General features: G+C 61.6%; 110 protein-coding genes, 3 tRNA genes, 1 pseudogene and 1 riboswitch (1 of these 115 only partly in view). Of the genes and pseudogenes, 56 read left to right on the top strand and 58 right to left on the bottom strand.

Annotation, left to right across the window (positions count from 1 at the left end; all coding sequences use genetic code 11):
* A protein-coding gene (locus NXC14_RS03135) for an FAD/NAD(P)-binding protein (RefSeq protein WP_085776923.1) crosses the window boundary here: on the bottom strand, positions 1 to 1,351 show its 5' portion. Its footprint begins 134 nt before the window's first position; the window shows 1,351 of its 1,485 coding nt (coding positions 1-1,351); its start codon is at positions 1,349 to 1,351; its stop codon lies beyond the left edge, outside the window.
* Between the two features lie 62 nt (positions 1,352 to 1,413).
* A complete protein-coding gene (locus tag NXC14_RS03130) occupies positions 1,414 to 1,842 on the bottom strand; it encodes an OsmC family protein (RefSeq protein WP_085776922.1) in 429 nt (142 codons plus the stop codon).
* A 143-nt stretch (positions 1,843 to 1,985) separates the two neighbouring features.
* On the opposite strand from NXC14_RS03130, the gene NXC14_RS03125 reads away from it, so the two are divergent.
* The 4 genes from NXC14_RS03125 (at position 1,986) to ligD (ending at position 5,931) form a co-directional block, all read left to right on the top strand.
* Positions 1,986 to 2,252 (top strand): hypothetical protein, encoded by a 267-nt coding sequence (locus NXC14_RS03125; RefSeq protein ID WP_085776921.1) that lies wholly within the window; start codon positions 1,986 to 1,988, stop codon positions 2,250 to 2,252.
* 66 nt (positions 2,253 to 2,318) lie between these two features.
* Positions 2,319 to 2,549 (top strand): DUF2188 domain-containing protein, encoded by a 231-nt coding sequence (locus NXC14_RS03120; RefSeq protein WP_077992584.1) that lies wholly within the window; start codon positions 2,319 to 2,321, stop codon positions 2,547 to 2,549.
* An 18-nt stretch (positions 2,550 to 2,567) separates the two neighbouring features.
* Positions 2,568 to 3,419 carry a Ku protein gene (locus tag NXC14_RS03115; protein ID WP_085776920.1) on the top strand — a complete coding sequence of 284 codons (852 nt, stop codon included), beginning with the start codon at positions 2,568 to 2,570 and terminating at the stop codon, positions 3,417 to 3,419.
* A 1-nt stretch (position 3,420) separates the two neighbouring features.
* Positions 3,421 to 5,931: a DNA ligase D gene (gene ligD / locus NXC14_RS03110; RefSeq protein ID WP_085776919.1), complete on the top strand. Its 2,511-nt coding sequence runs from the start codon at positions 3,421 to 3,423 to the stop codon at positions 5,929 to 5,931.
* Between the two features lie 17 nt (positions 5,932 to 5,948).
* Here ligD and NXC14_RS03105 read toward each other — a convergent pair whose 3' ends face one another.
* From NXC14_RS03105 to NXC14_RS03085, 5 genes are all read right to left on the bottom strand, one after another.
* Positions 5,949 to 6,752, bottom strand: coding sequence for a Ku protein (locus tag NXC14_RS03105; RefSeq protein WP_085776918.1), 804 nt, complete (start codon positions 6,750 to 6,752; stop codon positions 5,949 to 5,951).
* Positions 6,753 to 6,827: 75 nt separating this feature from the next.
* Positions 6,828 to 7,973, bottom strand: a complete 1,146-nt coding sequence (locus NXC14_RS03100) for a right-handed parallel beta-helix repeat-containing protein (RefSeq protein ID WP_085776917.1) — start codon at positions 7,971 to 7,973, stop codon at positions 6,828 to 6,830.
* Positions 7,974 to 8,197: 224 nt separating this feature from the next.
* The gene (locus tag NXC14_RS03095; protein ID WP_085776916.1) at positions 8,198 to 9,220 is read right to left on the bottom strand and encodes an ABC transporter permease; all 1,023 of its coding nucleotides are present in this window, start codon (positions 9,218 to 9,220) and stop codon (positions 8,198 to 8,200) included.
* Complete coding sequence (locus NXC14_RS03090; protein ID WP_085779960.1) at positions 9,204 to 10,739, bottom strand: sugar ABC transporter ATP-binding protein; 1,536 nt, start codon at positions 10,737 to 10,739, stop codon at positions 9,204 to 9,206. Before NXC14_RS03090 ends, NXC14_RS03095 begins: the two co-directional genes overlap by 17 nt.
* A 154-nt stretch (positions 10,740 to 10,893) precedes the next feature.
* Positions 10,894 to 11,880 (bottom strand): sugar ABC transporter substrate-binding protein, encoded by a 987-nt coding sequence (locus tag NXC14_RS03085; RefSeq protein ID WP_085776915.1) that lies wholly within the window; start codon positions 11,878 to 11,880, stop codon positions 10,894 to 10,896.
* A gap of 323 nt (positions 11,881 to 12,203) precedes the next feature.
* On the opposite strand from NXC14_RS03085, the gene NXC14_RS03080 reads away from it, so the two are divergent.
* The 9 genes from NXC14_RS03080 (at position 12,204) to NXC14_RS03040 (ending at position 21,523) form a co-directional block, all read left to right on the top strand.
* On the top strand, positions 12,204 to 13,211 hold the full coding sequence (locus NXC14_RS03080) for a LacI family DNA-binding transcriptional regulator (protein ID WP_085776914.1): 1,008 nt from the start codon (positions 12,204 to 12,206) through the stop codon (positions 13,209 to 13,211).
* A 198-nt stretch (positions 13,212 to 13,409) separates the two neighbouring features.
* Positions 13,410 to 14,141: a FadR/GntR family transcriptional regulator gene (locus NXC14_RS03075; protein WP_085776913.1), complete on the top strand. Its 732-nt coding sequence runs from the start codon at positions 13,410 to 13,412 to the stop codon at positions 14,139 to 14,141.
* Positions 14,138 to 15,724: an ABC transporter substrate-binding protein gene (locus NXC14_RS03070; protein ID WP_085776912.1), complete on the top strand. Its 1,587-nt coding sequence runs from the start codon at positions 14,138 to 14,140 to the stop codon at positions 15,722 to 15,724. The genes NXC14_RS03075 and NXC14_RS03070 overlap by 4 nt, the downstream gene beginning before the upstream one ends.
* A gap of 96 nt (positions 15,725 to 15,820) precedes the next feature.
* Positions 15,821 to 16,780: an ABC transporter permease gene (locus NXC14_RS03065; protein WP_085776911.1), complete on the top strand. Its 960-nt coding sequence runs from the start codon at positions 15,821 to 15,823 to the stop codon at positions 16,778 to 16,780.
* Between the two features lie 3 nt (positions 16,781 to 16,783).
* Entirely contained in the window at positions 16,784 to 17,659 is an 876-nt protein-coding gene (locus NXC14_RS03060; RefSeq protein WP_085776910.1) for an ABC transporter permease, read from the top strand.
* Positions 17,660 to 17,678: 19 nt separating this feature from the next.
* Positions 17,679 to 18,596: a dihydrodipicolinate synthase family protein gene (locus tag NXC14_RS03055; RefSeq protein ID WP_085776909.1), complete on the top strand. Its 918-nt coding sequence runs from the start codon at positions 17,679 to 17,681 to the stop codon at positions 18,594 to 18,596.
* An 8-nt stretch (positions 18,597 to 18,604) separates the two neighbouring features.
* Positions 18,605 to 19,624, top strand: coding sequence for an ABC transporter ATP-binding protein (locus NXC14_RS03050; protein WP_085779959.1), 1,020 nt, complete (start codon positions 18,605 to 18,607; stop codon positions 19,622 to 19,624).
* Entirely contained in the window at positions 19,621 to 20,574 is a 954-nt protein-coding gene (locus NXC14_RS03045; protein WP_085776908.1) for an oligopeptide/dipeptide ABC transporter ATP-binding protein, read from the top strand. Before NXC14_RS03050 ends, NXC14_RS03045 begins: the two co-directional genes overlap by 4 nt.
* 10 nt (positions 20,575 to 20,584) lie before the next feature.
* Positions 20,585 to 21,523 (top strand): dihydrodipicolinate synthase family protein, encoded by a 939-nt coding sequence (locus NXC14_RS03040; protein ID WP_085776907.1) that lies wholly within the window; start codon positions 20,585 to 20,587, stop codon positions 21,521 to 21,523.
* Between the two features lie 40 nt (positions 21,524 to 21,563).
* Here NXC14_RS03040 and NXC14_RS03035 read toward each other — a convergent pair.
* Positions 21,564 to 21,954: pseudogene (locus NXC14_RS03035) on the bottom strand (RidA family protein).
* 131 nt (positions 21,955 to 22,085) lie between these two features.
* Between NXC14_RS03035 and NXC14_RS03030 the strand changes: the two are divergent.
* A complete protein-coding gene (locus NXC14_RS03030) occupies positions 22,086 to 22,679 on the top strand; it encodes a TetR/AcrR family transcriptional regulator (RefSeq protein WP_085776906.1) in 594 nt (197 codons plus the stop codon).
* Between the two features lie 159 nt (positions 22,680 to 22,838).
* Here NXC14_RS03030 and NXC14_RS33255 read toward each other — a convergent pair whose 3' ends face one another.
* The 3 genes from NXC14_RS33255 to NXC14_RS03010 all read right to left on the bottom strand — a co-directional run bounded on the left by NXC14_RS33255 (position 22,839) and on the right by NXC14_RS03010 (position 25,598).
* A complete protein-coding gene (locus NXC14_RS33255) occupies positions 22,839 to 23,066 on the bottom strand; it encodes a hypothetical protein (RefSeq protein WP_085776905.1) in 228 nt (75 codons plus the stop codon).
* 558 nt (positions 23,067 to 23,624) lie between these two features.
* On the bottom strand, positions 23,625 to 23,999 hold the full coding sequence (locus NXC14_RS03015; protein ID WP_085776903.1) for a hypothetical protein: 375 nt from the start codon (positions 23,997 to 23,999) through the stop codon (positions 23,625 to 23,627).
* 144 nt (positions 24,000 to 24,143) lie between these two features.
* Entirely contained in the window at positions 24,144 to 25,598 is a 1,455-nt protein-coding gene (locus tag NXC14_RS03010) for a S41 family peptidase (protein WP_198175492.1), read from the bottom strand.
* Between the two features lie 680 nt (positions 25,599 to 26,278).
* Between NXC14_RS03010 and NXC14_RS03005 the strand changes: the two genes are divergently transcribed.
* Together NXC14_RS03005 and NXC14_RS03000 are read left to right on the top strand one after the other, a co-directional pair.
* On the top strand, positions 26,279 to 27,304 hold the full coding sequence (locus tag NXC14_RS03005) for an efflux RND transporter periplasmic adaptor subunit (RefSeq protein WP_085776901.1): 1,026 nt from the start codon (positions 26,279 to 26,281) through the stop codon (positions 27,302 to 27,304).
* Positions 27,301 to 30,432, top strand: coding sequence for an efflux RND transporter permease subunit (locus NXC14_RS03000; RefSeq protein ID WP_085776900.1), 3,132 nt, complete (start codon positions 27,301 to 27,303; stop codon positions 30,430 to 30,432). The genes NXC14_RS03005 and NXC14_RS03000 overlap by 4 nt, the downstream gene beginning before the upstream one ends.
* A 204-nt stretch (positions 30,433 to 30,636) precedes the next feature.
* Here the strand turns inward: NXC14_RS03000 and NXC14_RS02990 are convergent, their stop codons facing one another.
* The 4 genes from NXC14_RS02990 to NXC14_RS02975 form a co-directional block, all read right to left on the bottom strand.
* Positions 30,637 to 31,518 (bottom strand): DUF3313 domain-containing protein, encoded by an 882-nt coding sequence (locus NXC14_RS02990; protein WP_085776898.1) that lies wholly within the window; start codon positions 31,516 to 31,518, stop codon positions 30,637 to 30,639.
* A 39-nt stretch (positions 31,519 to 31,557) separates the two neighbouring features.
* Entirely contained in the window at positions 31,558 to 32,727 is a 1,170-nt protein-coding gene (locus NXC14_RS02985; RefSeq protein ID WP_245362122.1) for a patatin-like phospholipase family protein, read from the bottom strand.
* Positions 32,728 to 33,102: 375 nt separating this feature from the next.
* The gene (locus tag NXC14_RS02980; protein WP_085779957.1) at positions 33,103 to 33,849 is read right to left on the bottom strand and encodes a response regulator; all 747 of its coding nucleotides are present in this window, start codon (positions 33,847 to 33,849) and stop codon (positions 33,103 to 33,105) included.
* A 208-nt stretch (positions 33,850 to 34,057) separates the two neighbouring features.
* On the bottom strand, positions 34,058 to 34,891 hold the full coding sequence (locus NXC14_RS02975) for a MipA/OmpV family protein (protein ID WP_245362121.1): 834 nt from the start codon (positions 34,889 to 34,891) through the stop codon (positions 34,058 to 34,060).
* A gap of 477 nt (positions 34,892 to 35,368) precedes the next feature.
* Here NXC14_RS02975 and NXC14_RS02965 point away from each other — a divergent pair, with 477 nt between their 5' ends.
* From NXC14_RS02965 to NXC14_RS02955, 3 genes are all read left to right on the top strand, one after another.
* Positions 35,369 to 37,081, top strand: coding sequence for an ATP-binding protein (locus NXC14_RS02965; RefSeq protein WP_157131366.1), 1,713 nt, complete (start codon positions 35,369 to 35,371; stop codon positions 37,079 to 37,081).
* A gap of 137 nt (positions 37,082 to 37,218) precedes the next feature.
* Positions 37,219 to 38,475 (top strand): arsenic transporter, encoded by a 1,257-nt coding sequence (locus NXC14_RS02960; protein WP_085776895.1) that lies wholly within the window; start codon positions 37,219 to 37,221, stop codon positions 38,473 to 38,475.
* Between the two features lie 165 nt (positions 38,476 to 38,640).
* Positions 38,641 to 38,961, top strand: a complete 321-nt coding sequence (locus NXC14_RS02955) for an ATPase inhibitor subunit zeta (protein WP_176536333.1) — start codon at positions 38,641 to 38,643, stop codon at positions 38,959 to 38,961.
* Positions 38,962 to 39,100: 139 nt separating this feature from the next.
* Here the strand turns inward: NXC14_RS02955 and NXC14_RS02950 are convergent, their stop codons facing one another.
* The 6 genes from NXC14_RS02950 to NXC14_RS02925 all read right to left on the bottom strand — a co-directional run bounded on the left by NXC14_RS02950 (position 39,101) and on the right by NXC14_RS02925 (position 43,688).
* Positions 39,101 to 39,598: a DoxX family protein gene (locus NXC14_RS02950; protein WP_085776893.1), complete on the bottom strand. Its 498-nt coding sequence runs from the start codon at positions 39,596 to 39,598 to the stop codon at positions 39,101 to 39,103.
* Positions 39,595 to 40,371 (bottom strand): DNA-binding domain-containing protein, encoded by a 777-nt coding sequence (locus tag NXC14_RS02945; RefSeq protein ID WP_085776892.1) that lies wholly within the window; start codon positions 40,369 to 40,371, stop codon positions 39,595 to 39,597. The genes NXC14_RS02950 and NXC14_RS02945 overlap by 4 nt, the downstream gene beginning before the upstream one ends.
* 2 nt (positions 40,372 to 40,373) lie before the next feature.
* Entirely contained in the window at positions 40,374 to 41,261 is an 888-nt protein-coding gene (locus NXC14_RS02940; RefSeq protein WP_085776891.1) for a DUF692 domain-containing protein, read from the bottom strand.
* 61 nt (positions 41,262 to 41,322) lie between these two features.
* Complete coding sequence (locus NXC14_RS02935; protein WP_085776890.1) at positions 41,323 to 41,610, bottom strand: DUF2282 domain-containing protein; 288 nt, start codon at positions 41,608 to 41,610, stop codon at positions 41,323 to 41,325.
* A 243-nt stretch (positions 41,611 to 41,853) separates the two neighbouring features.
* Positions 41,854 to 43,206 (bottom strand): GAF domain-containing protein, encoded by a 1,353-nt coding sequence (locus NXC14_RS02930; protein WP_085776889.1) that lies wholly within the window; start codon positions 43,204 to 43,206, stop codon positions 41,854 to 41,856.
* Positions 43,203 to 43,688 (bottom strand): pyridoxamine 5'-phosphate oxidase family protein, encoded by a 486-nt coding sequence (locus NXC14_RS02925; RefSeq protein ID WP_245362120.1) that lies wholly within the window; start codon positions 43,686 to 43,688, stop codon positions 43,203 to 43,205. Before NXC14_RS02925 ends, NXC14_RS02930 begins: the two co-directional genes overlap by 4 nt.
* A 284-nt stretch (positions 43,689 to 43,972) precedes the next feature.
* On the opposite strand from NXC14_RS02925, the gene NXC14_RS02920 reads away from it, so the two are divergent.
* The 10 genes from NXC14_RS02920 to NXC14_RS02880 all read left to right on the top strand — a co-directional run bounded on the left by NXC14_RS02920 (position 43,973) and on the right by NXC14_RS02880 (position 51,911).
* The gene (locus NXC14_RS02920) at positions 43,973 to 44,434 is read left to right on the top strand and encodes a cupin domain-containing protein (protein ID WP_085776887.1); all 462 of its coding nucleotides are present in this window, start codon (positions 43,973 to 43,975) and stop codon (positions 44,432 to 44,434) included.
* A gap of 57 nt (positions 44,435 to 44,491) precedes the next feature.
* Positions 44,492 to 45,337: an arylamine N-acetyltransferase gene (locus tag NXC14_RS02915; protein WP_085776886.1), complete on the top strand. Its 846-nt coding sequence runs from the start codon at positions 44,492 to 44,494 to the stop codon at positions 45,335 to 45,337.
* Positions 45,338 to 45,375: 38 nt separating this feature from the next.
* Positions 45,376 to 45,996 carry a YceI family protein gene (locus NXC14_RS02910; protein ID WP_085776885.1) on the top strand — a complete coding sequence of 207 codons (621 nt, stop codon included), beginning with the start codon at positions 45,376 to 45,378 and terminating at the stop codon, positions 45,994 to 45,996.
* A gap of 187 nt (positions 45,997 to 46,183) precedes the next feature.
* Complete coding sequence (gene nhaA, locus NXC14_RS02905; RefSeq protein WP_085776884.1) at positions 46,184 to 47,365, top strand: Na+/H+ antiporter NhaA; 1,182 nt, start codon at positions 46,184 to 46,186, stop codon at positions 47,363 to 47,365.
* Between the two features lie 287 nt (positions 47,366 to 47,652).
* The gene (locus NXC14_RS02900; protein ID WP_085776883.1) at positions 47,653 to 48,474 is read left to right on the top strand and encodes a hypothetical protein; all 822 of its coding nucleotides are present in this window, start codon (positions 47,653 to 47,655) and stop codon (positions 48,472 to 48,474) included.
* Positions 48,475 to 48,814: 340 nt separating this feature from the next.
* The gene (locus NXC14_RS02895) at positions 48,815 to 49,348 is read left to right on the top strand and encodes a hypothetical protein (RefSeq protein WP_085776882.1); all 534 of its coding nucleotides are present in this window, start codon (positions 48,815 to 48,817) and stop codon (positions 49,346 to 49,348) included.
* 113 nt (positions 49,349 to 49,461) lie between these two features.
* Entirely contained in the window at positions 49,462 to 50,145 is a 684-nt protein-coding gene (locus NXC14_RS02890) for an isoprenylcysteine carboxylmethyltransferase family protein (protein WP_198175491.1), read from the top strand.
* A gap of 58 nt (positions 50,146 to 50,203) precedes the next feature.
* Positions 50,204 to 51,208 carry an acyltransferase gene (locus NXC14_RS02885; RefSeq protein ID WP_085776881.1) on the top strand — a complete coding sequence of 335 codons (1,005 nt, stop codon included), beginning with the start codon at positions 50,204 to 50,206 and terminating at the stop codon, positions 51,206 to 51,208.
* A 5-nt stretch (positions 51,209 to 51,213) separates the two neighbouring features.
* The gene (locus NXC14_RS32270; RefSeq protein ID WP_157131365.1) at positions 51,214 to 51,366 is read left to right on the top strand and encodes a hypothetical protein; all 153 of its coding nucleotides are present in this window, start codon (positions 51,214 to 51,216) and stop codon (positions 51,364 to 51,366) included.
* A complete protein-coding gene (locus NXC14_RS02880) occupies positions 51,363 to 51,911 on the top strand; it encodes a DUF1643 domain-containing protein (protein WP_085776880.1) in 549 nt (182 codons plus the stop codon). The genes NXC14_RS32270 and NXC14_RS02880 overlap by 4 nt, the downstream gene beginning before the upstream one ends.
* A gap of 121 nt (positions 51,912 to 52,032) precedes the next feature.
* On the opposite strand, the gene NXC14_RS02875 is transcribed toward NXC14_RS02880, so the two are convergent.
* The 11 genes from NXC14_RS02875 to NXC14_RS02825 all read right to left on the bottom strand — a co-directional run bounded on the left by NXC14_RS02875 (position 52,033) and on the right by NXC14_RS02825 (position 58,441).
* Complete coding sequence (locus tag NXC14_RS02875) at positions 52,033 to 52,296, bottom strand: hypothetical protein (protein WP_157131364.1); 264 nt, start codon at positions 52,294 to 52,296, stop codon at positions 52,033 to 52,035.
* Between the two features lie 60 nt (positions 52,297 to 52,356).
* Positions 52,357 to 52,432: transfer RNA gene (locus NXC14_RS02870), tRNA-Phe, on the bottom strand.
* A gap of 179 nt (positions 52,433 to 52,611) precedes the next feature.
* Positions 52,612 to 52,824: a DNA gyrase inhibitor YacG gene (gene yacG, locus NXC14_RS02865; RefSeq protein ID WP_085776878.1), complete on the bottom strand. Its 213-nt coding sequence runs from the start codon at positions 52,822 to 52,824 to the stop codon at positions 52,612 to 52,614.
* A 132-nt stretch (positions 52,825 to 52,956) separates the two neighbouring features.
* Entirely contained in the window at positions 52,957 to 53,577 is a 621-nt protein-coding gene (locus NXC14_RS02860) for a Maf-like protein (protein WP_085776877.1), read from the bottom strand.
* Between the two features lie 36 nt (positions 53,578 to 53,613).
* Positions 53,614 to 53,832: a translation initiation factor IF-1 gene (infA, locus tag NXC14_RS02855; RefSeq protein WP_003545338.1), complete on the bottom strand. Its 219-nt coding sequence runs from the start codon at positions 53,830 to 53,832 to the stop codon at positions 53,614 to 53,616.
* 123 nt (positions 53,833 to 53,955) lie between these two features.
* Complete coding sequence (locus NXC14_RS02850; protein WP_097600272.1) at positions 53,956 to 54,441, bottom strand: low molecular weight phosphatase family protein; 486 nt, start codon at positions 54,439 to 54,441, stop codon at positions 53,956 to 53,958.
* Positions 54,438 to 54,911, bottom strand: coding sequence for a UPF0262 family protein (locus tag NXC14_RS02845; RefSeq protein ID WP_085776876.1), 474 nt, complete (start codon positions 54,909 to 54,911; stop codon positions 54,438 to 54,440). The genes NXC14_RS02850 and NXC14_RS02845 overlap by 4 nt, the downstream gene beginning before the upstream one ends.
* An 8-nt stretch (positions 54,912 to 54,919) precedes the next feature.
* Positions 54,920 to 56,215, bottom strand: a complete 1,296-nt coding sequence (hisD, locus tag NXC14_RS02840) for a histidinol dehydrogenase (protein WP_085776875.1) — start codon at positions 56,213 to 56,215, stop codon at positions 54,920 to 54,922.
* A 57-nt stretch (positions 56,216 to 56,272) separates the two neighbouring features.
* The gene (locus tag NXC14_RS02835) at positions 56,273 to 56,704 is read right to left on the bottom strand and encodes a DUF2948 family protein (RefSeq protein WP_085776874.1); all 432 of its coding nucleotides are present in this window, start codon (positions 56,702 to 56,704) and stop codon (positions 56,273 to 56,275) included.
* 157 nt (positions 56,705 to 56,861) lie between these two features.
* Positions 56,862 to 58,154 carry a UDP-N-acetylglucosamine 1-carboxyvinyltransferase gene (gene murA, locus NXC14_RS02830; protein ID WP_085776873.1) on the bottom strand — a complete coding sequence of 431 codons (1,293 nt, stop codon included), beginning with the start codon at positions 58,152 to 58,154 and terminating at the stop codon, positions 56,862 to 56,864.
* Positions 58,155 to 58,246: 92 nt separating this feature from the next.
* Positions 58,247 to 58,441, bottom strand: coding sequence for a hypothetical protein (locus NXC14_RS02825; protein WP_085776872.1), 195 nt, complete (start codon positions 58,439 to 58,441; stop codon positions 58,247 to 58,249).
* A gap of 155 nt (positions 58,442 to 58,596) precedes the next feature.
* On the opposite strand from NXC14_RS02825, the gene NXC14_RS02820 reads away from it, so the two are divergent.
* The 3 genes from NXC14_RS02820 (at position 58,597) to NXC14_RS02810 (ending at position 59,825) form a co-directional block, all read left to right on the top strand.
* Positions 58,597 to 58,671: transfer RNA gene (locus NXC14_RS02820), tRNA-Thr, on the top strand.
* Between the two features lie 343 nt (positions 58,672 to 59,014).
* Positions 59,015 to 59,317, top strand: coding sequence for a hypothetical protein (locus NXC14_RS33930; RefSeq protein WP_183702565.1), 303 nt, complete (start codon positions 59,015 to 59,017; stop codon positions 59,315 to 59,317).
* Positions 59,318 to 59,582: 265 nt separating this feature from the next.
* Complete coding sequence (locus tag NXC14_RS02810; RefSeq protein WP_085776871.1) at positions 59,583 to 59,825, top strand: DUF982 domain-containing protein; 243 nt, start codon at positions 59,583 to 59,585, stop codon at positions 59,823 to 59,825.
* A gap of 223 nt (positions 59,826 to 60,048) precedes the next feature.
* On the opposite strand, the gene NXC14_RS02805 is transcribed toward NXC14_RS02810, so the two are convergent.
* Positions 60,049 to 60,312: a hypothetical protein gene (locus NXC14_RS02805; protein WP_085776870.1), complete on the bottom strand. Its 264-nt coding sequence runs from the start codon at positions 60,310 to 60,312 to the stop codon at positions 60,049 to 60,051.
* A gap of 152 nt (positions 60,313 to 60,464) precedes the next feature.
* Between NXC14_RS02805 and NXC14_RS02800 the strand changes: the two genes are divergently transcribed.
* Together NXC14_RS02800 and NXC14_RS02795 are read left to right on the top strand one after the other, a co-directional pair.
* Complete coding sequence (locus NXC14_RS02800) at positions 60,465 to 60,731, top strand: hypothetical protein (RefSeq protein ID WP_085779953.1); 267 nt, start codon at positions 60,465 to 60,467, stop codon at positions 60,729 to 60,731.
* Between the two features lie 96 nt (positions 60,732 to 60,827).
* Positions 60,828 to 62,888: an ATP-dependent helicase gene (locus NXC14_RS02795; RefSeq protein WP_085776869.1), complete on the top strand. Its 2,061-nt coding sequence runs from the start codon at positions 60,828 to 60,830 to the stop codon at positions 62,886 to 62,888.
* A 47-nt stretch (positions 62,889 to 62,935) separates the two neighbouring features.
* Here the strand turns inward: NXC14_RS02795 and NXC14_RS02790 are convergent, their stop codons facing one another.
* The 5 genes from NXC14_RS02790 to mscL form a co-directional block, all read right to left on the bottom strand.
* Entirely contained in the window at positions 62,936 to 63,874 is a 939-nt protein-coding gene (locus NXC14_RS02790; RefSeq protein WP_085776868.1) for an MBL fold metallo-hydrolase, read from the bottom strand.
* A 240-nt stretch (positions 63,875 to 64,114) separates the two neighbouring features.
* Positions 64,115 to 65,167 (bottom strand): enoyl-CoA hydratase/isomerase family protein, encoded by a 1,053-nt coding sequence (locus NXC14_RS02785; RefSeq protein WP_085776867.1) that lies wholly within the window; start codon positions 65,165 to 65,167, stop codon positions 64,115 to 64,117.
* Between the two features lie 145 nt (positions 65,168 to 65,312).
* Positions 65,313 to 66,347 carry a UDP-glucose 4-epimerase GalE gene (gene galE, locus NXC14_RS02780; protein ID WP_085776866.1) on the bottom strand — a complete coding sequence of 345 codons (1,035 nt, stop codon included), beginning with the start codon at positions 66,345 to 66,347 and terminating at the stop codon, positions 65,313 to 65,315.
* Positions 66,348 to 66,549: 202 nt separating this feature from the next.
* Positions 66,550 to 67,716 carry a pyridoxal phosphate-dependent aminotransferase gene (locus NXC14_RS02775; protein WP_085776865.1) on the bottom strand — a complete coding sequence of 389 codons (1,167 nt, stop codon included), beginning with the start codon at positions 67,714 to 67,716 and terminating at the stop codon, positions 66,550 to 66,552.
* 120 nt (positions 67,717 to 67,836) lie between these two features.
* Entirely contained in the window at positions 67,837 to 68,274 is a 438-nt protein-coding gene (gene mscL, locus NXC14_RS02770) for a large conductance mechanosensitive channel protein MscL (RefSeq protein WP_011423936.1), read from the bottom strand.
* 221 nt (positions 68,275 to 68,495) lie between these two features.
* Here mscL and NXC14_RS02765 point away from each other — a divergent pair, with 221 nt between their 5' ends.
* Positions 68,496 to 71,999, top strand: a complete 3,504-nt coding sequence (locus tag NXC14_RS02765; protein ID WP_085776864.1) for a PAS domain-containing hybrid sensor histidine kinase/response regulator — start codon at positions 68,496 to 68,498, stop codon at positions 71,997 to 71,999.
* Positions 72,000 to 72,008: 9 nt separating this feature from the next.
* Here the strand turns inward: NXC14_RS02765 and NXC14_RS02760 are convergent, their stop codons facing one another.
* Positions 72,009 to 72,566, bottom strand: a complete 558-nt coding sequence (locus NXC14_RS02760; RefSeq protein WP_085776863.1) for a TetR/AcrR family transcriptional regulator — start codon at positions 72,564 to 72,566, stop codon at positions 72,009 to 72,011.
* Positions 72,567 to 72,702: 136 nt separating this feature from the next.
* On the opposite strand from NXC14_RS02760, the gene NXC14_RS02755 reads away from it, so the two are divergent.
* Positions 72,703 to 73,905 (top strand): MFS transporter, encoded by a 1,203-nt coding sequence (locus tag NXC14_RS02755; RefSeq protein WP_085776862.1) that lies wholly within the window; start codon positions 72,703 to 72,705, stop codon positions 73,903 to 73,905.
* A gap of 15 nt (positions 73,906 to 73,920) precedes the next feature.
* On the opposite strand, the gene NXC14_RS02750 is transcribed toward NXC14_RS02755, so the two are convergent.
* Together NXC14_RS02750 and NXC14_RS02745 are read right to left on the bottom strand one after the other, a co-directional pair.
* Positions 73,921 to 74,364: a nuclear transport factor 2 family protein gene (locus NXC14_RS02750; RefSeq protein WP_085776861.1), complete on the bottom strand. Its 444-nt coding sequence runs from the start codon at positions 74,362 to 74,364 to the stop codon at positions 73,921 to 73,923.
* Positions 74,365 to 74,482: 118 nt separating this feature from the next.
* The gene (locus tag NXC14_RS02745) at positions 74,483 to 74,887 is read right to left on the bottom strand and encodes a GFA family protein (RefSeq protein WP_085776860.1); all 405 of its coding nucleotides are present in this window, start codon (positions 74,885 to 74,887) and stop codon (positions 74,483 to 74,485) included.
* A 115-nt stretch (positions 74,888 to 75,002) separates the two neighbouring features.
* On the opposite strand from NXC14_RS02745, the gene NXC14_RS02740 reads away from it, so the two are divergent.
* Positions 75,003 to 75,446: a MarR family transcriptional regulator gene (locus tag NXC14_RS02740; RefSeq protein WP_085776859.1), complete on the top strand. Its 444-nt coding sequence runs from the start codon at positions 75,003 to 75,005 to the stop codon at positions 75,444 to 75,446.
* A 142-nt stretch (positions 75,447 to 75,588) separates the two neighbouring features.
* On the opposite strand, the gene NXC14_RS02735 is transcribed toward NXC14_RS02740, so the two are convergent.
* From NXC14_RS02735 to NXC14_RS02720, 4 genes are all read right to left on the bottom strand, one after another.
* Entirely contained in the window at positions 75,589 to 75,798 is a 210-nt protein-coding gene (locus tag NXC14_RS02735) for a cold-shock protein (protein WP_011423929.1), read from the bottom strand.
* A gap of 299 nt (positions 75,799 to 76,097) precedes the next feature.
* The gene (locus NXC14_RS02730; protein WP_085776858.1) at positions 76,098 to 78,314 is read right to left on the bottom strand and encodes an FAD-dependent oxidoreductase; all 2,217 of its coding nucleotides are present in this window, start codon (positions 78,312 to 78,314) and stop codon (positions 76,098 to 76,100) included.
* 68 nt (positions 78,315 to 78,382) lie between these two features.
* Positions 78,383 to 79,591, bottom strand: coding sequence for an acetyl-CoA C-acetyltransferase (locus NXC14_RS02725; protein ID WP_085776857.1), 1,209 nt, complete (start codon positions 79,589 to 79,591; stop codon positions 78,383 to 78,385).
* Positions 79,592 to 79,765: 174 nt separating this feature from the next.
* Positions 79,766 to 81,562, bottom strand: coding sequence for an acyl-CoA dehydrogenase C-terminal domain-containing protein (locus NXC14_RS02720; protein WP_085776856.1), 1,797 nt, complete (start codon positions 81,560 to 81,562; stop codon positions 79,766 to 79,768).
* Positions 81,563 to 81,807: 245 nt separating this feature from the next.
* Here NXC14_RS02720 and NXC14_RS02710 point away from each other — a divergent pair, with 245 nt between their 5' ends.
* From NXC14_RS02710 to NXC14_RS02695, 4 genes are all read left to right on the top strand, one after another.
* Positions 81,808 to 82,491: a DNA-3-methyladenine glycosylase I gene (locus NXC14_RS02710; protein WP_085776854.1), complete on the top strand. Its 684-nt coding sequence runs from the start codon at positions 81,808 to 81,810 to the stop codon at positions 82,489 to 82,491.
* Between the two features lie 338 nt (positions 82,492 to 82,829).
* Positions 82,830 to 86,597 carry a peptidoglycan-binding protein gene (locus NXC14_RS02705; RefSeq protein WP_085776853.1) on the top strand — a complete coding sequence of 1,256 codons (3,768 nt, stop codon included), beginning with the start codon at positions 82,830 to 82,832 and terminating at the stop codon, positions 86,595 to 86,597.
* Between the two features lie 407 nt (positions 86,598 to 87,004).
* Positions 87,005 to 87,928 carry a sulfite exporter TauE/SafE family protein gene (locus NXC14_RS02700; RefSeq protein WP_085776852.1) on the top strand — a complete coding sequence of 308 codons (924 nt, stop codon included), beginning with the start codon at positions 87,005 to 87,007 and terminating at the stop codon, positions 87,926 to 87,928.
* The gene (locus NXC14_RS02695) at positions 87,928 to 88,728 is read left to right on the top strand and encodes a TIGR02186 family protein (protein ID WP_085776851.1); all 801 of its coding nucleotides are present in this window, start codon (positions 87,928 to 87,930) and stop codon (positions 88,726 to 88,728) included. The genes NXC14_RS02700 and NXC14_RS02695 overlap by 1 nt, the downstream gene beginning before the upstream one ends.
* A gap of 30 nt (positions 88,729 to 88,758) precedes the next feature.
* Here NXC14_RS02695 and NXC14_RS02690 read toward each other — a convergent pair whose 3' ends face one another.
* Together NXC14_RS02690 and NXC14_RS02685 are read right to left on the bottom strand one after the other, a co-directional pair.
* A complete protein-coding gene (locus NXC14_RS02690; protein WP_085776850.1) occupies positions 88,759 to 89,046 on the bottom strand; it encodes a YciI family protein in 288 nt (95 codons plus the stop codon).
* 12 nt (positions 89,047 to 89,058) lie between these two features.
* Entirely contained in the window at positions 89,059 to 89,667 is a 609-nt protein-coding gene (locus NXC14_RS02685) for a TetR family transcriptional regulator (RefSeq protein WP_085776849.1), read from the bottom strand.
* 202 nt (positions 89,668 to 89,869) lie between these two features.
* On the opposite strand from NXC14_RS02685, the gene NXC14_RS02680 reads away from it, so the two are divergent.
* A complete protein-coding gene (locus NXC14_RS02680; protein ID WP_085776848.1) occupies positions 89,870 to 90,427 on the top strand; it encodes a dihydrofolate reductase family protein in 558 nt (185 codons plus the stop codon).
* A 172-nt stretch (positions 90,428 to 90,599) separates the two neighbouring features.
* Positions 90,600 to 91,181: a transglycosylase SLT domain-containing protein gene (locus NXC14_RS02675; protein ID WP_085776847.1), complete on the top strand. Its 582-nt coding sequence runs from the start codon at positions 90,600 to 90,602 to the stop codon at positions 91,179 to 91,181.
* A gap of 51 nt (positions 91,182 to 91,232) precedes the next feature.
* Here NXC14_RS02675 and pdeM read toward each other — a convergent pair whose 3' ends face one another.
* Both pdeM and NXC14_RS02665 read right to left on the bottom strand, forming a co-directional pair.
* A complete protein-coding gene (pdeM, locus tag NXC14_RS02670) occupies positions 91,233 to 91,958 on the bottom strand; it encodes a ligase-associated DNA damage response endonuclease PdeM (RefSeq protein WP_085776846.1) in 726 nt (241 codons plus the stop codon).
* A 26-nt stretch (positions 91,959 to 91,984) separates the two neighbouring features.
* Positions 91,985 to 94,495: a ligase-associated DNA damage response DEXH box helicase gene (locus tag NXC14_RS02665; RefSeq protein WP_085779952.1), complete on the bottom strand. Its 2,511-nt coding sequence runs from the start codon at positions 94,493 to 94,495 to the stop codon at positions 91,985 to 91,987.
* 97 nt (positions 94,496 to 94,592) lie between these two features.
* Here NXC14_RS02665 and NXC14_RS02660 point away from each other — a divergent pair, with 97 nt between their 5' ends.
* Both NXC14_RS02660 and NXC14_RS02655 read left to right on the top strand, forming a co-directional pair.
* A complete protein-coding gene (locus tag NXC14_RS02660) occupies positions 94,593 to 95,093 on the top strand; it encodes an Rrf2 family transcriptional regulator (RefSeq protein ID WP_085779951.1) in 501 nt (166 codons plus the stop codon).
* A gap of 21 nt (positions 95,094 to 95,114) precedes the next feature.
* A complete protein-coding gene (locus NXC14_RS02655; protein ID WP_085776845.1) occupies positions 95,115 to 95,576 on the top strand; it encodes a carboxymuconolactone decarboxylase family protein in 462 nt (153 codons plus the stop codon).
* Positions 95,577 to 95,627: 51 nt separating this feature from the next.
* Here NXC14_RS02655 and NXC14_RS32265 read toward each other — a convergent pair whose 3' ends face one another.
* The 3 genes from NXC14_RS32265 to NXC14_RS02645 form a co-directional block, all read right to left on the bottom strand.
* Entirely contained in the window at positions 95,628 to 95,795 is a 168-nt protein-coding gene (locus tag NXC14_RS32265) for a hypothetical protein (RefSeq protein WP_157131363.1), read from the bottom strand.
* Between the two features lie 304 nt (positions 95,796 to 96,099).
* The gene (locus NXC14_RS02650; protein WP_085776844.1) at positions 96,100 to 96,735 is read right to left on the bottom strand and encodes a YitT family protein; all 636 of its coding nucleotides are present in this window, start codon (positions 96,733 to 96,735) and stop codon (positions 96,100 to 96,102) included.
* A 211-nt stretch (positions 96,736 to 96,946) separates the two neighbouring features.
* Entirely contained in the window at positions 96,947 to 97,879 is a 933-nt protein-coding gene (locus tag NXC14_RS02645; RefSeq protein ID WP_085776843.1) for a methyltransferase domain-containing protein, read from the bottom strand.
* Between the two features lie 142 nt (positions 97,880 to 98,021).
* Here NXC14_RS02645 and NXC14_RS02640 point away from each other — a divergent pair, with 142 nt between their 5' ends.
* From NXC14_RS02640 to NXC14_RS02630, 3 genes are read left to right on the top strand one after another with little or no spacing between them, the layout of a single operon-like run.
* Positions 98,022 to 98,288 (top strand): DUF6460 domain-containing protein, encoded by a 267-nt coding sequence (locus tag NXC14_RS02640; RefSeq protein ID WP_085779950.1) that lies wholly within the window; start codon positions 98,022 to 98,024, stop codon positions 98,286 to 98,288.
* 1 nt (position 98,289) lies between these two features.
* A complete protein-coding gene (locus NXC14_RS02635) occupies positions 98,290 to 98,808 on the top strand; it encodes a CAP domain-containing protein (RefSeq protein WP_085776842.1) in 519 nt (172 codons plus the stop codon).
* An 8-nt stretch (positions 98,809 to 98,816) separates the two neighbouring features.
* Entirely contained in the window at positions 98,817 to 100,163 is a 1,347-nt protein-coding gene (locus tag NXC14_RS02630) for an MATE family efflux transporter (protein WP_085776841.1), read from the top strand.
* On the opposite strand, the gene NXC14_RS02625 is transcribed toward NXC14_RS02630, so the two are convergent.
* Both NXC14_RS02625 and NXC14_RS02620 read right to left on the bottom strand, forming a co-directional pair.
* Positions 100,139 to 101,227, bottom strand: a complete 1,089-nt coding sequence (locus tag NXC14_RS02625; RefSeq protein WP_085776840.1) for a quinone-dependent dihydroorotate dehydrogenase — start codon at positions 101,225 to 101,227, stop codon at positions 100,139 to 100,141. The two genes, NXC14_RS02630 and NXC14_RS02625, sit on opposite strands and share 25 nt — an antisense overlap.
* On the bottom strand, positions 101,224 to 101,577 hold the full coding sequence (locus NXC14_RS02620) for a DUF952 domain-containing protein (RefSeq protein WP_085779949.1): 354 nt from the start codon (positions 101,575 to 101,577) through the stop codon (positions 101,224 to 101,226). The genes NXC14_RS02625 and NXC14_RS02620 overlap by 4 nt, the downstream gene beginning before the upstream one ends.
* 119 nt (positions 101,578 to 101,696) lie before the next feature.
* Between NXC14_RS02620 and NXC14_RS02615 the strand changes: the two genes are divergently transcribed.
* The 5 genes from NXC14_RS02615 to NXC14_RS02595 all read left to right on the top strand — a co-directional run bounded on the left by NXC14_RS02615 (position 101,697) and on the right by NXC14_RS02595 (position 104,957).
* On the top strand, positions 101,697 to 102,095 hold the full coding sequence (locus tag NXC14_RS02615; RefSeq protein ID WP_085776839.1) for a hypothetical protein: 399 nt from the start codon (positions 101,697 to 101,699) through the stop codon (positions 102,093 to 102,095).
* Between the two features lie 89 nt (positions 102,096 to 102,184).
* Positions 102,185 to 102,832: a response regulator transcription factor gene (locus tag NXC14_RS02610; RefSeq protein ID WP_085776838.1), complete on the top strand. Its 648-nt coding sequence runs from the start codon at positions 102,185 to 102,187 to the stop codon at positions 102,830 to 102,832.
* 228 nt (positions 102,833 to 103,060) lie between these two features.
* Entirely contained in the window at positions 103,061 to 103,732 is a 672-nt protein-coding gene (locus tag NXC14_RS02605) for a helix-turn-helix transcriptional regulator (protein ID WP_085776837.1), read from the top strand.
* A gap of 11 nt (positions 103,733 to 103,743) precedes the next feature.
* Positions 103,744 to 104,457, top strand: a complete 714-nt coding sequence (locus tag NXC14_RS02600) for a thermonuclease family protein (RefSeq protein ID WP_085776836.1) — start codon at positions 103,744 to 103,746, stop codon at positions 104,455 to 104,457.
* A gap of 86 nt (positions 104,458 to 104,543) precedes the next feature.
* Positions 104,544 to 104,957 carry a tellurite resistance TerB family protein gene (locus NXC14_RS02595; RefSeq protein ID WP_011423905.1) on the top strand — a complete coding sequence of 138 codons (414 nt, stop codon included), beginning with the start codon at positions 104,544 to 104,546 and terminating at the stop codon, positions 104,955 to 104,957.
* 10 nt (positions 104,958 to 104,967) lie between these two features.
* Here the strand turns inward: NXC14_RS02595 and NXC14_RS02590 are convergent, their stop codons facing one another.
* The gene (locus NXC14_RS02590; protein ID WP_085776835.1) at positions 104,968 to 105,843 is read right to left on the bottom strand and encodes a transporter substrate-binding domain-containing protein; all 876 of its coding nucleotides are present in this window, start codon (positions 105,841 to 105,843) and stop codon (positions 104,968 to 104,970) included.
* 417 nt (positions 105,844 to 106,260) lie between these two features.
* Between NXC14_RS02590 and NXC14_RS02585 the strand changes: the two genes are divergently transcribed.
* The gene (locus NXC14_RS02585) at positions 106,261 to 108,276 is read left to right on the top strand and encodes a methyl-accepting chemotaxis protein (protein ID WP_085776834.1); all 2,016 of its coding nucleotides are present in this window, start codon (positions 106,261 to 106,263) and stop codon (positions 108,274 to 108,276) included.
* A gap of 250 nt (positions 108,277 to 108,526) precedes the next feature.
* On the opposite strand, the gene NXC14_RS02580 is transcribed toward NXC14_RS02585, so the two are convergent.
* Positions 108,527 to 108,907: a VOC family protein gene (locus NXC14_RS02580; RefSeq protein WP_085779948.1), complete on the bottom strand. Its 381-nt coding sequence runs from the start codon at positions 108,905 to 108,907 to the stop codon at positions 108,527 to 108,529.
* Between the two features lie 354 nt (positions 108,908 to 109,261).
* Here NXC14_RS02580 and NXC14_RS02575 point away from each other — a divergent pair, with 354 nt between their 5' ends.
* The gene (locus NXC14_RS02575) at positions 109,262 to 109,540 is read left to right on the top strand and encodes a hypothetical protein (protein ID WP_085779947.1); all 279 of its coding nucleotides are present in this window, start codon (positions 109,262 to 109,264) and stop codon (positions 109,538 to 109,540) included.
* Between the two features lie 23 nt (positions 109,541 to 109,563).
* Here NXC14_RS02575 and NXC14_RS02570 read toward each other — a convergent pair.
* A tRNA-Gly gene (locus NXC14_RS02570) sits at positions 109,564 to 109,637 on the bottom strand.
* Positions 109,638 to 109,698: 61 nt separating this feature from the next.
* A complete protein-coding gene (locus NXC14_RS02565) occupies positions 109,699 to 110,793 on the bottom strand; it encodes a 2'-deoxycytidine 5'-triphosphate deaminase (RefSeq protein WP_085776833.1) in 1,095 nt (364 codons plus the stop codon).
* Positions 110,794 to 110,867: 74 nt separating this feature from the next.
* Positions 110,868 to 110,946: riboswitch (SAM riboswitch) on the top strand.
* Between the two features lie 43 nt (positions 110,947 to 110,989).
* Here NXC14_RS02565 and NXC14_RS02560 point away from each other — a divergent pair.
* Positions 110,990 to 112,174, top strand: a complete 1,185-nt coding sequence (locus NXC14_RS02560; protein WP_085776832.1) for an O-succinylhomoserine sulfhydrylase — start codon at positions 110,990 to 110,992, stop codon at positions 112,172 to 112,174.
* Positions 112,175 to 112,282: the final 108 nt, after the last annotated feature.

Here is a 112,282-nt window from a genome sequence, read left to right as displayed (position 1 = left end):
TCAACAACGAAGGCTCCGCCTTTCCCGACGGGCCGATCGCCTCCGACTGCTCGGTGCAGGCAAGACCGAGGCCGGTCGGATCGAGCGACAGGTGGCCACTTGCAGCAAGCGCCGCGAGCCAGGGCTGAGTCTCGAGAATGCCGCCATGTGCCGGCCCGGTGGTGACGACGACGGCGTCATAGCTTCGCTCCAACGACTGGCGCCGGTGGCGTGGCTGCAGGCTGCAAACGACAAGCTCGCCTTCAATGCGCGCATCGGCGACCGACCCGGCAAGAATTTCCAGGCGGCCGGCGGCAACCGCGGTGTCAAGCACGGCTTCCACCTGCGGCGCGATACGGAAACGATGCACATCCCAATAGGGACGCAGATGACGGACGAGACGGCGGCGTTCGTCGACCGGCAGCGCCTGCCAGAGTTCGTGTCCCTGCGCCCGCACCTGATCGATCACGCCATGCCAGCTTATGCCCTGCGCCTTCGCGGCCTCTATGTCGGCGCGGATCCTGACAAGCAGCGCAAGGGCGGAATGCGCGGCGTCGGAGACGAAGTCTCCAAAGAGCTGCTGCAGTACCGGCGCATGGCCGCGCGAACGCAGGCCGCGGCGCGAGATCGCCGTTACAGGCCCATCATGACCACGCTCGGCAAGAGAGGCGATGACATCGGCGGCGGTCAAGCCGTTGCCGATGACTAGCACCCGGTCATGCCGGCCGATCACGCCGAGCGCGCCCGGCTTGGTGGTATCGGCGACGAAGCGGGGATGGGCCGCCAAGCTGACGGCAAGCCGGCCGGGCGCTGCCGGCGGCGGATGGCTGGTGGCGATCGCAACGATATCGGCCTCGGTCACCCCACCTTTGTCGTCCTGGATCGACCAGCGGCCGCCCCGGCGCTCGAGACCGATCACGCGGGCGCGGTTGTGCAGCACGACGCCTTCTTCCAGCAGCGGCTTCAGCAGGGAGGCGACATATTCGCCGAAGAGCCGGCGCCGGGGGAAGAGTGTGCCGTCCGATTGCCTCGCCCCTGGATCGTCCGCCACGGCGTCGCGGGCTTCGATCCAGGCCTGGAACTCGCCCAGATCGTCGGGCTGCAGGCTCATCTTGGCGGCGGGAACATTGATACGGTGTGCGGGATCGTCCGTATCATAGGCAATGCCGCGGCCGAGCTCCGCGCGCGGTTCGAAGACCATGATGACCGGGGGCTCACCGCAATTTGCCCTGGCGAGATGATAGGCGACGCCCGCGCCGGAGAGGCCGCCGCCGATAATGGCGACGACGGGTTGTTCGGACATTGGGAGAGGCTTCAGATGCATGAGGGCCGGGATATTCACTTGCAATGCCCGAGCATAGATGCCGGACATTTCCCACGCAATCTCCCTCTCCGCAATTGTCTATAATTATTGTTAGGTTTCGAGTGCGACCCCTATCCCGCTATCGTGGTCGAGAATTCGGGAGTGCCGCGGATGGTGTTGCTGACTGTGCAGATCTCGTCTTCGGCGGCGTCGACGATCTTGCGGCGGGTCTCTTCATCGACATCGCCCTTGATCGAGAAGACGATGTTGAATTTCGCAACACGTGAGAGCCCTTCCGCCGCCTTCTCACCGGTGACATCGGCCGTGATCTCGCTGATCCTGTCGAGAACCCCCATCTGACTGGCTGCAATGCGGGCGCTGAGCACGAGACAGGCCGAGAGCGAGGCATAGAGCAGATCGAGCGGGCTGAAGCCCGGCTGTGAGGGGGCGGTGACGATATCGATCTCACCCTTGGTGGTGGACGTGACATGCGGAAAGCCGGTGCGGCCGAGGGTGGCGATGGCGCCGGTCGGACGGGGGCGTGCCTTGAGATCGGCCATGAAGAAATCCTCTGAGAATAGCCTCGCAGAAATAGCGAGTTACGCGTCGGCTCGCAACGACGGCGCAATGCTTGTCACGGAACCTTTCCATCCGTCATCAGTTGACTACACCTGAACGAAATCAGCGACAAAGGTGCATAGCGATGCCGCATGCCCGCAACATGCATCGTCAGGACCGGCGGATGGACGCCCGCGACCGGCTGATCGTCGCGCTCTATGCACAGCTGAAGGCTGAGCGGGAAACGCGCGAGACGCTGGAATGGGCGATCCGCAACGGCGCCATCTCGCAGGAGGTGCTGGAGGCGATCGCGGCCGATCCGGTTCCCGTCGTTACCAGCGAGGACATCGCCTCCCTTGAGAAAATCATCGCGCTCGATGAAAGGCGCAAACCAAATCGGAAGCAAGCGTGATGCCGAAGCGTGCGCGATTTTCGGCCGGCATCATGTCACTATCGAACTGAAAAGAGGAGATCCGAAATGGCTGACATCACCTATCAGGTCGTGCCGCATGACAATGGCTGGGCTTACAAGCTCGGCGACACGCTGTCGGAAACCTATGCGACCGCCGAGGAAGCAATTGTCCACGCCAAGGATGCTGCGTCACGTCAGAAAATCGGCGACGGCGACGCGTTGCTTGCATATCCCTCGCCCGATGGCGGATGGGCGTTCCAGGAGCTCGAAACCGACAAGAGCAACGGTCGTCTGTGATTTTCAGCGGAGGATGGCATGACCGCGCGGGCAAGCTGGAAAGGTCATCTGAAGGTGGGCGACCTTGCTTGCGCTGTAGGGCTCTATACCGCCATCTCCTCCTCCGACCGCGTTTCCTTCAACATCATCAACCGCAGGACCGGCCACCGGGTGGAACGGCAATTCGTCGACAGCGAGTCCGGCAAACCGGTCGAGCGGGACGATCAGGTGAAGGGCTACCAGATGGAGAATGGCGACTATGTCGTCATAGAAGGCGACGAGATCGCAGAGATCATGCCGGAAAGCGACAAGGTGCTCAACGTCAAGGCTTTCATTGCCTATGACGATATCGACAAGCTCTATTTCGATCGTCCCTATTACCTCGCGCCCGTCGGCGAACATGATGAAGAAGCGCTGTCGCTGATCGTCCGCAGTATGCGCGACAGCAAGGTCGCGGCGCTCGCCGAAGCCGTGCTTTTCCGGCGGAATCGAACGTTGCTGATCCGGCCTCATGATGGCCACATCATCGCCACCACGCTGAACTTCGACTATGAGGTGCGCTCGGCTGACACGGTCTTCAAAGACATTCCCGACATCAAGTTCGACAAGGAAATGCTCGAACTCGCCGGTCACATCATCGAAACCAGGCGTGGCAGCTTCGACCCGAGCGCCTATGAGGACCGCTACGAAGAGGCACTCGTCGAACTGGTGAAGGCGAAGATCGAAGGCCGGGCGCCACCCAAGAAGAAACCGGCGCCCGAAGGCAAGGTCGTCGACCTCATGGAGGCGCTGCGCCAAAGCGCCAAGCGGAGCGGCAAGGCGGCGCAGAAGGCTCCGGCAAAAAAGAAGGCTCCGGGGCGCGGCGACAGCCAAAGGAAGAAGGCAGGCTGAGATGGCCCTCGAGACCTATCAGGCGAAGCGCAATTTCAAACTCACTCCGGAGCCGCGCGGCCTCAAAGGCCGCGCGAGCGGCAACAGTTTCGTCATTCAGAAGCATGACGCAACGAGGCTGCACTACGACTTCAGGCTGGAGATGGATGGAGTGCTGAAGAGCTGGGCTGTCACCAAAGGCCCGAGTCTCAACCCGGAGGACAAGCGTCTTGCCGTACACGTTGAAGACCACCCGCTGTCCTACGGCGATTTCGAAGGCATCATTCCAAAGGGACAATATGGCGGCGGCACTGTCATCGTCTGGGATCGCGGCACGTGGACGCCGCTCGGCGATGCGCAGAAGGACTATCGCGAGGGCCATATGGAATTCGAGCTCGACGGCGAGAAGCTGAAGGGTCGCTGGCACCTCGTGCGCATGCATGGGCGCCCCGGGGAAAAGCGGGAGAACTGGCTGTTGATCAAGGGAGATGACGCCGAGGCGCGCCACGACGGCGATATTCTCGAGGAGCGGCCGGAATCGGCAAAGACCGGCCGCCAACTCGAAGAGGTGGCGGAAAATCCGGACGCGACTTGGAAGTCCAAGTCGAAAGACGGCAGGCCGGCCGCCGCCAAGAAAGCGGCGTCGAACGACAAATCCCCAGCACCGCGAGAACGCGAGTGGCCGAAGGGTGCGCGCAAGGGCGCAATGCCCGATTTCATCGAGCCGGCGCTTGCCAAATTGAAACCGAAGCCCCCGGCTGGCGATCGCTGGATCCACGAAATAAAGTTCGACGGCTACCGTCTGCAGGTCAGGGTCGAGAACGGCGAGGTCAAGATGTTGACCCGCAGCGGCCTCGACTGGACGGACAAATTCGGCAAGCAGGTAGTCGCGGCCTTTGCCGCCCTGCCCGTGAAATCGGCGGTGATCGACGGCGAAATCGTCGTTGAGCGCGATAGCGGCGCCTCGGACTTCTCGGCACTTCAGCACGATCTGAGTGAAGGCCGCGATGATCGCTTCGCCTTCTATGCCTTCGATCTTCTTCACCTCGACGGATATAATCTGCTGAATGCAGCGCTCACCGATCGCAAGCAGCTGCTCAAAAGCGTGCTGCCCGGTGATAATGATAAGCTGCGCTACAGCGGGCATTTCAACGAAAGCGGCGGCCTGGTGCTCGACCATGCCTGCCGGCTCAGCCTCGAAGGAGTGATTTCCAAACTGCGCGGCAGCAAATACAACTCGGGACGCAAAGGCGATTGGATCAAATCGAAATGTTCGCACCGGCAGGAGTTCGTCATCGGCGGCTACGTGCCGTCGACCTCGATGAAGAATGCGATCGGCTCGCTGGCGATGGGCTATTACCAGGACGGCGAACTCAAATATGTCGGGCGCGTCGGCACCGGATATACAGCGGCAACTGCGCAGATGCTCTATGAGAAACTGTCGCGTCTGACGCAGAACGAGAATTCATTCGACGACAAGCTGACATCAGAGGAGCGGCGCGGGCTGATCTATGTCAAACCGCAGCTGGTCGGCGAGGTTGAGTTCCGCGCCTGGTCGGCCGATGGCAATCTGCGCCATGCGGCTTTCCGCGGCTTGCGGGAAGACAAGCCTGCAAAGGACGTGACGCGTGAGACGGAAAAGACCATGGCCCCTGCCCTGCCGAAATCGGCTGTGACACTCACCCATCCCGACCGCATCTACTGGCCGGACGAGGGTGTTACCAAGGAGGGGCTGGCGAATTACTACGCCCAGGTCTGGCGCCTCATGGCGCCTTACGTCGTCAACCGACCGCTGGCGCTCCTGCGCCTGCCGGACGGGATCAACGGCAGACAGCGGTTTTTCCAGAAGCACGCCTGGAAGGGCATGAACCCGCATATCCAGGAGATTACCGACCCTAAGGACAAGCAGGGGGAGAAGCTGCTCAGAATTACCGATTTCGACGGCATCGTGGCGCTGGTGCAATCGGCCACGCTTGAAATCCACCCCTGGGGCACAACGACCGGCAATTGGGAAAAGCCCGATATGATCACCATGGACCTCGATCCCGATGACGAGGTGGCGTGGGCAGATGTGATCGCGGCTGCTTACCAATTGAAGGAGCGGCTGGAGGCCGAAGGCCTCGCCGCCTTCGTCAAGACCTCGGGCGGCAAGGGGCTGCATGTGGTGACCCCGCTCATGCCGAAGGCCGGCTGGGCCGAGGTGAAGGGGTTCGCCAAGTGGCTTGCCGACAGCATGTCCGCCGACGATCCCGACCGCTATCTGGCGACGGCGACGAAGGCCAAGCGAAAGGGGAAGATCTTCATCGACTATCTCCGCAACGGTCGCGGCAATACGGCGGTCGCGCCCTATTCGACGCGGGCACGGCCGGGCGCCGCAGTCTCGATGCCGCTGGAATGGAGCGAACTCACGGCCGACGTCGGGCCGGCCTATTTCACAGTTGATAATACGCCGACCCGGCTCGACGCTTTGCCGCAAGATCCCTGGGACGGATTTTTCGCCGCCGCGAAACCGTTGGAAAAGAAGAAGCGTTAAATGGAACCCTCCCAGCTCTAACGCGACTTCCGCCCGCCTTCCGCCGTCAGGCTCTTCTTCAGCGCATCCATGATGTTGATGACGTTGCCGGTCGACTTCACCGGTGCGGTTTTCTTGGCGGCCGCCGCCTTCTTCAGGCTCTTCTGTTTGCCGCGGATCATCGATTTCAGCTGCTTCTGGATCGGGTCCTGCACCATGGTCGGGCTCCAATCCTTCGTCTCTTCCTTCACCAGCCGCTTCATCAGCGTCAGCAGCTTGCTGTCGATGTCCGCCTTGTCGTCGATTTCGGTCGAGGGTTTGCGCACCTCATCGCCGTAACGCAGGGTCCAGAGCACGATGCCCTTGCCTTGCGGCTCCAGGAGCACGGCACGCTCGCGGCGATAGAGAACCAGGCGGGCAATGCCGACGACGTCGTTTGCCTTCATCGCTTCGCGAATGACGCAGAAGGCTTCCACGCCGACCTTGTCCTCCGGCGCCAGAAAATGCGGCTTGTCGTACCAGATCCAATCGATCGAGCCGCGCGGGACGAAACTCTCGATATCGATGGTCCGAGTGCTTTCGAGCCCGACTTCCTCGATCTCCTCGTCCTCAAGAATGATATAGTCGTCCTCGCCGCGCGGGTAACCCTTCACCTGGTCCCGGTCAGCCACCGGTTTATGGGTAACGCTGTCGACATAACGGCTTTCGACACGGTTTTTTGTCTCGCGATTGAGGACGTGAAAACGCACCTTGTTGCTTTCGGTTGTCGCCGGCGTCAGCGAGACCGAGGCGGTGACGAGCGAGAGCTTGAGATACCCTTTCCAGAATGTCTGGCGTGCCATACTTCCCTCTCGCACACGAAGGGACATGGCAATCAACGGCACAAACCGCGCTTTGGTTCCGGGCCCGCACTTGGCTCAGATCGAGAGATACCGCTTCTGCCACGGCAGCTTCTTTTCCTCCCATGCGCGCGGCGTGAACGCGTCATAGGCGGTCTCGGCAATTGCCAGCATCCAGTTGCGGCCCTTGCGGGCCAACAGCACGCAAGACAATTCCATGCCGGGCTCGACGGTGATGGATGGCCGATTAGCGCCTGGGATATCCAGTCCCTTGTCACGCCACTGGATGACGATCTCATCGGGCTCGGATGTCCATTCCCCCGAGGCGACGGAGGCCTTGCCGTCGGAGTTGAAACGCAGCGGCGGCGCCACAAGGTTCAAGAAACTGCCGTCATTGTGGTAATTGCCGCCAATCTCTCCGGCGGCTGCTTTGCCCTTTCCCGACAGAACCATGTCCTGCCCGCATCGCATGAATATGTTGCGCCGGAGGCTCCCCGACCACGAACGATTGGCGAAGAAGGCAATGTCGCATCCGTTGATGACGTTATCATGGATGTCGATATCCTTGCGAAAGGCCAACTCCTGGTCGGAAAAGCCGCTCAGACTAATGCCGCGATTGTTGTTCTCGATCCAATTGTCATAGACGTGATGGCCGGCATGATCAGCCTTGTCGCCGATGCCGTAGCCGAAGGAATAGTCGTTCATCCTTCCGTCGCGCATGATGTTGCTGCGCACCACGGCATCGTCGCCGATCGATGAAAAGGAGAAGTTCTTGCCGCCGATGAAATTGTACTCGACGAGATATTTCCGGGTTTTGTCGCAGACCAGCGCGCCCTTGTTCGAGGTGCTCGTCGGCGACTGCAGGAAGAGGTTGCCGCGGATCACGACATCTGAACTGATATTGTCGTCGCTGTTCTGATAGGCGAACTGGCAGCAGTCCGCGCCCTCGCCCGGCGCCGCCCCCATGCGGTTGTTTTCCAGAAGAACGTTCTTCGTCTTCGTCAGATAGATGCCGTCGCCCTTGACATTCTCGGTTTCGCAGCGCCTGACGACGAGGTTGCTGCCGTTGTGAAACTTGAAGCCACGAGGTGAGTTCTTGACGACGACGTCTTCGACCACCGTATCGGAAAACACTTGATAGGCGAGGCCGATATCCTCTGCACCGTCGATGACCTCAGCCCGCGTGGATACGCCGTGAACTTTCTTTCGCAGGATTGCGGGCATCGGATCTCCATCGACGCGGTTACCGCACCCTTGGCGCATCTTCTCAGATGCGCCAAGGGTGCGGCTAGGCTTTGAGCTGCTGCAGCATTATGCTTAAATCAATTGCGATCTAAGACATACGCAGCCGCGTCGAATTAATGAAGGAGCATGTGGCAGGAGTTTGACGGCCTGCCTCGACTTCGCACGCCGCCATGAGACCTCAGAGGCTCACGCCTAGCGATCGGTCACCGCGTTTCCAGTATCCGCATCAACCGGCCGCGATAGCTGTCCAGGATAACGGCAAGCACGATGACGGCGCCGATGACGATCGGCTTGATGTTGTCGTCGGCGCCCAGCAGTTGCAATCCCGTCGACAGCACCTGCAGAATGCAGGCACCGACCAGCGTTCCGACAATCGAGCCCTTGCCGCCGGAGAGGCTGGTTCCGCCGATGATGACCGCAGCGATCGCGTTCAATTCATAGCCGATGCCTGCAACCGGACTGCCGACATTGAGGCGGAGCAGATAGACCATGGCGGCGATGCCGGCGGTCAGGCCCGAGATCGTGAACACCGCGATCTTATATCGTTTCGGCTCGTGCCCCGACAGCCGCACAGCTTCTTCATTGGTGCCGATTGCGAAGACGAAACGTCCGAACACGGTGTAACGCAGCACGAACCAGCCGACGAGGACGACGACGATCGCAATCAGAAAGATCGACGGGAAGATGCCCCAGAAAATCAGATTTCCGAAATCGACGAATGGTTGCGGCAGGCCGGTGATGGTGGAGTTGTCGCTGACGACGCGTGCCAGGCCGCTGGCGACATTCAGCATGCCGAGCGTGACGATGAAGGACGGCAGCTTCCACTTTTCGCAGACCCAGCCGTTGATGGCGCCAAGGAGCGCGCCGGTACCCATCGAGGCGAGCGAAGCGAGCACGATCGCCTGCCAGGGGGAGAACCTGGGGTCGATCATGATCGTCGCGCCGATGACCGTGCAAAGGGCCAGCAGCGAGCCCACCGAAAGGTCGATGCCGCCGACCAGGATGACAAAGGTCATGCCCGAAGCAAGCACGGTGTTGATGGCAATCTGAACGAAGATTTTCAGGAAATTCTCCGGCGTCGCGAAATAGGGCGCCGTCGCCGAGAAGAAGATGACGATCAGGACGAGGGCGATGGCAACGCCTGCCTCTTTCATCGAGATCCGGATCAGCTTGTCCCAGAAGCCTGTCACTTTCGCTTCGATCTTGGTTTCAATGTTGCCGGACACGACTGTACTCCTTGTAAGCAAGTGAGAGGATCCTACTCTCTTCGAATTGATCCCGCGCGATTTCGCCGGCGATCTTGCCGTCCGACAGGACGATGATGCGATGGCAGATGCCGATGAGTTCCGGCAGATCCGAGGATACGACCAGAACACCCTTTCCTTCAGCGGCAAACTTCCAGAGAAGCTCGTAGATTTCAGCCTTGGCGCCGACATCGATGCCGCGGGTCGGCTCATCGAAAATCAGCACCTTGGGACCGCGGAACAGCCATTTGGCAATGACCACCTTCTGCTGGTTGCCGCCCGAAAACGTTCTGACCAGTTGATGGACGGATGGCGTTTTGATGCGTAGCTCCCGCACAAGACGCTGCGCGTTTTCGTTCTCCATCCTGCGGCTGATCAGCCCCTTGCGGGAGATCTTGCCGAGGTCGGTGACCGTGGTGTTTTCCGCGCAGCTCATGTCGAGCATCAGGCCCTGCAGCTTGCGGTCTTCCGTCGCCAGGCACAGGCCGGCGGCAACCGCATCTTTCGGCGCATTGATCGCAACCGGCTCTCCGTCGATGCGGATCTCGCCGCCGGCTTTGACGTCAGCGCCGAATATGGCGCGGACCGCCTCCGTCCGGCCGCTGCCGACAAGGCCGGCAATGCCGACGATTTCGCCCTTGGCCACCGAAAACGACAATTCCGGGCTGTTTCGTGTCACTTTCAGACCGGAGACACCGAGCGCCTCGCCGAACACCGAGCTGTCACTGCGAAAGACGCCATGATCCGAGAGCGTTCGCCCGACCATCAGCTCAACGATGTCGGGGATGGCCAATCCGGACAGGGGACGCGTGATCACATGCTGGCCATCGCGCAGCACCGTGACGTCATCTCCGACTTCGAAAATCTCCTCGAGCCTGTGCGATATATAGAGCGTCGTCACACCGCGCGCCTTCAGCCGCTTCAGAATTTCGAATAGCCGATCGACTTCCTTGGACGTCAAGGTTGCCGTCGGCTCGTCGAGAACGAGCAGCTTGCTTTCATAGCAGAGCGCCTTGGCGATCTCGAGCAGTTGCAACTGCGCGACGCTGAGGCGACTGGCGAGCGTCGTCGGCGCCACATCGAGACCGACTTCCGCCAGCAGTTCGGCCGCCCGACGGTTCATTTGCTTGTAATCCACCAGCCCGTATCGACGCGGCAGATGCTCGAAGAGCAGATTTTCAGCGACGCTGAGATTGGAAAGGGGGTGGAGTTCCTGGTGGATGACGCGGATGCCGGCCTTGAAGGCCTCCAGCGGCGAGGCAGGATGATAGGGCTTGCCGTCGAACGAAATGTGGCCATCGTCCGGCCTGAACACACCGCCCAGCAGGTTGATCAGGGTCGACTTGCCTGCGCCATTCTCGCCGAGCAGGACGTGGCCCTTGCCGCGGCCAATCCGCATGGAAACATTCCTGAGCGCGACGACGCCCGGGAAGCGCTTGCCGATCCCCTCCAGCTTCAGGATGTGGTCATCTGCTGCGTCCGACACGTCCACCTCGTGCATGATCCGTTTGAGTTCCTTGGCCATCACCCACACATGCGCACTCCGCAAGCCCGCAACGAGCCCCGTCGGAGTGATCACCATGCAGTCGAGTGGCAGCGGTCAGCGCCGGCGGCAGCCGGCGCTTCCTTTCGCTTAAACCAGTCGGCGATGTCGATTATTTAAGGTCGCCTGACGTAACGAGCTTGATGTCGGTCTTGACCCAGCCGGTGAATTTTTCGCCGGCAAGTTCACGCATACCGTAGTCGATGCCCATGACCGCCATCTGCGCGCCATATTGCTCGACGGTGGCAAGCATCTTGCCGTCCTTGATCAGCGGCTGCACCGGCGGGATGTTGTCGAAGCCGACGACCTTGATCTTGCCGGCCTGGCCGGTTGCATCAAGGGCCTTGACGACGCCAAGCGCCATGGAGTCGTTGGCCGCCATGACACCCTGAATATCCTTATACTTCGTCAGGAAATTCGTCATGACGGTGTTGGCTTCTTCCGTCTCCCAATGGGCGGTCTTGCTGTCGAGAAGCTCGAGCTTGCCCGACTTGACGGAGTCCATGAAGCCTTCCTTGCGTTCCTTGGCATTATCCGCCTCAGGATTGCCCTCGAGAATGACGACCTTCGCGCCCGCCCCCAGATCCTTGGCCAGAGCATCGCCGGCGAGCTTGGCGCCTTCGCGGTTGTCGGGGCCGAAGAAAGCCAGGTCGATGCCGGCTGCCTTCTTGGCATCGGCATCGAGCGGCACGTCGATATTGATGACCTTGACCCCTGATTTCACGGCCTTTGCAAGCGGCGTGGCCATCGCCTTCGAATCGGCCGGGGCGACGACAATGATGTCGTATTTCTGCGTCACGAAGTTTTCGACGGCATCGACCTGGGCGGCAAAATCGCGCTCGTCCTTCATGCCGACAGCCTTGAAGTCGAACTTGTCCTTGCTCTCGGCCGCATACTTGTCGGCACCGGCCTTCATCTGCTTGAAGAACTCATTGGACAGAGACTTCATGATCAGGCCGACCTTCGGCTTGCCGGCTGCAAAAGCGGGCGACACGCCGCAAGACAGTGCGAGCACCAAGGTGCCGGCAAGTCCAAGCTTCAATGCCGCACGGCGCGGCGCACGCATCAGGACGGAATCACGCTTCGTATATTGGGACATTTCTCTCCTCCGAACGGTTCCGGGCCTATCCTCACCTGAGTGCCTTCGCTGATGAACCGTTTCCAACGCCACTTGGGTAACAACGGCCCGCAAGATTGTCAAGGCGGCGAAAATGGACAGAACCGGGCGGAGGCGGCAGCAATCCTGACCTTCTCAAGAATCAACGATGAACCGTTTCCATTGAATGCCGGCGTTTCTCGTGTTATGCAGACGCCGTCAAATTGACTGCGGCCCTTTGACGAAGGCGATGGAGACCATTAGCTGAAGCCCGATCGGGTGCCTCCACGTCCCCGAGACTGAAATGAAGGACATGTTCTTCCATTATGCCAAAGGTCGGAATTCGAGACGTTGCCAAATTTGCCGGCGTTTCCACCGGGACCGTCTCGCGAGTCCTGAATGACCACCCCGCCGTGACCGATGAGCTGAGGGCACGCGTCAGACGCATCATCGACGAGCTCGGCTATATGCCCGACCCGTCGGCGCGAAGCATGCGCAGCAAGGTCAGCCGCCTCATCGGCATCGTCATTCCGGATCTGACCAATCCCTTCTTTTCGGAACTCGTGCAGTCCGCCGAACAGGCTGCGGCAAGCCATGGCTACAACATCATCGTCATGACGTCTTTTGACGATGCGGCCAAGGAAGCAGACCGGATCGGGCAGCTGACAAGCCGGAAAGTCGACGGCATCATCCTCGTTCCCAGCAATGATTTCCATAGGCTCAAGCTGCCGAAGGGATTGCCGATCGTCGTCGTCGACCGTCTCATGCCCGGATATTCCGGCATCGCCTCGGACCACCGCGCGGGCGTACGTCTCGGCGTCGAGCATCTTTTGCAGCTTGGTCATCGCCGCATCGGCTTCATCTCGGGCCCCAGACATTCCGTGCCTGCCAACGATCGCCTCAAAGGTTACCTCGACGCCATGGGGCAGCCCGACGACGGCGGACAAATAGGGTCGCCGCTGATTGCCGAGGCGGCTTTCGATTATGAAAGCGGACGATCGGCGGGAAACTATCTGCTGGCACGCGCCCGCAGCGAACGGCCGACCGCGATCTTTGCAAGTTCGGATCAGCAGGCGATCGGCTGCATGAGAGCGGCACATGATCTGGGAATACCGATACCCGCAGCCCTTTCCATCGTCGGATTCGACGGCATCCCGCTCGCGAGCATGACCACGCCGCGGCTGACCACCGTCAAACAGCCGATTCAAAAGATCGCTGCTGCGGCAGTCGCGGTTCTTTTGAACAAGCAACCGACGCCCGGCATCGGACATCCCATCTTGCTCGCCTGCGCGCTTTCGCAGGGGGAAACGACCGCTCCACCGCAACCTGACTGAGGGTCGGCGGCAGGCCGTTCGTTTAGTTTTCCGCCACTCACTCGGACACAAGCCGCGGACCTGTCGCAACGGGCGGCAATCCTCCGATCACCACCATGCCTACCGCTGACACTCCCAGCAGCGGACAAATCTATTTGACGGATATCCTACAAGTGGATATGTCTATGGCATCTTCATCGCAGACGGAAATGACAAGGCATGCCGCTGAAATCCATGAAGCCGCTTACCCGTGCGCCTCTTCTTCACGTCTCCGTGCAGGAGAGCCTGCGCGCCTATATCAGCGACAACGGGCTCAAACCGGGCACGCTGCTTCCGGCTGAATCCGACTTGGCAAACCAGCTCGGCGTCAGCCGCAATTCCCTGCGCGAAGGCATCAAGGCGTTGGAATCGCTGGGTGTGCTGGAGTCGCGCCGGGGTGTCGGCATCTTCGTGAAGGCGTTCTCATTCGAGCCGCTGCTCGACAATCTCGCTTATGGCCTCGGCGGCGCGTTGCGACAGATCGAAGAAGTGATCGAGATCCGCCGCACTCTCGAAGTCGGGCTGATCGGCAAGACGCTTGAAATGATCGGCGACGACGATATCGCCGAATTGCGCGCCGCGGTGGAGCGCATGCGGATCCACGCGGAACGTGGGCAGTCCTTCGCCGACGAAGACCAGCTTTTTCATACCCTGCTCTTCCGCTGCCAGAACAACGAGACGCTTGCCCGGCTGATCGATGTGTTCTGGCTCGCCTTCTACAAGGCGTCCGATTTCGTCAACCTCGACAATGTCGACCCCGTCGCCACCTGGAGGGATCACGCGGCGATCGTCGACGCCATCGAAGCGAAGGACGTCGCGGAAGCGCAGAAGCGCCTGGACCGCCATTATGACGGCATTTCCCGGGTGATCGCAGCCAACAAGAAAAGTGCAAATCTGGGAGGAGCACAATGAAACGACTGCAAAGACTATCATCGGCCATCGCATTGACTGCTTTGATGGCGACGACCGTCGCCCCAGCCTTCACCGGCCCCGCGCAGGCGGCCACGCTGTCGGGCGGCTTCGATGTCGGGCCTGGTGGTTTCCAGGGCAATTTCAATCCGCTCGCCGCGACGGGCGGCTTCACATGGCTCAGCGTCTATTTCGAGCCGCTAGTGGCCTATGACGAGAAGCTCGAGAAGGTCGTCGGCCAGCTTGCTTCGTCCTACGAGGTCAGTCCCGACCAATTGACCTACACCTTCATGCTCGCCGATGCGAAATGGCACGACGGCAAGCCTTTCACGGCAAAGGACGCCAAGTTCACCATCGAGCTTGCCAAGAACGCCAAGACCGGCTCCGTCTTGGCGGCGCGGCTGAATGCCGTATCCTCGGTCGAGGCAAAGGACGACAAGACCCTGGTGATCAAGTTGTCGGCCCCGTCCGCAAGCCTGATGGACACGCTGACGAAGGTGATGATGCTGCCGGAGCACGCGCTTTCGCAGATCCCAGCCGATCAGCTCGCCAAGAATACGTGGTGGTCCACGGCGCCGATCGGCACCGGGCCGTTCAAGTTCAGCAAATATGTCACCGATCAATATGTCGAACTTGCCGCCAACACCGACTACCGGGGCGGCAAACCGGCGCTCGAAAAGATCATCAACCGCTATTTCGCCAATCCGGCAGCGGCGATCGCCGCATTGCGCGCCGGCGAGATCCAGTTCACCTATGTCGATTCCAACGATCTGAAGGCCTTCAACGACAATAAGGATTTCCGCGTCATCGAAGGCAACTCCTTCGTCGTCAACTATCTCGGTTTCAACCACGACTCACCCATCTGGAAGGATGTTCGGGTCCGTCAGGCGGTGATGTATGCGATCAATCGCGATGCGATCATCCAGAGCCTTTACGGCGGCGCCGCCGAACCGGCAAACTGCGCCTATGTCGCCGATCAGGTGGTGCCGAAAGGCATCGAGACCTATGCCTATGATCCGGAAAAGGCCAAACAGCTGCTGAAGGAAGCCGGCTGGGATGAGATCAACGGCAACAAGCCGATCACGCTTCTGACCTATTACACGACGCCGCTTGCCGCCAATGTCATGGCGGCGATCCAGGCGATGCTCGCCCAGGTCGGCATCAACGTCACGCCGCGCGCCGTCGACACCCCGACCTATAACAGCATCGTGCTCAACCCGACGCCTGACATCGCACAATTTCAGATGGTCTATGCCGGCCTGCAGAACGGCCCGGATCCGGGCAGCATCAATGTCGGCCTCAACGAAAAGCAGATCCCGCCGGCCGGCCCCAACGTCGCGCGTGTGCGCATGCCTGTGCTGACGGCCGCTCTCGACGCGGCACTTGGCGAGACGGATGCTGCAAAGCGCTCCGCCCGCTACCAGGAGGTCTGCAAGGTGATGAACAAGGAACTGCCATGGGGTCCGCTGTGGGTGGCGAAACGCTATGGCGTCGCCTCCGCCAGGCTGAAGGACTTCGTCTGGACGCCTGCTCCCGGCGGCGGCCCTTATCAGGCGCATCCGGAGAAATGGGCGATCGCCGAATAGGGCGTCACGCATCCTGAGAAGCAAAGGGCGGCCGGGTCACGGTAGCGCCACGCATCTTTCGAGGCGCAGTGGCCCGCCCGCACGGGAACGGATTTCATGCTGAGATACAGTCTCCGGCGTCTGCTGATCGGAGTGGGCATGCTGCTTGCCTTGAGCGTGCTGATCTTCGCCATGCTGCGCCTCACGCCGGGCGATCCGATCGACGCCTATATCGATCCCAATATTCCGATGTCGTCGTCGGATCTGGCCGAGCTGCGCGCCACGCTCGGACTCGATCAGCCGCTGCCGGTGCAGTATCTTGGCTGGCTGCGGCAGGCGCTGACGGGAAATCTCGGCTATTCGATCAAGCGACCAGACCAGCCGGTGCTCGGCCTCGTGCTCTCGCGCGTCGGCCCGACAGTGCTCCTGATGGGATCGGCGATTGCGATCGCGATCGTTGCGGGCATCGCCACCGGCATTGTCGGTGCGGTTCGCCGCAATTCCGTCGCCGACCTGTCCCTTTCAGTCTTCGCAGTCACCGGTATTTCCAGTCCACCCTTCCTCAGCGCTCTTGTCGGCCTCTACCTCTTTTCGGTCTATTTTAACTGGATGCCATCAGGCGGCATGCTGACGCCCGGCCAGGAATTTTCTGTCGCCGACCTTCTCCATCACCTCATCCTGCCCGCGACATTGCTGGCCGCCGCGCAGACAGCCCTGATCATGCGCTACATGCGCGCTTCGATGCTGGAGGTCCTGAACCAGGACTATGTGCGCACCGCGCGCGCCAAGGGCGTCTTCGAATTCTGGGTCATCACCAAACACGCCTTGCGCAATGCGCTGCTTCCCGTCATCACGCTGATCGGCTCGACCATCGGCCTTGCGATTGGTGGCGCGATCTTCATCGAAAGCGTGTTCAACTGGCCGGGCATGGGCCTGCTCATGGTCGATGCCGTGGAGGGCCGCGATTACCCGGTCATCATGGGTTCGACGCTGGTGATCGGCGCCTGCGTGATCGTCGTCAATCTTCTGACCGACCTTGCCTATGCGGTGGTCGATCCGCGCATCAAGGTGGTCTGAGCGATGCTGGCACGAAACCCCGCCCGCAGCCCGGGCCCGATCGTACGCTCCCTGCATCGCTTCCTGCTCAACCGGACTGCCTTGCTCGGCCTCGGCATCATCGCGCTGATGATCGTCGCGATCCTTTCCTATCCGCTGTGGTGGAGCTTCAAACCCAACGACATCGATCTCATCGCGATGAATGCGCCGCCGGGGCCGACACACTGGTTCGGCACCGACGGGGTCGGCCGCGACATCCTCGCCCGGGTCCTGGACGGCGGTCGCATTTCGCTGCTGGTGGCCCTCACCTCGACCGTCATTTCCGCCATCATAGGCTTCCTGGTCGGCGCCGTCTCGGCGCTTGCCGGCCGCTGGGCGGACGCAGTCACGATGCGTTTCGTCGATCTCGTCATGACGCTGCCGCCGGTCATCTTCCTGCTGGTGCTCGCCTCGATCGCCGGCACCGGCATCTGGCCGACGGTCTTCGTCATCTCCCTTCTCTCCTGGCCTCTGCTGGCGCGAATGGTGCGCTCGCGGCTGCTCGAACTTCGTGAACGCGACTTTGTGATGGCGGCGAGAGGCATGGGGGCGGGTCTGCCGCATCTCCTCTTCCGCCACGGACTGCCGAACTCGATCGACATCCTCGTCGTCTTCGCGACCCTGCAGATCGCCAACGCCATCCTGCTCGAGGCCGGCCTTTCCTTCCTCGGGCTCGGCATTGCGCCGCCGGCGGCAAGCTGGGGCAACATGCTGAATGCCGCCCGCTCCACCGCCGTGCTCGAACAATACCCCTGGCAGTGGCTGTTTCCCGGCGGCTTCCTGGTACTTGCCGTGCTTGCAATCAACTTCATTGGCGATGGTCTTCGCGACGCCTTCGACCCTCGCGCCGAATTAAACTGACGATCGAAAGAAAGCGAAAATGAGCAAATTCAAGGGTGTCGTTCCTCCTGTCATAACCCCGCTGAACAAAGATTACACGGTCGACTACCCGTCCTACACGCGGGTGCTCGAAAATCTGATCGAGGCCGGATGCCATGGCCTCTTCGTGCTCGGCTCGACCAGCGAGGTGATCTTCCATGACGAAAGGACCCGGCAGGACATCATCGAGCATTCGGCCAAAGTCATCAACGGTCGCGTGCCGCTGATCGTCGGTGTCATCGATCCGACCACCGACAGGGTCATCAACCATGCCAGGACCGCGAAGTCGGCCGGCGCCGACGCGGTTGTCGTCACGGCGCCGTTCTACACGGTCACCAGCCAGGCCGAGATCATCGATCACTTCCGCTATATCCGCGATGGCGTCGACGTGCCGCTGGTCGCCTATGACATTCCCGTCTGCGTGCATGTGAAACTGCAGCGCCACACCACCGTGACGCTTGCCAAGGAGGGAACGATCGTCGGCATCAAGGATTCGAGCGGCGACGACGGCAATTTCCGTTACGTGCTGCTCGATCTCGTCGACAACGAGGACGTCTTCCTGATGACCGGCTCCGAAATCGTCGTCGATACGGCGCTGCAGATGGGCGCCCATGGCGTCGTGCCCGGCATCGCCAATGTCGATCCGCATGGCTACGTCAGGCTCTGGAATGCCGCCCAGCGCGGTGACTGGGTCGCGGCCCGCAAGGAGCAGGAGCGCCTCTGCCGGCTGTTCGAGATCGTCTCGGTCGGCGCGGGCCGCGTCAGCGGCGGCGCCGCCGGCATCGGCGCCTTCAAGGCGGCGATGAAGCGCCTCGGGATCATCGACACGGCGCTGATGCCGCGTCCGCGCGCGGCTCTCAACGAGGTCGAAACGGCAAGGATCGACGAAATTCTTCGCGCGACGGGCCTGCTTTCCTGATGGATGCCATGCAACAGACCGCCGACACCATTCTCGACGTCAGGGGGCTGCGGACCGTCTTCCGCATCCGCTCTGGCGAAGTGACGGCGGTCAACAGCGTCGATCTGACGGTGGCTGCCGGCGAGACGCTTGCTCTCGTCGGCGAGTCCGGTTCGGGAAAATCGGTCACCAGCCTTTCGGTCATGCGGCTTCTGACCCGCAATATCGGTGCGATCGCCGCCGGCAGCATCCATTTGAGGCGCAAGAACGGCGCGATCAGCAACCTCGTCTCGCTCGCCGAACCGGACATGCGCGCCATTCGCGGCAATGATATCGGCATGGTCTTTCAGGAGCCGATGTCGAGCCTCAACCCCGTCTACACGATTGGCGACCAGATTTCGGAGCCGATCCGTAGTCATCGCGGGATGGACCGGAAGGCCGCAATGGATGCGGCCGTCGCCCTTCTCGACAGCGTCGGCATTCCCGATGCCGGGCGCCGCGCCGGTCAATATCCGCACGAACTCTCCGGCGGCATGCGCCAGCGCGCCACGATCGCCATGGCGCTTGCCTGCGACCCGACGCTGCTGATCGCCGACGAGCCGACGACAGCGCTCGATGTCACCATCCAGGCGCAGATTCTGGCTCTCCTGCAGACGCTGCAGCGCGAACGCGGCATGGCCATGCTCTTCGTCACCCATAATCTGGGCGTCGTCGCCGAGATCGCGCATCGGGTGGCTGTGATGTATGCCGGGCGGATCGTCGAAACCGGGCCGGTGGGCGAGGTTTTTCGCAATCCGAGACATCCTTACACGATCGGCCTGCTGGCCTCGATGCCGAAGCTCGGCGATGCCAGCCGGATGAAGCAGGCGGGTGAAAGGCTGGCGGCCATACCAGGCATCGTGCCGAGCCTGATGAATATGCCCGCCGGCTGCGCCTTCCAGCCGCGCTGCAAATTTGCCGTTGACGATTGTCGCCTGGCTGTGCCGCCGCTTGCCGACATCAATCCGCGCCACAAGAGCCGCTGTATTCGCTGGCAGGAGATCAGATGAGCGAGCCCCTTCTCTCCGTCCGCGACCTCGGGAAACATTATACGTCCCGCGGGACCAAGCTGACCATCCTGCAGGACATATCCTTCGATATCGGCAAGGGCGAGGTGGTCGGGCTGGTCGGCGAATCCGGCAGCGGCAAGACCACGATCGGACGGTCGGTCCTGCGCCTGGTCGAGCCCTCCGCCGGCAGCGTCCGCTTCGACGGCACCGAACTCACCACCTTGTCCTCATCGGCAATGCGGCGCGTGCGGCCGCGGATGCAATATATTTTTCAAGACCCGTTCGCGAGCCTGTCGCCACGCATGACGATCGGCGAAATCCTGACCGAGGGGTTGAGGATCCAGGGCCTGGGGACGGCAAGAGAGAGATTGGAGCGCGCCCACGCCGCACTCGAACAGGTCGATCTTCCGCCGGAGGCCGTCAACCGGTACGCCCACGAGTTCTCCGGCGGCCAGCGGCAGCGGATCGGCATCGCCCGCGCGCTGACGCTCGCGCCGGAATTCATCGTCGCCGACGAGCCGGTCTCGGCGCTCGACGTCTCGATCCAGGCGCAGGTGATCAATCTTCTGCGTGACCTGCAGCAACGTCTCGGCCTGACCATGCTGTTCATCAGCCACGACCTCGCCGTCGTTGAATATATCTGCGACCGGGTGATCGTGCTCTATCTCGGCCGGATCATGGAAATCGCGCCCAGTGCCGAGCTTTACGCCAGGCCGCTGCATCCCTATACGCGGGCGCTTCTTTCCGCGATCCCCTCGCCCGATCCCGATGCGGCACGCGACCGCCAGATATTGAAGGGCGATATCCCGAGCCCTGCTAATCCGCCGAGCGGTTGCGTCTTCCGCACGCGCTGTCCGAATGCTCTGCCCGCCTGCGGCGAGACCGTGCCGGAGCTGCGCGAAATGCAGCCCGGGCATTTCAAGGCCTGCATCCGTGATGACCTGAACTGAAGGACGTGCGATGACCACCACAACCCGCCGCCACCCGATCGCGGGCAACTGGGCAAGCCTGCTCTTACCGATCGCCGACGACGACAGCATCGATTTCGAAAGGCTGGCCGAGGAAATCGACATACTGATCGCCGCCGGGGTCGACGGCATCTATTCGAACGGAACGGCGGGAGAATTCCACAATCAGACGGAAGCCGAGTACGAGCGAATTCAGGACGTGCTGGCGTCGCGATGCCGCTCGTCCGGAATGCCGTTCGTCATCGGCGCCTGCCAGCCCGATCCGATCCTCATGCTCGATCGGTTGCGCCGCGCAACCGTTCATAAGCCATTGGCGATCCAGGTGATCCTTCCCGACTGGTGGCCGCTCACCAATCTCGAAGCCACCGATTTCCTGAAGCGCGCGTCGGAGGCGGCGGAAGGAACCCCGCTCATCCTTTATAATCCGCCACATGCGAAACGGGTCCTGTCGCCAGCCGAACTCAGTGAGGTTTGCGGCCCCTGCCCGTCCGTGATTGGCATGAAGATCGCCGATGGCGACGACGCCTGGTATGCGCAGGCACGCGCGCATCTTTCCGAATTTTCGCTGTTCGTTCCCGGCCACCATCTCGCAACCGGGATGAAGCAGGACGTTGCTGTCGGGGCGTTTTCCAATGTTGCCTGTCTTCATCCTCGCGGCGCCCAAGCGTGGACAGAGCTGACGCATGGGGATGTGGAAGCCGCGCTGGATATCGAAAGCCGCATCTGCGCCTTTATGGACAATCACATCGTCCCGTTTCGCCGTGACCGTGGCTATTCCAATGCCGCGCTCGACAAACTGCTCGCGGTGATCGGCGACTGGGGTCCGGTCACCACAAGGCTGCGCTGGCCTTACCGCTTTATCGACGAGCAAGAAGCGGCAAGTCTGCGCGGTCGCGCGCGCGTGATTATCCCCGAGCTCTTCGCTCGGTAGAGGACAAGGCGCCGACCGAACGGGATGCTCTGCAGGATCATCATGCCGGAATGCGGGCGATGACCTTGATCTCGAAATCGAATCCTGCCAGCCAGTTCACGCCGATCGCGGTCCAGTTCGGATAGGGCGGCCTGCTAAAAACCTCCTGCTTTACGGCCATGATCGTTTCAAACTGGTTCTCGGGATCGGTGTGGAACGTCGTCATCCACTATATCGTCAAAGGTACAGCCTGCAGCCTCCAGCGTCGCCTTGAGGTTTTCGAAAGCCAGCCGGACCTGGCGCTGGAAGTCCGGTTCAGGTGTTCCATCGGAACGGCTGCCGACCTGGCCGGAGACGAACAGAAGGTCGCCGGTTCGGATGGCGGCCGAATAGCCGTGTTTCTCGTAAAGAGCATGCCTGTCTGCCGGAAATATTGCTTCGCGTCGGGTCATTGTCGATCTCGCTTCCTTATCGTTGATTGGACACCGCCTCGTCATTTGATATACGGTGCGTATGTGTAGTAAACAGCATACGCACCGTATGTCAACCTCATATACGGGCCGTATGTGAAATTGGAGACGAGATGGCAAAGAAACGCAGCGAGGCGATGGAGGAAAATCGCGTGAAGCTGATCGCGGCCGCGCGAAGAGCCTTTGCCGAAAAAGGATACGCGGCCGCCTCGATGGATGAGCTGACTGCCGAAGCCGGCCTGACCCGGGGAGCGCTTTATCACAACTTCGGAGACAAGCGCGGGCTGCTCGCGGCCGTTGTCGATCAGATCGACACGGAAATGGCGTCGCGCGCAAAGGAGATCGGCACCCGTGCGGGCGATGACTGGCAGGGCCTGCTCGCAGAGGGCGCGGCTTATATTGAAATGGCGCTTGATCCGGAGGTCCAACGCATCGTCCTGCTCGATGGGCCTGCCGTGCTGGGTGATCCTTCACAATGGCCGAGCCAGAGCAGTTGTCTTCAGGCAACCAGGCAGACAATCGAGCGCCTTATCGTCCAGGGTGCCCTAAAGCCGGTCGACGCGGAAGCAGCCGCCCGGCTGCTCAACGGCGCCGCGCTCAATGCCGCCCTCTGGATCGCTGCCAGTGACGAGCCGGAATATGTGCTACCGAAAGCTATCGAGGCCTTCAACGCCTTGGCTGCCGGCCTTCTCAAGACGTCCGCGTGAGCTCCAGATGTGAGGGCACTCGGCAATTGGGGCCGCTCACTCTCCCCATCAGCCTTACGCTTTCTCGGCGAGCAAAAGGCGGCGGTCTGCGCGCGCAGCAAGATACCTAATTGTCAGCGAAACGAATGCAGCGAGCGGAGCGGCCGGCTCTGCCCTCCGTTACCAGAAGCTGCCGAAAGCGAGGAGAAATGCGCCCGCCGCGATGACAACCAACGCCGGCCAATTGCGCGACAATCCGAGGAATCTCAAGCCCTGGCGCCGCGGTTCCAGCGTAGCGCCGCCTTGCGGCACCCAGTGCGGATCGCTCGGTCTTCGACGAAGCGTCGGCCGAAGGAGAAAAAGAAGGCCGCCGATTATGAGAGCGGCACCGATCAGAACTGCCCACATCGTCGCCTCCGCCGGGGGATACGGATCATGTTAAACCTGACGCGATTGGGATTGTTCCGTTGCGTGCGCGATATCTCTTAACATTACTTGATCCACCTTTACGACGACCTGTGTCTAAGTCGCTTCGGCTCAACAGAAAGCCTGATGATGACCCCGAGATTACCTCGCGATTTTCCGGCCACAGGGATGATCAATTTCGGCCTTTGCGCCCTTGTGTTGGTTCTTATCGGCGGGACCTCGACACAATACGCCGTTCTTTCCGCACTCTCTCTGCCGGCTTGTCTTGCCACCATGGCAGCGCACCGGCGAAAGGCGCGCCAGCGGAACAGCGCCGCCGACTATCTACTGTCGTACACGGCCACGGCGCTTATAATACTGCAGTGGTGCTATATCGCCATCGTCGCCTTAGGCAGCTTTTCCAGCACGCAGCCAATCCTCCTGCGAAGCATCGAATAGCGGCAATAAAGCGGTGTCGGCGAAGACACCGAGTCGATGCCTAGGCGAATGACCGCTGATCGACACGCCCGGGCGTCGCGACCACTTGATCTGACGCCAGCATCATCGCTTCAGCACCCAAACGGTCCTGCCGTTCTGCGAAGCGGCAATACCGTCTTTCGTCCGCACCAGATCAAGGCACCTTTCGGCGTCACCAGGTTTGGGCGTAATACAAATCCCATCAGCGACAGCTCTCCATGTCGGATGGATGCTCGCCAGGCTATCGCTGATCGTGCCGCCGCCATCCGGCCGGAATACGAGTATGTTGGAAGCACGCCGTTTTACCACGATCATTTCCCATGGCTTGCCGTCAGCGATGACGTTGGCCAGAGGTTCGTCGGCTGCGGCGGGTTCGGCGGAAAGAGCGGCCAGTATGGCGAACGCCGGAATAAGAGTCGCTTGAATCGAACGGGTTCGTAGCAGGCGGGCGGCGGACATTGAGACTTCCTTTCACTTGATTGGTTTGTTTCAGACATCCGGATAGGGTTGTTTGCGGACGGTCTTCGCCCCCGAAGGCGCCGTCAGTTCGTCGTCCTGCCGCATACTCGGCCGAGGTGTTTATTAGCGGAGAAGACCGGCATTTCAGCGAAGCCGCTGTTGCAGGTGCCGAGCCTGATCGGGATCAGCCGGGTAGGCCTGGTGGTGAACCCGGCCCAATACGAGCTTTATCGCATATTGAAGCTGTTCATCATCAGCGCGATCGGCAGGGACATAAATCGAGGAGGTGAAGGTCGCCTCACCCTGCTCACCACGCAAATGCCGCGCAAGGCCAGCTTCACCGGCAATAGTGGCGGTGCCGGCAAAGACCTGGGGAACTGTCTCCACTATCTCGATATCGGGCACGATTCCCAATGTCTGGATCGACCGGTTGGATGGTGTGTAGACCCGTGCCGTGGTGAGGCTCATTCCGGCATGCCCTCCGAGCGCGACGATCGTCTGAACGACCCCCTTTCCGAATGTCCGAGTACCGACGAGAGTTGCCCGCCGGTGATCCTGAAGGGCGCCGGCAACGATCTCTGCAGCAGAGGCCGTGCCGCCATTGACGAGGACGATCACAGGCACCGCAGCAATGAGCGCGTCTACAGCATCGGGATGTGCCGCATAGCGGCTGATCCGCCGATCTCGCCCGCAGGAATAAAAGATCGCTCCTCGCGCCAGAAAAGCGTCGGCAACCCGCCAAGCCTGATCGAGGGGACCGCCGCCATTGTTGCGCAAGTCGAGGATGATGCCGGCAGGCGGCCGCCGGGCGTCGGAAAAGGCAGCGCGGATCACTCGCTCCATTCCGTCATAGGTTTGTTCGGAAAAAGACGCCAGCCGAATGACCGGAACGGAATCTTCGTAAGTCAGGCGTGGCGTCCCCAAAGTTATAATCGCGCGCGTGAGCTTCAGTCTGATCAGGCCGGCGACGCCTTCGCGAAGGATCGCCAACTCGGCGACGCTGCCCACCTCGCCGACAAATAACGCCGCCATCTGTTCCAGCCTCTTTCCTGATGTGGGCTGGCCGTCAACCTCAACGATCCGGTCGTTCGCCTTGATGCCTGCTCGCTCGGCCGGCGTGTCTTCCATCGGCGCGGTCACCTTGACCATGCCGTCTTCCACGGTCACTTCAATTCCCAATCCGCCAAACCTGCCGGCATCCTGCCGACGCATCTCGTCGAAACGTTCCGGTGGGAGATAAGATGAATGCGCGTCAAGCGCCGTGAACATGCCCTCGATGGCGGCGCGGATGAGCTGCGGATCTTCGGGCGCGCCGACATGCCGGTTGCGGACCTGCTCGAAGACCTCTCCGAAGAGCGCGAGCTGGCGATAGCTCGCGCCCTCTTCGGCCGGTCCTGCGCGGTGCCATTCGTCCGGCGCGCCGCTCCCGAGAGGGAGGAATGCGAGAGCGGCGACCGCAGAACTTGCGACAACGGCGATGGCAACTGCTAATCGTGCGACGGCAGCGTGACACCGCGTCGACAAATGGCTGCGTCGAGACCGTTTGTCCCGCAAGGGATTCGGCACAAAGACCTGGCCGGCGGCAGGGTTGGTTTTCATCGATCCATCTCGCTGTCTAGCGGTCGTCTGGCAGGCAAGGGAACCATGTGTCTGTCCGTTCAATCGACGCAGCCGTCGCTCCGGCGGCTGATGTGCACGCCCAGAAGTCGGCTTGCCGTAAGCAACGGCGTGCCTTTTCCCGTGAGCGGCAGCCAACGAGGCACAAATATTGAAGATGTAAGTGATCGCTCTAGCTGCCCGCTCCGTTACAAGGCGGACGGTCCTGAACGGCTGGCACGAAGCTGATGCCCGGCTGTATCGGATATTGCGCTGTGACTTCCATCTGACGTCGTTCACCTCGAACAGGAACTGCATCGCAAAGCAAGGCGATGTGGCTCGATCATCTTCAATGGAGCCGCGCTTGTCATCACCAGTTATGTTTTGATTTGTTAAGCAGGGCGACAAACCGGCACGCTGCGCTGTTCGGTATATCGGAGCCGGCACGGACGGCCGGCTTAATCTAACTTAATCGAACTTTGCCGATCTTTGACCGCACCGAGCGGTCGATCCGCTACATCCGGACGGACAAAGGCGGCGCCACGGCCGCGCCGCGCGACGCCAACTCGTCGCGCCTGCCTCGGCCTGCGGGCGCAGTTCGCGTATCCGCTGCGCGCGTATCATGAAAGGACTCCGCTTTGACGCTACGTCTCCCTTTAACCATTAGCCTTGTTCTACTTGCATTGCTTGCCGGCCACGGAGCGACGTTCGCGCAACCGGGCGGGGCGGCACTGACCGTTACCGCCGAGGCACCCGTGGAACGAGAATGGCCGGAGACGGTTCTAGCCGGCGGTTGGCTGAAGCCCTGGCATGAAGCCATCAGCGCTGCCGAAATCAGCGGTCTGCGCATCACCGATGTATTCGTCGACGTCGGGTCTGTCGTGACGAAGGGGCAGGCGCTCGCTCGGCTGGCCGAGGATACCGTGCGCGCCGATCTGCAAAAGGAAGTAGCCCTCTTGGGGACTGCCAAAGCCGATCTTGCCAAGGCCAGGGCCAATGCCGAGCGCGCACGCAAGATGAAGGGTAGCGGCGTGCTCTCCGATGAGAAGATCATCGAATATCTGAGCACCGAGCAAATAGCGATGGCTGGTGTCGAGTCCGCCCTGGCTCTGGTTGAGAGTCAGAAGATCAGACTTTCCCAAACAACCATCATGGCCGCGGACGATGGCCTCATCACCTCTCGTTCCGCCCAGCTCGGCGCCGTCGTCACATCGGGCGCGGAGCTGTTCCGCCTCGTACGCCAACAGCGCATCGAGTGGCAGGCCGAGGTGTCGACACGGTACCGTCCCCTTATCAAGGAAGGCATGCCTGCAACCATCGACGGGCCCCGCGGCGAGCGGCTGACGGGAACGGTTCGCCTCGTTGCGCCGACCGTCAGCACCGATACCGGCAGAACACTCGTCTACGTCTCACTGGCGGCGGGCTCTCGGCCGCCGATCGGCTTCTATGCGACCGGGCAAATAAAGCTCAGGGTCACATCCGCGCTCACCGTGCCGGAAACCGCGCTAGTTTCGCGCGACGGTATCAACTACGTGTTTACGATTGACCCCGAAGAGCGCGTCAGGCGCCTCCGGGTGGAAACCGGCCGCCGCAACGACGGCGAAGTAGAGATAATCTCCGGTCTCACGCGTTCGGCAATGGTCGTGAAGACCGGAGGCGCCTTCCTTTCGGACGGCACCATCGTGCGCGTGGAAGGAAAGGCACGATGAATTTCTCCGCATGGTCCATCCGCAACCCTGTTCCCGCCATCCTGCTTTTCGTCCTACTGACCGGAACTGGGCTCGTTGCCTTCGAGCGGCTCCCGGTTCAGAACTTTCCGGACATGGATCTTCCGACGGTTCAGATCCACGCCACGCTCGAGGGCGCTGCCCCGGCCCAACTGGAAACCGAAGTCGCCCGTAAGATCGAGGACAAACTCGCCTCGCTCAGGCTCCTGGACCATATCACGACAAAGATCACGGGGGGCACGGTCGTCATCAGCGTGTCCTTCCGGATCGGCAAGGACGGTGAGGAGGCACTGAATGAGGTGCGTAACGCCGTCGACAGTGCCGGCGGGGACCTGCCGTCCGCGATGCAGCCACCGAGCGTGACGAGGACTGTGATCCAAGGCTCGGCGCTTATCGCCTTTGCCGTGCGGTCCACCCGGCTCGACCCGACCGAGCTTTCCTGGTTCGTCGACAATGACATGACAAAAGCCTTGCTTGCTGTTGCTGGCGTCGGCCAGGTCAACCGTATCGGCGGCGTCGATCGCGAAATCCATATCGATCTCGACCCGCAACTGATGAGCTCGCTCAATGTCAGCGCGACGACCATTTCCTCGAGTTTGCGGTCGGTGCAGACCGACACATCGGGTGGGCGAGGCGAGATCGGAGGGAGCAAGCAGACGATCCGAACGATCGGGGCGGTTTCCTCGATTGCGGAGCTCAAGGCGCTAGCAATTCCGCTCCCGAGTGGAGAAATGGTACGGCTTGACGAAATCGGGGCGGTAACAGACAGCTTTGCCGACCGCTCGTCCGTCACCTATCTCGACGGAACACCGGCAATCGCCGTGGAGATCAAACGCGCGAACGGCTTTTCCGACACGGCTGTCGCTGCAGCGATCGAAGCCGCGGCAAAGGACTTGGCCAAGGCCAGTCCCGATGTCGAGATCATCAAAGCCTATAGCACAGTCGGCCCGATCGTCGAGAATTATGGCGGATCGATGCAGATGCTTTATGAAGGGGCTATTCTGGCGATCGTCGTGGTCTGGCTCTTCCTGCGGGATTGGCGCGCAACATTCCTGTCAGCAATTGCGCTTCCGCTGTCCGTCATTCCGACCTTCGCCATCATGTATCTGGCCGATTTCAGCCTCAACACAGTGACTCTGCTGGCGCTCTCGCTGGTGGTCGGCATCCTCGTCGATGACGCGATCGTCGAAATCGAAAACATCGCGCGCCACATGCAGACGGGAAAATCGGCAAGGAGCTCGGCTCTCGAGGCTGCGGACGAAATCGGGCTTGCGGTTGTCGCCACGACCTTGACGCTCGTCGCCGTCTTCCTGCCGACCGCTTTCATGAGCGGCATTCCGGGGCTGATTTTCCGACAGTTCGGCGTGACGGCGTCGGTTGCTGTTCTTGCCTCCCTCCTGGTTGCGCGTCTTTTGACGCCCATGATGGCCGCGTACATGATGAAGATTCATCCTGTGGGGGCGAAGGATGGGCGGATCATGCAGGGCTACATCGCGCTCGTGAAAGCCTGCCTGAAGCACCGTCTCGTGACGACGATCTGCGTCTTTGTTTTCCTCGGTCTCTCGCTGGCGACGATCCCCCTCCTCAACTCGGGTTTCCTGCCGGCTTCGGACGATGCGCAGACGCAGGTTACGATTACGCTGCAACCCGGAACACCGCTCGAAGAAACGGATGCGACCACCCGCAGGGCTGCCCAACTGATCTCCCACCTACCTGATGTAACACATGTCTTCTCCACCGTTGGGACAGTTTCATCAGGTGATCTCCTGGATTCCGCAACGACAGCCGATACGGCGAGTGCATCTCTCATCGTCGACCTGAAAAAGATCAGCCAACGCGAACGTTCCCAACTCGATATAGAAAGCGATATCCGGCAGGCGCTCGCCACCCTTCCGGGAGCCCGCATTCAAGTGGGGTCGGGCGGCAATGGCACCAGACTCGACATTACCCTTGCGAGCGACGACCCCGACGCACTCGACAAGGCGGCCGGTGCGCTTGAAGAACAGCTTCGAACGCTGCGAGGCATTGGGGCGGTGACATCAAGCGCTTCGCTTCGGGCCCCCGAAATCCAGATCGTCCCGGATCCTGATCGGGCCGCCGCCTTCGGTGTAACGGCGGACGCGATATCCGAGACTGTTCGCGTCTCAACCGGCGGCGATTATTCCTCCGCCCTCGCCAAGCTCAACCTGCCACAGCGCCAACTTGACATCCGCGTGCGTTTCGACCCGAACAACCGCACGACGCTCGAAGACTTTGCCAATCTGCGCGTTGCCGGCAGCGGAGGCAGCGTCGATTTGAGTTCGGTTGCCGACATCACTATCGGGAGCAGCCCGTCAGAGATCAGCCGGATCGACCGGTCGCGCAACATCATGATTTCGGTCGAGCTCAACGGCCGCGTCCTCGGCGAGGTTTACCGCGAGGCCCAGGCACTGCCTGCACTCCACAGCCTTCCCCCCGGGGTGATGCTTATCGAACAGGGCGAACTCGAGCGCCGATCCGACCTCTTCGACAGCTTCGGCACCGCCATGGCGGTCGGCATCTTCTGTATTTACGCCGTGTTGGTCCTTCTCTTTCACGACTTCCTCCAGCCGTTGACGATTCTCATGGCACTTCCCCTGTCGCTCGGCGGCGCCATTCTGCCCCTCGTTCTGACGGGAACGAGTTTCTCAATGCCTGTTGTCATTGGTCTGCTGATGCTGATGGGCGTGGTGACGAAGAACTCCATCCTGCTGGTCGAATATGCGATCATGTCGCGACGTAGAGGCGCCCCGCGCTTCGATGCCCTGGTTGATGCCTGCAACAAGCGGGCGCGCCCGATCGTCATGACGACGATGGCAATGGGAGGCGGTATGCTTCCTGTGGCCCTCAGTCTCAGCGGTGGCGATGCGAGCTTCCGGCAGCCGATGGCAATCGTCGTGATTGGCGGCCTGATGACCTCGACTGTTCTTACCCTCCTTGTCATTCCAGTCATCTTCACCTTTGTCGACGATTTCCTCCTCTTCCTCAGGCGAATTACCGCGGCAAGGCGTCCCGAGGCTGCCACCACGGACGATCAAGAGAGTATTTCGAACGACCAGAGGCACGGTGGAAAAATCAGTCTCGCAAGGTGAAGCTCGGACTCTTCAGCGACAGGCCGCCAAGAGAACGCCGTGTCAAAAGCCGACGGCGTTTTGAACCGGCGCCCAGCGGCGATGACGAAACCGCCGGCACTTCGGATGCCGGCGGTGATGTGTTGAAAGAGATTCAGATTGCGCCTGCCTTACATGTCGAGCAGCGCAAGACACCTGCTTATCGTATTTGATCGTCGATCCAGGTCATGGTGCCCATTGGCCTACGACCGCCGGCTGCTTGTCCGTCCAGGACGGCGGCAGGCCGATTTGAGAAGCGGCGAAATCCTTGACGCCAGGCGACCGGCCGAAGCGCTCGCAGGCTGGGTATTTCGGCCTGCCCCCGAGGCTCGACTTGATCTTCTGAGCGGACGGGAACTTGGGCAGTCCTTTGTAGGGTGTCTTGCCGTTGACGAGCATCTTGGAGAAATCGCTGCCGAAGCTCGAGGCGAGCGAATAGGCATCCCCGACCTGCGACACGCGTGCGCTCGTGGTAATGGCATTGGCGCCCTTGGCCCAGACCATCGCACCCACCTGCTTGCCGTCTCTTGTCCTCGCTTCGGCCTCGACGGCCAAGCCTCCGAGCCCGACCGGCAACCGAGGCACGGGAACCGGAATGACGAATGAGGCACCGAGCGAAGTCGCGGTCGACACTCCGGCCATCGTGGCGTTCGTCGGCAGGATCCGGGTGACGGTGGCGTGAACGACGACATCGGCGTTCTCCCTCCGGTCGACCACTTGAAACCGGTCGCTGACGCCGACGCAGAGGGCGCGGCTGATGACATTGGCGATGAGGGCTGACTCCGAAGGCTTCTTGATGGAAGGGTCTGCGTTTGGCGAAACCCTCGTTGGCTCGATGTAGATGGTTTTGGCAGCAGCGAGATCGTTCGGTTCGATCTTGAATTTCGCCTTGGTGATCTTGCCGTTGTTCGACGTCAGGCCGTCATAGGAGACCAGCGTGTGCGCCTCTTCGAGCGGCACTGAGGCACAGCCTGCAGCAGCCGATAGGATAAGGCAGGACAGAAGGGCCGAGGCCCCCGGAGGGCGATGGCGGCGAATGAGGGCCCGGTCAGCGCGGGAATGTAACATGTCGTTCTCCTATCGTTGGAAGCTGTGAGGAATTGGCGGCTATTGCGAGGATCGAGCAGAATCTGCTGCGGCGAGATCGGCAAAGACCGGCTCGTCCTTCCACAGACTGCCGCTTACCATCTCGGCGTAGCCCAGGTGGTAGACGGCGCGCATGTAGTTGGTGTTGAAGGGATCGGTCATTTTGTAGGGTATTTGCCGATCGATCGAGGCGACCCGAAAGCGGATGCCGTTCTTTTGCGCATAGACGTAGGTGGCGACCAAAGCGCTGCGTGTCTGGGACTTGATGAGGGCAGCGCTCGCTCTGGCCATGACAGCAAGAGTATTGTTCGTGGTCGTGGAGAACTCCGGCATGAGAGCATTGTTAACGATGACATACATGTTCAGCTTGAGGCCCTTCGGCCACGCCGCCAGGCGAGGGCTCGCCATCCACCCCTCGGGGATCGTCAGAATCTGGGATGATGAGCCGCCGTCCGAGTGCATCTCCTCGAACTCCTGGCCGCCTGCCCTAACCTTGATGAGCACGGCCGGGAAAACGCCCGGGATGCTCGCCGAGGCAATGATGACATCCTGAAAGAGCTTCAACGCATCAGGCCGACCGCTATTGGCTATGGCACCCATGTTCCAGACCACCGGTCTCTGCGAATCGAGATTTGAAGTGAGGACGAGAAGGCGCCTGCCCTTGCGGTACTCGACGGCGATTTTGTCCAGGATCTCCCGGGTGAGATGGCGCTCGACCATCCGGCGCAGCGGTTCCTGCTTCAACAGGCTTGGGCCAAGCAGTGCCTTCGGCAGAAAATCCGCGTCCACCAACTGCTTTGCCACCCCGCTCGTATAGAGATCGACGAGCGTGTCATCATAGGCCGGGCCTAGGAAAGCCAGAGGTGCAATCAGCGCGCCGGTGCTGACGCCGCTGACGATGTCGAATTCCGGCCGCTCTTTGCTGTCCGACCAAGCCTTCAGTGCCCCGACGCTGAAGGCCCCTCCGGCCCCGCCGCCGGACAGGACAAGATAATTGACGTCCTTGTGTCTTGGAATTGCCAGCCAGGCTCGCGTATCGGGCAACTGCCGGCCGCTGTCCGCATAGGTGCGGATATCGGCAAATCCTTCGATACTGGCGTCGGCGGCCGCCTTCGGGCTGTAGCTAACCCGGTCCGGCGCCATGCAGCCAGCCAGAAGGGCAAGCGTCAGGATGGCCATCAGTCGAATCAAATTTGTCGCCCTGTCATCGGCCACGGTCAGAGCGGCAATCACCGCCGGCCGTGGAGCGTCGCTGCGCTAGCTTCCTTTCGGATCGCGTCTAATGGCATTAATCGGGATTCGCTGTTGTCTTGGGTTTTGAGTTGTTAAGAGTTGTGATCGACGCCGCCGCTGGACGTCGCCCGCTTCCCGCATCGGCTAGCCAAGCAGGGAGAAAACTATACGCATCATCCGATAACCACCGCCGTAATTTGGGAGACGTTGATTAGACAGATGGTGAGCGCTTGACTGGTCGTCTGTGGGATAGCTGGAAGAGCTGCTTTTTGAAGGCAGCAAGAGACGGCCCGGTGTTCCAGCGGCATCACCCGCAAGCTGCAGTTCCGCTGATCAGTCCCGCGCCAGCGAAACTTCAGGCGTGAAGATATAACCGCCCAGCCGTACCGTCTTGATGAAGGTCGGCTCCTTGTAATCGGGTTCGATCTTTTGCCGAACACGGCTGACATGCACGTCGATACTACGCTCGACGGGGCCGGCTGAACCTGCATGCGTGCGGGCAAGGATTTCCTGGCGATTCATGACCTGCCGCGGATTCTGGCAGAACACCAGCAAGACATCGAATTCTGCCGTCGTCAGCGACACATGAACACCATCGCTGTCGGTCAGTTCGCGCGTGACGGGGTCGATGCGCCAACCGGCGAACGTCATGGCTTCCTGAACGGGCTTGATTTGCATGGAATAGGAAGATCGCCGCAAAAGCGCCCTGATCCTTGCCAGGAGTTCTCTGGAATTGAAGGGTTTCGTGACGTAGTCGTCGGCGCCGAGCTCAAGGCCGATCACCCGGTCGACTTCCTTCGTCAACGCCGTCAGCATGAGGATCGGAACCGTGTTGGCCGATCTGATGCGCCGGCAAATGCTGAAGCCGTCCTCGCCCGGAAGCATGCCGTCGAGGACGATGAGCTGAAATTCCTTCTTCTTCAGAAGGCGGTCCATTTCCATCGCGGAACCAACCGCTTCGGCGGCATAGCCCGCTTCCTTCATGAGGTCGATCAACATGCTCGAAATATCGCGGTCATCCTCGACGATCAGGATGCGGACCGAAGCCTGCATGGGTGAATTGACTGCGATATGACTCATATCCGGCGCCTGATTCTGGGAAAGCATCCGCTTCAGTTCCTATCTAACAGAAAATGTTTGCGCATCGTTTATTGCATCTTTCGACCAGCGATTGTTCCTCCACTGGGGAAGCGCGCGCCGCCACGCCGCAAGTAACAGCCGGCCGCGAACAGACGCGACATATCGGCGGTCGCCGGTGGTTCGGCGGGCATGTGAACCGCGGATGAGGTCAGAATTTGTAGCCGACAAACATCATCACTGAAGGCTGAGTCTCCTTCTGAACCACCGGGCTATTGCGCGCGTCGCCGGTGAGAATTCCCAGTTCGGCCTGGCCGCGGATGAACCAGTGCTCGGATGACAGGTACGTGACCGATGCGGTAAGATCGATGCGCTTGAAGCCTGCGCCTGCATCATAGACTTCAAGGCCGGACCTTGCCGACTGCAAGGGGGTGACCCCAAAATAGGACTTCATGTAATTTTTGTCCGCCCAGGTGGCCGATGCGCCGGCGGAGAAGATGAACTGGCCTACCATGTGAGAATATTCCGCACCGAATGTCCCCGTGACACCGTCGCTGCCCCCGATGATCTTGTCGATCCCGGCACTGAGCTCGATTGGTCCGAGTGAGTAGGATATCACACCGCCGATTTTTGCACCGGAATCAATATCGCCCAATCCCTTCAGATGATCGCTATCATCTTCGTCCCGACCGAACTCCATGCCGCCGCTGGCGCTGATTTTGAAATTCTCGACCTTGTAGATATCGATCAGCAAGCCGGTTGGACCGACATGGACGTAATCGTTGAAAAAGCTTGCGGAAACGAAGGGGACCGGCATGACTTCAAAGTCTTTCGATCCCTCGAATTTCGGGCCGTACACCGCTCCAGCTCCAACAACGACATTCCAGTCATGAAGCTTGCCGCGAATACCACCGGGGCGTTCGCTGGTTGGTGCAACCGGTCCTCCAGCGCCAAATTCGCCCGGATCCGCCGCCCATGCCCCATTGCCTGCCGAAAGGGGAACGGCCAGCGATGGCAAAATCATCAAACCAATTTTCTTTTTCATAAAAGGCAAAGTTCGCTCCTGGTGTTTTCCCGAGGCTTGCTGTCCTCGAGCGGACTGCAGCCTGCAGGCAAACCGTTTTGGGATGGATTTTGTCTTGTTAAGAGATGTTTCCGAGGTCGATAGCCGCGCCCTGAGCTGACACTCCCGGACGGGCGGTCACATGACCTAGGCCGAATTCAGCCTGATCGCTGACACGTCTGCCGGCGTGAAAAGAAGTACCGGACGACGCATCGGCGGCGGAAGACACAACTCTTAATAAAATGAAACGCACTTTCAGAATGAAATTCCTACTTTGCATGCGCGGCCTACGAAGAGGAACCAACTGATGACCGGGAAAAACCCTGCCCCTCCCGTCCTTGTCTACATCCCGGACCAACGCGGATCACATCTTGCCGGAGAAGTGCTGCGGAGCGCGGGCTTCGACGTGAGGAGCGCAGGCACTCCACCGGAACTCAAACACGCCCTGGAAGGTCTCCTTTGCAAGGTGATCGTCACCATTACTTCAAAAATCGGCGATGTGCGGATCCTCTCCAATCTTCCCGTGGTGAACATTCAAGCCTTTGTGCTGCCCAATATCGACGCGGCGTCATCCGCACAGCCGGTGCTGTTCGACAGGGCCGCTTTTCTCGAGCGGGTTCAGACGCTGGCGGCCTCGCATTAGGCGTTCCGCGCCGCATAACGTTTACAAATAAAAACATCATTCCGGCTGACATTTGCTACCATCGCAACGGGATGACACCGCTTTGTACTATCTGGCAGTTGGCGAAGGGGAGGCGCGCGGCGGATGAAGCGGGCAACTATCGGCTGTTGCGGTACCGATCAGAAAGGCTGACGATGCTGGCGCGTTTTTTTGCAGGTTCCATCCACCGGCAGATTGCCCTGCTTGCCGTTGCGCCCGTTGTTCTTTTCGCCATCCTCGGCATCATCAGCGAAAACCTGACGATCAAGGAGCCTGAAAGCGTCTCACAGGCGCGCGCCGTTGCCATGCGCATTGAGTTCGTCACCGACATGATCCGCTCTGCCGAAACCGCCGATCAAGAGGCCGCCGTTCTGGACGCTGCGAGAAGGACCGGACTTCAGGTCGAAGAGGTCTCCTCAGCAGAACTGCACGGCCCCGAACTCGAGGCGGAGGAAGGCGACTTTCGCTCCGAAATCGAAAAAAATCTTTCGCCGGGCGTCGAAGCTCGGCTGCGGGCCGCGGGTGGTGACCGACAGCCGGTGCTGGTCGTTGGCATCGATCAGCGTCGCGCTCTGGCTTTCCTCCCGCCACCTGCCGTGCCCGACTCCCGCATCACAGATCGCGAAATCAGCGACTTCCTAGCGACCATGGCCATGTTCGTGCCAGTCATTTTATTGTCCCTCTACGGCAGCCGCATGATCGCATCACCGCTTCAACGCTTTTCTCAGGCCGCACGCGATCTCGACCCGGATAAGGGTCCGGAGCGCCCCTTCGACGAAATTGGTCCGCCGGAGGTCCGCACCCTTGCGAAGTCGCTAAACGACATGCGCAGCCGCGTCCGCGGGATGATCGAAGCGCGCACACGCATGCTGCGCGCCATTAGCCACGATCTGAGAACGCCGCTGACGCGCCTGCGGCTCAGGGCTGAGCGCTCAACGGAACCATCCCTGCGCGCCGCGTTGCTGGCGGATATCGATGCCTTGGCGCTGATGGTCGATGAGACGTTGGTCTACCTCAGGAAAGACGCGTCGAAAGAAACTCAGTTGAGAGCCGACCTGCCGAGCCTGATAAATACCGCCTGCAATGATTTTGCCGATATGGGTTATTCGGTGGCCTATCACGGGCCTGATCGTTTCGCCTATCCATGCAGACCTCAAGCGCTGAAGCGCGCTATCGCCAATCTGATCGACAACGGCACCAAGTTTGCCCGGCACGTGAATGTCGAACTTCATGTCAAACCGGATCGGGCGATTAGCATCAGTGTCACCGACGATGGGCCTGGCATCCCTGCGTCATCCCATGCCGATGTCTTGGAACCGTTCTACAAACTGGATGCGGCGCGGAACGATCGCGGCGGATTCGGTCTGGGACTGTCCATCGTGAAGGACATCGTCGAAAGCCATTTCGGAACGCTGACGCTGGAAAACGCCACGCCGCGCGGCTTGATCGCCGAAATCAATCTGCCATCGCCCGATGCAATCCATGCTCCGGCAAATACGAATGCAGGATGAATTTGATCGCCAAATTCCGCTGAAACGAAGCAAACTGATTTGTAACTGCTTCAGCAAACATGTATTCGCTCGGTAAAACACTCTCGCACTAACCACAGCGGCTGATCTGCCGCGCACCAACCGAACGCGGTTTCCGAATGACTGAACATGCCATGACCTGGGGGATCGCCGGCCTCACTGCAATGGGCGTCGTCGTCCGTCCCTTTCGGTGGCCGGAAGCGATCTGGGCCGTCTTCGGCGCCCTGCTCCTGCTCGCCTTCCGCCTGCTCGGACCCCATGATGCCCTGGCGGGCGTCGCCAAGGGCGGCGATGTCTACCTCTTTCTGATCGGCATGATGCTGCTGTCGGAACTTGCGCGGCGCGAAGGCCTGTTCGACTGGATCGCCGCCATTGCGATTGCCTACGCCAAGGGGTCACCCCGGCGACTTTTCGTGCTGGTCTATCTCGTGGGCGTGGTTGTCACCGTCTTTCTTTCCAACGATGCGACGGCCGTGGTGCTGACGCCCGCCGTCTATGCCGCCTGCCGCACGGCGCGGGTCAAGGACCCGATGCCTTATCTGTTGATCTGCGCCTTCATCGCCAATGCCGCGAGCTTCGTCCTGCCGATTTCCAATCCGGCCAATCTGGTGATCTTTGCCGGCGGCGACATGCCGCCGCTCTCCCGCTGGCTGTCGACATTCATGCTGCCGTCGATCATTTCGATCGTCGCCACGTTCCTCTGCCTCTACTGGACGCAGCGCCGCGCCCTTGCAGAAGACACTCTTGCCGCCGACACGCAGCGGCCACCCCTCTCCCGCAGCGCCCGCCTGGCAGGATGGGGAATCCTGCTGACGGCCATTGTTCTGATCGCAGCGTCGGCCATGCATGTCGATCTCGGCGTGCCGACCTTTGTCGCCGGCACGATCACCACCACGATCGTTCTGATGCTGACGCGGCAAAGCCCGGCCGAGACGATGAAGGGCATCAGCTGGAGCGTTCTGCCGCTGGTCGCCGGCCTGTTCGTCATCGTCGAAGCGCTCGATCACACCGGCTTGACGAACATTCTCTCCGATCAGCTGGCTGCGCTTGCCTCGTTCTCGCAATCGCAGGCGATCGGCGTGGCGGGCTTGCTCGTCGGCGTAATCTGCAACCTCGTGAACAATCTTCCGGCCGGCCTGCTTGCCGGCAGCGTGGTGCAGGCCGCCGGTGTCTCCGACAAGATCGCCGGCGCCGTGCTGATCGGCGTCGATCTCGGCCCCAATCTGTCGGTGACAGGCTCGCTGGCGACGATCTTGTGGCTGTCTGCCCTGCGCCGCGAGGGCCTGCATATCGGCGCCTGGACCTTTCTAAAACTCGGAACCGTCGTCATGTTCCCCGCACTCGTTCTGTCTCTGGGATCGCTCTTCCTGTTTTAAGTGCCTACAGGCGAGGCGCGTGCCGCTCTAACCTTTTGGATCTACACAATTATCTGCTAAAATGGCGCGAGCGGCCTTCATGCAGGCAGTTTCCGAAGCAAGAATTTACTTGCGCAGCGAATGCGACACATTCGAACGCCTGACGGCCATTCAGCGGGAGGATCGATGATGGGCATCATCGACGAGCGTGAAGAAGCACTTGAGAAAGAGTACATCGTGAAGCTTGAGCGTTCGTTCCATATCCAGGCGAGGCGCGACCGGATGCTGGCACGCTGGGCGGCCGAGCTCATCGGACGAACCGACTTCGACGTCTATTTCGACGAAGTCATTTCCGCCGGATTGCTGGAGTCAGGCGATGAGAACGTCTTCAGAAAGATTCTCAGCGACCTGCAATATGCAGACGTCGCTATCAGCGCTCAGACGGTTCGCGAGAAAATGAAGCAGCTTCTGCTTGAAGCCGCAAGGTCCCTCGACGAAGCCGGCTAAAGCCTTTCCGGGCGATGTGCGCCAGCCTGCGGCACTTTCGTGCCGGAGAAGACATCTCATGACCGTCTCTTCCCGTCCGGCGCAGGCCCTCATGCCAGCTGAGCGCCTCCTCGGGGAGATGAGGCGTCTGGTCGCCGCGTCATTTGCGGTGCGGCAAGACAAACGGATCAACCGCGATCTTGCCGCCACCGAACACGACTAATGCCAGCGCCATTGCCGCCCAGGGCAAATGAAAATTCGCCCAGCCATCCGGGATGGTGAGCTGGATAATCGCCGTCATCAGCAGCAGACCGAGAGCAGCAAAGCGTGTGGCCAGGCCGAGGATCAGCAGAATTGGCAGGACCAATTCTCCAATTCCGGCGGCCGTCGCCATCGTCAGAGGAAACGGGTAGGCAACTGCGCTACCGAAGATATGAAGCTTGAACTCCTCCTCGAAAAGATATCGTGCGCCCGATGAAAGCGTCAGGAAGCCGTCCCATTTCGTCAGCCCCGACTTGAAGAAAGGAATAGCCAGCGCAAAACGCAATGCCAGCAGCGGCAACGACTTGGGAACGGAAGCGAGCAGCGCTTCAGCGCGTGTGACGAAGGAGGCAGCGGCAGCACCAAAGCCGTGCGAAGGGGCCACTTCGGTTTTCATGTGGAGTTTCCTTTATACTGTTGAAGGGCGCTGAACGCGCCGAGACCGGCAAGACCGACCAGCGCCGTTCCGAAATCAAATCCGGGGGCAGCTGCAAATGCCGCCTTTGCCGCCTCGCCAAGAGTGGCGGCGTTGAACAAGGCGGCTGCAAAGATGGCGTCCCGCGGTGGCAGGACATGAACATTGACCGACATTTCCAGTCGTGAGACGAGGACCGCTTGCCCACGCCAATCGGAGACCGGCGAAACCATCTCCTCTTGATGTGCGCTCCAGATCGAACCAACCGGAAAAATCGACTGGATCAGGTGCGCCGATGGGTGTGGGACGAGCCGCAAGTCCGAAAGCATCTCCGGCGTCACGGCTTTGAATGCCGCAAGATCGAGAGGCGCCCTGTCGGCGGCGTGGTAAGCGTCTGTCAAGGCCGCCTCGAGCCGGGCGATATCGGGCAGGTAAGCAAGCGCTCTTGCAGGTTCAAAAGCTGCGATGAAATCCGGGAAATCGTCGCCATATTGCATGATCAGCGGTGAGCACGGCTTGTGATCCTGGGCATAGGCGCGCGCCATGGCCAGAAAGAATTCCGAACCAACGAGCCTCTCCGTCACCGGATAGCGTTGCGCTAATGCCTTTGTGAGCCCGACGAACACATTGTTGCGGTAGACGGCAAACCGCACCGTGTCGGGTTTGCCGCGTGCGTTGATGACGCCGTCGGGCACCGGCCGGTCGGCATGCAGCAAGGCATCGGCGAAGGCAGTTTGGCGGGTTGCGAAATCCATCGTTACGCCGCCCGGGTCCGGCGCCCGCCGCGGCGAAACGTTTCGGCGGCGAGCATCGCATCCGCGCGTTTCGCCTCTGAATACAGCGTGGCGAAATCCGGAACATTATTGTCCCATTCAATTAGCGTCGGGATTGCGCCGGTGCGCGCGAGGGTATGTGCGTAGAGCGCCAATACATCGCTCTTCACTGCCGTCGCGTGTGCGTCGATCAGCAGCCGGTCGCCGGTGGAGTCGACGGTTTCGTCGTAGCCGGCGAGGTGAATCTCGCCGACGAGCTCGACCGGAAAACGATCTATATAGGTGGCGGCATCGAGCCGGTGGTTCACCGCCGAGACCATCACATTGTTGACGTCGAGCAGAAGGCCACAGCCCGTCCGCTGCGCGATCGCCCCGAGAAAATCCACTTCATCGATCGTACTGTCGGCGAACAGTATATAGGTGGAAGGGTTTTCCAGCAGCAATTGTCGCCCGAGCGCCTGTTGCGTTTCATCGACATGGTCGACGACGCGTGCCAGCGTTTCTTCCGTGTAGGGTAGCGGCAACAAATCGTTGAGAAATCCCGTTTCATGCGTCGACCAGGCCAGATGTTCGGAAAAGCTCTGCGGCCGATAGCGGTCGATCAAGCTGCGAAGTCGATTCAGATGCGCCTTGTCGAGCCCACGCGGCGAGCCGATCGACAAACCGACACCGTGCAGCGACAGCGGATAGTGTTCCGTGATGGCCTGGAGATAGCGATGCGGCGGTCCACCTGCGCCCATGTAGTTCTCGGCATGGACCTCAAAGAAGCCGACATCCGGCAGATCGGCCAGAATAGTCTCATAATGCTCGGGCTTTAGGCCGAGGCCGCCCCGTGCAGGCAGCAGGACAGGTCGGGTTGTCGAAGCAGTCATCGCATTCTCCCGGTTTGGCGAGAAAAGATGGAGGCCCGAGCATCGGGCCTCCCTTTAGGGGTCAGCCTTTGGTCGGCTCGAGCTTACCCATGTGCCCCTTGACATTCATGCTGGTGCAGGTGCCGGCTGGGACTGCCTTCCAGGCGTTCCCCTGATAATCCATCGTCGATGTACCTGCGCAGGTCGTGCCGGCACCGGCGGCACAATCATTGTGACCCTTGAGCGCGATGCCATAGCATTTCTCCTTGCCCACCATTTTCTCCGCCGGCAGCGGTGCGGCGAAGGCAGCGGATGAAATCGCAGTGGCAAGCGAGCCTGCGAGGGCAAGGGTCAGAGTGGAACGGTTCATGGATGGTCTCCTCTTGAAAGGTCCGCGTACCGATCATCGGCCGCGTAATCCCTCTTTCGAGCCGACGATCCCGCTTGTTACAGCCATGACGAACACGAATTGGTGATCGGCCTTTTCAAGACGCCGGCTGCGGGCGATGACACAATGTTGGAGGCGGCACCGCAAACCGGCCCTCTCGCATGTCTTTGGATGAGATGTCGAAGCTCGAACTCGTCCGTGCTGAAAATGGGGAAATGACTCAGCTTATGGGTATTCACCTGTGACGGCTTCAAGGACCAGCGGTCCTTCCGCCTCTAGCCTGACACGGCCCCTGCCGACGCGGGCGAGGCGGATGGGCGCCTGCTTTTCTTCGAGCCGACGGCGCAACAGCAAGAGCCGGGTCTCGAGATTGTCCTTGATCTCCGGCATGCGTGCGCCGGCCGTCAACCGCATTTCCCGGTTGGTGAACTCGCTTCTGCCGTCGCTCAGATGCCAATCGAGCATGAGGCGCAGCAGAGTGCCGGCAACGCCCTTCACGATGTAAGTGCCATCGATAAAGACGCTGTCATCGAAGCGGTGATGGACGACGCGGATTTCTTGGCCGGCCGCAGCAGGCTCAGGCGTGCTGATCGCAGGTCTCTGTTCGGCGACAGCCGCTGCCCGCTCGCTGGCTCTCAGAGCGCCGGCCGCCTGTCCCGCCAGTATCTCGAGAGCAGCCTCGTCCTCTTCGCGAAAAGCGAGCCGCTCCGGACTCTCGATGAAGAGCACGCCCGTCACCGTGCCGCCGGCGATCATGGGAACTGCAATCTGGCTCATCGCCGCCGGCAAATGCGGGAAAGCGATCGTGCGCGTCGCGTTTTCAGCCCCTTCCGCCTCCAGGCCGATCGCTTCGCCAAACCGGCGCACACGGCTCATGTCACTGACCTTGATCGTCTGTCCACCCGCTGCCGCAGCCCCGATCAATCCATCGCCGCCTGCGATTTCCGATCCGAGGCCCGAGCGCTCGTAGCCGATGCTGCCTGTCGTGATCAGACAGCCGCGATGGTTGTCGTGGATGAGCACGAGCGCGTTGCCGTATCCCAACACGTGCTTGACGCCGGTGAGCAGGTTGTCGATGATCTCATCGGCCTCCGACTGTCGCTCGATCGCCTTGATCGCCTTGGAAAGATCAGGGAGGCTGACAGGCGCCCGGCTGCTCGGCGGCGAAGCTGTTTCCACCGGCGAGGGAACCTTCTCAATTCCGTACACCCGGAAAATATCGGCGCTCCTCAGCCGCATGACATCCGACATGCCGATTTGCGCGCTGCTCGCCTTGAGCTGGCGAGCGATCTTGTCGAACAGCGGGCCGGCATCGACCGAACGAACGAAACCAATGTCGAGCAGGAACTGATCGCCGGAGAACCCGTCCACCAGGATCAGCGTGACCTTTGGATTGGCGCGTATATTCGCCGCCGTCTTGGCGAAGAACTGGTTGGAGAGTGCGACATGCTCCTCATCGACCCGCACCACATGGGAAAGATAGGATATGTTCGGCATGCCGTCGGCCGATGCCGTGGCGATGATGGAGGGAATGACACCCTCGAAGCAGGCGGAAAGATCGGAAAGCCGCAGATTCATTGGGACCGCGCGCCAACATGGTTGCCCGCCAGCATGCCGGCGAGCGGGCCGGGCGTCTGGACATATATTTCACTGATCACCAGCCGGGCGACCCGCGCCTCACGCGCCGTCAGCCATGGCGAGATGAGATGCCGGGGGACGCCGAGCGATTCGAGCTCGTTCGTCGCCGCGGTGATGAAGTGATCGGCGCGATCGAGGTCGGAACTCTGGATCTCTCGCATGCCGGCGCTCCCCTTCAGCTGGAAACTTACATAATCCGAAGGGGTTACGAAGGTGGCGGCGATCCGCCCGGTCTGCCGGATACCGATTTCGAGCCGCGGCCACTGCCAGGCTGAAAAGATGACGTCGATCGTTTCTCGGTCTTCCAGAAGATGGAAGCCGACGCCGCGTCCCGCCGAAGGACGGCCGGTCTCGTCAGCCACCGCGATGATGCACATCAGCGGCCTGTTGAAAAAATCGAGGAGCCTGTCGTCAAGCCTCACTGCCGCCCCCATTGCTTGCCCAACCCTCCTTAGCAAACTTTTAGGATTCCCGGTACGGCTTGCACATTCATTTAGGAACGCCGGTTTTTTCGCTGCGCTATAGAAGCGACGTACCGGCTCAACGGCCTCGACTACCATCACACCTCCGGTGTTCGGCGGCCCCGTGCCGCCGGGCGAATGACAATCGCGCCCGCCCCGCATACCGGAGCGGGCACGGATTTCTGCGTTTCGCGCCAGGGCGAAACCGCCGGCGGTCGATGCGGCACGAATTTGGAGAAAGAGAAATGGAGAAGTTTGATCATGCGGCGGTTTCGCCGCCGGGGCATGGGATGCCGGCAATGGCCTTCGGCAAGCATGTCATCCGTATTATGGCGGGCAATACCGGCGGTTCGCTCGGCCTGTTCGAAGCGTGCGTGCTGCCTGGCGAAGGTCCGCCACTGCACGTGCATGAACGCGAGGACGAGTTGTTCCGCGTTCTTGCCGGCCGCTTCGGCTTCTGGTGCGCCGGCGATTATGTCGAACTCACGGAAGGGGGCTCTATCGCCTTGCCGCGCGGTGTGCCGCACCGGTTCCGCAATGTGGGGCAGACGGAGGGCCGCCTCATGGTCGTCGTCACGCCGGGCGGGTTCGAAAGCTTCTTTCCGATCGTCGAACTCTGCAAGCCGGAAACGCCCGAGCAGATCGCCTCGATCGCCAGGGGCTTCGGCCTGACCTTCCCACCCGAGGACGATCGCAAGGTCGCCTGAACCAACGCAAACACGTCTCGATAATGAGCAACGGTCCACTTGAAAGGAGACCGAACGATGACACATGCAACTTCCAACGAAAACGCAGTGACCCTGACAACCGCGCAACTCGATGCCTATTTGGCTCGGATCGGGGTCGAGCGGCCTTCGCGCCTCGACATAGACAGCTTGTCGCAGTTGCATCGCGCCCATCTCATGAGTTTTACATGGGAGGCACTGGACGCCTTCATGGGATGGCCCTCCTCGATCACCCCGGCTGCGGCATTCGCCAAGATGGTCGAAAGGCGGCGGGGCGGCTGGTGTTATGAGATGAACGGCCTCTTCGGCGCCGCGCTTGCTGCACTGGGCTTCCGTGTGACGCGCCTTTGCGGCGCGGTCGACCGGGAAAAGCTTGGCGACATCGCCATCGGCAATCATCTGACGCTGCGTGTCGATCTCGACCGTCCCTATCTCGCCGAGGTCGGCATAGCGGACGCCATCATCGAGCCGGTGCCGCTTGTGGCCGGGCCGATCAGCCAACGCGGCTTCGATTTCTCCATCATGCCGGCCGACGGGAGCTGGCTGCGTTTCAATAATCATGTTCTCGGCATCGCGAAAAGCTTCGATTTCCGGCTCGACCACAGCGACGAAGCCGCGATGGCCGCAACACATGGCTGGCTGATGCAAGATCCCGGCTCCCCGTTCACCAATGCGCTCGCGGTCCTGCGGCACACGGCGGACGGCTATGTCGCCCTCCAGAACGACCGTCTGCGCCGCGTGACGGCGAACAGCCTCAGCGAGGAGCCCATAACGAGCGCCGCCCATCTCGGCGACACGTTCGAGACAGTCTTCGATCTCGACATTCCCCGGTCCGACCGCGTCTGGGAGCGCCTCCAGACGATCCGCCGCGACAAGGCTGCGTGAGCCGACAACCTCATCATTTCCCATCCGAGGAACCATTAATGCTTCGCACAACTGCACTCGCCCTTGCTCTTACCTTGAGCACGACCTTCGCTGCCCTTGCCACCGCAACCGATCCTGCGCCGGGTGGGGCCTACAAGACCGATCCCTCGCATTCGAGCTTCAATTGGTCATTCGACCATTCCGGCCTGTCCCACTACACCGCGCGCTTTACCGGGGTCGATGCGCGGCTCGACTGGAAGCCCGAAAAACCTGAAGCCTCCACGCTTTTGGTCACCATCGATCCGCTTTCGGTCCGCACTGATTATCCATGGCCTACCAAGGTCAACTTCGATGCGGAGATCGGCGGAGACGAGAGCTTCCTTGCAGCCAAGCCGATCACCTTCGTTTCCAAGGCGATCCATGTGACGGGCGAGAAGACCGGCACCGTCGAAGGCCTCCTGACCTTGCGCGGCGAGACGCACCCGGCAAAACTCGACGTCACCTTCAACGGCTCAATGGCGAAGCACCCAATGATGGGCGTCCCGAAGATCGGTTTCTCGGCGACCGGCAGCATCCGCCGCAGCGATTGGGGACTGGATTTTGCAATCCCCGAACTCGGCGACATCGTCACCTTCGCGATAGAAACGCAGATGGTGCCGGCTGATTACTCATTCCAGTGAGAAGCGAAGCGAGCGGCAGGTCCAACCGGACCTGCGCCGCCTGCGGTGGATCGGGGCCGATTTCGCTGGAAATGGCGACGCGACCCCTTTATCTTGCAGGGATGGCGTGTGCTGCGTGCGCCGCGGGCTTTCCCGAAATCGACGGAGACTGAAGATCAACCTTCCAAAACACAGGGAGCGCTGACCGGTGTCGCAGCCTATCTCTCCAGGTCTCATCCGATCCACCCTTCGCCAGTTCCTCGATAGCGAAGCTTCGGGCGGTCTCGTGTTGATGGCAGTCGCGTTGGCGGCAATCGTGACGGCGAACTCACCGCTTGCAGAGAGTTACTTCCACGCACTTCACATCTATCTGGGGCCGCTCAGCCTGCTGCACTGGATCAATGACGCGCTGATGGCGCTGTTCTTTCTCCTCGTCGGGCTCGAGATCAAGCGCGAAATGCTGGACGGCCAACTCTCCAGCTGGAGCCGCCGCATTCTGCCGGGTGCGGCGGCACTGGGAGGCATGCTGTTCCCCGCCCTCTTCTATATCTTGTTCAACCGGGAAAACCCGGCCGCCCTGCGTGGCTGGGCGATACCGACCGCGACAGACATCGCGTTCGCGCTCGGCGTCATCTCGCTGTTCGGCCCGCGCGTGCCTGCCTCGTTGAAGATCTTCCTGGCGGCACTGGCGATCATCGATGACCTGGGGGCGGTCGTGGTGATTGCGCTGTTCTACACCAACGATCTCAATCTTCTGGCGCTTGCCGGGGCCGCGGCGGTGCTCGCGGCGCTTTACGGCATGAACCGTGCCCGTATTCTGAAGCTCTGGCCGTATCTGCTGCTCGGCGCCGTGCTCTGGGTGCTCGTCTTCGCATCCGGCATCCACGCAACACTGGCCGGCGTTCTTCTCGCTCTTGCGATTCCGCTGAAGGTGACGCCGGGAACGCCCGAAGCAAGCCACGACCAGTCGCCGTTGCACCATCTCGAGCACGTCCTCCACAAACCCGTTGCCTTCATCGTCGTTCCGATCTTCGGCTTCGCCAATGCCGGTGTCTCCTTCTCCGGCGTCTCGGTAGCCACGCTGACGGAGCCATTGACGCTCGGCGTAGCGGCAGGCCTGTTGCTTGGAAAACTGGTCGGCGTTCTCGGCACCGTCTTCCTGCTCGTCAAACTTGGTCTCACCGACCTCCCGGCAAAGGCGAGCTGGGGGCAGATGACCGGTGTGGCCGCCCTCTGCGGCATAGGCTTCACCATGAGCCTTTTCATCGGGCTGCTTGCATTCAACGATCCCGACGTCCAGGACCACGTGAAGATGGGCATCCTGCTGGGATCTCTGCTATCCGGTCTGGTCGGCGCGGCGATGCTCGCAACATTCAATCGCCGATCCTGAGAGAGCGGGGCTGCAGGTCTCCATGAAGAACCCGGCCGATGGCGTCCTTTGTTTCGGCCGAAAGAGACGTCCCGTTTTGGAATCAAACATCTACAAGAAAAGCCTGCTCGAATTGTGCGCAAATTTTGGATAAGGTCGGCCAGTCGCTGGCCTAGCCGTGACTTTTGTCTGTTCGCTATTTTTATTGTTCCGCGCCAGCATCGCTTACACTTCGGTTTTAAATGTCGGTACCTTTACGTTCAGCCTCACTGCAGAATAGATGCCGCAGCTACAGTGTTGAAGATCTCATGGCGGACGCCTCCTTTGCTGCAGCTCTGCGCGAATCCGCATCCGAGTTACTGGCAATTCATCGCAGAGCTCCCAGAATAGTGCGTTATGTGGCCGATCTGCAGAAGTGGCTGCTCAGCCAGGCGGCATTGGCGTTGCATTTTGAGCGGAAACTCAACCCGTCCTGCCCCCCTTTGACCGCTTCCAACCTCGCAAAGTTTCTCGTTGAGAACCACATCGCCAGCCACAACACCGTCGTCTCACATATGAAGGAGATGGCGTATTACAAATTATTTGAGCCGGTGGAGACGACGGATCGGCGCGCCAAACCGTTACAAGCGAGCGCCTATGCTGAAGCCTTGATCCGGCAATGGTTCGAGGGGCACCTTCGTTCGCTCGACGGCATGGATGCGGGAGATCGCTGTCGGTGGTCGGAAGCGGATGAGACAATTCTGTATCGCGCTCAGCCGCGTATTGCACGTCGACTGTTTAACCATCCGGATTGGTACAGCCCGCCCGAAAGCATTGCGCTGTTCGTGAGGTCCGAATCCGGAAGCAACATATTGCACGACCTCATGTCGCGTGTGCCATTGCCACCGGTCGTAGGTGAACGAACCTGGGTGGGCGATGTCTCCGCTCAATTGACCGCAGCCGAATACGTCATTTCCCGCAGTCACGCCAGCAGATTGCTGGCGGCCGCGCGAACCCAAGGATTGCTGGGATGGCAGGCTACCCAAATGAGCGGAGATTGCTGGATTTCCGCGAGATTCGTCCTCGACTACAGACGCTGGCAGGCCACGAAATTCTCGGTTATCTCCGAGGTTTTGGCGAGTATCGAGTAGATGCGTGCCTGTGATCGCGCCGGCGAATGTTTTCCAAGAACGGCACAGATAGTCTCGGCCGCCCTGCCCGGACCTACACGCTTTATGTGAAATGCTAGGGTGCCCGCGTGGCTGAGGTTAAGCCGCGATCAGGTTCCGAACGCCGCGGACGGCGACAGCCGCAGCGCCGTGTCGTCGATGTTCATGAAATCGCCTCGTCAAGGTGGATAAGTTTTGTAGAAGATTGCAAATCTCCGCAGCCGGAGTCATTCATGCGGGCGCCGATCGAGCGGTAAGCCCTGCTCAAGCAGCTGCGAATATTCTGCCCAGAACCACGATGCCTGCCGAAGGAGAAAAGCGAATGCGTGTCTTGGTTCTGACTGTTGTTCGTCTCGGACCTGCTTTGGTCTATGCCATCGGCGCAATATTTGCCGCCAGCATGCTACTGCTGGCGATGTATCCATCACGCCCGTTTGCTTGGGCGCTTTACCTGACTTTGCTGCCGGTGTTGCGCCTACCCCTTATGTTACTTAGCGTGGCGGGGATGGGAGCGTGGGAGCTTCTCGCGGCGTTTGCATCGATGGCGATTTTCGGCGTCTATCTTTCTTTTCATCCGAAACGGTTTCTTAGGGCACGCTTCGTTCATGCTCATATTGCGCTGATCGGGTTGGTGCTTGCCAATGCGGCTGCAAGCACAGCTGAAGCAGGTCGCAGCGGGACGTCACTCCCCGGTTATGTCGACTGGTCACTGCCGTTGCCTACCGCGCTCCTCGGAACCGCGTTGATCATCCTGGCCGCCCTCGCGTGCCTTTCTACTCATGCCGAAATCATCCGAGGCATCCGGATCCGGGCCTGCATTGATCGGCTGCTGGAGCATCGCGTGTCCTTGCATTGACGGACGCCGGTGTAAGTCACATCCCCAATAGTTGGTATTTACCGATTTAATCAGTTGCGATTGCCATTTCTCGCAACCGTGCGAAGATGCGTTCAAACAACGCGGGGGTACCAATGAGCAATCGACACTTGATTTTTGCAGACATTATCGGCCGTATTGGAATCTGCTCCTATTCAATACTAGGTGTGTGGACGAAGATCACACGGATGATGACGACCGGCGACTATCCGTCCAGGGGCGTCGTATTCCTAATAGCTGAAATCGCTGCGATCTTATTTATCGGCATGATGTGTGTCGTGACCCTAACGAGAATGCCCCAAGTGCGGTCTGCGCGCGGCGTTGAACCATACCTGACGGCGATGGCAGGCACCTTCCTCTTCCTGCTGATCGCCTTCCTGCCGCCGCCAATGGTATTGCCAGATACTGTGCGTCTTGCCGCAACGGTTTTGATGATCATTGGCTGCCTTTCATCGGCATATATGCTTGCGATCCTCGGCCGCAGTTTCAGCATAGCACCGGGTGCAAGAGCTCTGGTCACAACGGGGCCATATTCCATCGTCCGCCACCCGCTCTATCTGACCGAGGAGATATTCGTTATCGGGATGATCCTGTTCAGCTTTTCTCCGTGGACGGTATTTCTCGGAATCGTGCATTGGTGCCTGCAACTTCGCCGGATGATTAACGAAGAGACGGTTCTCCGGGCGGCATTTCCAGACTACCGATCATATGCCGAGCGCGTCCCCAGGGTGGTTCCGTTTCTGCCCATGCGCGGCAAACGCGCCACGACCACTGCGTGACGGCTTGTGAATGCTCTTTTCTCGCTAGGCTTGGTGATCGAGGGGTTGACGGACAATCATGATCTGGTCGCTACAGGTACTGCGTTTCATCGCCGCATTGATGGTCGTCTACCTGCATGCGGCGCTGACGGCCTACCAAGCCACCGGATCAAGCGGGATTTTCCCGCCGATGATCCAGGTTGCAGGCACCGCCGGCGTCGATATTTTCTTCGTCATTTCCGGGGTCATCATCACCCGGACAGCGCGCGGCCTGACATGGCAGCAATTCGCGTGGAAACGAATTCGTCGCATCCTCCCGATGTACTATCTCGCATCTATCCCAGCAGCATTCATCGCCGCAAAATCCGGCTTCGGCTGGCGGGAGACAATCGCGACGCTAACCCTGTGGCCGGCGTTCGATCAGATGGCAGCGCCCGTCCTGCCTGCCGCATGGACGCTCTGTTTCGAAATGCTCTTCTATGGGGCGGCGACGCTTGTCCTCCTCGACCGGCGTTACTTGCCGGCGATCCTCGGGATCTTCGCGGTGTCGCTGACGTTCCGATCGACAGCGCCGGTGTTCCAATTCCTCGGCAACCCCATCATCCTCGAATTCATGATAGGTGCCGCCTTGGTGTACGCGCCGGCAGTCAAAGGCGCGAGATGGGGCATACCGGTTGGCGCAATCGCAATTCTCGCCGCCGGCTCGCTCGGCATGGCACCCCACGGCGATACGCTGGACTTCCTGATCGGTCAGGATGCTTTGCAGCGCGTGGCAGTTTATGGCATTCCTGCCGGATTGATGGTTTTCGGCACGATGCAGATCAATGTCGGAAAGAGCGTCTGGGCTTACCTCGGAGAGGCCTCCTACGCGCTCTATCTCTTTCACACCGTCCCGATTTCGGCACTGCTGACGCTCTGGATATTCTATCCCTTGCCGCCCGATATCATCATCGCGATCGGTGTCGCGGTCTCCCTGCTGTTCTGCTGGCGCATTCACGAGAAGGTCGAAAAACCGCTCCAGAGACTATTCAACCGATTGCCTCGCGGCGTAGTTACGGGGCGATCACTATCAGATAGGTATTAAGCGCGTTGTACAAGTCGGTGCATCAGTATCGCTCAGCTGCGGATACCGCCGAGGGCGACCTCGAGGCGCTCTTCACCCGCATCGGACGCGGCGAACCAGTCCAGCTGAACATGCAGAGCGGCACCGTCTTCGTCATCACCGGGAAGCAGCGCCGATGAGCCTCGATCTCTTCAAAACCGAGATGCGGATGAGCGCTGCCATCTCCGACTGCACCCTGTACCGTGACGAGCTGCGCCGCGTTTGGGATGGGGGCAAGCCCTTCCTCGTCGTTTGCATGCTCAACCCCTCCGACGCCGATCACCGACGCAATGATCCGACGGTGCTCGTGCTCATCTGGTTTGCCAAGCTCTGGGGCTATGGCGGCATCCTGATCGTCAACCTTCACGCCTGGCGCTCGCCATCCCCGAAGGAGTTGATGAAGGTCAAGGACTCGATCGGTCCGCGCTGCGACAACTTCATCGATCGCGCCCTTATCATTGCCCGTCACCAGAACACGCCTGTGCTGGCAGCATGGGGCAATGGTGGCGATTACCTCAGCCGTGACACGTGGTTCAAGCACCGCGCCCGCCAGCAGCTCGTCGACATCGTCTGCCTTGGCCTGACAAAAGGCGGCTTCCCCAAACACCCGATGGCGCGCGGCCAACACCGCATTCCGCGCGACCAGCAGCCGGTCATATTCCAGAGAGCGATGGAGGTCGCGTGATGAGCCGCGGACATCCGATAACCTCGACAAACGGTCGTGGGCCGACGTTTGTCGTTTGTAGAAACATGTTCGTGGAGCGATTGCCGGAAGCCCCGCTCGCATTTCACAATTAAGGGGCTGGTCAGGGCCAGTAAGCAGCGTCCTGATCGGCGCATCGCTCGGGGCGCAATTCATTCCCAAATTCACGCCGATAGATTGGAGCGGTCTTGTCGCAGTAGGTCTTGGCGTCCAGCCCGAAGGGTCTGCGGCCCGCGCGGCAATGCAATCTCCAGAGCCTAAAGCCGCCAATCAGAGGCGGCTTGCGAAAGGTGCGATCGAGCTGATTTCGATGGGCGACGACGAAAGCTAAATTCGGCATGCCGCGTGAACAAAGATTTTCGTTCATGCATAATATCAGGACACTTAGGCTGGAAAAATCAAACAATATCAATGCTGATTATCGTGATGGTGCCCAGGGGCGGAATCGAACCACCGACACGCGGATTTTCAATCCGCTGCTCTACCAACTGAGCTACCTGGGCCAACCCGCTTCGCTACGGTGTTCTAGATGAAAAGAACCGCGGGGCCTTGGTTCGCCCCGGAAGCGAGCGGGTTATAGCATCTTGTTCGGCCATGGCAAGCGTCAAATGACTCTTTTTTGACTGTCTTGACGGTTTTGCGGATTCATGTGGAAAAATAAGAACTTCGGAGAGGAAATCTCCTAGTTTTCCTCGTCAGGATAATCGGCCTTCGTTTCGTCGTCGGCCACCGGAATGGCATAAGAGCCGGTCAGCCAGCGGGAGAGATCGAGCTCGCGGCAGCGGTTGGAGCAGAAGGGGTAATGTTCGCGGTTTGATGGTTTGCCGCATTCCGGGCAAGGGCGCGTCTTGCGCAGCGGTTCGACCTTGGCGGCGGCTTTCTTGTCTTCGGGCATGATCGGTCCGTCCTAAAGCATGTCGCGCAAAAGTGTCAGCGGTTTTGCGACAACGACATGCATAAAAACAAGTGTTAAAACGCGACGCGCGGATCTGAAAGATCGTGACGCGCTTTAAGCATCGGCCGTCGGTCAGCCCTCGGGCCACCGGCTATGCACATCGAAGCCCTCGCCGGTCAGAAGCAGAATGGTTTCATAGAGCGGCAGGCCGACGACATTGGTGTAGGAGCCCACCATCTTCTGCACGAAGGTGCCTGCAAGACCCTGGATGCCGTAGGCGCCCGCCTTGCCGCGCCACTGGCCGGAGGCCAGGTAGTTCTCGATCTCGAAGCCGGACAGCCGCTTGAAGCGCACCTTGGTCTCGACGATCTTCTGGCGGATCTTGCGTTCGGGCGTCACCAGGCAAACGCCGGTATAGACGAGATGGTTGCGTCCCGAGAGGAGGTGCAGCGAGCTCAGCGCCTCGTCGGCGAATTCAGCCTTGCCGAGAATGCGCCGACCCACGGCGACCACCGTATCGGCGGAGAGGATATAGCTGCCCTTCCAGGTGATATCACCCTTGATGGCGGCAAGTGCGGCCTCGGCCTTCTCGGCCGACAGCCTTCGGGCGAGCGAACGCGGGTGCTCCGACTTCTTCGGCGTCTCGTCGATATCCATCGGCATCAGGCGCGAAGGCTCGATGCCGGCCTGGTTGAGCAGGTCGACGCGACGGGGCGAGCCCGAGGCCAGAATGAGCTTGTATTTCAGCGCCATGAAACCTCGACCATCGGCGGACGGGAGCGGGCAGACTTACTTGAAACGATAGGTGATGCGGCCCTTGGTCAAATCGTAGGGCGTCATTTCCACAAGCACCTTGTCGCCCGCCAGAACGCGGATGCGGTTCTTGCGCATGCGGCCAGCGGTATGGGCGATGATCTCGTGTTCGTTTTCAAGCTTCACGCGAAACGTCGCATTCGGCAGAAGTTCGGTGACGATTCCCGGGAATTCGAGGACTTCTTCTTTCGGCATATAGTGGTTTTCTTCCTGTGTGTTGCAGAGGCAGCGCAGAGCGCGCCTTTAAAATTTGGGCGGAAACTACACAATCAACGCAGGTTTGTGAACCTTGTTGATCAGGCTTTCCTTTATTTGTTTTCATGCCGATTGCGCGGCAATGCCATTTCGTCTGAGCAGCCGGCTTTCGATGAGACCGGCCAGGTGGTCGCGGACCTCGCGATAGCTGTCCAATATCTGTTCGCGCGTCCCGCTGACGACCGTCGGATCCATGGTCGGCCAATAGACGACGTCGACCGCGTTCGACCGCGTCAGTTCCAGCGCCGCATGATGAGCCTGCGGCGAAAGCGTGATGATCAGATCGAAATAATCGTCCTCGAGTTCATCAAGCGTCTGCGGCTGGCGGCGCCCAAGGGAAAGCCCGATTTCCTCAAGCACGACATCGACGAAGGGATCGCGCTCGCCGGCGCGAACGCCGGCCGACCTTATATAGGTATTGGACGGCAGAATGCTACGGGCGATCGCTTCGGCCATCGGCGAGCGGATGGCGTTCAGCCCGCACATGAAGAGGATCGCGCCCGGCCTCTTCGCGTCTTCGACATCGCCGGCAAGCTCCATCGCCGTCATCCACGCCAGTAGAGCACGCAGACCAGCGTGAAAAGCCGCCGGGCGGTGTCGAAATCGACCTCGATCTTGCCGGCCAACCTGTCTTTCAGCGTCTGCGAGCCTTCATTGTGGATGCCCCGCCGGCCCATGTCGATCGCCTCGATACGGCTTGGCGTCGCCGATCGGATCGCTTCGTAATAGCTTTCGCAGATCATGAAGTAATCCTTGACGATCCGCCGGAAGGGGGTAAGCGACAGGATGTGGGTGGCGACATCGCCGCCTTCTTCCGTCTTGATGGCGAAGACCAGCTTCGAATCGACCAGCGAGATGTTCAGCCGATAAGGGCCGCCGGAATGGCCGAGCGGCTCGAAGCTGTTCTCCTCGATCAGATCGAAGATGGCGACGGCGCGCTCATGCTCGACATCGGGCGTCGAACGGCCGATCGTATCGTCCAGGACGACGTCGCAAAGCCGGAATTCGCCCGCCGCCATCCCCTCACCTAATCGAGGTTGAGGCGGATCGCGACCGACCGCGCGTGGGCATCGAGGCCTTCGGAGACCGCAAGCGCGATCGTCGCCGGGCCCAGGGTGCGCAACTGCTGCGGCCCAAGGCGCAGGATCGAGGTGCGCTTGACGAAATCGAGCACTGATAGACCGGAGGAAAAGCGGGCCGAACGCGCCGTCGGCAGCACATGGTTCGAACCGCCGACATAATCGCCGATGACCTCGGGCGTATGAGCGCCGACGAAGATCGCGCCGGCATTGCGGATGCCGTCGAGCAGCTGGTCGGGATCGGCGACGGCGAGCTCGAGATGTTCGGCTGCGATGCGATTGGCAAGCGGAATGGCCTGCTTCAGATCGGCAACGAGGATGACCGCGCCAAAATCGCGCCAGCTTGCCGCTGCCGTCTCGGCGCGGTTCAACGTCTTCAGCTGGCGTTCGACCGCCTGCTCCACCGCCTTGCCGAATAGGGCATCGTCGGTGATGAGGATCGCCTGGGCGCTGGCATCGTGCTCGGCCTGCGCCAAAAGGTCGGCAGCGATCCAATCGGGATTGTTGTCCTTGTCGGCAATCACCAGCACCTCGGAGGGGCCGGCGATCATATCGATGCCGACGGTGCCGAAGACGTGGCGCTTGGCGGCGGCGACATAGGCATTGCCGGGACCGGTGATCTTGGCGACCGGTGCGATCGTCTCGGTGCCATAAGCGAGAGCGGCGATCGCCTGAGCGCCGCCGACACGGTAGATCTCGGTGACGCCGGCAAGCCTGGCGGCGGCGAGCACCGCCGGATTGACAGCGCCGCCGGTGGCGGGAACGGCGATGACGATGCGGTCGACCCCGGCGACCTTGGCCGGCACCGCATTCATCAATACCGAGCTCGGATAGCTCGCGGTGCCGCCCGGAACATAGAGCCCGACCGCCTCGATCGCCGTCCAGCGCGAGCCGAGACCGACGCCCATGTCGTCCTCGTAGATATCATCCTTCGGCAGTTGGCGGCGATGGTGGCTCTCGATGCGCAAGGCCGCGAGTTTCAGCGCGCCCAGCACTTCGGCAGGCACCGCCTCGATTGCGGCGTCAATCTCCTCAGGCGTGACGCGCATCGGCACGGTGGCAAAATCGATGCCGTCGAATTTCAGCGAATATTCGGCCAGCGCCACATCGCCGCGCGCCCTGACATCATCGATGATGGCACGGGCGACTGAATTCACATCCTCGGACACTTCGCGCTTCGTCATCAGAAAGGCGGCAAAATGCTGCTCGAAACCTTCCGATGCCTGATCCAGCCAGATTGCCAAGAGCTATATTCCTTCTCAACTCGAACCGCGATGTTCAAACTTCAGGCATCAAGCCCTTTAGGGGTGGCGGGGTTTGGAAGCCGCCTGCCATGCGCCGCCGATATCGGCCATCTGGACCTCGATACATTCGACGTCGAGCGCAATCGAGGCCGTTCCAGACAGCGCCAGCTCGATCGTGCCATCCGGCCCCTCGCCCTTCTTCTCGAAACGCAGCGCCAGCAGCGACAGCACCTCATCGCGTTTGCCGCGATCGACGCCGAGCGAACGGACGGCAAGCACGCGCTTGAACACCAGGGCGGCGCGGCGGCGCTCGAAACCCTTGCGCTTGCGCGCCGCACTTTCCCAGACGAAACGATTGGCGGCAAGCGCGAACTGGGCACCCCGCGGCGACCAGTCGATGTCGCCGACCTTGAAGACGCTATCCTGCATATGCGCAGAAATGATCGCGAGGTCCTCATCATCAAGCGCAACAAGCTTCAGGTCGGTCATTCAGGCTCAATCCCCAGAGCAGGATGCCGAAAAGTGCGAGCAGTTTTCGGACGACATCATGCTTTTGCTATTTAACGGGCATCGCCGGAATGGCGATGCGTCAGACAAGGGAAATAAGATGCTGCGACCGATTACGCAACCGGAATGAAGGTCTCTCTTATTCGCTGATGCGCTCGACGACGGCGCCGCAGCGGGTCAGCTTCGCTTCGAGCCGCTCGAAGCCGCGGTCGAGGTGGTAAACGCGGGAGACTGTGGTTTCGCCCTCGGCGGCGAGGCCGGCGATGACGAGCGAGACGGAGGCGCGCAAATCGGTCGCCATGACGGGCGCGCCGCGCAGGCGCTTGACACCCTCGATCTTCGCGGTCTGGCCGGAGAGCGTGATCCTGGCGCCGAGCCGGGCAAGCTCCTGCACGTGCATGAAGCGGTTTTCGAAGATCGTCTCGGTGACATGCGAGATGCCGGAGGAGCGGGTCATCAGCGCCATGAACTGTGCCTGCAGATCCGTGGGGAAGCCCGGGAAAGGATCGGTGACAATATCGACCGGCTTGATGCCGGCGCCGTTGCGCCTGATGCGCATGCCGTTATTGGTCGCGGAGATGTCAGCGCCAGTCCGGCGCAAGGTTTCCAGCGCGGTCTCGAGCAGCGCCACATCGGTATTTTCGAGCACGACGTCACCGCCGGCCATGGCGACGGCCATGGCGTAGGTGCCGGTCTCGATGCGGTCCGGCAGGACGCGATGACGCGCGCCCGACAGCGAGGTGACGCCTTCGATGGTGATGGTCGAGGTGCCGGCGCCTGATATCTTGGCGCCCATGGCATTCAGGCAGTTGGCGAGGTCGGCGACTTCGGGTTCACGGGCGGCGTTGCCGATGACAGTGGTGCCGCGGGCAAGGGTCGCGGCCATCATCAACACATGGGTGGCGCCGACTGAGACCTTCGGGAAGGTGTAGCGCGCACCGATCAGCCCGCCGTCGGGCGCCCGGGCATTGATATAGCCGGCATCGATCTCCATGGTCGCACCGAGTGCCGTCAGGCCATCGATGAAGAGATCGACGGGGCGCGTGCCGATGGCGCAACCGCCCGGCAGCGAAACGCGGCAATGGCCCTCACGCGCCAAGAGCGGCCCAATAACCCAGAATGAGGCGCGCATCTTCGAGACCAGTTCGTAGGAGGCTGTGGTATCGACGATGGTGCGGCAGGTGAAATGGATCGTGCGGGCGTAGGAATCCTCCTGGCGCTCGCGGCGGCCGTTGACGGCGACATCGACGCCGTGATTGCCGAGGATGCGCATCAGAAGCTCGACGTCTGCCAAGTGCGGCACGTTTTCCAGCGTCAGCGTGTCACTGGTCAGAAGCGAGGCGATCATCAGCGGCAGTGCGGCATTCTTGGCGCCGGAAATCGGAATGATGCCATTCAGCTCATTACCGCCGACAATTCTGATACGATCCATGTGCGCTTACTTCCTGAAAGTTCTGCCTTGAAAGAAGGAGTGAGGTGTTTAGGGGATTTATGAAGAGGCTTCAATTCGTCCGGGACGGAACATTACGATTCGTCCATTTTTGCGGCGGGCAGCCCGTTAGTTTCGTCGGCCTGGCCGGAACGGCGGGCACGCACCTGCTGTTTGCGTCTGGAAAGATTTTCCCTGAGCTTTTCGGCGGCGCGCTCGCGGCGCAGTTTCGCCTGTGCCTCGATCGCCTCTTTACGGCTCTTCTGGCCGGCTTCGGTCTTGTCGTTCATGTCAACAGAATTAGCCGAATTCGCGCCGATCCAAAAGTCCCTTGCATCTCTATCCACGCGAAGTTGGATTTTGCGGCTTGCGCTTGTCGTCAAGCTGTGGCAATAGCCGCCCGTTCCCGCAATTGAGCCGCCCGGCTCCACGCGGATCTGGTCCTGCTGCCGTAGCTCAGTGGTAGAGCACACCCTTGGTAAGGGTGAGGTCGGTGGTTCAATCCCACTCGGCAGCACCAGTTTTCTTTCAGACATCATTTTCTTACGCGCCCAGCGGCCCCTCATCCGGCTGCCGGCACCGACCGGGGTCGAGCCACCGGTCTCGACCCGTCCTTCGGACCCCCGCTCGCGAGGCGAAGGCACCAAGCCGCGACCTCTCCGTCCCTCGCCAAGCTCTCGCGTGGCCGTCCCCTCGCCCCGTTTACGGGGGTCCGCAGGACGGGTCGAGACGAGCGGCTTGACCCAGGTAAGGGCTAGGGTAAGGGGCAGCCATTCGCACGAACTGAACAGCCATATAGTGCAATCGGGAATTTCGGTTGCCTCGAGATAATGAGGTATGAACGGGGAGAGCTGCCACAGTTCATGAATCTCTCCGGTTATCACCAGGTCTTCGCGTGGAATTTGCGTGTGGGGTCGCGGGGAAACTCCACCATCGATGCCTTCAATATACCAGCGAAGAGCATTCTCTGCCATGAAAAGGGCGGCGAGATCTATCGCCGTCCGTTCACCGTACCGACTGAGAGTCGCCCGCTGCAGTCTTGGGATGGCCTCAATGGAGAGACGCGAGAAGAAAGCGTCTTCAGCGGACACATCTGCGCCGTGAGCGAGAGCCGGCATAACCAGCGCCGCGCCGAGAAAAGCAGTCCGGATCAATTTTCGATCTAACCCCTGTCGAGCCCTCAGCTTTCCGAGCATGGTAGCGTTGGCAGGCTCGGGTGCCATGCAACTTCTCATCGACTGCTCGAAATTCCTCTTGGCGTGCACACCCCGGCGATCCGCCTTACTCAAGCTGGCATTCCGCCTTATCAGCAACAAACGATTCACCATTGTTGACGGCAAAAATCGCGCTAGAATGCCTACCATGGCGGTGTCTGTCCTGGGATGGAGGGCGCTGCACCCTGTTTCTATCGACAATCGTGGAGGAGTATCGATGGCAACTGAACGATGGAACAGCCCGGTCACCGTCGGTTTCGAGGGAGCCGATGCGCGAACGGTCAACGGGCCGTTCGATGCCCTGAAATGCCTGGCAGATTTCTGGCCGAGTTCGCGCGGGCTTCATTACATCAAGGCCCGCAGCACCTGCCGGGCGGCGCTCGACGGCCGCAAAAGTATGGAGGAGGCTAGAGCCGAGTTCCTGGCAGCGGCCGAAGAGGCGAAGCTGAAGCTGCATTGACGCGGCAGGGCGTCCGGCCGTTTTCGGTTTGGTCAGTAAACTGTGCCGGTACGATACATTGTTTAATTTTCACTTAACCCTGCAGCGAGCCGGCGCCGGGTTTGGGCGCAAAGGGCGTTGCGCCAGAGCCGGCTGTTTCGATAGAAAACATCCAGCCGTCATGATGACGGTCAGAGGCTCGTCATCCGGAAACGCAGGCGAGCCTCGTTCGAGCGGATCGGTTTCAGCAATCCGCGCCGGCCTCATTCTCCATCGCGATATATCCCACACCGATGATCGTGCCGTCAGCCGCGCGGATGAAGGACGGCAGGTAGTGCGGTTCTGCCGGCTCACAATCGACGCTGCCGGTATATTCGTTAAGGGCGATCTGATCCTTCGGCAAAGCGGAATAATCCATGCCGGTTTCGAGCGAGGCATAGGCTGGGCCGGCAAAGACGCCGCAGCCGATGATCAGAGTGGACGCCCAGAGGCGAAGAAGCGTCTGCATGATGGTCTCCAGCGTTCAGGTCCGGCATTTCAACACCTGGAGGGCGCTTTGGTTCCCTCAGCGCCACAGCAGGCGACTGCGCATCGGGCAGCCCTTGGCGAAAGAGGCCGCGCTTTCCATATCTATCGGCAGTCTGAACAGGGATGACTGCAATGAAAGCGTTTCTGCCCGCCTGGTTTGCCGGGGCATTGCTGGCCGGCTGCTCCTCGGCCGATACGGCCGCGCTCGAACCCATTCCCGGCAGCATCACCTTTGGCGGCCAGCCGCGTACCAAACTCACCAAGTCGCCGGTCGGCAGCGCCGTCTACAACCAGTTCTACAATGAGACGGGTCAGCGTGTGGAGGAAACCTATATTCTCCAGCCGGACCGCAGCCTGAAACTGGTGCGGCGCGTGATCGGCCCGGATTTCCCCGATTGAGGTCCCGTGCCGCTTGACAGCGGCTGAAATCGCGAACATTCAAGGAACATCTAATCTTCTCGCAGTGATTCTGCGGGAGCCCGACCGGACGGCTGGATGTATCTCGAAAAGCTCAATCCCCAGCAGCGCATGGCCGTCGAGCACGGCACGCTCACCGACGGCAGTCATATTGCCGGGCCGCTGCTGGTCATTGCCGGCGCCGGCTCCGGCAAGACGAACACGCTGGCACATCGCGTCGCCCATCTGATCGTCAAGGGCGCCGATCCGCGCCGCATCCTGCTGATGACCTTCTCGCGCCGGGCAGCCGCCGAGATGGCGCGGCGCGTCGAGCGCATCTGCCGTGATGTGCTGGGTTCGAATGCCGGCATCATGGCCGATGCGCTCAACTGGTCCGGCACATTCCACGGCATCGGCGCGCGGCTGCTGCGCGATTATGCCCAGCAGATCGGCCTCGATGCCGATTTCACCATTCACGACCGCGAAGACAGCGCCGATCTGATGAACCTCATCCGGCACGATCTCGGCTTCTCAAAGACGGAAAGCCGCTTTCCGTCCAAGGGCACCTGCCTTGCCATCTATAGCCGGACGGTGAATTCGGAGACCGCGCTCGATCAGGTGCTGCGCGACGCCTTTCCATGGTGCGCGACATGGGAGCAACAGCTGCGTGAGCTTTTCGCCTGCTATGTCGAGGCGAAGCAGGCTCAGAACGTGCTCGATTACGACGACCTCCTGCTCTACTGGGCGCAGATGGTCGGCGAGAGCGTGATTGCCGAGGATATCGGCAGCCGCTTTGACCATGTGCTCGTCGATGAATATCAGGACACCAACAGGCTGCAGGCCTCGATCCTGCTAGCACTCAAGCCGCAGGGACAGGGGCTGACGGTCGTCGGTGACGACGCGCAGTCGATCTACTCCTTCCGCGCGGCGACGGTGCGCAATATCCTTGATTTTCCCGCCGCCTTCAGCCCGGCCGCCGATATCGTCACACTCGATCGCAATTACCGCTCGACGCAGCCGATCCTGGCGGCTGCCAATGCCGTCATCGATCTCGCCTCCGAGCGCTTCACCAAGAATCTCTGGACCGAGCGGCAATCGGCGGAGCGGCCGCGCCTGGTTTCTGTGCGGGACGAGGCCGAGCAGGCGCGTTATGTCGCCGACAAGGTGCTCGACAATCGCGAGGAAGGCCTGAAGCTCAAGCAGCAGGCCGTGCTCTTCCGCGCCGCCCACCACAGCGGGCCGCTGGAGGTCGAGCTGACCCGCCGCAACATTCCCTTCGTCAAGTTCGGCGGGTTGAAGTTTCTCGACAGCGCGCATGTGAAGGACATGCTGGCCGCGCTTCGCTTTGCGCACAATCCGCGCGACCGGGTGGCGGGCTTCCGGCTGATGCAGATCCTGCCGGGCGTCGGGCCGTCGACGGCGCAGAAGGCGCTCGATCTGATGGCCGAGGATGCGAGCCCGTTGTCTGCTCTGGCGTCTATGCCAGCGCCGCCACGCTCCGGCGAGGACTGGACCGCCTTCGTTTCGATGCTGCAGGAGCTGAAATCCGGCAAGGCCGGCTGGCCGGCGGAAATCGAGCTGGCGCGGCAATGGTATGCGCCGCATCTGGAGCGGCTGCACGAGGACGCTTCGACACGGCAGGCCGATCTGTTGCAGTTGGAGCAGATCGCCGGGGGTTATGCCTCCCGCGAACGTTTCCTCACCGAGCTCACGCTCGATCCGCCGGATGCGACCAGCGATCAAGCCGGCGTGCCGCTTCTCGACGAGGACTATCTCATCCTGTCGACCATCCATTCCGCCAAGGGCCAGGAATGGACGAAAGTCTTCATGCTGAACGTCGTCGACGGCTGCATTCCGAGCGATCTTGCGGTCGGCACCACCGCCGAGATCGAGGAGGAGCGCCGGCTGCTCTACGTGGCGATGACGCGCGCCCGCGACGGTCTCGACCTCGTCGTGCCGCAACGCTTCTTCACCTATGGGCAGAACGCCCAGGGCGACCGGCACGTCTATGCTTCGCGCAGCCGCTTTATTCCCGCGACACTGCTGCAGTTTTTCGAGGCCTGCAGCTGGCCGCAGGTGAAGTCGGAAGCCGCCGCTCAGGCGCAAGCGCGCCAGGTGCGCATCGACGTCGGCGCCCGCATGCGCGGCATGTGGCGATAGATCGCGTTGCATAGATTGGCTCTATGCAACGCTCTTTGGTTCGGCGCTCAATAGTCCCAGAAGACCGGCACCCAACGGAAGGCTTCGCCGTCCACCGCCACCCGGCCGACGGACGGGAACGGCAGGTGCGTGGCCACCAGCTGTTCACCGGTCGCCGCCAGCTCTTGCAAAAGATCGCGGCGGACACGAGCCGCTTCTTCGGGATCATGTTCGAAACCATTGTACCAGTCGGGGTGCTCGAACCCGACCGCAAAGATGGCGTCGCCTGCGAATGTCAACCGGTCGCCGCCGGACGCCAGGCGGACCACGCTATGTCCGGGAGTATGGCCGCCGGTGCGTTGGGCCACCACACCAGGCGCCACCTCGGATTGCTCGTCGAACAGCGTCAGATGGCTGCCATACTCGCTCAGGAAACGTTTTGCCGTCGCACGGAGCGCGTCAGGGAAGCCGGGCGGCATGGATACGTGGCTGAAATCGGGCGCTTCCCAGAACTTCGCCTCGGCAGCCGCCACGTGAATCCTGAGGTCTGGGCGCAGTCGGTCCTTAACCCCTTCGACCAGCAGCCCGCCGATGTGGTCCATGTGCAGGTGCGTCAGCACCACGTCGGTCACGGATGCCAGATCGATGCCGGCGCCTTCCAGTCGCTTGATCAACTGACCCGCGCGCGGCAAGTTCAAGTCCGGATCCAGCCCCAAGCCTGCGTCGATGAGGATGGTCTGGCCGCCGCTGCGCACCAGGACCACGTTCAGCGCCCAGTCGAAAGCGTCCCGCGGCAGGAACATATCATCCAGCCAGACCGCCCGGTCGGCCGCGTCGGCGTTATGTCCCAGCATCGCGGTTGGAAGCGGCAGCACACCATCGCTGATGATCAGCACTTCGATTTCGCCGATCCGTACCGCGTAGCGCGACGGAACCAATTCTTCATGTTTCGGACTGCCAGGCTCCTGCTGACCAGTCGTACGGGTTCTTGCTTCTGCCTGCGACATGATGCGCTCCTGTTTTGATCGAGAGATGTCCGTTATGGGTCACGTCGCGGACACTATGCCGAAGCGTGTCTGGCGGTCGATCGGGTCAAGGGAGAGAGAAAGCTAGGCTTTAGGACAGGGCGGCCTATCGTTTCGGCGTGTCGCGCGGGAGATTTGGTATTGAAGAGACTGGCAACAGGAAGCAAAAGGCTCTCACCCGCCGCACGGTGCCGCGCATTCGGCATTCAGAGGATGACAGCGTCAGAGTGAAAGCGGCGGGTCGGCCGGTTCCAAGAAACGTTCGACCGTTTCCGTCTTCACGGCCTCGATTGATGCCGGTGACCATTTTGGATTGCGGTCCTTGTCGATGACAGCGGCGCGGATGCCTTCGAAGAAATCGGGATTATCCAGCATCTGCAGGCAGGCGCCGAGTTCGCGGCGAAGACATTCGGCGAGCGAAGCGCTGCGCCGGCCGGCCCTCAGCAGCCGCAGAGCGAGTTTCAGGCTGGTCGGCGACCTGCTGAGCAGCACCCGGCGCGTCTCGGCGGCAAACTCGCCCTCTTCCTTGGCGAGAGCCCCGAGGATTTCCTCGACGCTGTCGAAGGAAAATGTGTGGTCGATCATATCGGCGTTCTGCCGCAAGCGGCTTTCCCCCAGTGGCTCGGAAAATCCCTGCAGCAGGGCATCGACTTCAGTCGACGCGCTGGCGCGCGGCAGGTCGCAAAGAGCATCGATCACCGCGTCGAGCCGCGACGAAGCGATCTGAACATCGGCAAGACCGGCATAGATCGCATCCGCAGCACCAATGTCGAGTCCGGTCAGGCCGAGCCATGTTCCGGCTTCGCCGGGTGCCTTGGGCAGCAGCCATGTGGCGCCGACATCGGGGACATAGCCGATTCCGGTTTCGGGCATGGCAAGCCGCGTACGCTCGGTGACGATGCGATGGCGGCCATGTGAGGACAGACCGACGCCGCCGCCCATGGTAATGCCGTCCATCAGCGCGACATAGGGTTTGGGATAGACGGCAATCTTATGGTTGAGGCGGAATTCCTCGCGCCAGAAGGTTCCGGCGAGATCATCACCGGCGCGGGCGCTTTCGTGCAAGGCACGGATATCACCGCCGGCACAGAAGCCGCGTTCGCCTTCGCCGGTGATTACGACGCTTGCCACATCGGATTCGGAGGCAAAGTCATGAAGGGCCTCCGTGAGCGCGCGGATCATCGGCAGCGTCAGACTGTTCAGCGCCCGCGGCCGGTTGAGCCGGATGATGCCGGCAGTGCCCCGCCGTTCGATGATCACTTCGCCGTGCTGCATGGTTCACCTCATCTGCTGCACCATGCATAGACGAGGATGCGCCATCGCTCCAGAGCATTTCCGGCCCGGCACCGATCGATTGCTCAGCCCGACAGGGACCCCCGGGCTGATGCCGCGGCTTCGCAGCGGCTCGCATAGACACCTCTCAGAAGGAGGCGGCGGCAAGTGCCCGGTGGATGCTGTGCAGGTCGTCGACGTTTCTGTTTGACAGGAAGAGCTCCCACTCGAGCGAGCTCTGGACGATGGTCTCAAGCGAGTCGTATCGGGGCTTCCAGTCGAGCACCTGCCGGGCGAGCGAAGCGTCGGCGACGACGCTTGCCGAATCGCCGGCTCGCCGCGGCGCCATGTGGATCTTGAAGGAATGCCCGTGCAGGCGGGTGACCATGTTCAGGACGTCGAGCACGGAATAGCCGCTGCCATAACCGCAATTGGCGACGAGCGGGCCCTTGTCTCTGCGCAGGTGCTGCAGCGCTTTCAGATGCGCATCGGCGAGATCGCTGACATGGATGTAGTCGCGCACGCCGGTGCCGTCATGGGTGGGATAGTCGATGCCGTAGACATGGACGCTGTCGCGCTTGCCGAGCGCTGCCTCGCAGGCAACCTTGATGAGGTGCGTGGCGCCCGAGGTCGACTGGCCGGCACGGTGGTGCGGGTCAGCGCCGGCGACGTTAAAGTAGCGAAGCGCGACATAGTTGAAATCATAGGCGGCGGCGGCATCACGCAGCATGATTTCGGTCATCAGCTTCGACTGACCGTACGGATTTTCCGGGTTGAGGGGAGCCGTCTCCTTCACCGGCAGATCGCTCTGCTGCTGGCCGTAAACGGCGGCCGTCGAGGAGAAGACGAAGTTGCGGATGCCGGCCCTGATCGAGGCGGAAAGAAGCGCACGGGTCCTGCCGGAATTGTTGTCGTAATAAGAGAGCGGATCGGCGACAGACACCGGCACGACGGCGGAGCCGGCGAAATGGATGATCGCCTCGATGTCGTTTTCGATGAAGATCTTCTTCAGGATGTCGGGGTCGGCGACGTCGCCGAGATAAAAACGCGCCTCCGGCGCCACCGCCCAGCGGAAGCCGGTGGAGAGACAGTCGAGCACGACCACATCCTCGCCGGCATCGATGAGCGCCCAAACCATGTGACTGCCGATATATCCCGCGCCGCCCGTCACCAAAACCGCCATGCCCCACACCCCGCTTCAATTTATAAGCAGGGGCATCAGGCGCCGGTTTTCTTTCCAATTTTGTTATCACGGCGCCGTTGTTCGGCTTTTGAACGGGTATGTTTAGAGTCGTGGTTAGAGGCCGATTTCGCTCTTCGCTACAGTTTTATCGATCGGCCGATTCCGGCACGAAATCGTCCCGCACGGTGTGCCCCGCGCCCTCTCAGCGCTTGACGATATAGTCGCAGAGCCGCTCGGCCGCGATCGCCACCTGGGCGGGGTCGCGCAGGAAACAGGCACGCAGGAAGAGTTCGCCGCCGGCGCCGAAGGCAGCCCCGGGAGCAAGGCCGACGCCTGTCTTGTCGACGATATCGATGGCGGCGCTGCGGCTGTCGGCAACGCCGTCGATCTTCAGGAACGCATAGATCGCGCCGTCCGGCTTCAGCGTTTCGACGCCATTGGTGGCAATCAGCGCATCGCAGAGGATATCGCGCGACCGCGCCGCCTTGGCGATGTTGGCGGCGACGAAATCATCGCCTTGATCAAGGGCTGCAACGGCGCCCTTCTGCATGAACTGCGCCACGCCTGAGGTCGAATACTGGATGAGATTTTCGAGCACCTGGCCCATTTCGGGGGGTGCCACGATCCAGCCGACGCGCCAACCCGTCATCGACCAGTTTTTCGAGAAGGAATTGACGAAGACGATCTTGTCGTCCGGCTCCATCACGTCGAGGAACGAGGCGGCGCGGCCGCCGGCGAAGTAATAGCGCGCGTAGATTTCATCCGCCATGATCCACAGATCATGCTTGCGGGCGAGCGACAAGATATCGCCGAGATCTTTCTTCGTGGCGGTCCAACCCGTCGGGTTGGAAGGGGTGTTGATGAAGATGCCTCTGGTCTTGGAGGTGATGGCGGCTTCGACACGCCCGAGATCGACCGTCCATTTGCCGCCTTCGAACTGCAGCGGGATGCCGACGGAGCGGGCACCTGCTATTTCGAGGGCTGCGGCAATATTCGGCCAGGCGGGGGTGAGATAAACGAATTCGTCGCCAGGCGAAGTCAGCGCCTGCACGCAGATCTGGATCGCCTGCATGCCGGATCCGGTGACATAGAAATGCTCGGCCGGAAGGCGGACGGCGAAATGCCTGTGGTAATAATCCGACAGCGCCCGGCGAAGCTCCGGAATGCCGCGCTGCCAGGTATAGAAGGTCTCGCCTGATGCAAGCGCTTCCATCGCCGCCCTGCTGATGAAGTCGGGGGTCGGCAGATCGCCTTCACCGACCCAGAGCGGCAACAAGCCTTCGCGGCCGCGGGCATAATTGACGACTTCGACGATCCCGCTTTCGGGCGCCGCTATGGCGCGCGGGCTGAGGCTTTTCACGATCGACATGCATATCTCCGGTTTCCGCCTTCATAGCGGATTTGCGCCGGTAAATCCCATGATAACAAGTGATGGCATATCGATTTTCGTGATGAATGACGGCCCGCCCGACAGCGGGCCGAAGACAGATCAGACGGCTGGGCGTTTGGCCAGCAGATCGCGAATCTCGGTCAGCAGCTGGACGTCGGCCGGCGGCGGCGGCAATTGTTCCGGCTCCTGCTTTTCCTGACGCTCGACCTGCTGGCGCAGATAGTTCACTGCCTTGACCATCAGGAAGATAATCCAGGCAAGGATCAGGAAGTTGATGAGAACGGTGAGGAAGCTGCCATAGGCGAAGACCGCCCCTTGGGCGCGGGCGGCGGCAAGTGTCGGCGCGTTGACGGCCGACGAGAGGGGCAGGAAATAATTGGAAAAATCGAAGCCGCCGAAAATGGCGCCCACGATCGGCATGATAAGGTCGTCGACCAGCGATTTGACGATGCCGCCGAAGGCACCGCCGATGATGACGCCGACCGCAAGATCCATGACATTGCCGCGGGCGATAAAGGCCTTGAACTCATTGAGCATCGGATCCGTCTCCCTTCGATCCCATTTCAGAGATATGCCGTTGTTTCGATTAGCTACATTTTCGTTGCAATTAATCAATTGCAAATCGCAATTATCTGGTGAAGTCGCCACCAGGCCTTTGACTTAAGGTGTAGATGGACGGGAATTTTCAAGGCACCTGAAATGCCTTAAGCTGACTTCGTTGCGGGAGGTGCCGGCGGCTTTTCGCCGGCGGAGGACTAATGCTTCCAGGCTGGGTCATATTCGCGTCTGCCTTCGGCTATCTGCTCCTGCTTTTCGCCGTGGCAAGCTACGGCGACCGCAAGAACCGCGGTCCGGGCGCGCTCGAAGGCGGATTGCCCGTCGTCTATGCGCTCAGCCTTGCGATCTATTGCACCTCCTGGACCTATTTCGGCAGTGTCGGGCTTGCCGCCCAACGCGGCCTGGAATTTGCCGGCATCTATATCGGCCCCATCCTCGTCTTCACCTTCGGCATGCCGCTGCTTCGCCGCATCATCGAGCTTGCCAAGGCGGAGAAGCTCACCTCCGTCGCCGATTTCGTTGCCGCGCGTTACGGCAAGAATCCGACGGTCGCGACGATCGTGGCGCTGATCTCGCTGATCGGCACCATTCCCTATATAGCCTTGCAGCTGAAAGCGATCTCGAGCACCGTCAGCGCGATGGTCAATCCGTCCGATTACGGCATCGGCAGCGGTAATCTCTATTTCCTCGACCTGCCGCTCATAGCCACCCTGGTGCTTGCCTGCTTCGCCATCATGTTCGGCACGCGGCATACGGATGCGACGGAACATCAGGACGGCCTCATCCTCGCCGTCTCGATGGAATCGGTCGTCAAGCTCGTCGCCTTCCTGACAGCCGGCGTCTGCGTCATCTGGTTCCTCTTCGATGGCCCGGCGGACCTCTGGAGCAAAACCGTCGAGAACGACCTGGTCATGTCGGCGCTTAGCTATCATACGCCGATCAGCCGCTGGATCACGCTGATCGTGCTGTCGGCCTTCGCGATCATCATGCTGCCGCGGCAATTCCACGTCACCGTCGTCGAAAACCGAACGGCAAAGCAGCTGAAACTCGCGGGCTTCCTGTTTCCCAGCTACCTCGTCGCCATCAATCTCTTCGTGCTCCCGGTGGCGATCGGGGGCCTCCTGACCTTCGGCGGCACTGGCAATGCCGACTTCTACATGCTGTCGCTGCCGCTTGCCGGCCAGATGCCGGTGGTTTCGCTCATCACCTTCATCGGCGGCTTCTCCGCCGCAACGGCAATGGTCATTGTCGATTCCGTGGCGCTGTCGATCATGGTGTCGAACGACATCATCATGCCGATCTTCCTTCGGCGCAAACTTGCCGGCCGCGCCGGCCAGCGCGACGATTTCGCCAAGACGCTGCTCAACATCCGCCGCAGCGCCATCTTCGCCGTGCTGCTGTTCGGCTATGCCTATTACCGCTCGACCGACAGCACCGCCGGGCTCGCCTCGATCGGCTTGCTGTCCTTTGCGGCGATCGCGCAGATTGCGCCTGCGCTGTTCGGTGGGCTGATCTGGCGGCGGGCAAATGCGCGCGGCGCCATCCTCGGCCTGACCTCCGGCTTCACCATTTGGGTCTATCTGTTGTTCCTGCCGTCGCTCGGCGGTCCCGACTATTCCTATGTGGCGAGCGCCGTGCTCGGCTTCATCTTTCCGGGCGCGACGCTGTTTACCGCGCCCGACGCCGACCCGCTGGTCAATGCGACCGTCATGAGCCTGCTCGTCAACACGGCCTTCTTCATCGTCGGCTCGCTCACCCGCAATGCCCGACCGCTGGAGCGCATCCAGGCCGGCATCTTCGTCAAGCGGCATTCGCGATCGCAGTTTGCGACACGCGGCTGGAAGACCCGCATCAGCGTCGGCGATCTCAAGGCGGCGATCTCGCGTTATCTCGGCGAAGAGCGCATGCAGCGCTCGTTCACGACCTATGAGCAAAGTTCCGGCCGCAAGCTGGAGGACGAACAGCAGGCCGATATGGCGCTGATCCATTTCAGCGAACAGTTGCTCGGCAGCGCCATCGGCTCGTCCTCGGCAAGGCTGGTGCTATCGCTGATTCTGCAGAAGATCGAGGACGCCTCGTCCGACACCGCATGGCTGCTCGACCAGGCAAGCGAAGCGCTGCAATATAACCAGGACATGCTGCAGACGGCGCTGTCGCAGATGGATCAGGGCATTGCCGTCTTCGACAGTTCCAACCGGCTGACGATCTGGAACCGACGCTTCCGGCAACTGCTTGAGCTGCCCGAGAGTGCCGGCCAAGTCGGCTTTCCCCTGTCGGAGATCGTTACCACACTCAGCCAGCGCGGGGACATCGCGCCCGGCGATCTCAACCAGACGGTGCGGCATTTCCTGACGCTCGACAAACCCTTCGCGCTGGTGCTCGGCGGCGGCGAGCGGATCATCGAGGTGCGCTCCAACGCCATGCCCGATAAGGGCATCGTCGCCACCTTCACCGATATCACCCAGCGCGTCAGCGCCGACCAGGCATTGAAGCAGGCGAATGAAACGCTGGAGCAGCGCGTCGCCGAACGGACGGCGGAACTCACCCGCGTCAACCGCGAACTTGCCGAGGCGCGGGCGGCCGCCGACGAGGCGAATATCGGCAAGACCCGCTTCTTCGCCGCCGCCGGCCACGACATTCTGCAGCCGCTCAACGCCGCCCGGCTCTATTCCTCGGCGCTGGTCGAGCGCATGGCGCAATCCGACAACAGCCCGATCGTGCGCAACATCGATTCGGCACTGGAATCGGTCGAAACCATCCTAGGCGCGGTGCTCGACATCTCCAGGCTCGATACCGGCGCCATGCGGCCGCGGCTCGCTTCGGTCGCGCTTTCCGACCTCCTGGAGCGAATCGAGACCGATTTTGCGCCGATCGCCCGTGAGAAACAGCTGAAGCTGGTGGTCATGCCGACATCGCTCAGGGTCCGCTCAGACCCGAACCTCCTGCGCCGCCTGGTGCAGAACCTCGTTTCCAACGCCATAAAATACACGATCACCGGCAAGGTGCTGGTCGGGGCGCGGCGGCGCGGGAACCAGGTGATCATTCAGGTGATCGATTCCGGCATCGGTATTCCGCCATCGAAATTCCGCACCGTGTTCAAGGAATTCGCGCGGCTGGATGAAGGCGCCAAGACTGCCTCCGGCCTCGGGCTCGGCCTTTCGATCGTCGACCGCATCGCCCGCGTGCTCAACCATCCGGTCGAGCTGCTCTCGACGCATGGCAGGGGCACTGAATTTCGCATCTCCATGCCGCTCGACGTCTCACGCCCGGCCGAGGCTGCGGCAGCCGTCGCCCCCGCCGAGCGCCCGGGGCAGCCGCTCAAGGGACTGAAAATCCTCTGCATCGACAACGAGCCGAAGATCCTCGAAGGCATGCGGTTGCTGCTCAGCGGCTGGGGCTGCGAGGTGACGGCGCTTGATTGCCTTGCCGAGGTGATCGCCATGGACGGCCGGGATGGGCCGCCGGATCTTGCCATCGCCGACTATCATCTCGACGACGGCACCGGCCTTGCCGCAATCCTGCATCTGCGCCGGCAGTTCGGCATCGACATCCCCGCCTTGCTTGTTACTGCCGACCGCACGCCTGAAGTGCGCAGCGAGGCGGAGCGGCACGATATCGCCGTTCAGCACAAACCGGTACGGCCGGCGGCGCTGCGCGCCTATATCACCCAGATATCCGGCCTCAAACGCGCGGCTGCGGAATAGCCGGCAAGCTCAGCCGGCCGGGCTGATGACGCGAGAGACGAGATCGCGTACCCGCGCAGTATCCGGCACCTTGCCAAACAGGATGCGGTACATGATCGGCGCCACAACCTGATCCATCACAAGATCGACGTCCGGGAAGGTTTCGCCCCGCGCCTTTGCCCTGTCGGCGATGACGACGATCTGCTGTCGCGTATATTCGCAGCATTTGCAGGCATTGGCGCCGGCCTGCGCCGCCAACACGTCGCGGATCATCTCGCGGCCCGGCCCGGAGGACATTTCATCGGCATATTGCTCGGCCCAGGCCTGAAGATCGGCCGTGCCGCTGCCGGCGTCGACCGGCTGCATATCTGGCCGCAGCCGCTCGACGGCGACATCGGCGAGAAGCTCCTGCAGGTCGCCCCAGCGGCGATAGATGGTCGACGGCGTCACGCCTGCCCTGGCGGCGATCAGCGGGATCGTCACCTCGGCGCGGTTCATCTCGGCCAACAGATCGCGTGCCGCCTTGTGCACCGACGCCTGGACCCGGGCGCTTCTGCCGCCCGGACGGAGATTCTCTTTCACTGCCATGCCTGCAACCCGACCTTCATCCTGACATCGATGGTTCAAAATCTTTGACAGGAGCATAAACGCAAATAATTTGCCTTTGCGGCGCATCCAACCTACATCGAGCTAACGCAACAGGTTAGCTTTAAGGGGTTTATATATGTTCGCCGCAGCCAAATCCACAGAGAATGCGCCGCGCCCCTCGATCAGTTTCCATGCGCTGACGCTCGCCACCTTCTTCGGCGCCTCCTCGGTGCCGACGCCGCTCTACCGGATCTATCAGGAGAATTTCGCGATCTCGCCGGTGCTGATCACCGTTATTTTCGCCGTCTATGCCTTCGCGCTCTTGGCGGCGCTGCTGACAGCCGGCTCGATCTCGGATCATCTCGGCCGCAGGCCGGTAATCTTTTCCGCCCTGCTGCTCGAAATCGTCGCCATGATCCTATTCGTCGTCGCCAGCGGCCCCGGCTGGCTGATCGCGGCGCGGATCGTCCAGGGCATTGCCACCGGCATCGCCGGCGCCTCGCTCGGAGCAGCCCTTGTCGATGTCGACCGGGCGAAGGGACAGATCGTCAATTCGATCGCGCCGCTTTCCGGCATGGCGCTGGGTGCGGTCGGCACCAGCGCCCTGATTCAGTACGGCCCCTTCCCGATGCGTCTCGTCTATGCGCTGCTGCTCGTCGCCTTCGCGTTGCAGGCGGCCGCCATCTGGCTGATCCCCGAGAGCGGCGGCACGCGCCCCGGCGTTTTCGGCTCGCTGGTCCCGCGCGTTTCCATTCCGCCGCAGGCGAGGCGGCCGCTCTCGCTGGTGACGCCGATCAATATCGCCAATTGGACGGTCGGCGGTTTCTACCTTTCGCTGGTCCCTTCCCTAGTTGCTACCACGACCGGCAGCGCCGCACCGCTGACGGGCGGAGCAGTCGTCGCCGCTTTGACGGCGAGCGGCGCGATCGCCGTCTATCTCAGGCGCGGCAGGACGGCCACGGCCAATCTCGGCTTCGGCGTATCGGCAAAGACGCTCGGCATCCTGACGGTCGTCGCCGGCGTGCATCTCGCCAATGTGCCGCTGCTGTTGATCGGCACTATTCTTACCGGCGCCGGTTTCGGCACCAATTTCCTGGGCTCGCTCGGCACCATCATGCCGCTCGCCAAAGCGGACGAGCGGGCCGGACTGCTGTCGGCCTTCTACGTGCAGAGCTACCTCGCCTTCAGCCTGCCGGCGATATTGGCAGGCTTCCTGGCGAAATCCGCCGGCTATCAAGTGACGACGGACATTTATGCGACGGCGATCCTGCTGTTGCTGGGCGTCGGCATCGTGGCCCTTCGCGCCGGCCGAGGAAAGACTGCGGAGAATGCGGCCTAATTCCGGAGGGAGTGTTCACGGCTGGAGATCCAGCAGTGCCCGGCCGCTGCCATCCATGGCGAAAGGCACCGAGGCGTGCTGGTGGGCGACCAGCCAGCGGCCATCCTGCTTGACGAGGCCGAGGGTCTGACGGAACCAGAGATCGACTTCGGTGCCATCGGTCTTCGTCCCGGTCATCCGCGTGAGGCCACTCCAGAAAGCGACACCCTCGCCGACCGTCAGTTTGGCATCGCGCACCTCGCCGCCAATCGGGCCTTCCCAGGTGTCGAACCAGGCCTGCAGGCCTGCCTTGTCCTTGCCGTTGATGACCAGCGGCGGCGCCAGGGAAAATTCCACGGAATCTTCGGCCTCGTAGGAAAGCGCCTCCTCGGCGTTCTTTTCCCCCAGCGCCTTGGCCCGCATCATCAGCATGGCGATGACCGCCTCTTCCTCGTGCCTAACAATTGCTTCGTCTTTCACGGCCGTTCTCCTTTTCCGCTATGGACAGAGGACGAGCGGCAGGAGAACGATCCGACAATGATGCATTTCACTCTCGGCAATTTCGGACGCAAGATCGCTGCGTTCTACCGGAATTACTTCAGAGATAACTCGTCACTGCGGGCTCGTTCCACCAGGCATCGTGCCTGCCATCGGCGTAACGAACCGGCAGCCCCGCCAGTTCCTCCGGCCTAATATTATCCAGGCAGGCGATGTTGATCGAGACATAGGCGCCGCCGATCGCCTCGACATAACCGTCGCCATAGGCCGGCACCCCGCAGGTGCGGCAGAAGCGGTGATGGCCGCTCATCGTGTTGAACTGGTAATCGGATGTCTCCGCCGGGTCGGACATCAGCCGGAAATCCTCGGGCTTGACGTTAGCGCCCCAATAGCGCCGCTTGGCACAGATCGAGCAATTGCAGCGGCCGGTGCCGGCTTCGAGGTCGATATCCACCTCGTAGTGCACTTTGCCACAATGGCAGCTTCCCTTGTAAGTCTTCTTCATGGCGATCTCCCCATCGGCGTTGCTTTCAGCATGTCAATATGACAATGTGTTGTCATTATGAATGAGATACAGAATAGACAACATGTTGTCAAAACAGAATCGACCGGAGCGAACGGTGGAAGGGGATGCCTTTTCCGCTTTCGCGATCACAGCCCTGCGTCTGGCCGCTCACCTGACGGCGGCCGGCGACCGGTTGGCGAAGCCTGCAGGACAGACCAGTGCGCGCTGGCAGGTGCTCGCCGCGGCAAGGCGCGGCGACCTGTCGGTGGCGCAGATCGCCCGCGCGCTCGGCCTCGCTCGTCAGGGCGTTCAGCGGCTGGCCGACGTGCTGGAGAGCGAAGGGCTGATCGCCTATGCCGACAACCCGCAGCATCAGCGCGCCAAGCTGGTGCGACTGACGGCGGACGGGGCGGCACGGCTCGGGGCGATCGAGGTGGCGCAGGCCGGATGGGCAAACAAGCTCGGCGCCGCGTTTACCTCAGCCGAGCTCAATGTGGCGCGGGCTGTCATGGCGCGGGCAATGGAGGCGATGGAGGTGGACGAGGCGTCCGGCAGTTGAGCAATTCGCCCCGCGGTGATGCGCCCGCCTTGGACTGAAAACGAAAAAAGGCCGGGCTAACCCGACCTTCCCTGCCATCTCGACGAACCGTGCCAGTACATCCGTGGTCACGATCCGGAGATGATATTCAAGCCTCGGAGGCTCAGGCCGCCTGGAGGCGGTCTGCCGACATCTTGCCGGACTTGTTGTCGCGGACGAGATCGTAGGACAGCTTCTGGCCATCCTTGAGGTCACGCATGCCGGCGCGTTCAACGGCCGAGATGTGGACGAAAACGTCGGCAGCGCCGTCGTCCGGCTGAATGAAGCCGAAGCCCTTGGTTGCGTTGAACCACTTTACGGTACCTGTGTTCATGACGATATCCTTTCGAATCGCTCATAGAAGATTGCAGCCCGGAAATACCGAACGGCGATGAAACCGATTTTGGAGGAAGGTCGCCAGGAACGACGCAAGCGCCGTTTCAAAGTTCATCTAGCAAGATCGATGTGCACGGGTGTAATCGGAAATTGTGTCCGCGGCAAGGCGTCGGCAAGGAAAAGTGGAATTCGGCGAACTGGAGAAAGCGCGGGATTCTTTTGCGCCGTGACCTGGCATCCCTCTGCCCTGCCCGGCAGAGGGTGGCTACGTTTGGCGGAAACAATAGCAAAAACAGATTACGCCGCCGCCTTCGCTCCTGCATAGGGATTGAACCGCCCATAAAATGTCTCACCCTTGGCGGCCATATCCTTCAACAGCGGTGTCGGCTTGAAATGCTCTCCGTAAGCTGACGCTAACTTTTCTGCCAGTTCCACGAATGCCTTTACGCCCATCCCATCGATATAGCTCAGCGCCCCGCCGGTGTAGGGCGCGAAGCCAAAGCCGAGGATCGAGCCGACATCAGCTTCGCGCGGATCTGTGACGATGCCTTCCTCGACCGTCCGGGCGGCTTCGAGCGCGATGGTGACGAGGAAACGTCGCTTGAGGATGGCGACGTCGACCTCGTCCGGGCTTTTCTGCGGATAGAAGCTCTTCAGCTCCGGCCAGAGCGACTTCTTCGCCGGTTTCGGCGGATAGTCATAGAAGCCCTTGGAATTCTTGCGGCCGAAGCGTCCTTCCTTTTCGACGATGCGGGAGATCAGCTCCATGTGCCTGGGATCGACAGCCCTTTCGCCGAGATCGGCGACCGTCGCCTTGAGGATCTTCAGGGAAAGGTCGATCGCCACCTCGTCGTTCAATGCCAGCGGCCCCACAGGCATGCCGGCCATCTTGGCGGCATTCTCGATCATGGCGGGCGGCACGCCCTCGATCAGCATGTCGTAGCTTTCCGACATGTAGCGCAGCACGCAGCGATTGACGAAGAAGCCGCGGGTGTCGTTGACGACGATCGGCGTCTTCTTGATCGCCGCGACATAATCGAGTGCGACGGCGAGCGCCTTGTCGCCGGTTTCGCCTCCGAGGATCACCTCGGTCAGCATCATCTTTTCGACCGGCGAGAAGAAGTGAATGCCGATGAAGTCGGCGGGGCGTTTCGAATTCTTCGCAAGGCCCGTGATCGGCAGCGTCGAGGTATTGGAGGCGAAGATCGCGCCCTCGGGCAGCACTGCTTCGACCGCCTCGATAACAGCCTTCTTGACTTCGCGATCCTCGAACACGGCCTCGATGACGAGGTCGGCATTGGCGAGATCGGCATAATCGGCCGACGGCGAGATGCGGGAAAGAAGGGCTGCCGCTTCGTCCTGCGTCAGCCTTCCCTTACCGATCGAATCCTTAACGAGCCCTTCGGAGACGGCCTTGCCCTTGGCGGCCGCTTCCATATCGCGGTCGATCAGAGTCACCGGAATGCCGGCGGCGGCGGTGACATAGGCGATCGAGGCGCCCATGAAGCCGGCGCCGACGACGCCGACATGTTTCAGCTCCGTCTTCGGGATACCGGCCGGGCGGCGTGCGCCCTTGCCGAGCTCCTGCATGGAGATGAACAACGAGCGGATCATCGAGAAAGCTTCCCGGGTCTGCAGCACCTCGGTGAAATAACGCTGCTCAATCTTCAGACCGGTGTCGAACGGCACCTGCAGGCCTTCATAGACGCATTTCAGGATGGCGAGCGCTGCCGGATAATTGCCCGACGTCTCGCGGCGCAGGATCGCCGGCGCGGCCGGCCAGAGCTGCGCGGAGGCCGGCGTCCAGATGCCGCCGCCCGGCAGCTTGAAGCCTTTCTCGTCCCACGGGGCGACCGGCTTCAGGCCATCCCTGATCATCTGCTTGGCGGCGGGGATCAGCTGATCCGGCTCGACCACCTGGTGCACGAGGTTCATTGCCTTGGCGCGCGCACCGCTCAACGACTGGCCCGTCGTCATCATCTGCAGCGCGTCCTGGGCATTGGCGAGGCGCGGCACACGCTGGGTGCCGCCGGCGCCGGGGAAGATGCCGACCTTGACCTCGGGCAGCGCGATCTTGATGCTCTTGGCATTGGAAGCGACGCGGCCGTGGCAGGCAAGCGACAGTTCGAAGGCGCCGCCCATGCAGGTGCCGTTGATTGCCGACACCCAGGGCTTGCCGGAGGTTTCGAGCTTGCGGAACAGGCCGCTCATGCGGCCGACCAGACCAAAGAGCGTCTGCACCGCCGTCTCCGGGCTCTTGGCTTTCTCCTCCTGGTAGGAGCCGAACATCGACTTGATCATCGAAAGATCAGCGCCGCCGGAGAAGGAGGATTTGCCTGAGGTGAATACGACGCCCTTGACGGCGACGTCAGCGGTCGTCGCGTCGATGATGGCGTTGAGCTCCTCCATCACCTCGGCGGTGAAGACATTCATCGATTTGCCGGGCATGTCCCAGGTGACGAGAGCGATGCCGTCGGCGTCGGTTTCGACCGTGAAATTGGTGTAGCTGCTCATTGGGAATTCCTCTCCCTGAATTCTATTGCGGTGAAGCCCCTCCCCTTGTGGAGAGGGTCGCGATCCCATCAAACGCGTTCGATAACCGTTGCCGTGCCCATGCCGGCGCCGATGCAGAGCGTCACCAGCGCGGTGTTGAGGTCGCGGCGTTCAAGCTCGTCCAGCACGGTTCCGAGGATCATGGCGCCGGTGGCGCCGAGCGGATGGCCCATGGCGATGGCACCGCCATTGACGTTGATGCTGTCGTGATCGATGTCGAAGGCCTGCATGTAGCGCAGCACCACGGCGGCGAAGGCCTCGTTCAACTCAAAGAGGTCGATGTCCGACAGGCTCATGCCGGTCCGCTTCAACAGCTTTTCGGTCACGTCGACGGGGCCGGTCAACATCAGCGCCGGATCCGATCCGATATTGGCGAAAGCCTTGATGCGGCCACGCGGCTTCAGCCCCATGCTCTCACCGCCAGCCTTCGATCCCAGGAGCACCGCAGCGGCGCCATCGACGATGCCGGAGGAATTGCCGGCATGGTGGACGTAGTTGATCCGCTCGATCTCGGGATGAGCCTGGATGCCGACGGCTTCGAAGCCGCCCATCTCGCCGGGCATCTGGAAGGAGGGGTTGAGAGAGGCAAGCGCCTGCATATCGGTGCCGGGGCGCATGTGCTCGTCCTTATCCAGGATCGTCAGGCCGTTCTGGTCCTTGACCGGGATCACCGACTTGTCGAACCAGCCCTGCTGCCAGGCATGGGCGGCGCGCTTCTGGCTCTCGACGGCGTAGGCATCGACATCGGTTCTGCTGAAGCCGTATTTGGTGGCGATGAGATCGGCCGAGACGCCCTGCGGCATAAAATAGGCCGGGAAATTCACCGACGGATCCATGAACCAGGCGCCGCCCGACATGCCCAGGCCGACGCGCGACATGCTTTCCACACCGCCTGCGATGACGATGTCGTCGGCGCCCTGGGCGATCTTGCCGGCGGCGAAATTGACGGCATCGAGGCCGGAGGCGCAGAAGCGAGAGATCTGCATGCCGGGCGCACGGGTGGAATAACCGGCTTCGAAGGCGGCAGCCTTGGGGATGACGGCGCCGGCATCCATGACCGGGTCTACGCAGCCCATGATGATGTCGTCGACGGTTGTCGTGTCGAGCCCGTTGCGGTCGCGGATCGCTTCCAGCGTCTTGGCGGCGAGGCGGACGGAAGGCACCTCATGCAGGGCGCCGTCCTTCTTGCCGCGGCCGCGCGGCGTGCGGACGTGATCGTAAATGAAAACCTCGGTCATTGTCTCGTCTCCCTGATGGCGCAGACGCGCCTTTGAATTCTGCGAAGACCAAATAGCCCTTCGTTTTAAGCTCAGGGCGTTCGGCGCTCGAAACGATTCACCGGATCGTTTCGTCGGCTGCGCCGACCGCTTTCTCACCCCCAACCCTCCCCACAAGGGGGAGGGAGAACCGGCTCAAAACGCTTCCGCGGCCAGCGCCATCATCGTGTCGGCGCCGGCTTCGATGCGGGCCTTGCGAAGGGCGGTTTCCGGCATGATCCGCTCCATGAAGAATTTCGCCGTGGTCAGCTTGTTCTTCAGGTAATCCTCGCGGGCGGCATCGCCCGAGGCAAGGCCGTCCTCGGCGGCCTTCGCCATCTTCGCCCACATATAGCCGAGAACGACGAGACCGAAGAGATGCATGTAATCGGTCGAACCGGCGCCGGCATTGTCGGGCTTGGCCATGGCGTTCTGCATGAACCACATGGTCGCGGCCTGGACGTCGTTCAAGCCCTTCTTCAGATGCTTGGTGAAGAAGGAGAGCTTTTCGTCGCTGCGGTTCTCCTCGCAGAAATCGCCGATTTCCTTGAACAACGCCATGGCGGCGCGGCCGCCGTTGAGCGCGAGCTTGCGCCCGACGAGATCGAGCGCCTGAATGCCGTTGGCGCCTTCGTAGATCATGGCGATGCGGGCATCGCGGACATACTGGCTCATGCCGTGCTCTTCGATATAGCCATGGCCGCCGAAGACCTGCTGCGCCATGACGGCGTGGTCGAAGCCCCTGTCGGTCATCACACCCTTGAGAATCGGGGTGACGAGGCCAAGGATATCGTCGGCCGTCTGGCGCTCCTTCTCGTCGGTGGCGCGGTGGGCAATGTCGGATTTCAGCGCGGTCCAGAGCAGGAAGGCGCGGCCGGCCTCGTTGAAGGCGCGAATGGTCATCAGAGTCCGGCGGACATCGGGATGGACGATGATCGGATCGGCCTTCTTTTCCGGCGCCTTGACGCCGGAGAGCGAGCGGCCCTGGATGCGGTCGCGGGCATAATTCGCGGCATTCTGATAGGCGATTTCGGAAATGGCGATGCCCTGCAGGCCGACCATCAGGCGCGCCTCGTTCATCATCACGAACATGGCATTGAGGCCGCGGTTTTCGGCGCCAATCAGAAAGCCGGTCGCCTCGTCGTAATTCATGACGCAGGTGGCGTTGCCGTGGATGCCCATCTTGTGCTCGATCGCACCGCATGACACGGCATTGCGGTCGCCAAGAGCGCCGTCCTTGCCGACCAGGTATTTCGGGACGATGAAGAGCGAGATGCCCTTGGTGCCCTCGGGCGCCCCCTCGATGCGGGCCAAAACCAGATGAACGATATTGTCGGTCAGATCGTGCTCGCCGGCAGAGATGAATATCTTCTGGCCGGATATTCTATAGCTGCCGTCGGCCTGCGGCACCGCCCGGGTGCGCAGCATGCCGAGATCAGTGCCGCAATGCGGCTCGGTCAGGTTCATCGTGCCGGACCAGGAGCCGTTGACCATCTTCGGCAGATAGGTCTCCTTCTGCTCCTGCGTTCCATGGACGAGGATCGCGGCGATCGCACCCTGCGTCAGGCCCGGATACATCATCAGCGACATGTTGGCGGCGGAGGTATATTCGCCCACGGCCGCATGCAGCGTATAGGGAAGCCCCTGCCCGCCGAACTCCTCCGGCACCGCAAGGCCGATCCAGCCGCCTTCGCGGTAGGCATTATAGGCTTCCTTGAAGCCCTTCGGCGTCGAAACACTGGCGTCGTCCTGACGTCTGCAGCCTTCCTGGTCGCCGGAATAATTGATCGGAAAAAGAACTTCTTCGGCCACCTTGGCGGCCTCGCCGAGGATCGCCTCGATCATATCGGGCGTCGCGTCCGCAAAACCGGGAAGATTATTGTAGCGTTCGAGGCCCAGCACGTCGTTCAGAACGAAAAGCGTATCGTTCACCGGGGCCTTGTAGACTGGCATCTCTCAAATTCCTCCCATTCAAATAACTGGATCGCATCGACCTTGGGCACTGTCTTACAAAATATTGACGTTTGCGTAAACGTCAAATCCTGCAACTGCGCTCGCTTTTGTGAAAAAATTCTGATCCTGTGCATCTGCGCCCCATGAGGAGACGTCAACTCCCCTTCCTTGTCCATCGCTGAACGGCGTATAAACGGAGGCGTCTTTCAATCCGCAAATCGCAATGCTTCAGGGGGAACCGCGGCATGATCAGTTTCGAGGCGATAAGGCAGCGTGCGGAAGAGCGAAAAGGCGGTGCGGCCGCGCTGCAGGCAATGCTCGAGAAGCACCAGCCGGATCACGACCGGCTGCGCGCCATGCCGGACGACCGCATCCTGGCCGACATGACCCGCCGCATCTTCTACAGCGGCTTCGTGCAGAAGGTAATCGATGCGAAGTGGCCGGGATTCGAGGCGGCGTTTTCTGGCTTCGATCCGGCGGCGCTGAATATCGCGCCCGACGATTACTGGCATGAGCTGACATCGGACGAGCGGATCATCCGCAACGGCGCGAAGATCATGTCGGTTCGCGCCAATGCCGCCTTCGTCAGAGAGCTGGCGAGCGAACATGGCAGCGTCGGCGCCTTCTTCGCCGACTGGCCGCGGGAGGACCAGATCGGCCTCCTCGAGCTGATGAGCAAACGCGGCAGCCGGCTCGGCGGCATGACCGCCCAGTATTTCCTGCGCGGCATCGGCCGCGACAGCTTCGTCGCCACGCTCGACGTGCTCGCCTGCCTGAGATCGGCCGGCGTGCCGCTCTCCTCCTCCGGCACGACGAAGAAGGACCAGCAGCTGATCCAGCAGGCCTTCAACGACTGGGCCGCCGAGACCGGCCTTTCCTTCATCCACCTCTCGCGCATCAGCGCCTATTCGATCGATGCCGCGCACTGAAATTCCGGCCTGGCGATGTCTATCCCATCCGGCGAATTTAACGGCAATTGCCGCCTAAAGAAGCCTTTCGGCTGCAAACGTTAAAAAATTCTCATCTATCTTAACGGCTTGTTTACCACGTTTCGTGAAAGGTGCGGATTGAGCCGTAGTGATCCGCATTCCTTTTCCCAGTCCCGCGTTCCTAAAGAATGCCGCTACATCGTTCAGCCTGAGGAAAGTCTAATTGACTATCTTCTTATGGATGATGCGCTCCGGTCCGCGTGAAGACGTGGGCAGCAGACGAAGAAGCCACGGATCGAGCTCTGACGAGAGGTCGAGCAGTCGAAGCGAGCAAGAAGATGAACGGATCGCGATCAAATCCTTCCCGACAGTCCGACAGGACCTCGCTCGATGCGCTGAACCGCACGATCGAAGGGCTGGAGGCGCGCATCGAAGGGCTGATGGGCAGCGGACGCGATCAGCGGACGCGCACGCCAACGGCCGAGCGCGATCCTTATGCGGCCTCCAATGCGCCGCGCCCCACACGAGCGCCGGTCGAGCCGCGGCCGGATCCGCTGGCGGAAATTCGCCAGCGCCAGCGCGCATTGGAAGCGGGCCGCGAACGCTCCTATGGGCGCGAGCAGGCCACCCAGCTGCGCGACCCCGCACCGCGCGCCGCCGCGCCACTGGCCGCCCCTGCCTTGCGCGCCGGCGACGACACGATGACCGAGATCGCCCAGGCGCTCGTCAACCTCAGGCAGGACTTGAAGCGCGATATTTCCGAGGGCGTGACCCGCGAGATGAGCGCACTGCGCGCCGAACTGCGCGAGATCAAGGCGACCGCCGGAGACAGCCGCTTCGCCGACGACATTCGCGCCGACATGAACCGCCTGGCCCAGAGCATCAGCCAGTTGACCGGCCGCTCGAGCGGCCCGGAGGCCGCCGGCCTGCGCGAGGATTTCGAGGAGCTGCGATCGCTGATGGACGGGCTGGCGCGCGAGGAATCGCTGCGCCATATGGAAAGCCGCTGGGACGGCGTCGAGAGCCGACTTGCCGCACTCGATACCGAGGGGCTGCAGGAAGAGCTCGTTTCGCTGGCCTACCGGCTCGACGATATCAAGCGCCATATCGGCGGCATGGGCGAAAGCCCCGCGGTCCGGGCGCTGGAAGACAAGCTCATCGCCATCGCCACGGCGATGGAGCAGTTCGGCAACATGATCCAGCCGCATGACCGGGTCATGTCCGAGCAGTTCGCCGCCATGGATATGCGCCTCGACGAGATCAGCCGGGCGATTGCGGCAAGCGGCCGCGCAGCTGCCGCCAACGATCCGACGCTGATGCAGCGGCTGGAAAGCCGCCTGTCGTCGCTCGCCGACCAGATCGACCTGATGAGCCACGACGCGGCCAGCCGGGCAACCCCAGCCGACGAGCTGGCGATGCGGCTGGAAGCGCTGACGGAGCGCGTCGAGGAGCTGGCCAAGGCGGAAGCGACGTCCCGGCTCGACGAGCGGCTGGAACATCTATCCTACCTGCTGGAGCGCACGCAGAAGGCGGCCGCGCAACCCGACCTCACCGGCCCGCTTTCCGAGATCTCCCGCAAGATCGATGCGCTCGAGAATGGAGCGGTCAATGACGTGCTGGCGCAGCGGCTCGATTATCTCGCCCGGCGGATCGACGAGATGGCCTTTCAGCAGCCCGCACCTGCCGCGGCGATCGATGACAGAGCTTTCCAGCGTCTCGAAGGTCGGCTGAGCGACATCGCCGCCCGGCTCGAAGAAACAACGGCGGCGCCGCCGACCGATCCGCAAGCGCTGAAGAACCTCGAAGACCAGATTGCCAACCTTTCGGCGCTGATGAGCGAGCCGCGCGAAAGTGCCGCGATTCCGGCCGACCTCGACCGGCGCATGGGCGCGATCGAAGATTATATGGCGACAAGCGACGAATATATCATCGAGGCGGCGCGCCAAGCGGCGGAGGCCGTCGTCGAGGCCTATTCGCGCAATGGCGGCCTGCAGGGCGGCGTGCCCGCCGCCGACATGTCGGCGCTGACGGCGCTGGCCGAGGATCTGCGCCATCTCGAGGATATCAGCCGCGACAGCGAGGAGCGCACGCACAAGACCTTCAAGGCGCTGCACGAGACGCTGGTCCACATCGCCGACCGGCTCGACGGCATGGAAGAGCGCGGACGGCCGATCGCTCAGATGCCGATGGCCGACGTCGATTTCGATGTCGACCCCTATGCGCTGATGGTGGCTGAAGCCGCCCAGACGGCGGACGTGCCCCCGGCAGCGAAAGCCTCTCCGGTCATCCGCACGGCCGAGGTCGCGGCGGAACCTGCCACCCTCGCCCAGGCCGGGAGCATAAGCGCAACAAGCGCGATCGCCATCGAAGCCGCGACGCGGCCGCCGGAGACCCCGACACCGGCGCCGGCAAAAACCAGCCTGTTCGCCAGCCTTGGCAAGCGGCTGCGGCCCGGCAAAAAAGCCGAGGCGCAGGCGAAGGAACGACCGGTGATCGACCCTGCGCCGTCGATCGATCCCGCCGACGTGGTCCCGACGGATGCGGCGAACGAACTGCTCGAGCCGGGTTCGGGCGCGCCCGACGTCAAGAAGATTCTTGAACGGGTGCGCGCCAGCCAGAGTGCCCAACGCGGCAAGCCTGCCATCGAGACGGATCGGGCCGACTACATCGCGGCTGCGCGCCGGGCGGCGCAGGCAGCCGCAATGGAAGTGGACGCCAATCCAAAGCAGGCGGCAACCAAGGCCGACAAGAAGGCCGCAAATGCCGACAAGATGAGCAAGACCGACAAGGCGGGCAAGCCCAGCGCCTTTTCGCGCTACCGCCGACCGATCCTTCTCGCCGTCGGCGCCGTCTTGCTCGCCATCATGGCCTTTCCGCTGGCGCGGACGCTGACGAGCGGCGAACCGGCCCCGCAGCCGCCGGCGGAGGTCTCTGCGCTGACGGGGGCGACGGAAAACCCGCAGCCGGTTCCGCCTGAGGCGGCACCCGCCCAGCCGGACACCGGCGCTGCCGATATCAACGCCCCTGCAGCGGCGAGCGCACCGGCCGCCGATCAGGCGCAACCGGAAACAGCCTCGCCGGCCGCCGGCGATCATCTGACCGATGCAACGCCGCTCGATGGCGAAGGGGCTGCAACTTTGGCCCCCGCCGGTTCGTCCGCGAGAATGCAGGAAACATCGAGCTTCACTCCGAACAGCCCGACCGCAGCGGCGGCCGCGCCGCAGGCAGCGATCACCATCCCCGACACCGTGCAGCCGAAATCACTTGCCTATGCGGCACAGGGCGGCGACTCCCTGGCGCTGTTCGAGATCGGCGCACGCTATTCGGACGGCCGCAACGGCATGACCGTCGATCAGAAACAGGCCGCAGGCTGGTACCAGCTTTCGGCCGACAAGGGTTTTGCGCCGGCACAATACCGGCTCGGCAGCATGTATGAGAAGGGCAACGGCGTCGAACGCGACATCGCCAAGGCGAAGGGCTTCTACGAGCAGGCGGCGAACCGGGGCAATGCCAGCGCCATGCACAATCTAGCCGTTCTCTACGCCTCCGGCGCGCTCGGCCAGCAGGATTATGCGACGGCGGCCTCGTGGTTCACCAAGGCCGCCAATCTCGGCATCACCGACAGCCAGTTCAACCTGGCGATCCTCTGCGCCAGGGGCAACGGCGTTCCGGCGGATCTCGAGGAATCCTATAAGTGGTTCGCGATCGCCGCCAAGGCCGGCGACAAGGATGCAGCACAGAAGCGCGATGAAGTGGCCAACGCCATGAAGCCTGACCAGCTCGAACGGGCGCGCGCCAAGGCCGACCTCTGGAAGCCGGAACCGCTCGACCATCGCGCCAACGGCATCGACATCCCCGACGAATGGGCGGGCACAGGCATGAAGACGGCAACCGTCGACATGAAGAAGGCGATCCGCAACATCCAGGCGATCCTCAACAATAACGGTTTCGACGCCGGCGTGCCCGATGGCGAAATGGGGGCGAAAACCGTCGCCGCGATCAAGAGCTTCCAGAAGTCGATCGGCCAGGAGCCGGACGGCAAGGTGAGCGACGCGACCGTGAAGGCGCTGCTCGAACGCAACAAGCAGGTCGCCAAGGCGATCTAAGGTGCGTCGACGGAAGTCGAGCCGCCGGTGAAGACCCCTCCCCACAAGGGGGAGGGGCTTGCATGCCGCGCCGACGTTATCTCTTTCACGGATTCACCCGCGGAAACATTGATGTTGCTGTGGGGTGATGCCGCGCATAGCCCTCCCCCTTGGGGAGGGGTCTTCGCAGGCCTTGCGGCACTAAGCCGCAAGCTTTTCCGAATTTTTCCCACCCTCGTCACAAAACCTGAAAAAAGCCCGATTATGCCGGACATATCGATCCGCGCATCGCCGAATCTCCCGCCATCGATCTCTATCAATCGGGGCCGATCGAAAGCCTCTGGCAACGATTTCACAGTATGGTGCGCATTCGAACGGGGACGTGACAGGAACCGCCCGGCAGGGGCGGTCATCATTCGGGGTCGGTTGTGACAATTTATCTGCCCATCGCAGAATTGTCGGTGAACATCTTCATCATTCTCGGCATGGGGGCGGCCGTCGGATTCCTGTCCGGAATGTTCGGCGTCGGCGGCGGTTTTCTCATCACCCCGCTATTGATCTTCTACAATATCCCGCCCGTCGTCGCCGTCGCCACCGGCGCCAACCAGGTCGTGGCGTCGTCGATTTCGGGTGCGATCACCCATTTCCGGCGCGGCACGCTCGACGTCAAGCTCGGCACAGTGCTCCTGGTCGGCGGTCTTACAGGGGCGACCGTCGGCATCTGGATCTTCTCGCTGCTGCGCGCCATCGGCCAACTCGACCTGATCATCTCGCTGATGTATGTCATCTTCCTCGGAGCGGTCGGCGGGCTGATGCTGCTCGAAAGCATCAATGCCATGCGCCGCGCCGCACGCAACGAGCCGCCCGCGCCGCGCAAGCCAGGCCACCAGCATTGGGTGCACAAGCTGCCGCTCAAGGTGCGCTTCAAGAAATCGAAGATTTTCCTCAGCGTCATTCCGATCATTGCGCTCGGCTTTGCGATCGGCATCCTGACCTCGATCATGGGTGTCGGCGGCGGCTTCATCATGGTGCCGGCAATGATCTACCTGCTGCGCATCCCGACCAATGTCGTGGTCGGCACCTCGCTTTATCAGATCATTTTCGTGACCGCCTATACGACGATCGTGCAGGCGGCGACGAACTTCTCTGTCGACATCGTGCTTGCCTTCATCCTGATGGTGGCGGGTGTCGTCGGGGCGCAATATGGCGTGCGCGTCGGCCAGAAGCTTCGCGGCGAGCAGCTGCGCGCCCTGCTTGGCCTGCTGGTTCTGGCCGTCGGCCTGCGTCTGGCGATCGCGCTGGTCGTGACCCCTGCCGACGTCTATTCGGTGGTGATGGGGACCGGCAACTGATGCGCCTGCTTGCCTCGATCCTCCTGCTCTTGTGTCTGCTGCCGGCGGTTGCCGGGGCGCAGTGGCTGCCGGGACAGGCAACGGAAGCGGTGCGGGAGGGGCTGGAGATCGGCACATCGACCAGCGAAATTGCCATCACTTCGGATTTCCACGGTGCCGATCTGACGATCTTCGGGGCGCTCTCGAACACCGACCAGCTGCTGCTCGCCATTGGTCAGTATGACGTGGTGGTGGTGCTGGAAGGCCCGCGCGAGGATGCGACGGTGCGCAAGAAGGAGCGCGTCTTCGGCATCTGGGTGAACAGGCGCTCGATGACTTTCGAGGCGGTGCCGCATTCCTATTCGATGTCGAGCTCGCGCATGATCGACGATCTGACGACGCCGCTGGAACTCACCGACCAGGGGATCGGCATCGACCACATTCCGCTGACGCCAGTCGGATTCGTCGGCGACGGCAGCAATCTCGGCGAGTTCCGTCAGGCTTTCCTGCGGCTGCAGCAGGTGGGCGCGCTTTACGACCGGAACCCGAGCGGCGTGCGGTTCGTTTCATCGAACCTCTTCAAGGCGAGCCTGCGCCTGCCGGCAAATATTCCGAACGGGGTGCACACGGTGCGCGCCTATCTCTTCAAGAGCGGCAATCTCATCACCGATAAATCGCTGCCGCTGCGCGTCATCAAGACGGGCATCGAACAGACGATCACTGATGCGGCCCATGATCAGCCGATCCTCTACGGATTTGCGGCCGTGGCGCTCGCCGTCGTCACCGGCTGGAGCGCCAGCCTGATCTTCCGCAAGGAGTGATCCGGCGCCGCGAACCGTCGCGCTCGTGTCTCATGTCTTCAGGAAGGCGAGCCGCTCGTCGACGCGAGCGGGGGCAATTTCCAGAATATCGGCGCTGACGACGCCTTCCGCTACGAAAGGATCCTGCTGAATCCTGGTTTCGAGTTCGGCGCGCGAGGTGTTGTGAGCGACGACTGCTCCACCTGCGCTCGGCTGAAGGCCGCCGGCGAGAAGAAAAATCCCGTCGTCGAAGCCTCGTTTGAGCCAGTCATTATGCGCTTCCATCAGAACCGGTGCTTTGGCCCTGCTTTCAGAAAATTTCAGAGTAATGAAAAACATGCAGTGTCTCCTTCAGGAATGCTGTCGTGAAAGGGTGTCGGGAAAGGCGGGTGTTTCTGGCCGCTGCTCCGCCAGCCACGCGCGCATATTTTCCACCTCGTTTTGAACAAAGATTTCGTCGCGATAGGCGGCCGCAAGCGTCGCAACACCTTGGCTCCGCATCAGAATGCGCATGGCAAGCGCATCGGCTTCAGCCTCGCGGCCAAGCTCACTGAATTGACGTGAGAGCCAATGGCGAAACAGATCGAAAAGTTCGGCAGCACGGCTCTTGGCAATGTGATCGAGCTTGGCGAGTTCGGCGCAAAGCGTGCCGACCGGGCAACCGTGGGCCATGATTTTCGACTGATTCACGATGAGGAGATTGACGAAGCTGAGAATACGCTCGTCAGGTGCCTCGGCCTGTGCTTCCCACTGATCGAGCATTGACCTGGTTTTGAGGAGGCGATGGGTGATCACCGCATCGAGAAGCTCGTCCTTCGTCTTGAAGTGATAATAAAAATTGCCTCGCGAGAGTCCGACTGTACCCGCAATGTCGGCAAAGGACGTTGCTTCAAAGCCTCTCTCGTAGAAAAGCCTGTCGGCTGCTTCGACAATTTGCTGCCGGGTGGCCGCAGCGACCATTTTCATTCTCCCTTCTGTCCGCAAAGCTACGATTCGTAGGTCAATTGACCTAGGAATTAGGACAATTGACCTAGAAGAGTCAAGCGCCGAAACTTCTTGTCGGCGGCCCCCTTCGCCTCCAGGACCGCTTGCCTATCGCAATCAGTTGAATTACTGTGAACCAGTTGCTTATTAAAAGCGGTTTTCACTTGAGGAGGATGAAATGCGGAAGCTTGTCGTCTGGAACCTGATGACGCTCGATGGCTATTTCGAGGGAACGAAACCGTGGGAGATCGACTTCCACAATCTAGCCTGGGGACCGGAGCTCAAGCGCTATGCCGAGCAGTTCGGCGAGGAAGGTGACCTCCTGGTCTTCGGCCGCAAGACCTATGAGGGCATGGCCGCCTACTGGCCGACTGCCGAGGACGAAGACAAGATCAAGGTCTATATGAACGGCATCGCCAAGATCGCCGTCTCTCGAACAATGACCGATCCTGGCTGGAACAATGCCCGCATTGTCAGCGATCCGATCCCCGAATTGACGAGGCTGAAGCAGGAGGACGGCAAGACGATCTTCATCTTCGGCAGCGCCGTGCTTGCCGATAGCCTGCTGAACGCGGGCCTTATCGATGAGATCAGGGTTTGCGTGGTGCCGGTCATTCTCGGCGGCGGCAATCCGCTCTTCAAGCCGACCGAGGCCCAGGTGCCGCTGAGGCTTATTGAATCCTCGACCACGCAAAGTGGCGCGGTGATCCTGCGTTATGAGCCGGTCAGGGCGTAGCGGTGGGTCATGGCTGTCTAGTTCCTGAAAAAGACCCCTCCCCAACCCCCCAACAGGGGGAGGGTTGGGGAGGGGTTTTCATAATAGCCCCCTCAGAAAAGCTCGTATTCGACTAAAAACCGGTTTTTAACATTTACGAGTTAGTAATCTCTCGGAAACGAGAGGTTCTGTCATGCGTACTCGTATCGTTCTGACCGCCGTGGGTCTCGCGCTGCTTGCCGGCTGCGCGACGGCGCCGAAGCAGACGAGGAACATCTGCGCCGTCTTCGATCAGCGCGAAGGTCTTTTCTCCAGCTGGCAGAGGGCGGCAGAGCGGACGGAGAAGAAATACGGCGTGCCCGTGCCGATCCTGATGGCGACGATGTACACCGAATCGGGTTTCCAGCCCTACGCGCGGCCGCCGCGCACCAAGCTCTTCGGCTTCATTCCCTGGACCCGGCCTTCGACCGCCTACGGCTATTCGCAAGCGCTCGACGGGACATGGGATCACTATCAGTCGCAGACGGGGAACTGGGCGGCGCGGCGCACGAACTTCGCCGACGCGATCGATTTCATCGGCTGGTATCATTACCAGAACAGTGTGGAGACCGGTATTCCGCTCAGCGATGCCTATAATCTCTATCTCGCCTATTATTCGGGGCCGACGGGATATAAACGCGGCGACTGGCGCTCGAACGGGCAATTGCAGCAGACGGCGCAGAAGTTCGCGCGAATGGCGGGGACGTATCAGCAGCAATTGCAGGGGTGTGATTAAGTTCAAAGGCGTGCAGTGTGGCACCCCCACGGCACACATCGAGGACAGACGCTACCCCCGCAAATTCCCATACCTGACCGAATAGATCCGATCGCGTCCCAACAGATGCGCGATCAGCGATTCCTTTTCGAACAAGCCCTTCATCGCCTGATGGCCGAGATCGAGGCCGCCGCTCATCACCCCAAAGGCCGGCATCAGGAGGCGAGCGCCGTCCGTGGCGAAACAGGGGCGGCGGATTGATCGTTCGCGCCGGCGCACGGTCGCCGAAGGATGCAGGTGGCCGGCGATTTCGCCGCTCTGCAAGCCGTTCCTCGGCTCGTGGCGGAAGGTCAGGCCGGCATAATGCACCTCGTCGGCGCAAGCGCCGGGCAGATCGACGATGCCGTCGGGATCATGGTTGCCGTTGATCCAGATCCATTCGCGGCCGCGCGCCATACCGACGATCAGCGCGCGAAAATTTTCCGGCAGATGCTTCGAACCGATGCGGTCGTGAAAATTGTCGCCGAGCGAGATGACGAGCTTCGGATCATAGCGGGAAATGACGGCGGCAAGCACGGTCAGCGTCGCCAGCGTGTCATAGGGCGGCAGCATCATGCCACGGCGGGCGAATGCTGCGCCTTTTTCGAGATGCAGGTCGGAGACGACGAGCAGTCCGGCATCCGGCAGATAGAGGGCGCCGAGCGGATCGCAGACGGCGGCAATGCCGTTCACCGATGTCTCGATGCCGGGGATCGCAGCCAATCCGGAAATGTCGCGCGCCAGCGCCAGGCGGTTCATCACAATCGTATTTTTCCCAGTCATCATCATGCCAGAGCTTCGGCGATCAGATCGTCCGCCGCCTCGGCCAATAGCGCATCATGGGCCTCGCCCGGTACCGCCTCGCGGCCGATTTCCAGCATCACCGGCACGGCGAGCGGGGAAATATGGTCGAGCGGGCGGTGGGTGATGTGGCCCCTGATTCGCATCAGCATATCGCCAAGACGGCTTATATCCAAAAGCCCCGTCGCCGCATCCTGGCGCGTTGCCTGCAGCAGGATGTGATCCGGCTCATGGCTGCGCAGCACGTCATAGATCAGGTCGGCCGAGACGGTGATCTGGCGGCCGCTCTTTTCCTTGCCCGGATGGCGGCGCTCGATCAAGCCGGCAATCACGGCGCAATTGCGGAAGGTGCGTTTCAACAAGAAGGATTCGGCGAGCCAGGCCTCGAGATCGTCGCCGAGCATATCCTCATCGAAGAGATCGGAGAGGTTGAGCCGGCCATTGGCGATCATCAGCCCCATATCCTCGAGACCCCAGACGGCGAGCGAATAATCGGTGGCGACGAAGCCGAGCGGCTTGGCGCCCGCTCGCTCCAGCCGGCGGGTCAGCAGCATGCCGAGAGTCTGGTGGGCGAGACGGCCTTCGAAGGGATAGGCGACCATATAGCCGCGGCTGCCGCGCGGGAAGGTTTCGATCAGGAACTCGTCGCGCTTCGGCAGCATCGACTTGTCGGTCTGCAGCGACAGCCAGTCGCGCACCTGATCCGGCAGGTGGCGCCAGCGATCGGGATCGGCGATCATCGCCCGCACCTGCTCGGCGAGATAGGTCGACAGCGGAAACTTGCCGCCATTATAGGCGGGGATCTTCGGATCGAGCGAAAAGGCCTGCGACGCCAGGCATTCATTTTCGCGTATGCCTTCGAAACGCAGCACCTTGCCCGAAAACACGAATGTGTCGCCCGGCGACAATTGCTCGAGGAAATATTCCTCGACCTTGCCCAGCGTGGCGCCGCCGCGACCGAGCCGGCCGCCCTCGCCGCGCTTGACCATGCGGATGTTCAGCATCGGGCTTTCGACGATGGTGCCGAGGTTGAGGCGGTATTGCTGGGCGACCGCCGGATTGGAGACGCGCCAGCGGCCCTCCTTGGTCTTGCGGATGCGAGCGTAACGCTCGTAGGTCCTAAGCGCATAACCGCCGGTCGCGACGAAATCGACGACGCGCTCGAAGGTCTCCCAGCTAAGATCGGCATAGGGCGAGGCGCTGGTGACCTCGTGATAGAGCTCCAGCATGTCGAAGGGTTCGGCGCAGGCCATGCCGAGTACGTGCTGGGCGAGCACGTCGAGAGCGCCGCGGCCGACGGGCGGCGTGTCCTGGGCGCCGATATAATTGGCGTCGAGGGCTGCCTGGCACTCCATGACTTCAAAGCGATTGGCCGGCACGAGGATCGCCTTCGAAGGCTCGTCCATGCGGTGGTTGGCGCGGCCGATGCGCTGGGCAAGGCGTGAGGCGCCCTTCGGCGCTCCGACATGGATGACGAGATCGACATCGCCCCAGTCGATGCCGAGATCGAGCGTTGAGGTGGCGACGACGGCGCGCAAGCGGTTTTCGGCCATCGCCGCCTCGACCTTGCGGCGCTGGGCGACATCGAGAGAGCCGTGGTGGAGGGCGATCGGCAGGTTGTCGTCATTGATCGTCCAGAGTTCCTGAAACAGCATCTCGGCCTGGCTGCGGGTATTGACGAACAGCAGCGTCGTCTGGTGTTCGAGGAGCTGCTTGTAGACATCGGGAATGGCATAGCGGGCGGCATGACCGGCCCAAGGAATGCGCTCTTCGGTCGACAGGATCGAGATATTGGGTTTGGCACCGCCTTCGACGACGACAAGACCAGCGTGATGTTCCCTCCCCTCCTCCTGGGCGACCAGCCATTTCTGCAAGTCCATCGGCTCGGCGACGGTCGCCGACAGGCCGATGGTCTTCAGGCCGGGGGCAAGGCGGCGAAGGCGCGCAAGGCCGAGCGACAGCATATGGCCGCGCTTGGAGGTGACGAGCGAATGAAGCTCGTCGAGCACCACATATTTCAGGTCCTTGAAGAAGCGCTCCGCCTCACGGTTCGCCAGAAGCAGGGCAACCTGCTCCGGCGTCGTCAGCAGAATATCCGGCGGATTGAGCTTCTGGCGCTGGCGCTTGGCAATCGGCGTATCGCCGGTGCGGTTTTCGATCGTGACGGGCAGGCCCACCTCTTCGACCGGCTTCATCAGGTTGCGCTCGATATCGATCGCCAGCGCCTTCAGCGGCGAGACGTAGAGCGTATGGATACCGGTGAAGGCGGAGCCGGGCGGAATTTTGCCGCGGCGGGTGAGATCGGTGAGCGAGGGCAGAAAGCCAGCGAGCGTCTTGCCGGCGCCGGTCGGCGCAATCAGCAGCGTGCTTTGACCGGCCTCGGCGCGGGACAGCAGTTCCAACTGATGGGCGCGAGGGCGCCAGCCCTTTTCCGCAAACCAGCGGGCAAAGGCTTCAGGCAATAGGGCGCGGGCTTCGGAATCGATCTGGTCCACGTCCTGAAGGTAGTGAAAAGCGGGCGAAAAAGAAGGGCAGTTGACAGAAGCGAGAATCATGGATATTTTTTATCCACGAATTGAGGAGATGACACCGATGAAAATGAGCGATGGAGTCGAGCAGGCCATTCACAGCGTCGCCATGCTCTCCGGCCTCTCCGAAGGCGGTGTCCTTTCGGCGGCTGCGCTGGCGGAATTCCACGGCGTGTCGACAAGCTATCTGCTCAAACATCTGCAGGCACTGTCGGGCGCCGGCATCCTCGATACGGTGCCGGGGCCGAAGGGCGGCTATCGGCTGGCGAAGGCGCCGGCGGAGATTTCGCTGCTCGACATATTGCTTGCTGTGGAGGGACCGGCCCCGGCCTTTCGCTGCGCCGAAATCCGCCAGCGCGGACCGAACCCGGTCTCCGACCACTTCTTTTCCAAGCCCTGCAACATCAGCGCGGCAATGCTCCGGGCCGAGCGGGTCTACCGGGCCGAACTCGCCAAAACCAGCATTGCCGATCTCGGCATCGAACTCGCCGCCCTCGACGACGGATCGATCGCAGCCCGAGGCTGCGCCTTCCTTGAAATCCATGAACGCAAGACGGCTCGTTGAGCCATATCAAAGGAGAAAGACATGCAACCGCGTTTCAACTTCGCCAAGGCCGCTCCCGATGCCTACAAGGCGGTCGCCGCACTCGAACAATATGTCCAGTCTTCCGGACTGGAGCGCCGCTTCATCCATTTGATCAAGCTGCGCGCCTCGCAGATAAACGGCTGCGCCTACTGCGTCGATATGCATGTGAAGGAAGCCCGCCACGACGGGCTCAGCGAACAATGGATCAACCTGATGTGCGTCTGGCGGGAATCGCCGGTCTATGACACGCGCGAAAGGGCCCTGCTCGGATGGGTCGACGCTGTGACCAATATCGCCAAGACAGGCGCGCCGGACGCAGACTACGAGGCACTGAAGGCGCATTTCTCCGAGAAGGAGATGACCGAGATTACGGTGGCGATCGGCGCGATCAATATCTGGAACCGGCTTGCCGTCGGCTTCCGCTCACAGCACCCGATCGATCAGGTGACGAAAGCCGCGTAATCGATATTGACGGGAACCGACCCGAAGATCTCGGGTCGGTCGAATATCAGGTTAATCGCGATCGGCAGCGGCGCGCGCGGCAACGGCTTCAGACCCACTGCCCGAGAGGTCGATGCTGTTGAATATGTCGCGGACGACCTTGGTAATTTCCTCTGCGGAAGCGCCCTTGGCGTATTCTTCCTGCATGCGGCGTCTTACGAGTTTTTCCAAATCTGACATGGTTCACCTCATCAAATCCGGCGCGACAGGAGTGTCGCGCCGAGGACGATCTGAGGCAAGTTACGATTTGTTTAGAATGGGTTACTGATTTGTAAGGTTAGTCCGTTATCGGTGAATGCCCGATTAGGGCGCGTCCCCTCTCACCGTTTTACGGGGAGAGGGGACGTGCCCTGTGAAAGGTGTGCGAAGAACGGAGAGGTCGCGGCATATCCCTTCGCCTCGCGTGCGGGGTCCGAAGGACGGGTCGAGACCCGTGGTTCGGCCTCGGTCGATGCCCGTAGACGGATAAGGGGGGCAGCCACCCCTACAGCGCAATGTAACGATCGGCGCGGTGGTTGATGGCAACGAAGAGGTTGAGGACAATGGCGCCGAGCACCGAATAGAAGACGACGGACGGCGTGGTGACGAAGAAGGCGGCGGCGAGGACGCACATGTCGATGGCGAGCTGGACGAGGCCGGCGCGGATGCCGAAGCGTTCTTGCAGGTAGATGCCGAGAATGCCGACGCCGCCGAGGCTGGCGCGGTGGCGATAAAGCGCCAGCAGGCCGAAGCCGAGCAGCAGGCCGCCGAGAAGGGCAGCCCAGGCCGGGTGGATGCTCGAAATCGAAAAGAAGCGCGACTGCACGTCTGATAGCACCGAGGACAGGCCGATGGCAATGAAGGTCTTGATCGTGAAGGCCATGCCGAGGCGCTTCCACGAGAGATAGAAGAACGGCAGGTTGAGCAGGAAGAAGGCGAGGCCGAAATTGACGCCGAAGGCATAGTGCAGCAGGAAGGCGACACCGGCGGTGCTGCCGGTGAGAAGGCCGGCACTGGCGAGCACATAAATGCCGAGAGCGGCAATCAGACTGCCGGAGAAGATACCTTGCACATCTTCCATCGGCGTATGGCGGGTCGCGCTGGTATTCCAGACGCCAAGGGCATTGATGCGCTGTGTCATATTCCAGTCTCCACGGCAGACAGGTTCGCGAAAGCCTCGGAGGAACTCCTGAAGGCGGTGACGTTTTTTGCAATGTGAAATGAGCCGGCGGGGCGCGGTCGGTATCGCCGCGCTCTTGGCGATACCAGTGAAATATCAGTCTTCTGCCGTTGCAATCAAGCAAAATAGGTAAGTAATGCTGACCTATTAAAAAATAGCAAGAAAAGTTCGCTTACGCAGCGTTGCGCGTAAGGAACAGAATGCCGGAAACCGGTTTTCCGCCATCTTTGCGAATGACCGTCCTGACGATCTTGAGAATTTCGAAGCCGTGGCGGGAAAGCAGCCGCCTCACATAGGCTTCCGAATGGGCGTAACGCAACGACGGGGCGAGTTGGAAAGCCTCTCCGTCGCCCGCATCCTCGACGGAGAAGGCGAAATCCGCACCGGCGGCGGCGAGTTCGCCGACGATCGCAAAGACGCTCTCGAGGTTGCCGAGATACATCAGCACGTCGGCTGCGCTCACGAGGTCGGCCCGCCAGTGCCCGGCATCGTCGAACAGGCCGGAGCGCTCGGGCGCAAGCGACAGATCGGCTCGGGCGAGATGATCATAGGCCCCTTTCTCCGCGGCCTTGGCCAGCATGTTCTGCGAGAGGTCGAAGCCTTCGAGGCGGCGGGCGCGAGCGCGGATCTCCGGGCCGAGCAGGCCGGTGCCGCAGCCGAGATCGACGGCGCATTCGTAACGCCTGCCGGTGGAGGCGATGAGGTCTGCGAGCTTCTGCGGGACGCTGTAATCGAGTTTTTCGACGAGGGCGGTGTCGAATCGATCGGCATAATCGTCGAACAGGCGCTCGACGTAGCGGCTCGGCGGCCGGTCGGGGATCGCAGAGTCGCCGAGAAGGGCAAGCTTGAGGGTGGCGCCGAATATATCCTCGGGATCGAGGGCGATCGTCCGACGATAGGCCTCGATCGCGGCTTCCCCCCTGCCCGCCTTTTCCAGATAGGTGGCGAGCCGATACCAGCCGGCGGCCCAGGCAGGCACGAGCTCCAGCGCCTGCTCCATCAGCTCGGCCGCTGCCTCGGCCTCGCCGCCTTCTTCGAGCATCCTGGCATAATCGGCGCGGCGGTCGGCGATGACATCGCCTGAGGAAAGCTGGTGGGACTGCATGACGAACCTATCGTTTCGCTGGCATTTGCCGGCAGCCACAAAAAAACTCAAGTCCTATTTCAGAGGCGAAGCGGCCAATTCCGGAAAGGGCTTGCGGGCGGTGCGCCGCGACCTTATTCCAGGGGCAAACAGGAGATGGCGCATGTCCGATCAGGTGAACAGGTTCCTCGGCGATTCGCTCGGCCGCACATTGATTAAACTCATCGTGGTGTCGCTGATCGTCGGATTCGTCATGACCGTTTTTGGCCTGACGCCGTGGAACATCATCTATGGGTTCCGCGACTTCATCCTGGAACTTTGGCACCGGGGCTTTGCCGCGCTCGGGCGCGTCGGCGACTATCTCCTCCTCGGGGCGACGATCGTCATCCCGCTCTTCGTCATCCTTCGCCTTTTCAGCTATCGCCGATAACATGATATCAATCGATCTTTCCAGGCGCAGCCTGCTCACTCTTTCCGGACTTGCACTCGCCGCCGGCATCGCCGGCTGCACCACGACCCCGCGAATTGCCGGCACGCCCTCGAACGGCGAGGACGAGACGACGAGCGTGCTGCCGCTCGTCAACCAGTTGAGGGCAAAGAACGGCCTGCCGCCGCTTGAGGTCGATCCGGCGGCGCAGACGGCGGCCCTCTTCCAGGCGAAGCGCATGGCGAGCGCCGGCAAGATGGCGCACCTCATGGGCATGACGGACAGCTTCGGCGCCCGCGTCAAGGCGAGCGGCGTGCGGCTGCCGGCGGCCGAGAACATCGCTTCCGGCCAGCAGAGCGTCGCCGCCGTTGTGACGGCCTGGATCAATTCGCCGCATCATCTGGAAAACATGCTCGGGCGTTATGACGGCCTCGGCGTCGCAGTCGCCCATAATACGTCTTCCAGGAACCTACCCTACTGGGCCATGGTGCTTTCCAGCCGAGGCGATTCTGCCTCGATCTAAGGCAGGTCATGGATACGCGCAGCAACAACAACACTCTCGCTTTCGAGGTGACGCACCGGTTGGTGCTTTCGATCGCCATTCCGATGACGCTCGGCTTCATGACGACGCCGCTGCTCGGGCTGACGAGCACCGCCGTCGTCGGTCATGTGGGTAACGCGGAAGCGCTGGCGGGGCTGGCGATCGGCGCCATGCTCTTCGATCTGATCCTTGGCAGTTTCAACTTCCTGCGCGCCTCGACGACGGGACTGACGGCGCAGGCCTATGGCCGGCGCGACGGGCACGAACAGCAGGCTGTCTTCTGGCGAGCGCTGATCTCAGCGCTCGCCTGCGGGCTGGCATTGCTCTGTCTTTCGCCGCTGATCGAGACCGCGGGATTGCGGCTGATGGGCGCGGAAGGGGCAATCGCCGAGGCGACCGGCACCTATTTCGCGATCCGCATGCTGGCGGCACCGGCGGCGCTGGCGAATTACGCCATTCTCGGCTTCGTGCTCGGGCGCGGACAGGGCAGTGTCGGGCTGCTGCTGCAGGCGCTGATCAACGGCATCAATATTCTGCTATCCATCTATCTCGGCCTGTCGCTCGGCTGGGGCGTGGCCGGGGTCGCCTGGGCAACCACGGCCGGTGAAACAGCCGGCGCATTCGCCGGACTTTTCATCGTGCTCAAAGATTTCGGCAGGGCCGAGCGTCCGGCATGGGCCGAGATCTTTTCCCGGCACCGGCTGGCGGAGCTTTTCGCACTCAACCGCGACATCCTGATCCGCACCTTCGTGCTGATCGGCGCCTTCACGATCATGACGCGGATCGGCACCGGCTTCGGGGCGGTGACTCTGGCCGCCAATGCCGTACTGATGAATTTCTTCCTGCTATCAGGTTATTATCTCGACGGGCTTGCCAATGCCGCCGAGCAGATCACTGGCCGGGCGATCGGCGCGCGGTACAGGCCGGCCTTCGACCGCGGGCTGAAGCTGACAACCATCTGGTCGTTCGGACTGGCCGCATTGGCTTCCGCCTTTTTCTTCCTCGCCGGCCCGTGGCTGATCTCGGTGCTGACCACCTCGCCGGAGGTGCGGCAGGCGGCCGAAACCTATCTGCCCTGGGCTGCGATTACCGGACTAACGGGGGCGCTCGCCTTCCTGATGGACGGCGTCTTCATCGGCGCGACATGGTCGGTCGACATGCGCAACCGGATGCTGATGTCCTTTGCCGGTTACCTCCTTATGCTCGCCGTCTTCGTGCCGCTCTTCGGCAATCACGGTTTGTGGCTTGGCATGAACGCCTTCCTGCTGTTCCGCGGCTTCTTCCTCGCCATGCTGGTCGGGCTGCGGGCCGATCAGACCTTCCGCGCCGCCCAGTAATCCAGCCTGCTGTCACGCAGCGCGTGGATCGAGCCGGCCTTTTCGCGGTCGAGCAGCGCCGAAAGACCGCGGACGATATCGCCGGGCAGGCTGGGGCCTTCATAGACCATGCATGAATAGAGCTGGATGAGATCGGCACCCGCCCTGATTTTCTCCAGCGCTGTCTCGGCCGAGGAGACGCCGCCGACGCCGATGATCGGCAGATCAGGGCCGACGCGCTTGCGCATTCGGGCAAGCACCGCCGTCGATTTTTCGAACAGCGGCACGCCGGAAAGACCGCCCGCTTCCTTCGCCTGGCGCTGGTCCTTGAGACCGTCGCGAGACAGCGTGGTGTTGGAGACGATCAGTCCATCCAGCGGATGCGCGAGCGCTTCCGCCGCAATATCGTCCATGCCTTCCTCGGCCAGGTCAGGGGCGATCTTCAGAAAGACCGGGATCTGCCGACCGGATTTCTGCGCCATCTCGTCGCGCGCCGAAAGCACGGCCGACAGCAGCGCCGCCAGGCTTTCGCGTGCCTGCAGGTCGCGCAGGCCGGGCGTATTCGGCGAGGAGATATTGGCGGTGAAATAACGCGCGACGGAATAGAAGCGGCGGATGCCGGCGACATAATCGGCGATGCGATTTTCGCTATCCTTATTGGCGCCGATATTGACGCCGATCATGCCGCCGCCCGCCAGCGTTGAGAGACGTCCGAAAGCGGCGTCATGGCCCTCATTGTTGAAACCGAGGCGGTTGATGACGGCTTCATCCTCGACCAGGCGGAAGATGCGCGGGCGCGGATTGCCTGCCTGCGCCTTCGGCGTCACGGTGCCGATCTCGGTAAAGCCGAAGCCGAGCTTCAAGAGCGCTTCCGGCACTTCGGCATTCTTGTCATAGCCGGCCGCCATGCCGAGCGGGTTTTCGAAAGTGAGGCCGGCGATGGTCTGGCGCAGGCGCGGATCGGGAGTGATCCGGCAGGCGGGCACGAGGCCAGACTTCAGCGCGGCGATCGACATGCCGTGCGCCGTTTCCGGGTCGAACAGGAAGAGACCCTTGCGGGCGATGCGCTTGAAGGGATCGATCATGGCTGCAGCTCCGGGAAGATATGAACGCCGTTCTCATCGAGCGGCAGCGGCGCCTCCCAGAGCACGGCCGCAAGCGGCAGATCGGCGTAGAGATGCGGGAAGAGATCGCCGCCGCGGGAGGGTTCGAAGAGGAGCTTGTCACCGAAACCGCGGCCATCGACGGCGACCAGCACTAGGCCGGACTGGCCGGCAAAATGCAGGGCCGCGGTCTGCTTCACCTGGTCGGCCGTGGAGAAATGGATGAAGCCGTCCTTGAGATCGATGCCGGCGCCATGAAAAACACCGCTTTGTCCGGCTTGCTGCCAGAGCGTTTCCGTCACGATCTTGTAAAGGGTCGGTGTCACGGTCATCATGGCCTCGCGATTGCTGATCCTGGGTCATGAGCGCTTTGCCGGAAAGAGGCGGCGATGTCCACGCCCCGGCACTGAAAAAGCGGGGCCAGCCAAGGCAAAATCCGGAGGATGAGACGATGAAGATTTTGGTTCTCGCACTTGGCGCTGTTCTCCTGCCGATTGTGGCCGCGGCGGCCGAGACTGATGCGGGCCGATTCCAGCTGGAGAAGAGCGGTGACCATTTCGTCCGGCTCGACCGGCAGACCGGCGCCATGTCGATCTGCCAGGACAAGGACGGCGCCCTCGTCTGCCGTATGGCGGCCGATGAGCGGGCGGCCTATGAGGACGAGCTCGACCGGCTTTCAGAGCGGGTGACCAAGCTGGAACAGGGCGGCCTCATCCAGCGTGCGCTGCCGAGCGACGCCGAGATCGACCGCTCGATCAGCATCATGGAGCGGATGATGAAGAGCTTCATGGGGATGGTGAAGGAGTTCCAGGCTGACGAAAAAGCCAATCCCCTTCCGCAGAAGACATGATCTGATATAGTCATTTCAGAATGCCTGCATGCAATGCCGAGGGGACGGCGCGCATGCGGCATGATCGGACTCTTGGGAGGGAGTTTTCGATGCAGGAACAGACCATCATCATCGCGGACGATCATCCGCTGTTTCGCGATGCGCTGCGCCAGGCGGTGATCGGCATGGAAGGCCGGCAGACCATCGTCGAGGCCGGTGATTTCGCAGCCGCACGCACCGCCGCCGGCACACATCCAGATGCCGACCTGATGCTGCTCGATCTCGCCATGCCCGGCGTCAGCGGCTTTTCCGGCCTGATGGCGCTGCGCGCCGAATTCGCCAGCCTGCCGATCATCATCGTTTCGGCGAGCGACGACGCCACGACGATCCGCCGGGCCCTGGAGCTCGGCGCTTCCGGCTTCATTTCCAAATCCTCGGGCATCGAAGACATCCGCCGCGGCATCCAGACGGTGCTTGCCGGCGATATCGCCACACCGGAAAGCTATCGCGACGGCCAGGAGCAGGATCCCGACGTCGCCGACCTGATCCGCCGCCTGCACACGCTGACGCCTCAGCAGAGCCGGGTGCTGACCATGCTGGCCGAGGGCCTGTTGAACAAGCAGATCGCCTATGAACTCGGCGTCTCCGAAGCGACGATCAAGGCGCATGTCTCGGCAATCCTGCTGAAACTCGATGTCGACAGCCGCACACAGGCGGTCATCCAGCTCGGCAAGATCAACATGGCGATGGTGGCTTGAGGGCGGCCGAAACCGGTCGATAACAGGATTTTATTCCTCCTTACCTTTACGGTCGGCGTGGGGTCGGCTAGTATTCTGTCGCTGAAGCATCGGCTCGAAAAGTCGGAATCGATTTTCGGCAGGTGAGATGTTCAGACTTAGAGTGTTAGAGCGTCCTTTATACGTCCGAAGCGGACGCACGGTGCTCTAAAGCGCAGCCTGAGACAGGCTGCACGGAATCGGGCGCATATGCTGTCACACAAGCAGATCTGGGAGGCGATCGACAGGCTTGCCGAACGGCACGAGCTGACGCCATCCGGTCTTGCGCGCCGTGCCGGGCTCGACCCCACCTCGTTCAACAAGTCGAAACGGCTTTCCGCCGATGGGCGGCTGCGCTGGCCATCGACGGAATCGATCGCCAAGGTGCTCGATGCGACGGGGGCGAGCATGGAGCAGTTTTTCGCCTTCATGCAACCGGCCGCCAGTTCCGCCGGAGAGCGGATCGGCGAGCGTGCCGGCCCCCCGCCGGGCAGCGCCATTCCTCTGCTCGGCTTCGCCCAGGCCGGCGCCGGTGGCTTCTTCGACGATAGCGGCTTTCCGGCCGGTCATGGCTGGGACGTGGTGGAGTTTCCGGCCAACCCGTCGCAGAGATCCGGCGTCTATGCGCTGGAGGTGCAGGGCGAAAGCATGATGCCGCTTTATCGGGACGGTGACGTGCTGATCGTCGAGCCCGGGGCGCAGGTGCGCCGCAACGACCGCGTCGTCGTGCGCACATGCGCGGGCGAAGTAATGGCCAAGGTGCTGCTGCGCCAGAGCCCGCGGTCGATCGAGCTGATGTCGCTTAATCCCGAACATCCCAACCGCACGCTCGATCTTGCCGATGTCGATTGGATCGCCCGCATCATCTGGGCCAGCCAGTAGGAAGATATTCCATGCGCCCTGCCGCCGTCTTTACAGGTATTATGGGTATGGCGGTGGTGGTCGGCCTGCTGAAGGCAGGCGAAGCGAGGCTTCGCGGCGGCACGGGAGGGGAAGAAACCGCAGCCACAGAGGAGACGGCAGCGGCTGCGCCGAATGTTGCCTCCGCGGCCGCCGAACCGGCAGCGACAATATCCGATGAACGTGCCGAAATGATCGCCCGCTCTGTGGAACCGGCGGTCCCGCACCCAGCGGCGGCGACTGATGCCACGGCGCCCAGAGCCGCCACCATCCCGCAACAAGTGGCGCCGACATCCAGCCAAACGGCAGGGCCGGCCGAGAAAAAGGCCATGGAGCTGCCGCGGCCACTGGTCGAAAACGCGGGCATTCTTTCCTTCGGGGAGCGCAGGCTCCAGCTTGCCGGCATCGCCCCCACGCCGGCCGACAGGATATGCGGGCCGGCAGGCCGGCAATGGCCCTGCGGCATGATGGCGAAGACGGCGCTGCGCCAGCTCTTGCGCAACCGCAGCATCACCTGCGATCTCGACACGGTCGAATGGAAGGGAACGGCGATCGCCGCCTGTCGGGTCGGTACGCAGGATCTCGGCGCGTGGCTTGCCGAAAGCGGCTGGGCGGAAGCAGAGGCGGGTTCGCCGCTCGCATCCGTCGCCGACAAGGCGAAACAGGCGCAGAAAGGCGTTTACGGCGGCGATCCGCGCCGCAAATGACAGGCCGCCCGCCGGGGGAGAGCTGCCGATCTCTTGTAAAGGCCGCCGCCAATTCCTAATCTGCGCTGATCAACAAGGAATCAGAAATGAACAAGCCGCTTTCCGCCCATGATGCGCTGATCTACGTGATGGTGATGGCATCCGCCGTCGACAGCACCATGAACGACAGGGAGATGGAAAGGATCGGTCAGCTGATCGGCTTCCTGCCGGTTTTCAGGGATTTTGATGACGACAAGCTCATTCCGATAGCACGCGACTGCGCCGCGCTGCTGGCTGGGCCTGAAGGCCTCGACGTGGTCCTCGAAACGGTCCGCGATACCTTGCCGGCAAAACTCTATGACACCGCTTATGCGCTTGCCGTCGAGGTGGCCTCCGCCGATCTTTCGGTCAAGGCAGAGGAACTGCGACTGCTCAGCCTGCTGCGGGACCGCCTCGGCCTCGATAAGCTCACCTGCGCGGCGATCGAGCGGAGCGCCATTGCCCGTTTCCGCAAGGGATAATCCTTGAGGCTCAGTAGAGCCCGTAGGGAAAATAGCGCAGATAGATCTCCTGGAGACGGCCGGTGCGCGACAGCGCCGCCAGCGCATGATCAATGGCGGATGTCAGCACGCTGTCCTTCTGTCGCAGCATGATCGTCATGCCCTCGCCGAGGAAATGTTCGGAGAGGTAGGGGCCGTCGAACAGCGCGCAGCATTTGTCGGAGGCCGGGGACGAGACCCAGAAGGAAAGCTGCAGCGCATCGGCGAAGGCAGCATCGACCTTTCGCTCCTTCAGCGCCGCAAGCAGGGCGTCCTTCGTGTCGAAAGCCTGCGCTTTCAGCGCCGGGAAAAAGGCTGCCAGCATCGCCTCGTGCACCGTGCCTTTGACGACGCCGACCGAATGGTTGGAGAGCGCAGCAGCGGTCTTTCCATCAAGCGGGGCGGCGAGATTGCGCACGAAGCGCGCCGGCAGCATCAGATATGGCCGGGAGAAGAGAAATTGCCGGCGCAGCTCCGGGGTGACCGCAAGGCCGGCGATGACGGCATCGCCTTGCGATGCGGCGAGGGCATCCTTGAGATCGGTGAAAGGCATTGCCTGGATCTGGCACTTATCCGAAATCTCCAGCTCGCCGCAGATTTCGCGGGCGAGATCGACGTTGAAGCCGGAAAGCTTGCCATTCTGATCCGTGAAATTAAACGGCGGGAAATCAACCGACGTCAGAAAGCGCAAGCGGACTAGCGACGAGAGATCCGGTCTGGCGAGACGCTCGCGGGCATCGAAGAGCAACGGCAGCGAAGGGGCAGCCTGCTGAGCGAATGCAGCAAAGTTTGAAAACAGCGCTGCCAGAAACAGACCGGCCGCCAGAAAAGCCCTGAGAGTCGGGGATGCCAGCTGGGGTTCAATCATGATGATCCAGTTCCGGGGTTGGGGATCGACGAGATGTAACAGAGTCATGCCCGCCGGGGAATATCATGGGAGTGAGGGAGCGGATGAGGCTCACGAACTCATTGGCCGCGACATCCTCCAACGCTCCTCATTTGCCGCAGCATCCTCCCACGCCCCTCGAAGAATGAGCTCTCTGGAGCGATGGCGCAGACCTCCCGCTGCCCCTCAAAACTAGGGGTGCGCCTGCACCTGCACGTTAGCGCGGAATTAAAGAATATCACCTCTATTTGTCGCGACGACACAGGCCCGCCAGCCGATTGCATGATGCATGCGTCAATTCCCTATCCGGCGCCGCGACAGTCAGGCAGCGCTCTTTACCAACATAATTTCCAAACACCGGACGCGCCGCGCGCCCGGCAAAATCGGGTGACATTTTCCATGTTGAAGCATCTGAAAATCCGTACCAAGATCATTTCGGTCGTGGCGCTGCTCGGGCTGATCACGATGGCGGGGCTCATCTATGTCATCTCCGAGTTCCGCCGGGCGGACGCCGCTTATGGCGCCTTTATCGATCATGAGGCGCAGGCCTCGATGCTGAGCGCACGTGCCAGCGCCTCGGTCGTAGCCTCGGTGCTGCAGGTGACCTTGGTTGCCGAGACGCAGCCCGATACGCCGACATACCAGACGGCGCTTGCCACGCCGAGCAAGCTGCCGCAGGCCCGCGACCGGATGAAACAGGCCCTCGCCCTGGTTCCGAGCCGCAAGGCAGCGATAGACGAAATCCAGGCCGGCATCGATGAAATCGAAGCTTTAGCCAATAAGATCATCGAGCAGAGCAAGGGCAAGGACAGCGCGGGCGCACTCGCAAACGTCGCCCTGATCAATGCCAAGCTCGATGCGCTGACGCCGAAGATGATCGCCAACAATGATGCGATGATGGCGATGCTCAACGATGGCGGCGACGGCCTCTCGGCATCCGTCAACGGCCGGATCACCTTCTGTCTCACTCTGATCGGCACCGCTGTTCTCACCGCAATCGGCTTTGGCGTCACCATGGCGCAGAAAGGCATTGCCGGCCCGATGACGAAGCTCAGCCTGCGCATGACGCGCCTTGCCGAGGGCGACACCGATAGCGATATCAGTGGTCTCGACCGCCGCGACGAAGTCGGCCAGATGGCAAAGGCGGTCTCGATCTTCCGCGACAACGCGATCGAGCGTCGCCAGATGGAGGCGCGCGCCGAGGCAGACCGCAGCGTCAGCGACGGCGAGCGCCGCGAACGCGAGGCGCAGAAAGCCCGCGAGGCAGCAGAACTCGAACGCGCCGTCGCAGCCCTCGGCGACGGCCTGCGTCGCCTTGCCGCCGGCGATCTCGCTTCGCATATCGACGCGCCCTTCGTCGCCCATCTCGATGCGCTGCGCCAAGATTTCAACCACTCGGTCGAGAAGCTCAACGAGACCATGCAGGCGGTCGGGGCCAATGCGCGGGCCATCGGCGCCGGCGCCAACGAGATTCGTTCCTCCGCCGACGAGCTTTCCCGGCGAACGGAACAGCAGTCGGCCTCCGTCGAAGAGACTGCAGCGGCGCTGGAAGAAATCACCACGACGGTGCGGGATGCCGCCAAGCGCGCCGAGGAGGCGAGCCAGCTCGTCACCCGCACCCGCCTCGGCGCCGAAAAATCCGGCGAGATCGTCCGCAAGGCCGTCTCCGCCATGCACGAGATCGAAAAGTCTTCGGGCGAAATTTCCAACATCATCGGCGTCATCGACGACATCGCCTTCCAGACCAACCTCTTGGCCTTGAATGCCGGCGTCGAAGCCGCGCGCGCCGGTGAAGCCGGCAAAGGCTTTGCGGTCGTCGCCCAGGAAGTGCGCGAGCTCGCTCAGCGCTCGGCCAATGCCGCCAAGGAGATCAAGTCGCTGATCACCAATTCCGGCTCTCATGTCCAGACCGGCGTCACGCTGGTGGGCGAGACCGGCAAGGCGCTCGATGTGATCGTCACCGAGGTGCAGCAAATCAACCAGCACGTCCACGCGATCGCCGAAGCCTCGCGCGAACAGTCGATCGGGCTGCAGGAGATCAACACCGCCGTCAACACCATGGATCAGGGTACGCAGCAGAATGCGGCGATGGTCGAGCAATCGACGGCCGCCAGCCGCAGCCTCGCCACGGAAGCGGCAGCACTCAACACCCTGCTCGGCCAGTTCCGATTGACCGGCACCGGCGGCTTTGCCGCCGCCGTACCGAGCGCGTCTAAGCGGCCGACAGCCCCGCCACCGCGGGTGGTGGCCCCGCGCCCGGCAGCAGCCAAGGCATCGATCCGCGTCGCCAGGGAAGGCACGACCCGCCCGGCCGCCTCCCCCGCCCGGGCGCTAGGCCAGAAGATCGCCAACGCCTTCGGCGCCGGCAACAGCAGCACGCCGTCGACGCAGGATGCCGACTGGACGGAATTCTGAGCCGGCAAGAGGCACGCCTGCCCGGTTCGCGCGGATAGCTGCCCCTCGCCCTAACCCTCTCCCCGTAAAAACGGGACGAGGGGACGTGCCCAGCGAGAGGTCGGCGGGGAATGGAGAGGTCGCGGCACATCCCCTTCGCCCGGTTTGCGGGGGTCTGAAGGACGGGCCGAGACCGTGGCGCGACCCCGGTCGATGCCGGCAGCCGGATGAGGGGCAGGCTACGGGCCGCACCCTTCCTTCTGGGATTCGCTCAAACCGGCCGCCAACCAATCTCGACCAGAATATTTCCGGGCGCCGTGCAATAAAACAGCCAGCCGCCGCGCATGGCGGCCGGCGGGCCGGACAGCACCGCACCGGCGGCAACAAGCCCGGCATGAACAATATCAACATCAGCCTTCTCAGCCAAAATAAAGCCGACGTGATAAGTCTGACGCTGCAGTTCGACCTGGTCGGCGGTGCCGAACTTCGCGATCGCGTGGCTGAGGACAATTTCGAGGCCGGCGTCGTCGGTCAGTATCGCCAGGCCGTTCTGGCCCCGCATATCCTTGAGCATCAGGCCGAAGTGGCGGATGAAGAAATCCGCCGTCGCGGTAATATCGGGAACGTGAAAATCGAGATGGTTCAGGCGCATGACAGTCTCCGTTTGAAAAAATCCCGCGACTGCCTTTTGCCGTCTCCGCACGCCGCCGGGATCCCGCATCTTGATGCGGATCACGTCGCGGGTTCTCGTGCCATAGGCCACGGAGCAGAGCTTCTTGAGAGCGCTCACGACGCTCCAACGGAAGGGATCGGGCTTACCTCAACCGATCCTGCCTTTTTCGACACTGCCCATCTAGCAGACACCGCCGGTTTCGCCAACGCATGGATTTCCTGCGCTCCGGGCAGCACCTCTCGAACGAGTGAAGGCGGAGACGCCGTTTCATCTGGTGCGTCTGTTGCGATCGGGAGTAAGATCGCAACGTTCTGCGCATCGGAAGGGATGGATATGAAACCGGCAATCATCGGCCTCATCGGCACACTCGTTCTGGCGGGATGCAACACCGTCAGCTACAGCGGCCCGGGCCTCGAACCCATCCCAGGCAGCATCACCTATCACGGCCAGCCGCGCACCAAGCTCACCAAATCGCCACCCGGCTCCTCCTTCCCGCATGATTTTATCGACCAGTATGGCCGACAGGTGGAGGAAACCTACATCCTCCAGCCCGACCGCAGCCTGATCATCGCACACCGCCGGTATAAGCCGATTCGGTTTTTCGGGGATTAGAAGGACATCGCTGGAAAGGCAGCTGGAGCGGGTGAAGGGAATCGAACCCTCGTATTCAGCTTGGGAAGCTGCTGCTCTACCATTGAGCTACACCCGCGATGAGCTGAGATTTCCAACAGATGGGGGCCGCTGTCAAGTCGCCGCCCGTCAGGCCGGCGTCAGATGCGGAAATGTTTGGAGAGCTTGAGGCCCTGGGCCTGGTAGTTGGAGCCGAGGCCGGAGCCGTAAAGGCTTGCCGGTTTTTCCTGCATGTGCTCGTAGACCAGGCGGCCGACGATCTGGCCGTCTTCGAGGATGAAGGGCACTTCGTGGCTGCGCACTTCGAGCACGGCGCGGCTGCCGCGGCCGCCGGCCGGCGCATGGCCGAAGCCCGGATCGAAGAAGCCGGCATAGTGGACGCGGAACTCGCCGACCAGCGGATCGAAGGGGGTCATCTCGGCGGCATAATCCGGCGGCACGTGCACGGCCTCGCGCGAGACGAGGATATAGAACTCGTCGGGATCGAGGATCAGCTCGTTGCGGCCGCGGCTGTAGAGCGGCTCCCAGAAATCGAAAATATCGTGCTGGTCCTTCTCGTCGACATCGACGACCGCGGTGTGGTGCTTGCCGCGATAGCCGATCAGGCCGTCCTTGTCGCCGGTGAGATCGATCGACAGCGCGATGCCGCCGCCCGAGACGTTCGGCTGCTTGCTGGCAACAAGCGTCTCGCTTTCATGCAGCCTCAGAAGTTCCGGCTCGCCGAGCACGGACTGGCCGACGCGGAAGCGGATCTGCGACAGGCGCGAGCCGCGGCGAACGACGATCGGGAAGGTGCGCGGGCTGATTTCGAGATAGAGCGGGCCGGAATAGCCCGGCGGGATCTTGTCGAATTCCTGGGCGTAGTCGGTGATGACGCGGGTGAAGATATCGAGCCTGCCGGTCGAGCTCTTCGGATTGGCCGAAGCCGACATGTCGGCAGGCAGCGCCAGGCTCTCCATCAGCGGTACGATATAGACGCAGCCGGTTTCGAGCACCGCGCCCTGGGACAGGTCGATCACGTGCAGGCTCAGCCGATCGAGCTTGTCGGAGACCAGATGCGAGGGGCCGGGCATGAAGGAAGCGCGCACACGAAAGGCCTTGCTTCCTAAGCGCAGGTCGAGGCTCGCCGGCTGGATCTGATCGCGGTCGAGCTCCCGCTCGGAGTTCAGACGCCCCGTTTCGAACAGTGCCGCAATCGCGCGGTCCGCCAGAATTCCAGTTTCGCGAGCCATCATGCCCCATCCATCATTTTGCCGCCGACAAAACCAAAATCGGGGAATTGACGCAAGCAGCTAACAGCAGTATTGCAAAATTATCCCGTGGTGATTTGGCCGGTCGGCTTGCAGCCACGTTAAACAAGTGGCTAAAAAGACCGGGTTATGAAACCGGTCTGCTTTTGCGGCCGGTTTTTTGTTATGTGAAGGTGATGGCATGAGCAAGACCTGGCGCCCGGCAACCCAACTCGTCCATGGCGGCACGCTGCGTTCGCAATATGGCGAAACATCAGAGGCAATCTATCTCACCCAGGGTTTCGTCTATGACACGTCGGAAGCGGCAGAAGCCCGCTTCAAGGGCGAAACGGACGGCTTCATCTATGCCCGCTACGGCAGCCCAACCAACGACATGTTCGAAAAGCGCATGTGCGCATTGGAAGGCGCTGAAGATGCCCGCGCCACCGCCTCCGGCATGGCGGCCGTCGCCGCCGCCGTCCTCTGCCAGGTCAAGGCCGGCGACCACATCGTCGCGGCCCGCGCGCTGTTCGGCTCCTGCCGCTGGGTCGTGGAAACGCTTGCGCCGAAATACGGCATCGAGTGCACGCTGGTCGACGGCCGGGATCTCGCCAATTGGGAAAAGGCGGTCCGCCCGAATACCAAGGTATTCTTCCTGGAGAGCCCGACCAACCCGACGCTCGAAGTGATCGATATCGCAGGCGTCGCCAGCCTCGCCAACCAGGTCGGCGCCAAGCTGATCGTCGACAACGTCTTCGCGACGCCGCTCTTCCAGAAGCCGCTCGAACTCGGCGCCCATATCGTCGTCTATTCCGCCACCAAGCATATCGACGGCCAGGGCCGGTGCCTCGGCGGGGTGGTGCTTTCCGACAAGGCATGGATCGACGAGAACCTGCACGACTATTTTCGCCATACCGGCCCGGCCATGTCGCCGTTCAATGCCTGGACGCTGCTGAAGGGCATTGAAACGCTGCCGCTGCGCGTCAAGCAGCAGACTGAAAATGCGGCGAAGATCGCCGATTTCCTGGCAGAGCAGGGCAAGGTCGCCAAGGTGATCTATCCCGGCCGCAAGGACCACCCGCAGTCTGACATCATCGCCAAACAGATGACCGGCGGCTCGACGCTCGTCTGCTTCGAGCTGAAGGGCGGCAAGGAGGCGGCCTTCGCGCTGCAGAACGCGCTTGAGATCATCAAGATCTCCAACAATCTCGGCGACAGCAAAAGCCTGATCACCCATCCGGCAACGACGACGCACAAGAACCTGACGGAAGAGGCGCGTGCCGAACTCGGCATTTCTCCGGGCACGGTGCGGCTTTCGGCCGGCATCGAGGATACGGACGACCTGATCGAGGACTTCGCGCAGGCGCTTTCCAAGGTTTCGGCCTGATGGACTGGAATAGCGGCCGGACTTCAATGAGGAGCCGGCCGCCGATCTGCGGGAACAAGTACCCCCGCGCCGGCGTTGCGAAGTAAAATTAACGCTGACGATTAGGCT

Source organism: Rhizobium sp. NXC14, assembly GCF_002117485.1.
Lineage (GTDB): Bacteria > Pseudomonadota > Alphaproteobacteria > Rhizobiales > Rhizobiaceae > Rhizobium.
Note: the sequence above shows the minus strand (reverse complement) of the source record. Positions and strands in the feature narration are given on the sequence as shown.

Bases quoted from the DNA above. Each gene is read 5' to 3' on its own strand.
- galE (WP_085776866.1), bottom strand. From the start codon at position 66,347: ATGGCGGTTTTGGTGACGGGCGGCGCGGGATATATCGGCAGTCACATG.
- NXC14_RS02575 (WP_085779947.1), top strand. From the start codon at position 109,262: ATGAAACCGGCAATCATCGGCCTCATCGGCACACTCGTTCTGGCGGGA.
- NXC14_RS03030 (WP_085776906.1), top strand. From the start codon at position 22,086: ATGGCAAAGAAACGCAGCGAGGCGATGGAGGAAAATCGCGTGAAGCTG.
- NXC14_RS03070 (WP_085776912.1), top strand. From the start codon at position 14,138: ATGAAACGACTGCAAAGACTATCATCGGCCATCGCATTGACTGCTTTG.
- NXC14_RS02560 (WP_085776832.1), top strand. From the start codon at position 110,990: ATGAGCAAGACCTGGCGCCCGGCAACCCAACTCGTCCATGGCGGCACG.
- NXC14_RS02845 (WP_085776876.1), bottom strand. From the start codon at position 54,911: ATGGCGGCGGGCGAATTCCGGCTTTGCGACGTCGTCCTGGACGATACG.
- NXC14_RS32265 (WP_157131363.1), bottom strand. From the start codon at position 95,795: ATGTCAGATTTGGAAAAACTCGTAAGACGCCGCATGCAGGAAGAATAC.
- NXC14_RS02825 (WP_085776872.1), bottom strand. From the start codon at position 58,441: ATGAACGACAAGACCGAAGCCGGCCAGAAGAGCCGTAAAGAGGCGATC.
- NXC14_RS02605 (WP_085776837.1), top strand. From the start codon at position 103,061: ATGCTGTCACACAAGCAGATCTGGGAGGCGATCGACAGGCTTGCCGAA.
- NXC14_RS02695 (WP_085776851.1), top strand. From the start codon at position 87,928: ATGCGCCTGCTTGCCTCGATCCTCCTGCTCTTGTGTCTGCTGCCGGCG.
- NXC14_RS03085 (WP_085776915.1), bottom strand. From the start codon at position 11,880: ATGTCCCAATATACGAAGCGTGATTCCGTCCTGATGCGTGCGCCGCGC.
- murA (WP_085776873.1), bottom strand. From the start codon at position 58,154: ATGGATCGTATCAGAATTGTCGGCGGTAATGAGCTGAATGGCATCATT.
- NXC14_RS02860 (WP_085776877.1), bottom strand. From the start codon at position 53,577: ATGGCGCTGAAATACAAGCTCATTCTGGCCTCGGGCTCGCCCCGTCGC.
- NXC14_RS02810 (WP_085776871.1), top strand. From the start codon at position 59,583: ATGGCAACTGAACGATGGAACAGCCCGGTCACCGTCGGTTTCGAGGGA.
- NXC14_RS02625 (WP_085776840.1), bottom strand. From the start codon at position 101,227: ATGATCGATCCCTTCAAGCGCATCGCCCGCAAGGGTCTCTTCCTGTTC.
- NXC14_RS02805 (WP_085776870.1), bottom strand. From the start codon at position 60,312: ATGCAGACGCTTCTTCGCCTCTGGGCGTCCACTCTGATCATCGGCTGC.
- yacG (WP_085776878.1), bottom strand. From the start codon at position 52,824: ATGCCCGAAGACAAGAAAGCCGCCGCCAAGGTCGAACCGCTGCGCAAG.
- NXC14_RS02930 (WP_085776889.1), bottom strand. From the start codon at position 43,206: ATGAATCTGCGGCTTTCCGATCTTTCCGCCTGCTTCGAGGGTGTCATT.
- NXC14_RS03060 (WP_085776910.1), top strand. From the start codon at position 16,784: ATGCTGGCACGAAACCCCGCCCGCAGCCCGGGCCCGATCGTACGCTCC.
- NXC14_RS02895 (WP_085776882.1), top strand. From the start codon at position 48,815: ATGCGTGTCTTGGTTCTGACTGTTGTTCGTCTCGGACCTGCTTTGGTC.
- NXC14_RS02585 (WP_085776834.1), top strand. From the start codon at position 106,261: ATGTTGAAGCATCTGAAAATCCGTACCAAGATCATTTCGGTCGTGGCG.
- NXC14_RS03050 (WP_085779959.1), top strand. From the start codon at position 18,605: ATGCAACAGACCGCCGACACCATTCTCGACGTCAGGGGGCTGCGGACC.
- NXC14_RS02940 (WP_085776891.1), bottom strand. From the start codon at position 41,261: ATGACTGCTTCGACAACCCGACCTGTCCTGCTGCCTGCACGGGGCGGC.
- NXC14_RS02900 (WP_085776883.1), top strand. From the start codon at position 47,653: ATGGCGGACGCCTCCTTTGCTGCAGCTCTGCGCGAATCCGCATCCGAG.
- NXC14_RS02795 (WP_085776869.1), top strand. From the start codon at position 60,828: ATGTATCTCGAAAAGCTCAATCCCCAGCAGCGCATGGCCGTCGAGCAC.
- NXC14_RS02990 (WP_085776898.1), bottom strand. From the start codon at position 31,518: ATGTTACATTCCCGCGCTGACCGGGCCCTCATTCGCCGCCATCGCCCT.
- NXC14_RS02890 (WP_198175491.1), top strand. From the start codon at position 49,462: ATGAGCAATCGACACTTGATTTTTGCAGACATTATCGGCCGTATTGGA.
- NXC14_RS02880 (WP_085776880.1), top strand. From the start codon at position 51,363: ATGAGCCTCGATCTCTTCAAAACCGAGATGCGGATGAGCGCTGCCATC.
- NXC14_RS02660 (WP_085779951.1), top strand. From the start codon at position 94,593: ATGAAAATGAGCGATGGAGTCGAGCAGGCCATTCACAGCGTCGCCATG.
- NXC14_RS02950 (WP_085776893.1), bottom strand. From the start codon at position 39,598: ATGAAAACCGAAGTGGCCCCTTCGCACGGCTTTGGTGCTGCCGCTGCC.
- NXC14_RS02800 (WP_085779953.1), top strand. From the start codon at position 60,465: ATGAAAGCGTTTCTGCCCGCCTGGTTTGCCGGGGCATTGCTGGCCGGC.
- mscL (WP_011423936.1), bottom strand. From the start codon at position 68,274: ATGCTCAATGAGTTCAAGGCCTTTATCGCCCGCGGCAATGTCATGGAT.
- NXC14_RS02710 (WP_085776854.1), top strand. From the start codon at position 81,808: ATGATCAGTTTCGAGGCGATAAGGCAGCGTGCGGAAGAGCGAAAAGGC.
- NXC14_RS03075 (WP_085776913.1), top strand. From the start codon at position 13,410: ATGCCGCTGAAATCCATGAAGCCGCTTACCCGTGCGCCTCTTCTTCAC.
- NXC14_RS02790 (WP_085776868.1), bottom strand. From the start codon at position 63,874: ATGTCGCAGGCAGAAGCAAGAACCCGTACGACTGGTCAGCAGGAGCCT.
- NXC14_RS02735 (WP_011423929.1), bottom strand. From the start codon at position 75,798: ATGAACACAGGTACCGTAAAGTGGTTCAACGCAACCAAGGGCTTCGGC.
- NXC14_RS02580 (WP_085779948.1), bottom strand. From the start codon at position 108,907: ATGCGCCTGAACCATCTCGATTTTCACGTTCCCGATATTACCGCGACG.
- NXC14_RS02910 (WP_085776885.1), top strand. From the start codon at position 45,376: ATGCTTCGCACAACTGCACTCGCCCTTGCTCTTACCTTGAGCACGACC.
- NXC14_RS02725 (WP_085776857.1), bottom strand. From the start codon at position 79,591: ATGACCGAGGTTTTCATTTACGATCACGTCCGCACGCCGCGCGGCCGC.
- NXC14_RS02600 (WP_085776836.1), top strand. From the start codon at position 103,744: ATGCGCCCTGCCGCCGTCTTTACAGGTATTATGGGTATGGCGGTGGTG.
- NXC14_RS03090 (WP_085779960.1), bottom strand. From the start codon at position 10,739: ATGCACGAGGTGGACGTGTCGGACGCAGCAGATGACCACATCCTGAAG.
- NXC14_RS02610 (WP_085776838.1), top strand. From the start codon at position 102,185: ATGCAGGAACAGACCATCATCATCGCGGACGATCATCCGCTGTTTCGC.
- NXC14_RS03120 (WP_077992584.1), top strand. From the start codon at position 2,319: ATGGCTGACATCACCTATCAGGTCGTGCCGCATGACAATGGCTGGGCT.
- NXC14_RS02685 (WP_085776849.1), bottom strand. From the start codon at position 89,667: ATGGTCGCTGCGGCCACCCGGCAGCAAATTGTCGAAGCAGCCGACAGG.
- NXC14_RS03010 (WP_198175492.1), bottom strand. From the start codon at position 25,598: ATGAAAACCAACCCTGCCGCCGGCCAGGTCTTTGTGCCGAATCCCTTG.
- NXC14_RS02680 (WP_085776848.1), top strand. From the start codon at position 89,870: ATGCGGAAGCTTGTCGTCTGGAACCTGATGACGCTCGATGGCTATTTC.
- NXC14_RS33930 (WP_183702565.1), top strand. From the start codon at position 59,015: ATGAATCTCTCCGGTTATCACCAGGTCTTCGCGTGGAATTTGCGTGTG.
- NXC14_RS03045 (WP_085776908.1), top strand. From the start codon at position 19,621: ATGAGCGAGCCCCTTCTCTCCGTCCGCGACCTCGGGAAACATTATACG.
- NXC14_RS02760 (WP_085776863.1), bottom strand. From the start codon at position 72,566: ATGGCAGTGAAAGAGAATCTCCGTCCGGGCGGCAGAAGCGCCCGGGTC.
- NXC14_RS02620 (WP_085779949.1), bottom strand. From the start codon at position 101,577: ATGACCGTGACACCGACCCTTTACAAGATCGTGACGGAAACGCTCTGG.
- NXC14_RS02595 (WP_011423905.1), top strand. From the start codon at position 104,544: ATGAACAAGCCGCTTTCCGCCCATGATGCGCTGATCTACGTGATGGTG.
- NXC14_RS02915 (WP_085776886.1), top strand. From the start codon at position 44,492: ATGACACATGCAACTTCCAACGAAAACGCAGTGACCCTGACAACCGCG.
- NXC14_RS33255 (WP_085776905.1), bottom strand. From the start codon at position 23,066: ATGTGGGCAGTTCTGATCGGTGCCGCTCTCATAATCGGCGGCCTTCTT.
- NXC14_RS02835 (WP_085776874.1), bottom strand. From the start codon at position 56,704: ATGACCGACCTGAAGCTTGTTGCGCTTGATGATGAGGACCTCGCGATC.
- NXC14_RS03115 (WP_085776920.1), top strand. From the start codon at position 2,568: ATGACCGCGCGGGCAAGCTGGAAAGGTCATCTGAAGGTGGGCGACCTT.
- NXC14_RS02655 (WP_085776845.1), top strand. From the start codon at position 95,115: ATGCAACCGCGTTTCAACTTCGCCAAGGCCGCTCCCGATGCCTACAAG.
- NXC14_RS03000 (WP_085776900.1), top strand. From the start codon at position 27,301: ATGAATTTCTCCGCATGGTCCATCCGCAACCCTGTTCCCGCCATCCTG.
- NXC14_RS02775 (WP_085776865.1), bottom strand. From the start codon at position 67,716: ATGTCGATCGTGAAAAGCCTCAGCCCGCGCGCCATAGCGGCGCCCGAA.
- NXC14_RS02705 (WP_085776853.1), top strand. From the start codon at position 82,830: ATGAACGGATCGCGATCAAATCCTTCCCGACAGTCCGACAGGACCTCG.
- NXC14_RS02690 (WP_085776850.1), bottom strand. From the start codon at position 89,046: ATGTTTTTCATTACTCTGAAATTTTCTGAAAGCAGGGCCAAAGCACCG.
- NXC14_RS02785 (WP_085776867.1), bottom strand. From the start codon at position 65,167: ATGCAGCACGGCGAAGTGATCATCGAACGGCGGGGCACTGCCGGCATC.
- NXC14_RS02850 (WP_097600272.1), bottom strand. From the start codon at position 54,441: ATGACGGCGATGGAGCTTGCCGGCGATGTCGAAGACGCGAAGAGGCCG.
- NXC14_RS03130 (WP_085776922.1), bottom strand. From the start codon at position 1,842: ATGGCCGATCTCAAGGCACGCCCCCGTCCGACCGGCGCCATCGCCACC.
- NXC14_RS03055 (WP_085776909.1), top strand. From the start codon at position 17,679: ATGAGCAAATTCAAGGGTGTCGTTCCTCCTGTCATAACCCCGCTGAAC.
- NXC14_RS02635 (WP_085776842.1), top strand. From the start codon at position 98,290: ATGATATCAATCGATCTTTCCAGGCGCAGCCTGCTCACTCTTTCCGGA.
- NXC14_RS03015 (WP_085776903.1), bottom strand. From the start codon at position 23,999: ATGTCCGCCGCCCGCCTGCTACGAACCCGTTCGATTCAAGCGACTCTT.
- NXC14_RS02885 (WP_085776881.1), top strand. From the start codon at position 50,204: ATGATCTGGTCGCTACAGGTACTGCGTTTCATCGCCGCATTGATGGTC.
- NXC14_RS03065 (WP_085776911.1), top strand. From the start codon at position 15,821: ATGCTGAGATACAGTCTCCGGCGTCTGCTGATCGGAGTGGGCATGCTG.
- NXC14_RS02975 (WP_245362121.1), bottom strand. From the start codon at position 34,891: ATGAAAAAGAAAATTGGTTTGATGATTTTGCCATCGCTGGCCGTTCCC.
- NXC14_RS02650 (WP_085776844.1), bottom strand. From the start codon at position 96,735: ATGACACAGCGCATCAATGCCCTTGGCGTCTGGAATACCAGCGCGACC.
- NXC14_RS02615 (WP_085776839.1), top strand. From the start codon at position 101,697: ATGAAGATTTTGGTTCTCGCACTTGGCGCTGTTCTCCTGCCGATTGTG.
- NXC14_RS02720 (WP_085776856.1), bottom strand. From the start codon at position 81,562: ATGCCAGTCTACAAGGCCCCGGTGAACGATACGCTTTTCGTTCTGAAC.
- NXC14_RS02755 (WP_085776862.1), top strand. From the start codon at position 72,703: ATGTTCGCCGCAGCCAAATCCACAGAGAATGCGCCGCGCCCCTCGATC.
- NXC14_RS02675 (WP_085776847.1), top strand. From the start codon at position 90,600: ATGCGTACTCGTATCGTTCTGACCGCCGTGGGTCTCGCGCTGCTTGCC.
- NXC14_RS02745 (WP_085776860.1), bottom strand. From the start codon at position 74,887: ATGAAGAAGACTTACAAGGGAAGCTGCCATTGTGGCAAAGTGCACTAC.
- NXC14_RS02645 (WP_085776843.1), bottom strand. From the start codon at position 97,879: ATGCAGTCCCACCAGCTTTCCTCAGGCGATGTCATCGCCGACCGCCGC.
- NXC14_RS03100 (WP_085776917.1), bottom strand. From the start codon at position 7,973: ATGCCCGCAATCCTGCGAAAGAAAGTTCACGGCGTATCCACGCGGGCT.
- NXC14_RS02920 (WP_085776887.1), top strand. From the start codon at position 43,973: ATGGAGAAGTTTGATCATGCGGCGGTTTCGCCGCCGGGGCATGGGATG.
- ligD (WP_085776919.1), top strand. From the start codon at position 3,421: ATGGCCCTCGAGACCTATCAGGCGAAGCGCAATTTCAAACTCACTCCG.
- NXC14_RS02980 (WP_085779957.1), bottom strand. From the start codon at position 33,849: ATGAGTCATATCGCAGTCAATTCACCCATGCAGGCTTCGGTCCGCATC.
- NXC14_RS03040 (WP_085776907.1), top strand. From the start codon at position 20,585: ATGACCACCACAACCCGCCGCCACCCGATCGCGGGCAACTGGGCAAGC.
- infA (WP_003545338.1), bottom strand. From the start codon at position 53,832: ATGCCGAAAGAAGAAGTCCTCGAATTCCCGGGAATCGTCACCGAACTT.
- NXC14_RS03080 (WP_085776914.1), top strand. From the start codon at position 12,204: ATGCCAAAGGTCGGAATTCGAGACGTTGCCAAATTTGCCGGCGTTTCC.
- NXC14_RS02935 (WP_085776890.1), bottom strand. From the start codon at position 41,610: ATGAACCGTTCCACTCTGACCCTTGCCCTCGCAGGCTCGCTTGCCACT.
- NXC14_RS02590 (WP_085776835.1), bottom strand. From the start codon at position 105,843: ATGATTGAACCCCAGCTGGCATCCCCGACTCTCAGGGCTTTTCTGGCG.
- NXC14_RS02565 (WP_085776833.1), bottom strand. From the start codon at position 110,793: ATGATGGCTCGCGAAACTGGAATTCTGGCGGACCGCGCGATTGCGGCA.
- NXC14_RS02730 (WP_085776858.1), bottom strand. From the start codon at position 78,314: ATGAGCAGCTACACCAATTTCACGGTCGAAACCGACGCCGACGGCATC.
- NXC14_RS03125 (WP_085776921.1), top strand. From the start codon at position 1,986: ATGCCGCATGCCCGCAACATGCATCGTCAGGACCGGCGGATGGACGCC.
- NXC14_RS02640 (WP_085779950.1), top strand. From the start codon at position 98,022: ATGTCCGATCAGGTGAACAGGTTCCTCGGCGATTCGCTCGGCCGCACA.
- NXC14_RS02875 (WP_157131364.1), bottom strand. From the start codon at position 52,296: ATGAACGAAAATCTTTGTTCACGCGGCATGCCGAATTTAGCTTTCGTC.
- pdeM (WP_085776846.1), bottom strand. From the start codon at position 91,958: ATGAACCGCCTGGCGCTGGCGCGCGACATTTCCGGATTGGCTGCGATC.
- NXC14_RS02945 (WP_085776892.1), bottom strand. From the start codon at position 40,371: ATGGATTTCGCAACCCGCCAAACTGCCTTCGCCGATGCCTTGCTGCAT.
- NXC14_RS02960 (WP_085776895.1), top strand. From the start codon at position 37,219: ATGACTGAACATGCCATGACCTGGGGGATCGCCGGCCTCACTGCAATG.
- NXC14_RS02955 (WP_176536333.1), top strand. From the start codon at position 38,641: ATGATGGGCATCATCGACGAGCGTGAAGAAGCACTTGAGAAAGAGTAC.
- NXC14_RS03105 (WP_085776918.1), bottom strand. From the start codon at position 6,752: ATGGCACGCCAGACATTCTGGAAAGGGTATCTCAAGCTCTCGCTCGTC.
- NXC14_RS02630 (WP_085776841.1), top strand. From the start codon at position 98,817: ATGGATACGCGCAGCAACAACAACACTCTCGCTTTCGAGGTGACGCAC.
- NXC14_RS02765 (WP_085776864.1), top strand. From the start codon at position 68,496: ATGCTTCCAGGCTGGGTCATATTCGCGTCTGCCTTCGGCTATCTGCTC.